This window comes from Streptomyces sp. NBC_01283 (genome assembly GCF_041435335.1).
GTDB lineage: Bacteria > Actinomycetota > Actinomycetes > Streptomycetales > Streptomycetaceae > Streptomyces.
This window is the reverse complement of sequence record NZ_CP108430.1, coordinates 7322544-7436208: the sequence shown is the minus strand read 5'-3', so window position 1 is coordinate 7436208 and position 113665 is coordinate 7322544. Positions and strand designations below refer to the sequence as shown.

The 113665-nt window shown below is 70.4% G+C and carries 109 protein-coding genes (2 of these 109 only partly in view); 42 read left to right on the top strand and 67 right to left on the bottom strand.

All coding sequences use genetic code 11. The features are described from left to right. Nucleotides 1-417, bottom strand: the beginning of a protein-coding gene (gene argH, locus OG302_RS33730) for an argininosuccinate lyase (RefSeq protein ID WP_371530227.1). It extends 1014 nt beyond the left edge of the window; the window shows 417 of its 1431 coding nt (coding positions 1-417); the start codon lies at nt 415-417; its stop codon lies off the left edge, out of view. Nucleotides 418-555: 138 nt separating this feature from the next. Here argH and OG302_RS33725 point away from each other — a divergent pair, with 138 nt between their 5' ends. The 4 genes from OG302_RS33725 to OG302_RS33710 all read left to right on the top strand — a co-directional run bounded on the left by OG302_RS33725 (nt 556) and on the right by OG302_RS33710 (nt 3405). Continuing rightward, complete coding sequence (locus OG302_RS33725) at nt 556-1143, top strand: pyridoxamine 5'-phosphate oxidase family protein (protein ID WP_371530226.1); 588 nt, start codon at nt 556-558, stop codon at nt 1141-1143. Nucleotides 1144-1146: 3 nt separating this feature from the next. Continuing rightward, nucleotides 1147-1860, top strand: a complete 714-nt coding sequence (locus OG302_RS33720; RefSeq protein ID WP_371530225.1) for a L,D-transpeptidase — start codon at nt 1147-1149, stop codon at nt 1858-1860. Between the two features lie 104 nt (nt 1861-1964). Further along, on the top strand, nt 1965-2960 hold the full coding sequence (locus OG302_RS33715; protein WP_371750315.1) for a bile acid:sodium symporter family protein: 996 nt from the start codon (nt 1965-1967) through the stop codon (nt 2958-2960). 46 nt (nt 2961-3006) lie between these two features. Continuing rightward, nucleotides 3007-3405 (top strand): GntR family transcriptional regulator, encoded by a 399-nt coding sequence (locus OG302_RS33710; protein WP_371750314.1) that lies wholly within the window; start codon nt 3007-3009, stop codon nt 3403-3405. Here OG302_RS33710 and OG302_RS33705 read toward each other — a convergent pair. From OG302_RS33705 to argC, 5 genes are read right to left on the bottom strand one after another with little or no spacing between them, the layout of a single operon-like run. Next, nucleotides 3335-3889, bottom strand: a complete 555-nt coding sequence (locus tag OG302_RS33705) for an arginine repressor (RefSeq protein ID WP_361834342.1) — start codon at nt 3887-3889, stop codon at nt 3335-3337. The genes OG302_RS33710 and OG302_RS33705 overlap by 71 nt on opposite strands. Before the next feature lie 7 nt (nt 3890-3896). Next, nucleotides 3897-5105: an acetylornithine transaminase gene (locus OG302_RS33700; protein ID WP_371530224.1), complete on the bottom strand. Its 1209-nt coding sequence runs from the start codon at nt 5103-5105 to the stop codon at nt 3897-3899. Beyond that, nucleotides 5102-6043, bottom strand: a complete 942-nt coding sequence (gene argB, locus OG302_RS33695; protein ID WP_371530223.1) for an acetylglutamate kinase — start codon at nt 6041-6043, stop codon at nt 5102-5104. The genes OG302_RS33700 and argB overlap by 4 nt, the downstream gene beginning before the upstream one ends. Then, nucleotides 6040-7194, bottom strand: a complete 1155-nt coding sequence (gene argJ, locus OG302_RS33690) for a bifunctional glutamate N-acetyltransferase/amino-acid acetyltransferase ArgJ (RefSeq protein WP_371530222.1) — start codon at nt 7192-7194, stop codon at nt 6040-6042. The genes argB and argJ overlap by 4 nt, the downstream gene beginning before the upstream one ends. Continuing rightward, complete coding sequence (argC, locus tag OG302_RS33685; RefSeq protein ID WP_371530221.1) at nt 7191-8219, bottom strand: N-acetyl-gamma-glutamyl-phosphate reductase; 1029 nt, start codon at nt 8217-8219, stop codon at nt 7191-7193. Before argC ends, argJ begins: the two co-directional genes overlap by 4 nt. Before the next feature lie 131 nt (nt 8220-8350). On the opposite strand from argC, the gene OG302_RS33680 reads away from it, so the two are divergent. The 5 genes from OG302_RS33680 (at nt 8351) to OG302_RS33660 (ending at nt 12353) form a co-directional block, all read left to right on the top strand. Beyond that, complete coding sequence (locus OG302_RS33680; RefSeq protein ID WP_371530220.1) at nt 8351-9034, top strand: HEAT repeat domain-containing protein; 684 nt, start codon at nt 8351-8353, stop codon at nt 9032-9034. 3 nt (nt 9035-9037) lie between these two features. Then, nucleotides 9038-10042, top strand: a complete 1005-nt coding sequence (locus tag OG302_RS33675) for a MerR family transcriptional regulator (RefSeq protein WP_371530219.1) — start codon at nt 9038-9040, stop codon at nt 10040-10042. A gap of 136 nt (nt 10043-10178) precedes the next feature. Beyond that, nucleotides 10179-10652, top strand: a complete 474-nt coding sequence (locus OG302_RS33670; protein WP_371530218.1) for a VOC family protein — start codon at nt 10179-10181, stop codon at nt 10650-10652. Between the two features lie 131 nt (nt 10653-10783). Next, nucleotides 10784-11770 (top strand): aldo/keto reductase, encoded by a 987-nt coding sequence (locus OG302_RS33665; protein WP_371530217.1) that lies wholly within the window; start codon nt 10784-10786, stop codon nt 11768-11770. Nucleotides 11771-11831: 61 nt separating this feature from the next. Beyond that, nucleotides 11832-12353: a DUF6314 family protein gene (locus tag OG302_RS33660; protein ID WP_371530216.1), complete on the top strand. Its 522-nt coding sequence runs from the start codon at nt 11832-11834 to the stop codon at nt 12351-12353. 60 nt (nt 12354-12413) lie between these two features. Here the strand turns inward: OG302_RS33660 and OG302_RS33655 are convergent, their stop codons facing one another. The 3 genes from OG302_RS33655 to OG302_RS33645 form a co-directional block, all read right to left on the bottom strand. Next, complete coding sequence (locus tag OG302_RS33655; RefSeq protein ID WP_371530215.1) at nt 12414-13019, bottom strand: histidine phosphatase family protein; 606 nt, start codon at nt 13017-13019, stop codon at nt 12414-12416. Nucleotides 13020-13112: 93 nt separating this feature from the next. Further along, complete coding sequence (locus OG302_RS33650) at nt 13113-13553, bottom strand: GNAT family N-acetyltransferase (RefSeq protein WP_371530214.1); 441 nt, start codon at nt 13551-13553, stop codon at nt 13113-13115. A gap of 35 nt (nt 13554-13588) precedes the next feature. Next, nucleotides 13589-15034, bottom strand: a complete 1446-nt coding sequence (locus OG302_RS33645; protein ID WP_371530213.1) for a PLP-dependent aminotransferase family protein — start codon at nt 15032-15034, stop codon at nt 13589-13591. Between OG302_RS33645 and OG302_RS33640 the strand changes: the two genes are divergently transcribed. Both OG302_RS33640 and OG302_RS33635 read left to right on the top strand, forming a co-directional pair. Further along, on the top strand, nt 15033-16007 hold the full coding sequence (locus OG302_RS33640; protein ID WP_371530212.1) for a DMT family transporter: 975 nt from the start codon (nt 15033-15035) through the stop codon (nt 16005-16007). The two genes, OG302_RS33645 and OG302_RS33640, sit on opposite strands and share 2 nt — an antisense overlap. Before the next feature lie 99 nt (nt 16008-16106). After that, complete coding sequence (locus OG302_RS33635) at nt 16107-16301, top strand: DUF1918 domain-containing protein (RefSeq protein WP_361834310.1); 195 nt, start codon at nt 16107-16109, stop codon at nt 16299-16301. A 36-nt stretch (nt 16302-16337) separates the two neighbouring features. Here OG302_RS33635 and OG302_RS33630 read toward each other — a convergent pair whose 3' ends face one another. Next, nucleotides 16338-17570 (bottom strand): glycoside hydrolase family 10 protein, encoded by a 1233-nt coding sequence (locus tag OG302_RS33630; protein ID WP_371530211.1) that lies wholly within the window; start codon nt 17568-17570, stop codon nt 16338-16340. Between the two features lie 180 nt (nt 17571-17750). Between OG302_RS33630 and OG302_RS33625 the strand changes: the two genes are divergently transcribed. Both OG302_RS33625 and OG302_RS33620 read left to right on the top strand, forming a co-directional pair. Next, on the top strand, nt 17751-18611 hold the full coding sequence (locus tag OG302_RS33625) for a 3-hydroxybutyryl-CoA dehydrogenase (protein WP_371530210.1): 861 nt from the start codon (nt 17751-17753) through the stop codon (nt 18609-18611). Between the two features lie 199 nt (nt 18612-18810). Beyond that, nucleotides 18811-19068, top strand: coding sequence for a hypothetical protein (locus OG302_RS33620; RefSeq protein ID WP_371530209.1), 258 nt, complete (start codon nt 18811-18813; stop codon nt 19066-19068). Here OG302_RS33620 and OG302_RS33615 read toward each other — a convergent pair. From OG302_RS33615 to infC, 10 genes are all read right to left on the bottom strand, one after another. After that, a complete protein-coding gene (locus OG302_RS33615) occupies nt 19065-19607 on the bottom strand; it encodes an NUDIX hydrolase (protein ID WP_371530208.1) in 543 nt (180 codons plus the stop codon). The genes OG302_RS33620 and OG302_RS33615 overlap by 4 nt on opposite strands. 124 nt (nt 19608-19731) lie before the next feature. Further along, complete coding sequence (locus OG302_RS33610; RefSeq protein ID WP_371530207.1) at nt 19732-21081, bottom strand: transcriptional regulator; 1350 nt, start codon at nt 21079-21081, stop codon at nt 19732-19734. A 268-nt stretch (nt 21082-21349) separates the two neighbouring features. Further along, nucleotides 21350-22483: a PP2C family protein-serine/threonine phosphatase gene (locus OG302_RS33605; protein WP_371530206.1), complete on the bottom strand. Its 1134-nt coding sequence runs from the start codon at nt 22481-22483 to the stop codon at nt 21350-21352. Nucleotides 22484-22714: 231 nt separating this feature from the next. After that, nucleotides 22715-25225, bottom strand: a complete 2511-nt coding sequence (gene pheT / locus OG302_RS33600) for a phenylalanine--tRNA ligase subunit beta (protein WP_371530205.1) — start codon at nt 25223-25225, stop codon at nt 22715-22717. Continuing rightward, a complete protein-coding gene (gene pheS, locus OG302_RS33595; protein ID WP_371530204.1) occupies nt 25225-26361 on the bottom strand; it encodes a phenylalanine--tRNA ligase subunit alpha in 1137 nt (378 codons plus the stop codon). Before pheS ends, pheT begins: the two co-directional genes overlap by 1 nt. A 161-nt stretch (nt 26362-26522) precedes the next feature. Continuing rightward, on the bottom strand, nt 26523-27665 hold the full coding sequence (locus OG302_RS33590) for an ATP-binding protein (protein ID WP_371530203.1): 1143 nt from the start codon (nt 27663-27665) through the stop codon (nt 26523-26525). A gap of 55 nt (nt 27666-27720) precedes the next feature. Beyond that, a complete protein-coding gene (locus tag OG302_RS33585) occupies nt 27721-28566 on the bottom strand; it encodes a TrmH family RNA methyltransferase (RefSeq protein WP_371530202.1) in 846 nt (281 codons plus the stop codon). Between the two features lie 118 nt (nt 28567-28684). After that, nucleotides 28685-29068 (bottom strand): 50S ribosomal protein L20, encoded by a 384-nt coding sequence (gene rplT / locus OG302_RS33580; protein ID WP_361834284.1) that lies wholly within the window; start codon nt 29066-29068, stop codon nt 28685-28687. Nucleotides 29069-29162: 94 nt separating this feature from the next. Beyond that, a complete protein-coding gene (gene rpmI, locus OG302_RS33575; protein WP_135330421.1) occupies nt 29163-29357 on the bottom strand; it encodes a 50S ribosomal protein L35 in 195 nt (64 codons plus the stop codon). Between the two features lie 105 nt (nt 29358-29462). Next, nucleotides 29463-30218, bottom strand: a complete 756-nt coding sequence (gene infC, locus OG302_RS33570; protein WP_371530201.1) for a translation initiation factor IF-3 — start codon at nt 30216-30218, stop codon at nt 29463-29465. Nucleotides 30219-30526: 308 nt separating this feature from the next. Between infC and OG302_RS33565 the strand changes: the two genes are divergently transcribed. Continuing rightward, entirely contained in the window at nt 30527-30913 is a 387-nt protein-coding gene (locus OG302_RS33565) for a DUF1844 domain-containing protein (RefSeq protein WP_361834281.1), read from the top strand. 48 nt (nt 30914-30961) lie between these two features. Here OG302_RS33565 and OG302_RS33560 read toward each other — a convergent pair whose 3' ends face one another. From OG302_RS33560 to OG302_RS33550, 3 genes are read right to left on the bottom strand one after another with little or no spacing between them, the layout of a single operon-like run. After that, nucleotides 30962-31693, bottom strand: a complete 732-nt coding sequence (locus OG302_RS33560) for an SseB family protein (RefSeq protein WP_371530200.1) — start codon at nt 31691-31693, stop codon at nt 30962-30964. 10 nt (nt 31694-31703) lie between these two features. Then, nucleotides 31704-32894, bottom strand: a complete 1191-nt coding sequence (gene mycP, locus OG302_RS33555) for a type VII secretion-associated serine protease mycosin (protein WP_371530199.1) — start codon at nt 32892-32894, stop codon at nt 31704-31706. Continuing rightward, on the bottom strand, nt 32891-34327 hold the full coding sequence (locus OG302_RS33550) for a hypothetical protein (RefSeq protein WP_371530198.1): 1437 nt from the start codon (nt 34325-34327) through the stop codon (nt 32891-32893). Before OG302_RS33550 ends, mycP begins: the two co-directional genes overlap by 4 nt. Before the next feature lie 216 nt (nt 34328-34543). On the opposite strand from OG302_RS33550, the gene OG302_RS33545 reads away from it, so the two are divergent. Further along, nucleotides 34544-35746, top strand: a complete 1203-nt coding sequence (locus OG302_RS33545) for an amino acid deaminase/aldolase (RefSeq protein WP_371530197.1) — start codon at nt 34544-34546, stop codon at nt 35744-35746. A gap of 36 nt (nt 35747-35782) precedes the next feature. Here the strand turns inward: OG302_RS33545 and OG302_RS33540 are convergent, their stop codons facing one another. The 6 genes from OG302_RS33540 to OG302_RS33515 all read right to left on the bottom strand — a co-directional run bounded on the left by OG302_RS33540 (nt 35783) and on the right by OG302_RS33515 (nt 43091). Next, complete coding sequence (locus OG302_RS33540; protein WP_371530196.1) at nt 35783-36742, bottom strand: DUF2510 domain-containing protein; 960 nt, start codon at nt 36740-36742, stop codon at nt 35783-35785. Between the two features lie 64 nt (nt 36743-36806). Next, on the bottom strand, nt 36807-38111 hold the full coding sequence (locus OG302_RS33535) for a haloacid dehalogenase-like hydrolase (RefSeq protein ID WP_371530195.1): 1305 nt from the start codon (nt 38109-38111) through the stop codon (nt 36807-36809). 33 nt (nt 38112-38144) lie between these two features. Then, the gene (locus tag OG302_RS33530) at nt 38145-39437 is read right to left on the bottom strand and encodes an HAD family hydrolase (protein WP_371530194.1); all 1293 of its coding nucleotides are present in this window, start codon (nt 39435-39437) and stop codon (nt 38145-38147) included. Nucleotides 39438-39532: 95 nt separating this feature from the next. Then, nucleotides 39533-40312: a 3-oxoacyl-ACP reductase gene (locus tag OG302_RS33525; RefSeq protein ID WP_371530193.1), complete on the bottom strand. Its 780-nt coding sequence runs from the start codon at nt 40310-40312 to the stop codon at nt 39533-39535. Nucleotides 40313-40318: 6 nt separating this feature from the next. Further along, the gene (locus OG302_RS33520; protein ID WP_371530192.1) at nt 40319-41719 is read right to left on the bottom strand and encodes an aldehyde dehydrogenase; all 1401 of its coding nucleotides are present in this window, start codon (nt 41717-41719) and stop codon (nt 40319-40321) included. 7 nt (nt 41720-41726) lie between these two features. Beyond that, nucleotides 41727-43091 carry a glutamine synthetase family protein gene (locus OG302_RS33515; protein WP_371530191.1) on the bottom strand — a complete coding sequence of 455 codons (1365 nt, stop codon included), beginning with the start codon at nt 43089-43091 and terminating at the stop codon, nt 41727-41729. 77 nt (nt 43092-43168) lie between these two features. Here OG302_RS33515 and OG302_RS33510 point away from each other — a divergent pair, with 77 nt between their 5' ends. The 3 genes from OG302_RS33510 (at nt 43169) to OG302_RS33500 (ending at nt 46277) form a co-directional block, all read left to right on the top strand. Then, nucleotides 43169-43951, top strand: coding sequence for a FadR/GntR family transcriptional regulator (locus OG302_RS33510; RefSeq protein WP_371530190.1), 783 nt, complete (start codon nt 43169-43171; stop codon nt 43949-43951). Nucleotides 43952-44081: 130 nt separating this feature from the next. Beyond that, on the top strand, nt 44082-45527 hold the full coding sequence (gene eat, locus OG302_RS33505) for an ethanolamine permease (protein ID WP_371530189.1): 1446 nt from the start codon (nt 44082-44084) through the stop codon (nt 45525-45527). A 42-nt stretch (nt 45528-45569) separates the two neighbouring features. Beyond that, nucleotides 45570-46277 carry a gamma-glutamyl-gamma-aminobutyrate hydrolase family protein gene (locus tag OG302_RS33500; protein ID WP_371530188.1) on the top strand — a complete coding sequence of 236 codons (708 nt, stop codon included), beginning with the start codon at nt 45570-45572 and terminating at the stop codon, nt 46275-46277. A 183-nt stretch (nt 46278-46460) separates the two neighbouring features. Here the strand turns inward: OG302_RS33500 and OG302_RS33495 are convergent, their stop codons facing one another. Then, the gene (locus OG302_RS33495) at nt 46461-47411 is read right to left on the bottom strand and encodes a LysR family transcriptional regulator (RefSeq protein WP_371530187.1); all 951 of its coding nucleotides are present in this window, start codon (nt 47409-47411) and stop codon (nt 46461-46463) included. Between the two features lie 70 nt (nt 47412-47481). Here OG302_RS33495 and OG302_RS33490 point away from each other — a divergent pair, with 70 nt between their 5' ends. Further along, a complete protein-coding gene (locus OG302_RS33490) occupies nt 47482-48663 on the top strand; it encodes a TDT family transporter (RefSeq protein WP_371530186.1) in 1182 nt (393 codons plus the stop codon). On the opposite strand, the gene OG302_RS33485 is transcribed toward OG302_RS33490, so the two are convergent. The 5 genes from OG302_RS33485 to OG302_RS33465 form a co-directional block, all read right to left on the bottom strand. Then, a complete protein-coding gene (locus OG302_RS33485; RefSeq protein ID WP_371530185.1) occupies nt 48590-49312 on the bottom strand; it encodes a helical backbone metal receptor in 723 nt (240 codons plus the stop codon). The two genes, OG302_RS33490 and OG302_RS33485, sit on opposite strands and share 74 nt — an antisense overlap. 12 nt (nt 49313-49324) lie before the next feature. Beyond that, on the bottom strand, nt 49325-49897 hold the full coding sequence (locus OG302_RS33480; protein WP_371530184.1) for a helix-turn-helix domain-containing protein: 573 nt from the start codon (nt 49895-49897) through the stop codon (nt 49325-49327). A 105-nt stretch (nt 49898-50002) separates the two neighbouring features. Next, the gene (locus tag OG302_RS33475) at nt 50003-51004 is read right to left on the bottom strand and encodes a hypothetical protein (RefSeq protein WP_371530183.1); all 1002 of its coding nucleotides are present in this window, start codon (nt 51002-51004) and stop codon (nt 50003-50005) included. 210 nt (nt 51005-51214) lie between these two features. After that, a complete protein-coding gene (locus OG302_RS33470; protein ID WP_371530182.1) occupies nt 51215-51745 on the bottom strand; it encodes a phospholipase A2 in 531 nt (176 codons plus the stop codon). 166 nt (nt 51746-51911) lie between these two features. Next, nucleotides 51912-52289 (bottom strand): helix-turn-helix transcriptional regulator, encoded by a 378-nt coding sequence (locus tag OG302_RS33465; RefSeq protein ID WP_361834241.1) that lies wholly within the window; start codon nt 52287-52289, stop codon nt 51912-51914. Between the two features lie 101 nt (nt 52290-52390). Here OG302_RS33465 and OG302_RS33460 point away from each other — a divergent pair, with 101 nt between their 5' ends. The 4 genes from OG302_RS33460 to OG302_RS33445 all read left to right on the top strand — a co-directional run bounded on the left by OG302_RS33460 (nt 52391) and on the right by OG302_RS33445 (nt 54472). After that, complete coding sequence (locus OG302_RS33460; protein WP_371530181.1) at nt 52391-52753, top strand: transposase; 363 nt, start codon at nt 52391-52393, stop codon at nt 52751-52753. 415 nt (nt 52754-53168) lie between these two features. Further along, nucleotides 53169-53657: a hypothetical protein gene (locus tag OG302_RS33455; RefSeq protein ID WP_371530180.1), complete on the top strand. Its 489-nt coding sequence runs from the start codon at nt 53169-53171 to the stop codon at nt 53655-53657. A 13-nt stretch (nt 53658-53670) separates the two neighbouring features. Then, nucleotides 53671-54108, top strand: a complete 438-nt coding sequence (locus tag OG302_RS33450; RefSeq protein WP_371530179.1) for a hypothetical protein — start codon at nt 53671-53673, stop codon at nt 54106-54108. A gap of 7 nt (nt 54109-54115) precedes the next feature. Continuing rightward, nucleotides 54116-54472 (top strand): hypothetical protein, encoded by a 357-nt coding sequence (locus OG302_RS33445; RefSeq protein WP_371530178.1) that lies wholly within the window; start codon nt 54116-54118, stop codon nt 54470-54472. A 105-nt stretch (nt 54473-54577) separates the two neighbouring features. On the opposite strand, the gene OG302_RS33440 is transcribed toward OG302_RS33445, so the two are convergent. Both OG302_RS33440 and OG302_RS33435 read right to left on the bottom strand, forming a co-directional pair. Continuing rightward, nucleotides 54578-57190 carry an ABC transporter permease/substrate binding protein gene (locus OG302_RS33440; protein ID WP_371530177.1) on the bottom strand — a complete coding sequence of 871 codons (2613 nt, stop codon included), beginning with the start codon at nt 57188-57190 and terminating at the stop codon, nt 54578-54580. Then, on the bottom strand, nt 57183-58346 hold the full coding sequence (locus OG302_RS33435; protein WP_371530176.1) for a glycine betaine/L-proline ABC transporter ATP-binding protein: 1164 nt from the start codon (nt 58344-58346) through the stop codon (nt 57183-57185). Before OG302_RS33435 ends, OG302_RS33440 begins: the two co-directional genes overlap by 8 nt. Nucleotides 58347-58626: 280 nt before the next feature. On the opposite strand from OG302_RS33435, the gene OG302_RS33430 reads away from it, so the two are divergent. The 4 genes from OG302_RS33430 (at nt 58627) to OG302_RS33415 (ending at nt 62186) form a co-directional block, all read left to right on the top strand. Then, nucleotides 58627-59532, top strand: a complete 906-nt coding sequence (locus tag OG302_RS33430; RefSeq protein ID WP_371750313.1) for a 5'-3' exonuclease H3TH domain-containing protein — start codon at nt 58627-58629, stop codon at nt 59530-59532. Between the two features lie 52 nt (nt 59533-59584). After that, nucleotides 59585-60427 carry a siderophore-interacting protein gene (locus tag OG302_RS33425; RefSeq protein ID WP_371530175.1) on the top strand — a complete coding sequence of 281 codons (843 nt, stop codon included), beginning with the start codon at nt 59585-59587 and terminating at the stop codon, nt 60425-60427. A 171-nt stretch (nt 60428-60598) separates the two neighbouring features. Then, nucleotides 60599-61195 carry a GNAT family N-acetyltransferase gene (locus OG302_RS33420; protein WP_371530174.1) on the top strand — a complete coding sequence of 199 codons (597 nt, stop codon included), beginning with the start codon at nt 60599-60601 and terminating at the stop codon, nt 61193-61195. 88 nt (nt 61196-61283) lie between these two features. Continuing rightward, a complete protein-coding gene (locus tag OG302_RS33415; RefSeq protein WP_371750312.1) occupies nt 61284-62186 on the top strand; it encodes an RluA family pseudouridine synthase in 903 nt (300 codons plus the stop codon). On the opposite strand, the gene OG302_RS33410 is transcribed toward OG302_RS33415, so the two are convergent. From OG302_RS33410 to OG302_RS33330, 17 genes are all read right to left on the bottom strand, one after another. Further along, nucleotides 62180-63667 (bottom strand): cytochrome P450, encoded by a 1488-nt coding sequence (locus OG302_RS33410; protein ID WP_371530173.1) that lies wholly within the window; start codon nt 63665-63667, stop codon nt 62180-62182. The genes OG302_RS33415 and OG302_RS33410 overlap by 7 nt on opposite strands. A gap of 35 nt (nt 63668-63702) precedes the next feature. Next, nucleotides 63703-64317 carry an ATP/GTP-binding protein gene (locus tag OG302_RS33405; RefSeq protein WP_371530172.1) on the bottom strand — a complete coding sequence of 205 codons (615 nt, stop codon included), beginning with the start codon at nt 64315-64317 and terminating at the stop codon, nt 63703-63705. Continuing rightward, on the bottom strand, nt 64298-64705 hold the full coding sequence (locus OG302_RS33400) for a DUF742 domain-containing protein (RefSeq protein WP_371530171.1): 408 nt from the start codon (nt 64703-64705) through the stop codon (nt 64298-64300). Before OG302_RS33400 ends, OG302_RS33405 begins: the two co-directional genes overlap by 20 nt. Continuing rightward, nucleotides 64702-65109 carry a roadblock/LC7 domain-containing protein gene (locus tag OG302_RS33395; RefSeq protein WP_361834221.1) on the bottom strand — a complete coding sequence of 136 codons (408 nt, stop codon included), beginning with the start codon at nt 65107-65109 and terminating at the stop codon, nt 64702-64704. Before OG302_RS33395 ends, OG302_RS33400 begins: the two co-directional genes overlap by 4 nt. Then, nucleotides 65106-66743 (bottom strand): ATP-binding protein, encoded by a 1638-nt coding sequence (locus OG302_RS33390; protein ID WP_371530170.1) that lies wholly within the window; start codon nt 66741-66743, stop codon nt 65106-65108. The genes OG302_RS33395 and OG302_RS33390 overlap by 4 nt, the downstream gene beginning before the upstream one ends. Nucleotides 66744-67159: 416 nt before the next feature. After that, nucleotides 67160-69970, bottom strand: a complete 2811-nt coding sequence (locus OG302_RS33385; RefSeq protein ID WP_371530169.1) for a DEAD/DEAH box helicase — start codon at nt 69968-69970, stop codon at nt 67160-67162. A 43-nt stretch (nt 69971-70013) separates the two neighbouring features. After that, nucleotides 70014-70931 carry a diacylglycerol kinase gene (locus OG302_RS33380; protein ID WP_371530168.1) on the bottom strand — a complete coding sequence of 306 codons (918 nt, stop codon included), beginning with the start codon at nt 70929-70931 and terminating at the stop codon, nt 70014-70016. 43 nt (nt 70932-70974) lie between these two features. After that, on the bottom strand, nt 70975-71937 hold the full coding sequence (gene tatC / locus OG302_RS33375) for a twin-arginine translocase subunit TatC (protein ID WP_371530167.1): 963 nt from the start codon (nt 71935-71937) through the stop codon (nt 70975-70977). A gap of 47 nt (nt 71938-71984) precedes the next feature. After that, nucleotides 71985-72278 (bottom strand): Sec-independent protein translocase subunit TatA, encoded by a 294-nt coding sequence (gene tatA / locus OG302_RS33370; RefSeq protein ID WP_361834211.1) that lies wholly within the window; start codon nt 72276-72278, stop codon nt 71985-71987. Nucleotides 72279-72527: 249 nt separating this feature from the next. After that, nucleotides 72528-72725: a hypothetical protein gene (locus OG302_RS33365; protein ID WP_361834209.1), complete on the bottom strand. Its 198-nt coding sequence runs from the start codon at nt 72723-72725 to the stop codon at nt 72528-72530. A gap of 9 nt (nt 72726-72734) precedes the next feature. Next, on the bottom strand, nt 72735-72968 hold the full coding sequence (locus OG302_RS33360) for a hypothetical protein (protein ID WP_361834207.1): 234 nt from the start codon (nt 72966-72968) through the stop codon (nt 72735-72737). Between the two features lie 29 nt (nt 72969-72997). Continuing rightward, complete coding sequence (locus OG302_RS33355) at nt 72998-73999, bottom strand: helix-turn-helix transcriptional regulator (RefSeq protein WP_371530166.1); 1002 nt, start codon at nt 73997-73999, stop codon at nt 72998-73000. 15 nt (nt 74000-74014) lie between these two features. Then, complete coding sequence (locus tag OG302_RS33350; RefSeq protein WP_371530165.1) at nt 74015-74968, bottom strand: helix-turn-helix transcriptional regulator; 954 nt, start codon at nt 74966-74968, stop codon at nt 74015-74017. A gap of 138 nt (nt 74969-75106) precedes the next feature. Then, entirely contained in the window at nt 75107-75481 is a 375-nt protein-coding gene (locus tag OG302_RS33345; RefSeq protein WP_361834201.1) for an FKBP-type peptidyl-prolyl cis-trans isomerase, read from the bottom strand. Between the two features lie 43 nt (nt 75482-75524). Then, nucleotides 75525-76526, bottom strand: a complete 1002-nt coding sequence (locus OG302_RS33340) for an FKBP-type peptidyl-prolyl cis-trans isomerase (protein ID WP_371750311.1) — start codon at nt 76524-76526, stop codon at nt 75525-75527. A 130-nt stretch (nt 76527-76656) separates the two neighbouring features. Next, nucleotides 76657-78018 carry a Pup--protein ligase gene (gene pafA, locus OG302_RS33335; protein WP_135334215.1) on the bottom strand — a complete coding sequence of 454 codons (1362 nt, stop codon included), beginning with the start codon at nt 78016-78018 and terminating at the stop codon, nt 76657-76659. Nucleotides 78019-78027: 9 nt separating this feature from the next. Next, nucleotides 78028-79287 carry an MFS transporter gene (locus tag OG302_RS33330; protein ID WP_371530164.1) on the bottom strand — a complete coding sequence of 420 codons (1260 nt, stop codon included), beginning with the start codon at nt 79285-79287 and terminating at the stop codon, nt 78028-78030. A gap of 130 nt (nt 79288-79417) precedes the next feature. Between OG302_RS33330 and OG302_RS33325 the strand changes: the two genes are divergently transcribed. After that, on the top strand, nt 79418-80443 hold the full coding sequence (locus OG302_RS33325; protein WP_371530163.1) for a LacI family DNA-binding transcriptional regulator: 1026 nt from the start codon (nt 79418-79420) through the stop codon (nt 80441-80443). A 69-nt stretch (nt 80444-80512) separates the two neighbouring features. Here the strand turns inward: OG302_RS33325 and prcA are convergent, their stop codons facing one another. The 5 genes from prcA to arc form a co-directional block, all read right to left on the bottom strand. Beyond that, nucleotides 80513-81307: a proteasome subunit alpha gene (prcA, locus tag OG302_RS33320; RefSeq protein WP_371530162.1), complete on the bottom strand. Its 795-nt coding sequence runs from the start codon at nt 81305-81307 to the stop codon at nt 80513-80515. Between the two features lie 53 nt (nt 81308-81360). Further along, nucleotides 81361-82206, bottom strand: a complete 846-nt coding sequence (gene prcB / locus OG302_RS33315; RefSeq protein ID WP_371530161.1) for a proteasome subunit beta — start codon at nt 82204-82206, stop codon at nt 81361-81363. 234 nt (nt 82207-82440) lie between these two features. Continuing rightward, nucleotides 82441-82659, bottom strand: a complete 219-nt coding sequence (locus OG302_RS33310; RefSeq protein WP_249590985.1) for a ubiquitin-like protein Pup — start codon at nt 82657-82659, stop codon at nt 82441-82443. Nucleotides 82660-82783: 124 nt separating this feature from the next. Next, nucleotides 82784-84295 carry a depupylase/deamidase Dop gene (gene dop / locus OG302_RS33305; RefSeq protein WP_371530160.1) on the bottom strand — a complete coding sequence of 504 codons (1512 nt, stop codon included), beginning with the start codon at nt 84293-84295 and terminating at the stop codon, nt 82784-82786. Between the two features lie 213 nt (nt 84296-84508). Beyond that, complete coding sequence (gene arc / locus OG302_RS33300; RefSeq protein ID WP_371530159.1) at nt 84509-86275, bottom strand: proteasome ATPase; 1767 nt, start codon at nt 86273-86275, stop codon at nt 84509-84511. A 254-nt stretch (nt 86276-86529) separates the two neighbouring features. On the opposite strand from arc, the gene OG302_RS33295 reads away from it, so the two are divergent. Beyond that, nucleotides 86530-86844, top strand: coding sequence for a ferredoxin (locus tag OG302_RS33295; RefSeq protein WP_361834186.1), 315 nt, complete (start codon nt 86530-86532; stop codon nt 86842-86844). Between the two features lie 125 nt (nt 86845-86969). On the opposite strand, the gene OG302_RS33290 is transcribed toward OG302_RS33295, so the two are convergent. From OG302_RS33290 to OG302_RS33280, 3 genes are all read right to left on the bottom strand, one after another. Continuing rightward, a complete protein-coding gene (locus tag OG302_RS33290; RefSeq protein ID WP_371530158.1) occupies nt 86970-87548 on the bottom strand; it encodes a hypothetical protein in 579 nt (192 codons plus the stop codon). 210 nt (nt 87549-87758) lie between these two features. Beyond that, nucleotides 87759-88670, bottom strand: a complete 912-nt coding sequence (locus tag OG302_RS33285) for a tRNA (adenine-N1)-methyltransferase (protein WP_371530157.1) — start codon at nt 88668-88670, stop codon at nt 87759-87761. A 47-nt stretch (nt 88671-88717) separates the two neighbouring features. Beyond that, nucleotides 88718-90244 (bottom strand): site-2 protease family protein, encoded by a 1527-nt coding sequence (locus tag OG302_RS33280; protein ID WP_371530156.1) that lies wholly within the window; start codon nt 90242-90244, stop codon nt 88718-88720. A 128-nt stretch (nt 90245-90372) separates the two neighbouring features. Between OG302_RS33280 and OG302_RS33275 the strand changes: the two genes are divergently transcribed. Further along, nucleotides 90373-91254, top strand: a complete 882-nt coding sequence (locus OG302_RS33275; RefSeq protein WP_371530155.1) for a RecB family exonuclease — start codon at nt 90373-90375, stop codon at nt 91252-91254. Nucleotides 91255-91268: 14 nt separating this feature from the next. Continuing rightward, on the top strand, nt 91269-91940 hold the full coding sequence (locus OG302_RS33270; protein WP_135332738.1) for a response regulator transcription factor: 672 nt from the start codon (nt 91269-91271) through the stop codon (nt 91938-91940). 84 nt (nt 91941-92024) lie between these two features. Here OG302_RS33270 and OG302_RS33265 read toward each other — a convergent pair whose 3' ends face one another. The 4 genes from OG302_RS33265 to metH all read right to left on the bottom strand — a co-directional run bounded on the left by OG302_RS33265 (nt 92025) and on the right by metH (nt 99931). Further along, entirely contained in the window at nt 92025-93611 is a 1587-nt protein-coding gene (locus OG302_RS33265) for an ABC transporter substrate-binding protein (protein WP_371530154.1), read from the bottom strand. 72 nt (nt 93612-93683) lie between these two features. Next, nucleotides 93684-95291, bottom strand: coding sequence for an ABC transporter substrate-binding protein (locus OG302_RS33260; protein WP_371530153.1), 1608 nt, complete (start codon nt 95289-95291; stop codon nt 93684-93686). Nucleotides 95292-95612: 321 nt separating this feature from the next. Beyond that, complete coding sequence (locus OG302_RS33255) at nt 95613-96314, bottom strand: HAD family hydrolase (RefSeq protein WP_371530152.1); 702 nt, start codon at nt 96312-96314, stop codon at nt 95613-95615. A 98-nt stretch (nt 96315-96412) separates the two neighbouring features. Further along, complete coding sequence (gene metH, locus OG302_RS33250; protein ID WP_371530151.1) at nt 96413-99931, bottom strand: methionine synthase; 3519 nt, start codon at nt 99929-99931, stop codon at nt 96413-96415. Nucleotides 99932-100254: 323 nt separating this feature from the next. On the opposite strand from metH, the gene OG302_RS33245 reads away from it, so the two are divergent. The 8 genes from OG302_RS33245 to mtnB all read left to right on the top strand — a co-directional run bounded on the left by OG302_RS33245 (nt 100255) and on the right by mtnB (nt 108561). After that, a complete protein-coding gene (locus OG302_RS33245) occupies nt 100255-101019 on the top strand; it encodes an IclR family transcriptional regulator (RefSeq protein WP_371530150.1) in 765 nt (254 codons plus the stop codon). A 335-nt stretch (nt 101020-101354) separates the two neighbouring features. After that, the gene (locus tag OG302_RS33240; protein ID WP_371530149.1) at nt 101355-102146 is read left to right on the top strand and encodes an MIP/aquaporin family protein; all 792 of its coding nucleotides are present in this window, start codon (nt 101355-101357) and stop codon (nt 102144-102146) included. 61 nt (nt 102147-102207) lie between these two features. Continuing rightward, on the top strand, nt 102208-103755 hold the full coding sequence (gene glpK / locus OG302_RS33235; RefSeq protein ID WP_361834164.1) for a glycerol kinase GlpK: 1548 nt from the start codon (nt 102208-102210) through the stop codon (nt 103753-103755). Between the two features lie 5 nt (nt 103756-103760). Next, a complete protein-coding gene (locus tag OG302_RS33230; protein ID WP_371530148.1) occupies nt 103761-105368 on the top strand; it encodes an FAD-dependent oxidoreductase in 1608 nt (535 codons plus the stop codon). 133 nt (nt 105369-105501) lie between these two features. Beyond that, nucleotides 105502-106566, top strand: coding sequence for an LLM class flavin-dependent oxidoreductase (locus tag OG302_RS33225; RefSeq protein WP_371530147.1), 1065 nt, complete (start codon nt 105502-105504; stop codon nt 106564-106566). A gap of 71 nt (nt 106567-106637) precedes the next feature. After that, on the top strand, nt 106638-107222 hold the full coding sequence (locus tag OG302_RS33220) for an acireductone dioxygenase (RefSeq protein WP_371530146.1): 585 nt from the start codon (nt 106638-106640) through the stop codon (nt 107220-107222). Continuing rightward, nucleotides 107219-107950 (top strand): acireductone synthase, encoded by a 732-nt coding sequence (mtnC, locus tag OG302_RS33215; protein ID WP_371530145.1) that lies wholly within the window; start codon nt 107219-107221, stop codon nt 107948-107950. The genes OG302_RS33220 and mtnC overlap by 4 nt, the downstream gene beginning before the upstream one ends. Next, complete coding sequence (gene mtnB / locus OG302_RS33210) at nt 107947-108561, top strand: methylthioribulose 1-phosphate dehydratase (RefSeq protein ID WP_371530144.1); 615 nt, start codon at nt 107947-107949, stop codon at nt 108559-108561. The genes mtnC and mtnB overlap by 4 nt, the downstream gene beginning before the upstream one ends. A 78-nt stretch (nt 108562-108639) precedes the next feature. On the opposite strand, the gene mtnA is transcribed toward mtnB, so the two are convergent. Further along, nucleotides 108640-109710, bottom strand: coding sequence for an S-methyl-5-thioribose-1-phosphate isomerase (gene mtnA, locus OG302_RS33205; protein ID WP_371530143.1), 1071 nt, complete (start codon nt 109708-109710; stop codon nt 108640-108642). 349 nt (nt 109711-110059) lie between these two features. On the opposite strand from mtnA, the gene OG302_RS33200 reads away from it, so the two are divergent. The 3 genes in view from OG302_RS33200 to OG302_RS33190 are tightly spaced (each overlapping or abutting the next) and all read left to right on the top strand, a layout consistent with a single transcriptional unit that may run on beyond the window. Next, the gene (locus OG302_RS33200) at nt 110060-111118 is read left to right on the top strand and encodes a BMP family ABC transporter substrate-binding protein (RefSeq protein WP_371530142.1); all 1059 of its coding nucleotides are present in this window, start codon (nt 110060-110062) and stop codon (nt 111116-111118) included. Beyond that, nucleotides 111102-112880 (top strand): ABC transporter ATP-binding protein, encoded by a 1779-nt coding sequence (locus OG302_RS33195; RefSeq protein ID WP_371530141.1) that lies wholly within the window; start codon nt 111102-111104, stop codon nt 112878-112880. Before OG302_RS33200 ends, OG302_RS33195 begins: the two co-directional genes overlap by 17 nt. Next, nucleotides 112880-113665 carry the 5' portion of an ABC transporter permease gene (locus tag OG302_RS33190; protein WP_371530140.1) on the top strand. Its footprint extends 315 nt past the window's final position, so 786 of the gene's 1101 nt are visible here — the first part of the coding sequence; it begins with the start codon at nt 112880-112882; the stop codon falls past the right edge of the window. Before OG302_RS33195 ends, OG302_RS33190 begins: the two co-directional genes overlap by 1 nt.

The following is a 113665-nucleotide window of genomic DNA, read 5'->3' as shown; positions in this document are numbered from 1 at the left end:
CAGGCCGCCGATGATCCGGGCGTGGTCCCGCAGGTACATCCGGAAGAGCGTCGCCACCTGGTCGTTGCGCGAGCGGCCGGCGCGGAGCTTGCCGCCGAGGTCCGCTCCGAGGCGTTCGAGCAGACCGCGCTCCAGGGCGGTGTGCACGTCCTCGTCGGCGATGGTGCCCACGAAGGAGCCGTCGGCCACATCGGCCTCCAGCTGATCGAGGCCGGCCAGCATGCGGGTCAGCTCGTCCTCGGTGAGGAGCCCCGCCTTGTGGAGCACGCGCGCGTGGGCGCGGGAACCGGCGATGTCGTACGGCGCCAGGCACCAGTCGAAGTGGACCGATGCCGACAGCTTGGCCAGGGCCTCTGCCGGACCGTCCGCGAACCGGCCGCCCCAGAGCCGGACGTCACCGCCGTTGTTGCTGCTCACTTCACGTGCTCCTTACCCTGCATTCGCCGTCATGCATGAGTATGCAGCCCTCCGTATGTTTCGTCAATCCAGCCACGGCGCGAGACGTCGGCGAAGTCGTTAGACAGACGAAGTACCTCTGACGAATAATCCCTGGACATGGGAAAGACCTACGAACGCATAGACGGCAGACTCCGCTCGTTCATCGAGGCCCAGCCTCTCTTCTCCACCGCCACCGCACCCCTTTCGGGTGAGGGGACGGTCAATCTCTCCCCCAAGGGCCTCACCGGCTCGTTCGCCGTCGTCGACGAACACACCGTGGCCTATCTGGACTTCGCGGGGAGCACCGCGGAGACCGTCGCGCACCTGCGCGAGAACGGCCGCATCACCCTGATGTGGTGCGCCTTCCAGGGCCCGCCGAACATCGTCCGGGTGCACGGCCGCGGCGAACCCGTCTTCCGCGACGACCCGCGCTGGGCCGAACTGCTCGGGCACTTCCCCGCGATCGACCCGACCCAGCACGGCCTGCGGGCGATCATCGTCGTGACGGCCGAACTCGTCCGCGACTCCTGCGGATACGCGGTGCCCTACATGTCGTACGACGAAGACCGCGACCTGCACGCCCGGCGCTTCGCCCGCGAGGACGACGCGTCACTGAGCGCGTACTTCGCCAAGAAGGAGCACATCGCGCAGAGCATGGACGGCCTGCCCGGGCTGCCGCTGCCCCTGCCGCCCACTACGGTCTGAGCCATGCGCCCCCGTGCCGCCGCCCTCGCGTCCGCAGCCGCCCTCGTGCTCGCCGCCACCGGAACCCTCGGCGCCGCCCCCGGCGCGGGCCCTCCGCTGCCGGACCGGATGGCCGACACGGGCGGCGGCACCCAGCTCATCACCGCGAAGGCCGCGCGCACCGGCTCCACCACCGGCACGGTCACGTGGTGGGACCGGCGCGGGGGCCGGTGGCTGAAGTCGGGGTCCGCGCCGGCACGGTTCGGCGCGAAGGGCCTGACGGAGGGCGCCACCCGCAAGCAGGGCACGAACACCACCCCCACCGGCCTCTTCCGCCTCCCGTACGCCTTCGGGATCAGGGCCGAGCCGCCGGGCGCGGACTACCCGTACCGCCGCGTCACGAAGAACTCCTGGTGGTGCCAGGACAACGAGTCCCGCTCCTACAACCGCTGGACCCGGCCCCGCCCCGCCGACTGCCGCGCCACCGAGTCCGAACACCTCATCACCTACGACCCCCAGTACGCGCACGCCCTGGTGATCGGCTTCAACTACGACCACCCGGTACGGGGACGCGGCGCCGGAATCTTCCTGCACGTCAACGGCCGCGGGGCGACGGCGGGTTGTGTATCCGTTCCGGACGAGGCCATGACCCGGATCCTGCGCTGGGCAAAGCCGGAGGGGCGACCGCACATGGCGATCGGTACGGAGTCGGGGGCCACCGCCGTCACTCGGTATTGACACCCGCCGGAAAGCGCCGCCGAACCACCCCGCCGAACCGCCCCGCCAGCTCCGTGTAGCGACCACATATCGAGACACGGTTGCGTCCGCACTCCGCGGCGGCGTTGCATCGCCGGGTGCGAACCGAACAGACGATCCCCAGTTCAACGGAGAGCGGCGACAAGGCGGCCCGCCTCGCCGTCACGGTCTTTCCCGTCCTCGTGCTCGTCGCGGGCGCGCTCGGCCTGCTGGCGCCGGACACCTTCAAGGGCTGGGGCACGAACGTCCCGTACCTCCTGGGGCTCGTGATGTTCTGCATGGGGCTCACCATGACCCCGCTCGACTTCCAGGGCGTCGTCAAGCGGCCCTGGGCCGTCGCGCTCGGTCTGGTCGCGCACTACGTGATCATGCCGGGGCTCGGCTGGCTGATCGCCCACGCGCTCGGGCTCTCGCCCCAGCTGGCGGCCGGGGTGATCCTGGTCGGCTGCGCGCCGAGCGGGACCGCGTCCAACGTCGTGACCTATCTGGCGCGCGGTGACGTGGCGCTGTCGGTCTCCGTCGCCACCGTCTCCACCGTGCTCGCGCCGCTCATCACGCCTCCGCTGACGCTGCTCCTCGCAGGCGAGTATCTGCCCGTGGACGCGGGGTCGATGGTCACGGACATCCTCAAGACCGTGCTGCTTCCGGTCCTCGCCGGTCTCGTCGTACGGCTGTTGTTCGGCCGCTACATCGGGCGGGTGCTCAACGCGCTGCCCTGGCTCTCCGCGCTGACCATCGCCGTCATCGTGGCCGTCGTGGTCGCGGGCAGCGCCGCCGCGATCAAGTCGGCCGCCCTCCTAGTGTTCCTCGCCGTCGTTCTGCACAACGGCCTCGGCCTGGCGCTCGGCTACGGCGCGGGCAAGCTGGCCCGCCTCGGCCCGCCGGCCTCGCGCGCCATGGCCTTCGAGGTCGGCATGCAGAACTCGGGGCTCGCCGCGTCGCTCGCCACCGCCCATTTCAGTCCGCTGGCCGCGCTGCCCGCCGCCGTGTTCTCCGTGTGGCACAACGTCTCGGGGGCCCTGGTCGCCGCCTGGATGTCGCACCGGGCGCGGCGGACGGAGCAGCGGGCCGAGCAGGCCTGACCGCCCGCCTCCGCAAAGAATCTTCCGGCGGCCATAGACGGGACGGATCAGCTCCGCTTACCTTCTGGACATACCTGGACAGGTTCATGAGCATCATCGCGTCGCGCACGTACTCGCCGACGAGATCCGCGCCGGGGTGCACGCCGACGGCAGCCGTCTCCCCGGCGAACACGCCCTGCGGGAGCGGTTCGGGGTCAGTCGCACCACCGTGCGGCAGGCGCTGAGCGCGCTCGGCGAGCAGGGGTTCATCGAGACGCACGCCGGGATCGGTTCGATCGTCACGTTCGACGGGACCCCGCTCGACCAGCAGCTCGGCTGGACCCGGGCGCTCGCCGAAGCCGGTGGCAGGGCGGCGCCCGGGGTCCCGCGGTCGGTCAGTGCTCGTTCGAAGCCAGGCGCAGCAAGTGGTCCGCCAGCGCCTGGCCTCCCGTGGCCTCCCGGCTGATCAGCATCAGGGTGTCGTCGCCCGCGATCGTGCCCAGGATGTCGTGCAGCTCCGCCTGGTCGATCGCCGAGGCGAGGAACTGGGCCGCGCCCGGCGGGGTGCGCACGACGACCAGGTTGGCCGAGGCCTCCGCGGAGATCAGGAGTTCCGCGGAGAGGCGGCGCATCCGCTCCTCCTTGGCGGACTCCCCCAGCGGCGCCCGTGGCGTGCGGAAGCCGCCCTCGCTGGGCACCGCGTAGATGAGGTCGCCCTCGGCATTGCGGATCTTCACCGCGTTCAACTCGTCCAGGTCCCGCGAGAGCGTCGCCTGGGTGACCGTGAGGCCGTCGTCGGCGAGCAGCTTCGCGAGCTGGCTCTGGGAGCGGACCGGCTGCCGGTTGAGGATGTCCACGATCCGGCGGTGGCGTGCGGTGCGGGTCTGCGGCACGGCGGGCCCGGCGTGATCCGGGTGTTCCGCGTGCTCGTTGCCTTGCGCCTGGCTCATCGTCGTCTCATTCTCCGGATCGTCCGTCCCCGTCGGCCGCGGTGGCCTGGTCAAGCACGCCGGGCAGGGCCCGCAGGAACGCGTCCACCTCGTCGTCGCGCACGTTCAGCGGTGGCATCAGCCGTACGACATCGGGGGCGGGCACGTTCACCAGGAAGCCGGCGTCCTGAGCCGCCTGCTGCGCCTGGGGCGCGAGCGGCTCGGTGAGCACGATACCCAGCAGCAGGCCCGCTCCCCGGACATGGCCCACGAGCGGGTGGCCGAGTGACTCGATTCCGCCACGCAGCTTCTCGCTCGCCCGCTTCACGTTCTCCAGGAGCCCGTCCGCCTCGATCGTGTCGAGTACGGCGAGCCCCGCCGCGCATGCCACCGGGTTCCCGCCGAACGTCGTTCCGTGGTGACCGGGTTTGAAGAGTTCCGCCGCCGCGCCGAACGCGACCGTCGCGCCGAGCGGCAGGCCACCGCCGAGACCCTTCGCGAGCGTGACGACGTCGGGCTCCACGCCCTCGTGCGCGAGGTACTCGAACCAGTGGCCGGTACGGCCGATTCCGGTCTGTACCTCGTCGAGGACGAGGAGGGTCCCGGTGGCCGCGGTGATCTCGCGGGCTGCCTTGAGGTAGCCCGCGGGCGGCACGATCACGCCGTTCTCGCCCTGGATGGGCTCGATGACGACCAGGGCGGTCTCTTCGGTGACCGCCGCCCGCAGGGCCGCTACGTCGCCGTACGGGACATGCGTGACGTCGCCGGGCAGCGGCAGGAACGGCTCCTGCTTGGCGGGCTGGCCGGTGAGCGCGAGTGCCCCCATGGTCCGGCCGTGGAAGCCGCCCTCGGTGGCGACCATGTGCGCACGCCCGGTCAGCCGGCCGATCTTGAAGGCGCCTTCGTTGGCCTCGGCACCGGAGTTGCAGAAGTACACCCGGCCCGGACGGCCGAAGAGCTGGAGCAGCCGCTCGGCAAGGGCGACCGGCGGCTCGGCGACGAAGAGGTTCGAGACGTGGCCGAGGGAGGCGATCTGGGTGCTGACCGCCTCGACGACCGCCGGGTGGGCGTGGCCGAGCGCGTTGACCGCGATGCCGCCGACGAAGTCGACGTATTCCGTGCCGTCGGCGTCCCACAGCTTGCTGCCCGCGCCGCGGACGAGGGGCAGCTTCGGCGTGCCGTAGTTGTCCATCAGCGCGTCCTGCCAGCGCCGGGTCAGTTCCTGGTTTCCCGTCACGACCGCACATCCCCCTCTGCGTCGGGCACGACCATCGTGCCGATGCCCTCGTCGGTGAAGATCTCCAGCAGGATCGAGTGCTGGACCCGGCCGTCGATCACGCGGGCCGTCTCGACGCCGTTGCGCACGGCGTGCAGACAGCCCTCCATCTTGGGGACCATGCCGCTGGCCAGCTCGGGAAGGAGCTTCTCCAGCTCCTTCGCGGTCAGGCGGCTGATCACCTCGTCGCTGTTCGGCCAGTCCTCGTAGAGCCCCTCGACGTCCGTGAGGACCATCAGGGTCTCTGCGTCCAGCGCAGCCGCAAGTGCCGCAGCCGCCGTATCAGCATTGACGTTGTAGACATGTCCGTCATCCTGGGAACGGGCGATCGAGCTGACGACCGGGATACGGCCGTCGGCGAGCAGGGCCTCGATGGCGCCGGTGTCGATCTCGGTGATCTCGCCGACGCGGCCGATGTCGACCAACTCGCCCTCGATGCGGGGCTGATGCTTGGTGGCGGTGATGGTGTGCGCGTCCTCGCCGGTGAGGCCGACGGCGAGCGGGCCGTGCTGGTTGAGCAGCCCGACGAGCTCGCGCTGGACCTGGCCCGCGAGCACCATGCGTACGACGTCCATGGCGTCCTCGGTGGTGACCCGCAGGCCTGCCTTGAACTCGCTGACGATGCCGTGCCGGTCCAGAGCCGCGCTGATCTGCGGTCCGCCGCCGTGCACGACGACGGGCCTGAGGCCCGCGTGGTGCAGGAACACGACGTCCTGCGCGAAGGCCGCCTTCAGCTCCTCGTCGACCATGGCGTTGCCGCCGAACTTGATGACGACGGTCTTGCCGCGGTGCCGGGTCAGCCAGGGCAGCGCCTCGATGAGGATCTGTGCCTTGGGGAGCGCGGTGTGCTTCCGCGCGGTCGGATTGCCGCTCGTGTTGCCGCTCGTGTTGCCGCTCATGAGGAGTACGCGCTGTTCTCGTGGACGTAGTCGGCGGTGAGGTCGTTGGCCCAGATCACGACGGGCTCGGCGGTGCCGGCCGCCAGATCCGCGGTGATCCGGATCTCGCGGTACCGCATGTCGACGAGGTCGCGGTCCTCGCCCACGCTGCCCTTCTTGCAGACCCAGACGCCGTTGATGGCGACGTTCAGCAGGTCGGGCTCGAAGGCGGCCTTCGTGGTGCCGATGGCGGAGAGCACCCGGCCCCAGTTGGGGTCCTCGCCGTGCAGGGCGCACTTGAGGAGGTTGTTGCGGGCGATGGAGCGGCCCACCTCGACGGCGTCGTCCTCGGAGGCGGCGTTGACCACCTCGATCCGGATGTCCTTGCTCGCGCCCTCGGCGTCGCCGATGAGCTGGCGGGCGAGGTCGTCGCAGACCGTGCGGACGGCCTCGGCGAACGCGGCGTACTCCGGGGCGACGTGTGAGGCACCCGAGGCGAGCAGGAGCACGGTGTCGTTCGTCGACATGCAGCCGTCGGAGTCGACGCGGTCGAAGGTGACCTTCGTGGCGTCCCGCAGCGCCTTGTCCAGGACGTCCGCCTCAAGGTCGGCGTCCGTGGTGAGGACCACGAGCATCGTGGCGAGTCCGGGGGCGAGCATGCCCGCGCCCTTGGCCATGCCGCCGACCGTCCACCCGTCCCGGGTGACCACGGCCGTCTTGTGCACGCTGTCGGTGGTCTTGATGGCGATGGCGGCCTTCTCGCCGCCGTGTGCGGAGAGTTCACCGGCCGCGGCCTCGACGCCCGGCAGGAGCTTGTCCATGGGGAGCGTGACACCGATGAGTCCCGTCGACGCGACGGCGACCTCGCCCGCGTTCAGGTCCAGGGTCTCGGCGACCTTCTCGGCGGTGGCGTGGGTGTCCTGGAACCCCTGGGGGCCCGTACAGGCGTTGGCGCCACCGGAGTTGAGGACGACGGCCGAGATGAGCCCGCCCTTGACCACCTGCTCCGACCAGAGGACGGGGGCGGCCTTGACGCGGTTGGAGGTGAAGACGCCCGCGGCGGCCAGGCGGGGCCCGGTGTTGACCACGAGGGCCAGGTCCGGGTTGCCGTTCTCCTTGATTCCGGCGGCGATGCCCGCCGCCGTGAATCCCTGTGCTGCCGTGACGCTCACGGTGCCACTCCGATCGTGGTGAGCCCGGTGGCCTCGTCGAGGCCGAGGGCGATGTTCATGCTCTGCAGGGCGCCGCCCGCGGTGCCCTTGGTCAGGTTGTCGATGGCGCTGATCACGACGACGCGGCCCGCGGCCTCGTCGTACGCGACCTGGATCTGCACGGCGTTCGAGCCGTACACGGCGGCGGTCGCGGGCCACTGCCCCTCGGGGAGCAGGCGCACGAACGGTTCGTCCGCGTAGGCCTTCTCGTACGCGGCCCGCACGGACTCGGCGGTGACACCCTCCGTCGCCTTCGCACTGCACGTGGCGAGGATGCCGCGGGGCATCGGGGCCAGGGTGGGTGTGAAGGAGACGGTGACGGGGGTGCCCGCGGCGGCCGACAGGTTCTGGATCATCTCCGGGGTGTGCCGGTGGACGCCGCCCACGCCGTACGGCGACATGGAGCCCATGACCTCGGAGCCCAGCAGGTGCGGTTTGGCCGCCTTGCCCGCGCCCGAGGTCCCGGAGGCGGCGACGACGACCGCTTCGGCCTCGGCGAGCCCGGCGGCGTACGCGGGAAAGAGCGCGAGCGACACGGCGGTCGGGTAGCAGCCGGGCACCGCGATGCGCTTGGACCCCGCGAGGGCCGCGCGCGCTCCCGGCAGCTCGGGCAGGCCGTAGGGCCAGGTCCCGGCGTGCTCGCTGCCGTAGAACTTCTCCCAGTCGGCCGCGTCCTTCAGCCGGAAGTCGGCGCCCATGTCGACGACGAGGACGTCCGGGCCGAGCTGCTCGGCGACGGCGGCGGACTGGCCGTGGGGCAGGGCGAGGAAGACGACATCGTGTCCGGCGAGGACCTCGGCGGTGGTCGGCTCCAGGACGCGGTCGGCGAGCGGCATCAGGTGCGGCTGCAGCGCGCCCAGGCGCTGGCCCGCGTTCGAGTTGCCGGTCAGGGCGCCGATCTCCACCTCGGGGTGGACGAGCAGCAGACGCAGCAATTCACCGCCCGCGTACCCACTCGCTCCCGCCACTGCTGCGCGTACCGCCATGGAACCCTCCTCCTAGATGGCATGACTATACGTATCAGCGCAGTTTTATGCAACGAGGTTCCGGTGCGGCCTCCCGGGTTGACCTTGTCACCGTGTCAAGGTCTTCACTGCTCGCCAGGGAGGTGGTCTCGATGACGATCACGCGACAGGACACGGATGCGGTACGAGCGCTGGAGGGGCTGCTTCAGGGGTTGGCGGACGATCATTCGTCCGTGCGGCTGCGGGCCGCCCTGGAGGTCGGCACGACGCCCGGCCCGTGCTTCGTCGACAGGCTCGTCGAGCGCTGCGCGGTCGAGCCCGAGTTCTTCGTCCGCGACATGCTGACGTGGGCGCTCACCCGCCACCCGGTGTCCATGACGCTTCCCCGGCTGCTCCGCGAGGTCCGCTCGGAGGGGGTGCAGGCACGGAGTCAGGCGCTGCACACGCTGTCCAAGATCGGGGACCGGCGGGCGTGGCCGGCGATCACGCCCGCGCTCCTGTCCGACGCCGACGACGAGGTGGCGCGCAGCGCCTGGCGGGCCGCGGTCGTCCTCGTGCCGGAGGGCGAGGAGGGTGCGCTGGCCACGGTGCTTGCGACGCAGCTCGGGCGCGGTGGGCGGGAGACGCGGCTGAGTCTCAGCCGGGCGCTGGTCGCCCTGGGAGACGTGATCGCGCCGGCCCTGCTCGCCGCGGCGAAGGACCCTGAGCCACGCGTGCGCACGCACGCGCTCGCCACCCAGCGGCTGCTGCGCGACCCCGACGCCGGGTTCGAGGCCGCGATCGAGGAGGCGAAGCGCGTCGTGGCCCTCGACGGGTCCGGCCAGGAGGGACGATAGGGCGTGTTGATCGGTGAGGTGGCGCGACGGTCCGGGGTCAGTGCCCGCATGCTCCGGCACTACGAGTCGCTCGGACTGGTGCGCCCCTCGGGCCGTACCGGCTCCGGCTACCGGGAGTACTCCGCGGCGGACATCCGGCAGATCTTCCAGATCGAGAGCCTGCGGTCACTGGGTCTGTCGCTGCGCGAGATCGGACGCGCGCTCGACGATCCCGGCTGCACGCCCTCCGCGCTCGTCGACGACCTCATCCGTCAGACGCGCGAGCGCATCGCGGCGGAGACCGAGCTGCTCACGCGACTGCGCCGGATCGATGCCGCGGACCCCGCCGGCTGGGAGGACGTCCTCCAGGTCGTGGCGCTCCTCCAGGCACTGGGATCCAAGAGCGCCGACGCGCGCCAGCGCGCGGCCCTGGCCTCCGTCGACGAGGTTCCGGTGCCGGTGGACGCCCTGGTCGAGGCGGCACTGAGCGAGCGGGATCCGAACGTCGCGGGGGCCCTCCGATGGGCGCTGGCGCGATCGGGCGACCGCGGCACGGCTCTGCTGGCCAAGGCCCTCGACTCACCGGCGGCCGAGGTACGGGAACGTGCCGTCCGGTCCCTCGCCGAGATGCCCGGCGGGGCCGCCGCCGCGCATCTGCGGGATGCCCTCGCGAACCCCGACGTCGTGGTCCGCGGGTGCGCGGCTCTGACGCTCGGGGCGCGTGGGGTGGCCGATGCGGTCCCGATGCTCGTCGACATGATCGTGGAGGGAAGGAACGACACCGACGCGGCCGATGCGCTGAGCGTGCTGGCGAGCGACACCGCGATGGCGGACCGGATCGCGACGAGGCTCGTCGACCGCCTGACCCACGACACCACCGGAGCACCCGCACGCGGACGGCTGACCCAGGCGCTTGCGGGCATCCCGGGGGCGAGGGCGTCCGGTGCCCTCGTGGAGCTGTCGCACGACGCGGACCGTGCCGTCGCGCTGACCGCGGCCTACCTCCTTCAGCTGCGCGACGCACGATGACGGACCGTGCCCCGGGGGCCGCATAAGCGGCCTAGGGGAAATACTCGGCCGATCGGTCTCGGCCGGCGATGAGTTCGCGCGGCGGCAAGGGTCAATAGAGGCAGACGCACACCACGCCGTACGACAGGAGAGACTCATGCCCCGGATCACGCCCAGCCTCTGGTTCGACGAGCAGGGCGAGGACGCCGCCACGTTCTACGTCTCGGTGTTCCCGAACTCGAAGATCACGAACGTCTCCTACTACGGCGAGGCCGGGCCGCGGCCCGCCGGGACCGTGCTCACCGTCGAGTTCGAGCTCGACGGCCAGCAGTTCCTGGCGCTCAACGGCGGCCCCCAGTTCACCTTCAACGAAGCGGTCTCCTTCACGATCGACTGCGCCGACCAGGAGGAGGTCGACCACTACTGGACGAAGCTCTCCGAGGGCGGCGAGGAGGGCCCCTGCGGCTGGCTCAAGGACAAGTTCGGCCTCTCCTGGCAGGTCGTCCCCGCCGCCATGGGCGAGCTGATGTCCGACCCCGACCAGGGACGGGCGCAGCGCGCCATGACGGCCATGCTCGGCATGAGGAAGCTCGACGTGGCGGCGCTGTACGCGGCGGCGGACGGGAAGTGACCGCCGCGTCGTCGGCCTCAACGCCAGGCTCAACGCCCGTGGAAATGGCTTGACTTGGAGTCGACTCCAACTCCTAGGGTCGGAGCCGACCGCCCTGAAAAGGGCATTCGGCTCCACCTGGAGGTACCGGCATGACCAGCATTCCCACCCGCCGTCTCGGAGCACTGACCGTCTCGGCGCAGGGGCTCGGCTGCATGGGGATGAGCCACGCCTACGGCACCTCGGACGACGCGCAGTCGATCGCGACGCTCCACCGCGCCCTCGACCTCGGCGTCACCCTGCTCGACACCTCCGACTTCTACGGCGCGGGGCACAACGAAGAGCTGATCGGGCGTGCGCTGGCCGGCCGGCGCGAGCAGGCCGTCGTCGCCACGAAGTTCGGCTTCACCAACCGCCTCGGCGAGTCGACGCGGATCAGGGGCGACGCCGCGTACGTACGCGAGGCGTGCGACGCCTCGCTGCGGCGGCTCGGGACCGACCACATCGACCTGTACTACCTGCACCGCGTCGACCGGGACGTGCCCATCGAGGAGACGGTCGGCGCGATGGCCGAGCTCGTCGAGGCCGGGAAGGTACGTCACCTCGGGCTCTCCGAGGCGAGCGCGCGGACGATCCGGCGGGCGCACGCGGTGCATCCCATCGCAGCGCTGCAGAGCGAGTGGTCACTCTGGACGCGGGACCTGGAGGCGGAGATCGCGCCGGTCTGCCGGGAGCTCGGCATCGGCGTCGTGCCGTTCTCGCCACTCGGCCGCGGCTTCCTGACCGGGCGCTACACCTCGGTCGCCGGTCTCCAGGAAGGGGACATGCGGCGCGAGCAGCCGCGGTTCGCCGACGGGAACCTGGAGCGGAACCTGCCCATCGTGGCCGCCCTCGACAAGCTCGCCGAGGAGAAGGGCGTCACCGCGGGGCAGCTCGCCCTGGCCTGGGTGCAGCACCGCGGCGACGATGTGGTGCCGATCCCCGGCACGCGCCGGGAGAAGTACCTCACGGAGAACCTGGGCGCGCTGGCCATCGAACTCTCCGCCGACGAGCTCGCGGCGATCGACGCGGCGGCTCCCGCGGACGCGGTCGCCGGGACCCGGTACGACGAGAACAGCCTCGGGTTCGTCGACAAGTAGACCTCCCTGGACAGGGGGGCGGGACCGGGGGCCGGGGCCGGGTGCCGCGTAACCTGCGGACATGCCCTTTCCGGATGAAGCAGCCGAGGCCTTCCACGGCGTGCCGGACGTGCTGGCGTACCTGGCCGGGACATGGCAGGTGGAGCGGACCGCGCGGGATGTGGCGGGCAACGCGGAGGGCCACTTCTCCGGCACGACGGCGTTCACCGCGTCCGGGGACGGGGGCCTTCTGCACCACGAGTCCGGCACCTTCACCTGGCGCGGCACCCCTCGCCCCGCCGAACGCACCCTGCGCTTCCTGCCGGGCGACGGACCGGGCACCGCGCGCGTCCTCTTCGCCGACGGCCGCCCCTTCCACGACCTGGACCTGCGCACCGGCAGGCACACCGCCGACCATCCGTGCGCGCTCGACCTCTACCGGGGCGAGTTCGAGGTGTACGACGAGTGGCGCTGGCGGATGCGGTGGCGGGTCGCGGGCCCCGCCAAGGACCTGATCCTCACGACGGCGTACACCCGACGCGACCCCACAGCGCCGCACACGACTCAGCCACATCGTCCGTCCCCGGAAAGTCAGGGCCGGTAGCGATCCCCACGGCTTCCGGGGCACGTCTCCCAGCGCGGAACCCCTCGGGCGCCACGGGGCTCACCGGCCGCCACCGTTCGCCGCCGCCCCTTCGCCCTCGGCCGCGATGCGCAGGTTCCAGCGGCCTCCGTGACCGGTCAGGGTGACCGTCGACAGGGGGCGGACGTCGATGTTCCAGTACGTCGACGGGGGCGCCTTCAGGGCGTAGACGAGCGCCGCACGGACCACCGCGGGTTCGGCCACCGCGAGGACCCGTGAGCCGTCGCCGACGGGGCGCGTGTCCAGCCAGCCGCCGATCCGCGAGATGAACGCGAGGAGCGACTCGCCGCCGTGCGGCGCCGAGCGCGGGTCGCGCAGCCAGGCGTCGACGGCGGCGGGCTCGCGCGCCGTCACATCGGCGAGGGTCAGACCGCGCCAGCGCCCCATGCCGCAGTCCCGCAGAGCCGGCTGGGCCAGCGGCGCGAAGCCGAGGCCGTCGCCGGTGGCGCGGCTGCGGGGCGTGGGCGAGCAGTAGCGCAGCTCGGCCACGCCCAGCGGCAGCAGCGCGGGCGCGGCGAGCTGCACCTCGTGCCAGCCAGCCCGGTCGAGCGGGCGGTCGTCCTCGAAGCGCTCGGCGAGCAGCGAGCCGCTTCGCGCGGCGGCGACGAGCGAGACCCGAACATGCATGCGGTGATCGTGGAGCGCGCCGGTGCGCAGGTCAAGGCTTTGCCGAGGGTACGTATGGAGCCCTCGCGCCCGGGATGTCACGAAGCGGACCGCTTACTGCCGGCCGAGCGCCATCCACTTCTCCGGGTCTTCGAGCGCGCTGAATCCGACCTTCTCGTACACCCCGTGCGCATCGGCCGTAGCCAGCAGAATTCGCCGCAGACCGCACGGCTCCAGGTGGTCCCTGACCCCCGCCACGAGCGCGCTCCCGAAGCCCTTGCCGCGCACCGACCGGTCGACGTACACGTCGCAGAGCCAGGCGAAGGTCGTGTGGTCCGTGACCACGCGGGCGTACGCGACCTGCTCGCCGGAAGCCGCCTCGTAGACCCCGAAGTTGAGCGATCCGGCGATCGCCCGGTCCTGCTTCTCGCGGGATCTCCCCCTCGCCCAGTACGCGTCCGTGGAGAGCCACTGATGGACGCGGGCGGCATCGAGGCGGGCGGAGTCGGTGGACATCTCGTACCCGGCGGGCAGCGTGTGCGGTGCGTCGGTCATGGCGGCAAGCCTCGCAGCCGCCCCGCCCGGCGGCCTCAGCGGGCGGAGCCCCACACCTCGTCACACGCGCCGCGAAGCCTCCGCACCCCTTCGGCGATCTCACCGAGCCCCGCGACCGCCGCGAAGCTCATCCGCAGGTACGCCGCCGGGGGCTCGGCCGCGAAGTACGGGCGTCCTGGGGCCACCGCGACGCCCGCGCGCAACGCCGCGCCCGTCAGTGCGGCCTCGTCCGCGCCATCGGGCAGGCGCAGCCACAGGAGGTAGCCGCCCGCGGGGATGTGCGGCAGGGCGAGTTCGGGCAGATGGAGGCGCAGGGCCGCGGACATCGCGTCCCTGCGGTCCTTCAACTCGCCCGCCACGTGCCGCAGATGGCGCGGCCAGGCCGGGGAGCCGACCAGTTCGAGCGCCGCCTCCTGGAGCGGTCTCGGCACGAAGAAGTGGTCGACGACCTGGATGGCGCGCAGCCGCTCCAGGACCGGTCCGCGCGCGGCGAGCGCGCTCACCCGGAAGCTCGGCGACGTGGCCTTGGTGAGCGAGCAGACATGCACGACGACCCCGTCGGGGTCGTCGGACTGCAGGGGCCTGGGCAGCGGCCCCGCGTCCTCGTGGACGAGGCGGCGCACGAAGTCGTCCTCGATGACGAAGGCTCCGGCCTCGCGGGCGATGCGCAGGACCTCCGGGCGGCGCTCCGCCGAGAGCACCGCCCCCGTCGGGTTCTGGAACAGCGGCTGGCAGACGAAGACCCGTGCCCCCGTGGCCTTGAACGCCGCGGCGAGCAACTGGGGGCGTACGCCGTCCACGTCCACCGGCACCGGGACCGGCCGCAGCCCCGCCGCGCGGGCGATGGCCAGCATGCCGGGATACGTCGGCGACTCGACCAGGACGGGCGCGCCCGGCGGGGCGAGCGCCCGCAGTGCCGTGGTGAGCCCGCTCTGGCCGCCCGCGGTGATCAGCACCTCGGCGGCGGTGATCGCCCCGCCGATGCCCCGCGCGAACCACTCCCGCAGCTCGGGGAGCCCGTCGATCGGCGGTCTCCCCCACGCGCCGGGCCGCCGCCCCGCCCGCGCCAGGGCCGCCGCCATCGCACGCTCGGGCTGCAGCGAGGGGTGCAGATAGCCGCCGTTGAACTCGATGACGCCGGGCGACGGCGCCGCGAGCGTGACCAGGACCCCGGAGGCGTCCACCGCGCGCGGCACCAGCTCCGTCGCCGCGTCGGCGCTCAGCGACACCTCCTGCCACGAGGTGTCGCCCGCCGGAGCGGCGGCGGCCTGCGGTTCGGCGCGGAAGACCCCGGCGCCGGGCCGGGTGACGACAAGCCCCTCGGCGGCGAGCTGCCCCAGGGCCCGCGACACGGTCACCGGGCTCACCCTGAACCGGTCGACCAGTGCCCGGCTCGACGGCAGCTTTCCACCAGGTGAGTAGCGGTCCAGCTCGTCCCGCAACCGTTTTGCCAACTCAGCCACACTGCTACCCTCATGCATGACAGCACAGGATAGCGCTACTCGCCCGAGCCGGATAGCAGTCACCGCACCCGCAAGCACCGGTGCCGGCACCTCGCAGCACGGCTCCGCACGGCACGGCTCCGCACAGCACAGCTCCCGCCGGGCAGGCACCGTCATGGCCGCGCTCGGCGTCACCGCCTTCTCGCTCACCTTCCCCTCCACCGCCTGGGGCCTGGAGGGCATCGGCCCCTGGTCGTTCGTGGCCCTGCGCTGCGTGCTGAGCGCGGTCATCGCGGGCGGCGCCCTGCTCGCCCTGCGCGTTCCGCTGCCCGCCCGCCGCCACTGGGCCGGGCTCACGGTCGTCGCCGCCGGGGTCGTCATCGGCTTCCCGCTGCTCACCACGCTCGCCCTGCAGACCTCGACCACCGCCCACGCGGCCGTGGTCGTCGGTCTGCTCCCGCTGACGACCGCCGTGTTCTCGGTGCTGCGCACCGGGGCGCGGCCCTCGCGGGGTTTCTGGGCCGCCGCTCTCGCGGGCGCGGCGGCGGTGATCGCGTTCACGGTCCAGCAGAGCGGCGGCGCCCTGTCGACCGCCGACCTCTACCTCTTCGCCTCGCTCCTCATCTGCGCGGCCGGTTACACCGAGGGCGGCCGTCTCGCCCGCGAGATGCCGGGCTGGCAGGTCATCGGCTGGGCGCTCGTCCTGTGCCTGCCGCTCGCCGTGGCGGGGGCGGCCGTCGCCCTGCAGTACGAGCCCTTCCAGCTGACCGGGCACAGCACCGCGGGACTGCTCTACGCCGCCATCGGTTCGCAGTTCCTCGGCCTGGTCGTCTGGTACCGCGGCATGGCCGCGATCGGCGTGCCCAAGGCCAGCCAGCTCCAGCTCGCGCAGCCGCTGCTCACGCTGGTCTGGTCGGTCTTCCTGCTCGGCGAGCACCTCACGCCCGCCGCGCCGCTGACCGCCGCCGCCGTCCTCGTGTGCATCGCGGTCACCCAACGGGCGCGCGGCTAGAGCCCTAGACCCTGACGGCCGGGCCCCAGGTTCCACCACCGGCCGTACACTTGCGGCCACGGAAGGCAACCGCAGGGTGGGACGAGGAGGTCGCTCCAGATGCGTGCAACCGTAGGCGAAAAGCTGGTGCTGCACGGCAGGACCGTCGGGCAGCACGACCGGATCGCGGAAATCGTCGAGGTGCTGGGAGCGGACGGCGGCCCGCCGTTCCGTGTCCGCTTCGAGGACGGCCACGAGACGCTGCTGTCACCGGGCCCCGACACCGTCGTACGGCATCAGGACCCGGCCCCGTAGCGCCGGGCCGGCTTCGGGCCGGGTGGGGAGCCCCGGTCAGCGGGGCGGCTTGGCCGTCTTCTGGTAGTGGTCGGCGACCACGCGTGCCATCGCGCCGATCTTGTCCACGCCCACTTCCTTCGCCGAGAAGTACACGTGCCCGCGCGCCTCGGGGAACCGCTTGGCGTACGTGAGGTGGCGGGACAGCTCGGCGGGGTCCTGCCAGGCGGCGGGCTGCGCGGGGTCGCCCGCCTTGTAGAGGGCCTCCCCCACGTACAGCCGCACGTCCGTGTCCCTGACGACGTCGGCCCACCAGGGCAGCAGCTTGCCGTAGTCCGCGACGGTGAAGCCGATGTTCCAGTAGAGCTGCGGGCAGATGTAGTCGAGCCAGCCCTTCTTGACCCAGCCACGGGTGTCGGCGTGCAGGTTGTCGTAGGTCTGCACACCGGCCTGCGTGTCCGAACCGAGCGGATCGGTCGAGGCGTTGCGCCAGACACCGAACGGGCTGATCCCGAACTGCACGTGCTTGCGGACCTTCTTCACCCGCGCACCCATCTCGCGCACCAGGCGGTCGATGTTGTCGCGCCGCCAGGCGGCCCGGTCCGGGAAGCCGCCGCCGTAGCGAGCGAAGGCGTCGTCGTCGTCGAAGACCTGCCCGGCGACCGGGTACGGGTAGAAGTAGTCGTCCCAGTGCACGGCGTCGATGGCGTAGTGGCGCACGGCGTCGAGCATCGCGTCCTGGCAGAAGCGCCGCACCTCCGGCAGGCCGGGGTTGTAGTAGAGCTTCCCGCCGTACGGCACGACCCAGTCGGGGTGCAGCCGCGCGGGGTGGGTCGGGACGAGGCGTGAGGGGTCCGTGTGGTTGGCGATGCGGAAGGGGTTGAACCAGGCGTGCAGTTCGAGGCCCCTGCGGTGCGCCTCGGTCACGGCGGTGCCCAGCGGGTCCCAGCCGGGATGCTTGCCCTGCACGCCGGTCAGGCACTCCGCCCACGGCTCGTACGGCGAGGGCCACAACGCGTCGGCGGTGGGGCGCACTTGGAAGACCACGGCGTTCAGCCGGCGCCGTACGGCCGTGTCGAGGTGGCCGATCAGCTCCGCGCGCTGCTCGGCGGCCGGGAGTCCGGGCTTGGAGGGCCAGTCACGGTTGGCGACGGTCGCCAGCCACATGCCCCTCAGCTCACGACGCGAGCGGGTCTTCCCGGGCACGGCCGCCGCGTCGCCCGCGGCTGTGAGCCCCGCCACCATCGCGGCTGCCGCAATCGTGAACCCTCGGCGTGACATACGCCTCATCCGCTTGCCCCCTGGCCTCTGTATCCGCCGGAACCGCAGTGCTGTCGGGGACAGCATGCCCGACCCGGCACGTCATGCACCTGAGGTTCCGGAGTAACGTTCACCGCTGGGGCAGAGACCACACCCATACGGGGGCCTGCCCGCCCATTGATCAGCGAAAGGCACGAGGTGACCGACTCTATGCCCGACATCGCACGCGTCGGAGTAGTGGGCTGTGGCCAGATGGGCGCCGGGATCGCGGAGGTCTGCGCCCGCTCCGGACTGGATGTGATGGTCGCGGAGACCACCGGCGAGGCCCTGGAGATCGGCCGCACCCGGCTCTACAACTCCCTCTCCAAGGCCGCCGAGCGCGGCAAGATCTCGGAGGAGGAGCGGGACGAGACACTCTCCCGCCTCAGCTTCACGACCGACCTCGGGGAGTTCTCCGACCGCGACCTCGTCATCGAGGCCGTCGTCGAGAACGAGGCGGTCAAGACCGAGATCTTCCAGGTGCTCGACCAGGTGGTGACCCGGCAGGACGCGATCCTCGCCTCCAACACCTCGTCCATCCCGCTGGTGAAGCTGGCCGTCGCGACGTCCCGCCCCGACGCGGTCATCGGCATCCACTTCTTCAACCCGGCCCCGGTACAGCAGCTCGTCGAGCTGATTCCCGCGCTGACGACGTCCGAGGGGACGATCAGCCGCGCGCAGTCCATGGTCGAGAAGATCCTCGGCAAGCACGCGATCCGCGCCCAGGACCGCTCGGGCTTCGTGGTGAACGCGCTGCTCATCCCGTATCTGCTCTCCGCGATCCGGATGTTCGAGTCGGGCATCGCGAGCCGCGAGGACATCGACAACGGCATGGAGATGGGCTGCGCCCACCCGATGGGCCCGCTCAAGCTCGCCGACCTGATCGGCCTCGACACCGTCGCCTCGGTCGCGGACTCCATGTACGCCGAGTACAAGGAGCCGCTGTACGCCGCTCCCCCGCTGCTGCAGCGGATGGTGGACGCGGGCCGGCTCGGCCGCAAGTCCGGCTCGGGTTTCTACCCCTACGCCTGACACGGCTCACACCGGCATCCAGGACTTCGCACCGCACGCGGGCCCGGCACTCGATCGAGTGCCGGGCCCGCGGCGTTCACACACCGTGTGCTCCATGGGCTCGCATATGCCCTTCGCACACTCTCCCGCCCCGGCCACCAGGCGAGTTGACTTTCCGTGCGCAGCAGGGGGATGGACAGCTACAGAAAGGAGCGGACCAGTGACCGCCGACCCCGAGCATCGCGTGGTCCCGCAAGAACTCGCCGAGTTACGCCGCAGCTTGGACGTGGGTCTGACCCGCGTCGACGGACAGCTGGCGTTGCTCACCCAACACGACGAACAGAGCGTCAAGAGCCAGGATGAACTGACGGTAAGGATCACCGCACTCGAGCACACTCGCTGGCCGCTGCCCGCCCTTGTCGCCCTCACGGCGGTCGGTGCGCTCGCCGTGGCGATCTGGCAGGCCTTCGGCCGTTAGTGTGCGTCCTGGCCAAGACGCAGGTGGTGCAGGAGGAGAAGCGCCGCCGCCATGTTGGCGGCGGGTACTTCTCCGCGGGCCACCATGTCAGGGACGAGTTTGAGTGGGACCCACTCACGGCGGTCGGACTCGAAGTCGTCCTCGGGATGTCCGATGTAGGTGCACTCATCCGACCAGTAGATGTGGTGCACGGCGTCGGTGAGCCCATTGGACGGCTCGACACTCAGCAGGTGTCGTAACGGGCCCGGCCGCCAGCCGGTTTCCTCCTCCATTTCCCGGGCGGCCGCGAAAGCGAGGTCCTCGCCGTCCTCGACGACGCCTGCCGCGAGTTCCCAGCCCCAGCTGTCCGTGATGAACCGGTGCCGCCAGAGCAGCAGCACCTCGTTGGCCTCATTGACGACGGTGGCCACGGCAACGGGCCGCAGCCTTATCAGGAAGTGATCGAGGTGCCGGCCGTCGGGCAGCTCCACATCTGCCAGATTGACCGTGAACCATCGATTTCCATACACAGTTTGTTCGCTTTGTTTCGTCCACTGCACGGTTCTGCCACCTTCCGCCGAGTAGATGGCAATATCGCAGCAGGAGGGTGGTCAGAGCAGCGTGTGAACGGCGTCGGGGTTCAGCGCGCGCCGCAGGTGGTCGCAGTCGTACGTGCGGTGCGCGTCACAGGGGTACGCGCAGCGCCCCGTCGATGAGTTCGGCCGCCTCGGCCGTGCCCGCGCAGTCGCTGCGGACCAGATGTTCCCGCACGGCCCGCAGCCGGTCGCGCAGCCTTTGGGACTCCATCCCCCGTGCCTGTTCTGCCATTTCCACTGCCGTGGCCACGGCCTCGTCGGTGTTCCCCTGGCGCAGTTCGATCTGGCTGAGCATGGCGAGCCGATGGACCCGGCCCCGGTCGTGCGCCGGGGTGTCCACCGCCGCCGCCGCATGCTCGTGCGCTCCCGTGAGGTCGCCCAGGCTGAGCAGCGCCTCCGCCACCTGTACGTTGACGAGCCCGGGCTGGACATAGCCGGTCTCGTCCGGCTCGCGCCCGCGCCGGATGCGGTCGGCGGCGACCTCCGCACGCCGGATGCAGGACAGCGCGCTGCTGCCGTCGCCCAGGTGTGCGTACGACTTGGCCTGCATGGCGTAGAGATCGGACGCGAGGGCCGGGGTGAGCTCGCGCCCCGCGGCGCGCAGCGCGGCCTCCGCGAAGGCCACCGCCTGGCGGTACTCGCGCATGAACAGTGACTGGTTGACCAGGAGTGCGATGACGTAGGCCCCAAGTCCCCGGTCCCCGCTGGCCTTTGCGAGCCGCAGCGCCTGGTGGAAGTAGCGCTGGGCCAGGCCGTGCGCGTCCGAGTCATAGGCGCAGATGCCCGCGATGGCCACCAACCCGCCGGTGGATCTGTGCAGTTGGCGTCCCGTCTCGTCGGTGTAGCTGCCCCGCAGCAGGGGCGCCGCCTCGGCGTTGAGGAAGCCGACGATGCGGGTGCGGGTCGCGATGCCGCCGGCCTTGCGGTACATCTGCTCGTAGTGGGCGCGGGCCGCACGCATCATGTCGATGTCGGCCGTGCTCACCGGATGCCTGCCGCCGCGTGAGACGTCCACGTCCTCGGGCGGGTTCTCCCACTCCCAGACGGGCATCACCGCGGGTGTTCCCGTGACCGCCGGTGCGCCGAGGAGGTGCGGGCGCTGCTGTTCGTCCGAGCGCCACAGGGCCGTGGCCCGGTCCACGAACCCGGAGAGGGTCGAGGCGGCGGAGCCGCGCCCCACCGCGGGCAGCCCCGGCACGCCGAGGCCGATGTCGTCGAGGGTGACGGTGCGCTGGAGACGCCCCGCGAGCACCTCGCAGATCAGGTCGGGCACCTGGCCGCGCGGGCGCTGGCCCTTCAACCACCGTGACACGGCGGTGTGTTCGTACCGCAGGGCGAGGCCTCGCCTCTTCCCCGCCTGATTGACGTGGGCAGCCAGGCCCGCGTGGGAGATTCCCGCCTCGTCGAGGATCGCGTCGAGCAGGGTATTGGGCTGCATGGAGGCCCTCCGGTGGCTCGGTGTGGCCAGCGTAGTAGAGGTGACTTCACACGGGGTGTGAACGGAACGCCCGAATCCGGGGGGTGTGCGCTCTGCCGTCGCCACTCCCGTCACGCTTGACTGAGATTCCTCAATAGGAGGCCGGCCGGGCCGCCGGCTCCCCCTCGAAAAGTGCGGCGGCCCTCACCGGCGCCGTCCGCCCCGCCGTCTGCCCGACAACTCCAGGGCGGGGTCGGGCGGCGCATGGCCGGCGGAGGTTGACGGTGCGTCACGTCATGGTGCTTTCCCGGCGCACCGTCTCCCCCTGCTGTACCGGCACCCGCCGCCGGTCGTTGCGCAGCACGAGGAGCGCCGCGTCGTCGGTGGGCAGCCGCCCCGCGTGGCGCAGAAGTTGGGCGTACACCGCGCGGATCACGGTCTGGGGCGCGACCGGCGGCACTCGCACCGCTTCGGTGAGCGCCGCCTGGAGCGGGAAGAACCGTCCGGCCGCGTCCCGGGTGTCCTCCATGCCGTCCGTGTGCAGGGCGAGCGCCTCCCCCGGAAGGAGTGGTCCGCAGTGCAGCAGCGGCAGTTCGACGGGGAGCGGGAAAGGGCCGAGCGGCGGCAGCGGCTCCCCGGCGCTGACCGGCTCGGCCCGCCCCCTCAGGCGGTAGGGCCACGGGTGGCCGCAGTTGAGCGCGGTCATCCCGCCGTCCGGGCCGATCTCCATCAGGAGTACGGTGACGAACTCCTCGGCCGCCGGACTGTCCGGCGCGGGAGCGCCGTTCGCCGGATGCTCGGCCCGCGACCGCTCCCGCAGATGTCGCCCGAGGGCGCGCTCCAACTTGCGCAGCACGTGCGGCAGTTCGGACTCCTCGTGGGCCGCCTCGCGGAAGCTGCCGAGCACGGCGGCGGCCGTGCTGAGGGCGGTCAGGCCGTGCCCGCGCACATCGCCCATGACGATGCGGACCCCGTGGTCGGTGGCCACCACCTCGTACAGATCCCCGCCGACGGAGGCGCCGCGTGACGCGGAGAGCCGCCCGGCGGCGACCGTGAGGCCCTCGACGCGTGGCGGCAGCGGGCGCAGCAGGGCGTTCTGCGCGGCGCCCGCGACCTCACGGAGCTGGCGCAGCTCCCGGAGCAGCGTGCCGCGGACATGCAATATCAGACCGGCGCCGACCGCGAAGAAGACCGCGCTGGTGATGATCCGCGCCTCCAGGCCGTCCTGCCGGGCGAGCGGACAGACGAGCTTGTACGTGACGGCCGCCGCGCCCCATACCGCGGGCAGGCCGAGCGTGAGGACACGCCGGATCCGCGGCGGGTCCAGGCGGGACACCCGCTTTCCGGCCCTCGTCCGGAGCCTGGCACGGCCCCTCGCCCGGAACAGCGCCCGGCGGGGAGCTCCAGTCCTGATACGGATCATGCCGACGGCCCCCCTAAGGCCCTGTTCAGCGTGCGATTCGCGCGGTCTGCGCAGACCGAAGCAGACCGGACGGATCACGGCCCTGCGGCCGGACTGATTCTGTCGACCGCATGGGCCGATCGGACCAGAGAGGGCTTACTTGCCACTCAAACGAGTGAAGGGCGTACCCGGAGGTCCGGGTACGCCCTTCTTTGCGCCTCTTGTGCGCCTGGTGGCGGCTACGGGCAGTGACTACGCTCCGCGCAGCACCGCGCCGGTCCGCTCGGCCGCCAGGGCGACGGCCGCGTCGCGGGCCGCGGAGGCCTCGTCGACGGTCAGCGTGCGGTCGGCCGCGCGGAAGCGCAGCGCGTACGCCAGGGACTTCTTGCCCGCACCGATCTGCTCGCCGGTGAAGACGTCGAACAGGCGGATGGACTCGAGGAGTTCACCCGCACCCTCGCGCAGCGCCTTCTCCACGTCGGCGGCCGGAACGCCCCCGTCCACGACGAGCGCGACGTCCTGCGTGGCGACCGGGAACGTGGAGATCTTCGGACCCTGCGGGACACCGGATCCGGCGGCCTCCAGACGGTCCAGGTCGAGCTCCATCGCGCAGGTGCGCGCGGGCAGACCGAGCGTCTTGACGACGCGCGGGTGCAGCTCGCCCGCGTACCCGACGACCTGCTCCGTCCCGTCGATCACGACGGCGAGCTCGGCGCACCGGCCCGGGTGCCACGGGCCGTACTGGCCCTGGCGCACGAGCAGTTCGGTGCCCGACTCGGCGGCCAGGTCACGCGCGGCCTGCACCGCGTCGGCCCACTCGGACGGCCGGCCCTTGCCCCACCAGCCGGCCTGCTCGCGGGCGCCCGCGATGGCGACGGCGGCATGCCGCGGCTGGACGGGGAGCGCCTCGGTCAGGGAGGCGATCTCCTCGTCCGTGGGACGGCGGTCGACGGGCAGCCGCACCGCGACACGGGCCTCCTCGCGGGGCTGGAAGACCAGGCCCGTCTCGAAGAGCGCCAGGTCGTGGCTGCCGCGGCCCTCATTCCGGCGCAGCGCGCCGAGCAGCCCGGGCAGCAGCGTCGTACGAAGAGCGGGCTCCTCGTCGGAGAGCGGGTTGGCCAGCTTCACGACCCGCCGCTTGGGGTCGCCGGGCTCCAGGCCCAGCTGGTCGAAGACCTGCTCACCGATGAAGGGGTAGTTCGGTGCCTCGACGAATCCGCTGCCGGCGAGGGCGCGGCCGAAGCGGCGGTGCAGCCGCTGCCGGTCGGTCAGGCCGCGGCCCGCGGGGGGCTTGGGCAGCGTCGACGGGAGGTTCTCGTACCCCTCGAGGCGGATGACCTCTTCGGCGAGGTCGTTCGGCTCGGCGAGGTCGGGACGCCAGGACGGCACGGTGACGGTCAGGGCGTCCTGGCCGTACACGTCGCAGCCGACTTCCTGCAGGCGGCGCACGACGGTCTCGCGGCCGTACTCCACGCCGGCGACCTTGTCCGGGTGATCGGCGGGCATGGCGATCGTGTGGGGCGCGGAGGGCGCGATGACCTCGGTGACCCCGGACTCGGCGGTGCCGCCCGCGAGCAGCACGAGGAGATCCACCGTGCGCTGCGCCGCGGCGGACGCGGCCTGCGGGTCGACGCCGCGCTCGAAGCGCTTGGCCGCCTCGGAGGGCAGCTTGTGGCGCCGGGCCGTGCGGGCGATGGAGATCGCGTCGAAGTGCGCGGCCTCGATGACGACGTCGGTGGTGCCGGCCGCGTCTTCGTGGTCGGCGATCTCGGTGTTGGCGCCGCCCATGACGCCTGCGAGGCCGATCGGGCCGCGGTCGTCGGTGATGACCAGGTCCTCGGCGTCGAGGACGCGCTTGGCGCCGTCGAGCGTCGTGAACTTCTCGCCCTGCTCGGCACGGCGCACACCGATCGTGCCCTCGATGCGCGAGCGGTCGTAGGCGTGCAGCGGCTGGCCGAGCTCCAGCATCACGTAGTTCGTGATGTCGACGGCGAGCGAGATCGGGCGCATGCCCGCCTTCTGGAGGCGGCGCTGCAGCCAGATCGGCGAGCGGGACTCGGGCTTCAGACCCGTGACCGTGCGCGCGGTGAAACGGTCGCAGCCGCGCGGGTCGGAGATCTTGACCGGGTAGCCGAGGGAGTTCGGCGCCGGCACATCGAGGAGCGCCGGGTCGCGCAGCGGCAGGCCGTACGCGATGGCTGCCTCGCGGGCGACGCCACGCATCGACAGGGCATAGCCGCGGTCGGGCGTGACGGCGATGTCCAGGACCTCGTCGACCAGTTCCAGCAGCTGGATGGCGTCGGTGCCGGCCTCGTGCTCCGGCGGAAGGACGATGATGCCGCCGCTTCCGTCGTCGCCCATGCCCAGCTCGTCGCCGGAGCAGATCATGCCGTGCGACGTCTTGCCGTACGTCTTGCGCGCGGCGATCTTGAAGTCGCCGGGCAGGACGGCGCCCGGGAGCACGACGACGACCTTGTCGCCGACGGCGAAGTTCCGTGCGCCGCAGACGATCTCCTGCGGCTCGCCCGTGCCGTTGGCCGAGCCGACGTCGACGGTGCAGAAGCGGATGGGCTTCTTGAACTCCGTCAGCTCCTCGATGGTGAGGACCTTGCCGACGACGAGCGGACCGGTCAGGCCGGAGCCGAGCTGCTCGACGGTCTCGACCTCTAGGCCGACGTCGACGAGCTTGGCCTGTACGTCACGGCCGGTCTCGGTGGCGGGGAGATCGACGTACTCCCGCAGCCAGGAAAGCGGGACCCGCATCAGATCTCCATCCCGAAGGGCCGGGTGAACCGGACGTCACCCTCGACCATGTCTCGCATGTCTTCGACGTTGTGGCGGAACATCAGCATCCGTTCGATGCCGAACCCGAAGGCGAATCCGCTGTACTTCTGGGGGTCGACGCCGCAGGCCGTGAGGACCTTCGGGTTGACCATGCCGCAGCCGCCCAGCTCGATCCAGCCCTCGCTGCCGCAGGTGCGGCAGGGGCGGTCGGGGTTGCCCACGGACTCGCCACGGCAGACGTAGCAGACCATGTCCATCTCGGCGGACGGCTCGGTGAACGGGAAGTAGTTCGGGCGCAGGCGGGTCTTCATGTCCGCGCCGAAGAGCGACTGGACCATGTGGTCCAGGGTGCCCTTGAGGTCGGCCATGGTCAGGCCCTCGTCCACGGCGAGCAGCTCGATCTGGTGGAAGACCGGGGTGTGCGTCGCGTCCAGCTCGTCCGTGCGGTACACGCGGCCGGGGCAGACGATGTAGACGGGCGGCTCACGGTCGAGCATCGCGCGGGCCTGCACCGGGGAGGTGTGGGTGCGCAGCACGACACCGGACTCGTCGCCGGCGGTGTTCTTGTCGCCCTCGGGGCCCTGGACGAAGAACGTGTCCTGCATCTGCCGGGCCGGGTGGTCCGGGGTGAAGTTCAGGGCGTCGAAGTTGAACCACTCCGCCTCGACCTCGGGGCCCTCGGCGATCTCGTAGCCCATGGCGACGAAGACGTCCGCGACACGCTCCATGAACGTGGTCAGCGGGTGCCGGGCACCGGCCGGGACGCGGTCGTACGGCAGCGTGACGTCCACTGCCTCCTCGACCAGGACCCGGGCGTCACGCTCGGCCTCGAGCTCGGTCTGGCGGGCGGCGAGCGCCTTGCTGACCGCGCCGCGTGCCATGCCGACGCGCTTGCCGGCCTCGGCCTTGGCCTGCGGGGGCAGCGCGCCGATCTCGCGGTTGGCGAGGGACAGCGGCGAGGTGCCGCCGGTGTGCGCGACCTTGGCCTCCTGGAGCTGTTCGAGGTCGCCCGCGGCGGCGAAGGCGGCGAGCGCCTCGTCCCGCATGCGCTCGATCTCTTCAGGTTTCAGTGCCTCGACCTCAACAGGGTCGTACGACTTGTTCGGTGCCGACATCTCTTCCCGTGCTTCCGGTTGGCTGGTGATGGTCCCCGTCTACGACTCGGAGACGAATCGTCCACAGATCAGGGACGCAAACGTGCCAAGGATCGAGTCTAACGGGGGTGGCGCAGGTGAATGAGCCCGCGGGCCGTGCTCGGGCGGATCGGAGGAGAAGATCAGAGGAGATACGCCGGAGTGCCCACGGGCAACGTAAATCGGAACTGGGCGCCGCCACCGGGCGCGCGGCCGACGGTGATCGTCCCGCCGTGCGCCTCCACGATGCCCTTCACGATGTACAAGCCGAGTCCCGTCCCGCCGCGCTTGCTGCCCCGCCAGAAGCGGGTGAAGACACGGCCCATCGATTCCTCCGGAATGCCGGTCCCCTCGTCACTCACGGTCACGGCCGTCTCGGCCCCGCCCCGCTCGCGCGGGGACGACGAGGGCGCCACGTCGATGGTGACGGTTCCCTCGCCGTGCCGCACGGCATTTTCCAACAGATTGCTGAGCACCTGGTCGATCTTGTCGGGGTCGGCCCAGAGGTCGGGCATCGGCTGTTCCATCCGCACGAGGAAGCGGTCGGCGTCCTGGCCGGAGGCGACATGGGCCTGGATGTGGCGGCCGACGGCCGCACCGATGTCGACGGGCTGACGGCGCAGTTCCAGGCGCCCCGAGTCGATGCGGGAGATGTCCAGGAGCTCGGCGATGAGCCGCGTGACGCGGTTGGCGTCGGCGTCCACCGTCTCCAGCATCAGTTTCTTCTGGTCGTCGGTGAAGCGCTCCCACTTGGCGAGCAGCGTCGCAGTGAAGCCCTTCACGGAGGTGAGGGGCGAGCGGAGCTCGTGGGCGACGGTGGCGATCAGCTCGGCGTGGCTGCGCTCGGTGCGGCGCCGGGCCTCGGTGTCGCGGATGGAGACGACGACGCGGCGGACGGGGCCGGTGGGCGCGGTGCGCACGTAGCGGGCGGTGACGAGGACCTCGCGTCCGCCGGGGAGCAGCAGATTGCGCTCGGGCTGCGCGAAGCGGGTCGCGATGCCGCCGTACGGATCGGTCAGCTGCCACCAGCGGCGGCCTTCGAGGTCCTCTAACGGAAGGGCGCGTTCCAGTGGCGCGCCGATGGCGTCGTCGGCCTGCACGGCGGTGATGCGCACGGCTGCGGCGTTGAAGCAGATGACGTGTCCCGACTCGTCCGCGACGACCAGGCCGTCGGGAAGGTCGTCCGGGTGGACACCGAGGCCGCCGAGGTCACCGAGGGCGCCATGGTCCGCGCGAGTGGACAGGATGCCCTGTACTCCCGGTGATCTGCTCGTGCCGATGCTCATTCCCCGTACCCCACCTCTCGGACCGGCGCAGGAGGCCTCCGAGCCCGTCACCCTACTAGCTGGGAGTGACGGAACGGCACCCTCCAGCCGCACGCTGTGCACGGGCGGACGCATAGAGGCACACGGCCGCCGCCGTCGCGAGGTTGAGGCTTTCGGCTCTGCCGTGGATCGGAACGCGCACCACGGCGTCGGCGAGTGCGCGGGTCTCCTCCGGGAGCCCCCAGGCCTCGTTGCCGAAGACCCAGGCCGATGGCGTGCCCATGGTGCCCTTGTCGAGCTCGTCGTCGAGGTCGTCCTCGCCCGCTCCGTCGGCCGCGAGGATGCGTACGCCCGCGTCCTTCAGCCCCTGGACGGCCCGCTCGACGGGTACGCCGACGGCGACGGGCAGGTGGAACAGCGAACCGACCGACGCGCGCACGCACTTGGGGTTGTAGAGATCCACGGAGGCGTCCGTCAGGACGACGGCGTCGGCCCCCGCCGCGTCGGCGCACCGCAGCACGGTGCCGGCGTTCCCGGGGTCACGGACGTGCGCGAGGACGGCGACCAGCCTGGGCTTCGCGGCGAGGATGTCCTCGAAGGGGGTGTCCACGAACCGGCAGACCCCGACGAGTCCCTGCGGCGTCACGGTCGTCGAGATGTCGGCGATGACGTCCTCGTCCGCCAGGTGCACCCGGGCCCCCGCGGCACGGGCCTCGCCGACGATGTCCGCGTAGCGCTCGGCGGCCTCGACGGTCACGAACACCTCGACGAGCGTGTCGGCGTGCGCCGCGGCCTCCCGCACGGCCTGCGGCCCCTCGGCGAGGAACAGCTGCTCCTTCCCCCGGAAGTTCCGCTTGCCGAGCCGCCGCGCGGCACTGACGCGGGACGACTTGGGAGAGATCAACTCGGGAGCGGCGGTCATGAACTCACCTTCGGGGGGGGGAGACGGCAGAGGAGGGCGGACGAGAAACCGAACGCAGGCGGACCCGCAGGCCAAAGGGCCTGCGGGTCCGCGAGTAACGCTCAGGTACAGCGAAGCGTCAGGCAGCCTTGGGGGCGTTGACGTCGCTCGGCAGCGCCTTCTGCGCGACCTCGACCAGCGCGGCGAACGCGTTCGGGTCGTTGACGGCGAGCTCCGCGAGGATCTTGCGGTCCACCTCGATGTTGGCGGCGTTCAGACCCTGGATGAGGCGGTTGTACGTCATGCCGTTCTGGCGGGCAGCGGCGTTGATGCGCTGGATCCACAGCCGACGGAAGTCGCCCTTGCGCTTCTTGCGGTCGTTGTAGTTGTAGACCAGGGAGTGGGTGACCTGCTCCTTGGCCTTGCGGTACAGGCGCGAACGCTGACCGCGGTAGCCCTTGGCAGCCTCGAGGACTGCGCGGCGCTTCTTGTGGGCGTTGACTGCCCGCTTGACGCGTGCCACTTGTTAACTCCTTGCAGCGGGGCCGTGGTTGGACTCACACGACCCGGTATCGATTGGGTCCCGGTCAGAGTTCAGGCGCGGTGTGCGCCCGGACTCACTTGCCGAGAAGCTTCTTGATCTTCTTGGCGTCGCCCGGGGCCATCTCGGCGTTGCCGCTGAGGCGACGCGTCAGACGGGACGACTTGTGCTCGAGCAGGTGGCGCTTGCCGGCGCGCTCGCGGAGCACCTTGCCGGAGCCGGTGATCTTGAAGCGCTTGCTGGCACCGCTGTGCGTCTTGTTCTTCGGCATAGCGCCGTTCTCTCCTCGTCAGTGGCACTCGGATGCCCGGTCGTGAAACCGGGCATCCGGGAACCGTATGTATCAGGTGGCGATCCCCGGACTCACGTCCCGGGATCAGGCCTCGGCGGGAGCCTCGGCAGGGGCTTCGGCGGCAGCTTCGGCAGGAGCCTCGTCGGACTCCCCCTCCTCGGCGGAGTTCTGCGAGCGGCCCGGGTTGGCCTTCGCATCCGCCTTGCGGACCGCCTGAGCCTCGCGGGCCTCGGCCATGGCTTCGGTCTTCTTCTTGTGCGGACCGAGGACCATGATCATGTTTCGGCCGTCCTGCTTCGGGTTCGACTCGATGAACCCGAGGTCTTCGACGTCGTTCGCGAGACGCTGCAGCAGTCGGTAGCCGAGTTCCGGCCTGGACTGCTCGCGACCACGGAACATGATCGTGATCTTGACCTTGTCGCCCTGCTTGAGGAACCGGACGACGTGACCCTTCTTGGTGTCATAGTCGTGCGGGTCGATCTTCGGCCGGAGCTTCATCTCCTTGATGACCGTGTGCGCCTGGTTCTTGCGCGCCTCACGGGCCTTCATGGCCGACTCGTACTTGAACTTCCCGTAGTCCATGAGCTTGCACACGGGCGGACGGGCGGTAGCCGCCACCTCGACCAGGTCGAGGTCGTACTCCTGTGCGAGCTCCAGGGCCTTGGCAAGCGGAACAATCCCGACCTGCTCGCCGCTGGGACCGACAAGTCGCACCTCGGGAACGCGAATCCGGTCGTTGATGCGGGGCTCGGCGCTGATGGATCCTCCTCGGTAGCACCACGCGGCGGTCTGGCGGACAGCCGCGTTACGTCTGTTATCCGACCAACCGAGTGAGTACATAAAAAATGCCCCAACCGATCACAGGAAGGGGCTCCATTACTACCGGAGCACCTCCGCGATGATCGCGGGGCGCAATTCGGGCCTGCCGTAGTCTCGGGGACTGCGACTGCCTGACCGGTGACCCGCCGCTCAGGGAGCGACTAGGTGGGAAGCGGAGCCTCCACTTGTGGGCCGGGTCTCTGCGTGGCACGCGAGTATCCGGCCGGTCGTTACACAAGGTTAGCAGCTCCGCGGGGGTGGGGCTAACCAACGGTGCGCACGGACTCCCGCGGACTGCTCCGGACGGGGCTCCGCTTATCGTGTGGGACATGAGCGACGCGACCCCCACCCCCGAGTCCGGCACCGGCCCGGGCTCCGATTCCCCCGACTTCGACACCCTGACCCGTGACATCGCGGACGTCCCCGCGGTCGAGGTGATCACCACGGTCGCCGTCCACCTGATGAGCGCGGCGGCCGTGAACCTCGGCCTCGCCGAGGGCGGCGAGGGCCACAAGGACCTCGACGAGGCCCGCAAGCTGATCCACTCGCTCGCCGGTCTGATGGACGCGAGCGCCACGGAGATCTCCTCGTTCCACGCGGCCCCGCTGCGCGACGGCCTGAAGTCGCTGCAGCTGGCCTTCCGCGAGGCGTCCGACGTTCCGGACGAGCCGGGTCAGGGCCCGGGCGAGAAGTACACGGGCCCGGTCTTCGGCTGAGCACCACCCATGACACGCGTACGTCCGTGATTCATGGGCGTACGTGATTCACGGACGTACGTAGAAGGGCTCGCCCGGTGGCGTCGCCCCGGTCGGCAGCAGTGCCAGGTCGAGGCCGCTCACCAGGCGGGCCCTCAGTGTTTCGTCGGCCGCGATGTGCCGGGCGACACGCTGGGCGGCTTCGGCCTGGTCCGCCGCGGGGTCCAGGACGAGCGCGAGGGTGCCGTCCGCGGTGCCCGCGCCGAGGTGGGCCCGCAGGACGGCGGGCTCGGCGGCGACGGCCGCGCGCACGGCGGCCGTGACGGCGGGGTCGGCGAGCGGGTCCCGGGTGTGGCGGCCTTCGGAGAGGGCGATCAGGGCAGGCCGGTTGATCTCGTACGGGACGGGTCCCGCGAGGTCGAGCACGATCGTGTCGGCCTGCTCGTGCGCGGCGGCCTGGAGCGCCTGGTGCAGGGGGACGGCGACGGGCCGGGCCTCCGGGTCCCACAGGGCGAGGGCCTGGGTCGAGGTGAACGCGGGCAGCGCCTTGCGGTCGCCGGCCTTGAGGGTGGGGACCGCCATGTCGCTGGACTTCTCGCGGCGCAGCCCGTCCGCGCCCTCTTCGACCTCGCCGAGCACGGCGACCACGGGGACGAGCAGCCGGGCGCCGGTGAGCGCCTCCAGGACGGGGCCGTGGGCCGTGCGGTCCTCGGCCCACGCGGCCAGGGCCTCGGTGAGCCGGGGGTCGGCGGACCCGTCGTCGTCGGAGAAGCCGGGGTCCGGGATGTTCTTGTTCGCCACGGCCCCGACCCTACCGACCGCGGCCCGGGGCCTGGCGGGCGGTGCCGGTGCGGGTTCCGCGGCGACCGCGCCAGAGGTGGACCGCCGCCGCGAGGAGGGCGAAGCCGAGGCCGCCCGCGACCGGGCCGACCCAGCCGGCGGGCCCGTCGTCGCCCTGGTCCGTGTCCGGTCCAGGGCCGAAGTACTTCTCGCCGTACGCCGCGGACTTCAGCCCGTCCGGCTGCTTCTTGCCGCCCTCGGTGATCGCGGCCGCCGGGTCGATGAAACCGAAGCCCTGTGAGTCGTCGCGGCCGCCGCTCGGCACGTCGCGTGCGGTGTCCTCCAGGAGCTGCTTGATCTGGGGCGGGGTCAGGCCGGGGTGGGCGGCGCGGATGAGGGCGACGGCGCCCGAGACGAAGGCGGAGGCGGCGCTGGTGCCCCAGCCCTCGTAGTACTCCCGGTCGGGATCGGCGATGACGATCTCCTTGCCGGGGGCGCTGACGGTGGCGTACCAGCGGCGGGTGGAGAAGGAGGCGCGGTCGCCGCCCTCGTCGACGGCGGTCGCGGCGATGACCCCGGGGTAGGCGGCGGGGTACGAGATGTGGTCGCCGCGTTCACCGCCGTTGCCCGCCGACGCGACGACGACGGCGCCCTTCTTGAGGGCGTACTGGACGGCGGCGTCCTCGGCGGGTTCCGGGTGGGCGGACTTGGAGTCGTCGCCCAGGGAGAGGTTGATGACGTCGGCGCCGTGGTCGGTGGCCCAGCGGATGCCGTCGGCGAGGGCGTTGCCCCGGGTGTTGCGGGCCTTCGAACGGTCCGGGTCCCCGTCCTCCAGGATCACGCGGACCGGCAGGATCTTCGCCTCCGGCGCGATGCCGAGCACGCCGTCCCCGCTGCCCGCGCCGTGTCCGTGGCCCGCGATGATGCCGGCCATGGCGGTGCCGTGCCTGGCCCAGGAGCGATCGCCCTTCCTCGCCCCGAAGCCGACCATGTCCTTGCCCTCCAGGACGCTGCCCGCCAGGTCGGGGTGGCTGCCGTCTATGCCGGTGTCCAGGACGGCGACGGTGATGCCCTTGCCCTTGGTGGTCTGCCAGGCCTGGTCCGTGTGCATGGCGTCGAGGGCCCACTGCTGGGCGCGTATGCCGTCGTCGGCGTGGGCGGTTGCGGGCAGGAGGGCGAGCGACGCGGCGAGGGCGACGGCACCCAGCTGACGGATTCTCATGAGGACTTCTCCGTGGCCGCGATGGTCTTGCGCAGGCGCCGCTCGACGCGGTCGGCGATGCCCCTCGCCTCGTTGCCGAGGCCCGCCTGGGCGGGGGCGGAGGTGGCGGACGTCTTCATGGCCTCATCGGCGGGCTCGGGTTCGGTGACCGTGCGGCCGTCGGCGAATCCGGAGACGGAGAAGGCGACGACGGGGGCGTCCGGGAGCACCGACACGGTCCACGAGGCGCGCTGGGCGTCACCGAAGTCCGCTGCCGGGGTGCCCTTGGCCGCGTACGGCCGTGGCATCAGGTCGGGGCGCCGGTCGAGGCCCTCCTCCGTGAAGCGGGTGCGCAGCGAGCGCATCGCGTCGGCGTCGGCCTTGGTGAACAGCAGGCCCACGGTGGTGACATGGCTGCGGGTCGCGTCCGTGTACGTGGCGCGCAGCAGCCGGAGGCAGCCCGCCGGGGCCAGGGCCTTGCGCAGGAGCGGGTCGAAGGCGTTCTTGCAGGGGGAGTCGGGGGCGACGGCGACCCGGGTCCAGGTGCGGTCGGCTCCGCCGGGACCCGCACCCTCTCCCTTGATGGTGGCCGGGAAAAGCTGGTCGACGGGCACGCTGTGCCAGAGCTGGCCCGCCATGGCGTACGTGCTCCGCGTGGTGCCCGCCCCTTCGGAGCCGCCGGTCAGCCAACTCCCGGTCGCGGCGCCCCCGATGAGCCCGAGGCCGAGCACGACGCAGGCAGCGGCGGCGCTCACGCGGGGCTGGGCCCAGGTGCGGACGGGGCGCAGCCGCGTGGTGCTGTCGTCGTACATCGCGGGCCGGGCGAACGACACGAAGGGCCGCCCCGCTCCGGGGCCGGGCGTCAGGTCGACGGCGCCGACCGCACGGCGGGCGGCGGTCGTTCGGGGGGAGGGAGGGGGCGGAGGCAGGGGTGCGGTCGACGGGTCCGGGGCGGGCGCGGATATGAGCGCCGCCACTGGATCCGACGGCGGCGCCGGAGGCATCGGCGGACGCAGCGGATAGTCCGCGCCGTGCTGCTCGTCCTCGGCATCCCGGGCGTCAGGAGCCTCGACGTGCGGCGGGCCAGGAGGGAGCGGCGGGGAGGGGGCAGGAGCCGGGGCAGGAGCGGGGGTGCGCGCGCGGGTCCGGATCAGCGCCGACGGCGGCGGCGTATCGGGAAAGCGCGCCGACGCGGGCGGCGGGGGCGGGGACTGCTGTTCCTCGTCCGCGAGCTGCTGCGTCTCGTCGGCGGTGTCGGCCGCCACGTCCGCCTTGTTCACGTCGTCCGGGTCGTCCAGTGGCGGCCGCGGCCTCCGCACCCGGTCGAAGGGGGCGAGCAGATCCCCGAGGAGGGAGTCCTGATCGTCGTCCGCCTGGCCCTGGTCCTCCGGTGCCGGATCCGCCGACGGCGGGCTCTGGTCGGGGAAGCGGGCGGACGGAGCGGGGGGCGGCATCGACGAGGGCGGGCCCGGCGGTGGGGGTGGAGTCGTGGGACGTGGCGGGACTGGGGCCCGTCGCGCTTCCGTGCTCATGCACCCCCCGTTTCCTCGCTCTTCTGCGCGTAACTCTAAGGGCAGGTTCCGGTCGTGCGGGAACCAGTCTCGGCCCCCGGGCGATCTGCCCGGATCATCCCCCTACCCTCGGGTAATCGCGTCTGGCAGGCTTCGGCCATGACAGCCCGTGCAGCAGACAGGGCCCGCTACGACCGGGCCACCGCGCACCTCGACGCCCCCCTCGCGATCGTCGATCTGGAGGCGTTCGACGCCAATGCCGACGACCTCGTGCGCCGGGCCGGCGGGAAGCCGATCCGGGTCGCGAGCAAGTCCGTGCGCTGCCGCGCCCTGCTCGAACGTGTGCTGGCCCGCGACGGCTTCGCCGGGCTCATGTCCTTCACGCTCGCCGAGTCCCTGTGGCTCGCGCGCTCCGGGTTCGACGATGTCCTGCTGGCCTATCCCTCGGCCGACCGTGCCGGCTTCGCGGAGCTGACCGCCGACCCGAAGCTCGCCTCGTCGGTGACGGTGATGATCGACGACCCCGCGCAGCTGCGGCTCATCGACGAGGCCAGGGGCGGCGGACGCGAAGAGGTCCGGGTCTGCCTGGAGTTGGACACCGCCTACAAGGTCCTTGGCGGGCGGGTGCGGGTCGGCGCGCTGCGGTCGCCCCTGCACTCCCCCGCCCAGGTCGCCGCGCTCGCCCGCGCGGTGGGCCGCAGACCCGGCTTCAGGCTCGTGGGCGTGATGGCGTACGAGGGGCATGTGGCCGGGGTCGGTGACGCGGTCGACGGCCGTCCCGCGCGCTCGCAGGCGATCCGGCTGATGCAGACGGCGGCCCGCAAGGAGCTCGCGGCGCGGCGGGCCGAGACCATCCGCGCGGTGCGGGCCGTCGCGCCGGACCTGGAGTTCGTCAACGGCGGCGGTACCGGCAGCGTGCAGCACACGGCGGCCGAGCGTGCGGTGACCGAGATCGCCGCGGGGTCGGGCCTGTACGTACCGCGGCTCTTCGACAACTACACGTCGTTCAGCGGGCGTCCGGCCGCGCTCTTCGCCCAGCCCGTGGTGCGCCGCCCCGGCCCGGGCACGGTGACCGTGCTCGGCGGCGGCTACCCCGCGTCGGGTTCGGCGGGCCCGGACCGCTCCCCGGTGCCGTACCTCCCGGAGGGGCTGCGCTACGACCCGCAGGAAGGCGCGGGCGAGGTGCAGACCCCGCTGCTCGGCGGGCCCGCCGACGACCTGCGGATCGGCGACAAGGTGTGGTTCCGGCACGCGAAGGCCGGGGAGATGTGCGAGCGGTTCGAGGCGCTGTGTCTCGTCGAGGGCGACCGTGTGACGGCAACTGTCCCGACGTACCGCGGGGAGGGCCACACGTTCCTCTAGAGGACCGTCAGCCCGTCAGGGCGTAATAGGGGACCGTCAGGGCGTCGCGCCCACGCTGTTGCCCACGCCGCCGCTCGTCTCTCCGCCGCCCACCGGACGGATCCCCTTGGTGATCGTCTCCATGTCGGAGAGCGGCGGCGCCGCGTCCCCGGCGTCGATGGCGAAGCGGACGATGACCAGCGCCTCGGAGCCGTGGCTCGACGGGAAGGCGAGCGACTGGACGTATCCGCCGGGGCCCTTCTCCGTGCGGACCCGCCAGCGCACGAGGTATCCGGAGCGGCCCGCGACCGCGACGGAGCCCTCCTTGACCTTCTCGTGGCTGGCGATGCCCCCGAAGGGCCGCATGCCGACCTTGTCCTCCTCGTACGCGCTGTCCGCCGCGTCCTTGATGTCCCGCTGGGCCAGCTTCTTGGGCGAACGCTCGTCGGTCGCGGTCGACGTGCGGGAGTAGACCGTGCCGTGGCGGCAGAGGCTGCCCTCGCCCGGGCGGTCGTAGACGTCCGGTGTGCGGACGGTCGGGTCGCCGCCGACCGTGCTGTCGGCCTTCTCCCAGCCGTCGGGGACGGGGATCGTGATGCCGTTGAGCTGGTCGACGAGGGTGGAGGGGTCGGGATCCGGCGCCGAGGTGGTGGGCGTCGGCGAGGTCGGCGACGGCGGGTCCACCTCCTTCGACGTGGTCGACACGGGGCCCTCGACCTGCGGTTCCTCGTCCTTCTTCAGGAGCACCACGCCGGTGACGATCGACGCGACCAGGACGACCCCGGCGGTGGCCAGCGCCACCGCCTTGCCCCGGCCGCCGCCGGAGGCCCCCGGGAGCGGCTGGACCTGGGTCTGTGGCTGCGGCGGGCCGAACCCCGGCTGCGCCTGGGCCGCTTGCGGGGCCTCGGGCGCACGCCGGTGCTCGGTCCAGGCGGACCCGTCCCACCAGCGCTCGACGTGCTGTGCCGGTGGGGCCGAGGGGTCCGTGTACCAGCCGGGAGGGGGCGACATGCTCATCCCGGCACTCTAGGACGTGCCGTGAAGATCAGAACAGTCGGAGCAGTCGGAACAGTCGGGACCGTCAGAACACCGCGTCCACCTGGTCAGGAACGACCGAGCCGTCCCCGCGCAGGAGCGGGCCCTTGCTGCCGTCCGGTGCGTTGTACGCGGCCGTCGAGCACGGGTAGAGGTCCGGCTTCTGCTTCATGGGCTCGATGAACATGGGGTTCACGACCCAGCGGCCGTCGGCGTTGTCGTACGCACGGCACATGACCTCGTTCTTGTTGCGGTTCAGGACGAGGTGGGCGCCCGTGGCGTCGCCGACGAACGTCACGTCCGTGTCGGCGTCACCGCCGCCGAGCGCGATGCGGTGGGACCGGTCCTGCCTGTCCCAGGCGGACTTGCCCTTGACGCCGTAGATCTCCTGGTTGATCCAGCAGCGCTTGCCGTCGATGTAGGGGATGGCCTCGCCCTTGTTCCGCGGGACGTCGCCACAGCCCTGGTTCCAGGTGGTGATCCGGCCCTTGCGGTCGAGGACCGAGCGGATGGCGATGGTGTGCTCGCGGTCGATGCCGACGCCCCCCTTGCCACCAGCCCAGACCTCCGTCACCGGCTCCGAACCCGCCGAGACGATGTAGACGTCGAACCCGGCCTTCTTGAGCGTGCGGATCAGGTCGCGCTGCTGGTCGTAGTAGCGGGCATAGCCGGGGATCTCGTGCGTGCCGACCTTCTGGGTGGCGCCGACGGGGGCGGCGAGGACCTGCTTGCGGGCCTTCGCGGCGTACGACTCCAGTTCGGGCACGGTGTGTCCGGCGAAGAGCTGGGGCACCCAGGCGTACTGCGGGACGGTGTGCCGGTGGTCCCACTTCCCCGCGAAGGCGGCGGCGCCGCTCATCGTCTTGCCGTCCTCGCGGACCTCGAAGATCTCGTCGGCGCAGTCGGTGTCGGTGGAGGTGGGCAGCGGCTTGCCGACCGGCACCTTCGTGCCGCAGGCCTTGGTGAGCGCCTGGTCGGCCTCGTCCGTCAGCCACTTGCTGGTGGACTTCCAGCTCGCGGGACGCAGGATCTTGTCGTGGTGCAGGGACCAGGCGATCGTCGCGTCGGTGATGTCGTTCTTGACGACCGTGTTGTCCCAGTCGAAGGCGGCGACGGGACGCTTCTGGTCGTGACCCCGGTGGGAGCCGCAGCGTCCGCGCTCGTCGATCATCTGCTGGAGCCGGTCACGGTTGTCGCCGAACCAGGTCAGCTTCTTGGAGAGCTGCGGGCAATGGGCCTTCGCAGCGGAGGGGTTCGCGGGCGTGGCGGCGGCCGCGGGGAGCGACGCGGGCACGGCCGCCAGAGCGGCGGCCGTGGCCAGCGTCAACGCCAAGGCATGTCTGTTACGCATGCGCATGGACCGTACATCAATCCCCCGGAGCGGTCAGACCCCGTGCACCGTGTCCTTCTGGTCGGGGATGACGGACCCGTCGGCGCGGCGCACGGGGCCTTCCCCGCCGTCCCGTTCGGTGTAGCCGGTGCTGGCACACGGGTACGGCTTCGCGAGCTTGCCCTTGGGCTCGATGAACATGGGGTTCACCAGCCAGCGACCGTCGCCGTTGTCGTAGGCACGGCACATGAGCTCGTTCTTGTTGCGGTTCAGGGCGAGGCGAAGGCCGGTGGCGTCGCGCAGGAAGGAGATGTCGGTGTCGGAGTCGCCGGCCGCGAACACCTGGCGCCCGGCGGCCGGCTGGACCTTCTCGGCCGCCGCGCCACGGACGCCGTAGATCTCCTGGTTGATCCAGCAGCGCTTGCCGTCGATGTACGTGATCATCGAGTCGTCGCCGTCCTTGACGGTGCCGCAGCCCTCCAGATGGGCCGTCAGTTTCCCGTGTGCGGTGACATTGCGGATGCCGATGGTGTGCCGGGCGTCGACGCCGACGCTCTTCGCCCACACCTCGGCGACCGGCTCGGGCGACGCGGAGACCACGTAGACGTCGAATCCGGCCTTCTTGAGCGTACGGATCAGGTCGCGCTGCTGGTCGTAGTAACGGGCCCAGCCGGTGAACTTGCCGGTCCCGACGCGCTGTTCGGTGCCGACGGGTGCGGCGAGGTTCTCCTTGCGGGCGGCTGCGGCGAAGCCCTTGACCTGCCGGGTGGACCAGCCGCGGGTGAGCTGGGCGAGCCAGGCGTACTGGGGTTCCATGCGCCGGTGGTCGAAGCCGGCGAAGGCCGCGGCACCGCCGGTGGTGGTGCCCTCGCCGTAGACGGAGGTGATCTCGTCGGCGCAGTCCGTGTCGCGGCCGGTGGGGAGGGTGGCGCCGTCGGCGGGGCAGGCCTTGGCGAGGGCCTTGGCCGCGGGGTCGGTGAGATAGCGGCTCGTGGTGTGCCAGTCGGCGTTCCGGGGCGTACGTATCTTGCCGTTGCGCAGGAGCCAGAACATGGTGGCGTCGCCGACGTCGTTCTTGATGACGGTGTTGTCCCAGTCGAAGGTGGCGACGGGCTTGGCCGCCCCCTTGCCCCCGCTGTCGCCGCAGCGGCCGTACGTGTCGATCATCTTTTGGAGCCGGGCCTTGTTGTCGCCGTACCAGCCCGTGGAGACGGTGAGCGAGGGGCAGTCCTTCGGCTGGGACCGCACGGGCTGGGTGGCTTCCGCGGTGGCCTGGACGGTGATGAGACCGGCTCCGGCGACGGCTGTCACTGCTGCTGCCGCGGCGGCGCGGCGCTTGAAGTTCACGAACACACTCCCGTGTTTACGCAGGTCAGCCGGGCGTCGTGCGACGCCCGGCTGACGGGGTGGTTGCTGAAAGGTGAATTACACGGGCGGGTGGACTACACGGGCGTGACGTAGGCGCCCGAGATGCCGCCGTCGACGAGGAAGTCGGTGGCGTTCACGAACGAGGAGTCGTCGCTGGCGAGGAACGCCACCGCGGCGGCGAGCTCGTCGGCCTCGGCGAAGCGGCCCACGGGGATGTGGACGAGGCGGCGCGCGGCCCGCTCGGGGTCCTTGGCGAAGAGCTCCTGGAGGAGCGGGGTGTTGACCGGGCCGGGGCACAGGGCGTTCACGCGGATGCCCTCGCGGGCGAACTGCACGCCCAGCTCGCGGGACATGGCGAGGACGCCGCCCTTGGACGCCGTGTACGAGATCTGGGACGTCGCCGCGCCCATCCTCGCCACGAACGACGCGGTGTTGATGATGGAGCCCTTGCCCTGGCGCCGCATGTAGGGGATGGCGGCCTTGCAGCACAGGTACACGGAGGTGAGGTTGACCTCCTGGACGCGCTTCCAGGCCTCCAGGCCCGTGTCCAGGATGGAGTCGTCGTCGGGCGGCGAGATGCCCGCGTTGTTGAAGGCGATGTCGACCGAGCCATAGGTGTCGTACGCGGTCTTGAAGAGCGCGTCGACCTGCTCGGCGTCGGTGACGTCGACCTTGACGAAGGTCCCGCCGACCTCGTCGGCTGCGGCCTTGCCCGCACTCTCGTCGATGTCCCCGCAGACGACGTGCGCGCCCTCGGACGCGAGGCGGCGCGCGGTGGCGAGGCCGATGCCGCTGCCGGCGCCGGTGATGACGGCGGTGCGGCCCACGAGGCGGCGGCAGATGTTTTCTGACATAGGGCTTCAGGCCTCCGTGCTTTCGGTGCTTGCCGTGCTGATGAAGACGTTCTTGGTTTCCGTGAAGGCGGCGAGCGCGTCCGGGCCGAGTTCACGGCCGAGCCCGGACTGCTTGTAACCCCCGAACGGGGTCCAATAGCGCACGCTGGAATGCGAGTTGACGGAGAGGTTCCCGGCCTGGACGGCTCCCGAGACCCGCAGCGCACGGCCCACGTCACGCGTCCAGATGGAGCCGGAGAGGCCGTACTCGGTCGCGTTGGCGAGGCGGATGGCGTCGGCCTCGTCATCGAAGGGGAGGACGACGGCGACCGGCCCGAAGACCTCCTCCGTCGCCACCGGCGACGCGGGGTCGACGTCGGTGAGGAGCGTCGGCGGGAACCAGAAGCCGGGGCCCTCGGGGGCCGCGCCGTGGATTCCGGTGCCGGACGGTACGTACGAGCGCACGCGCTCCAGCTGCGACTTCGAGATCAGCGGACCCATCTGGGTCTTCTCGTCGGACGGGTCACCGACGACGACCGACTCGACCGCGGGCCGCACGATCTCCAGGAAGCGGTCGTAGACCGATCGCTGGACGAGGATGCGGGTGCGGGCGCAGCAGTCCTGGCCGGAGTTGTCGAGGTACGACATGGGCGTGGCGAGGGCGGCGGCCTCCACGTCCGCGTCGGCGAAGACGATGTTCGGGCTCTTGCCGCCGAGTTCGAGCGTCACGCGCTTCACGCGGGCGGCGCACTTGGCCATGATCTGCTTGCCGACGCCCGTGGAGCCGGTGAACACGATCTTGGCGACGCCGGGATGCTCGACCAGGGCGTTGCCCGCGACGGCGCCCGCGCCGGGCAGGACCTGGAAGAGACCTTCGGGGAGGCCTGCTTCCAGGGCGAGTTCGGCGAGCCGGAGCGCGGTGAGCGGTGTCGTCTCGGCGGGCTTCAGGATGACCGCGTTGCCGGCCGCGAGCGCCGGGGCGGTGCCCCAGGCGGCGATCGGCATCGGGAAGTTCCAGGGGGCGATGACGCCGACGACCCCGAGGGGTTCGAGGATCGTGACGTTCAGGCCGCCGGGTACCGGGATCTGACGGCCGCTCAGCCTCTCCACTCCCCCCGCGGCGAAGTCCAGGAGATCGCGGACGTTGCCGGCCTCCCAGCGCGCGTTGCCGATGACGTGACCGGCCTCGCGCACCTCCAACTGGGCCAGCTCTTCGAGGTGGTCGTCGACGGCCACCGCGAAGCGGCGCAGCAGACGGGCGCGGTCGGCGGGGGCAGCGGTGGCCCACTTCGCCTGTGCGGCGCTCGCGCGCACGACGGCCGCGTCGACGTCCTGGGGCGTGGCGGCGGGGACGGTCGCGATGACCTCTTCGGTCGCCGGGTTCAGTACTTCGAGGTTCAGTGCTTCGAGGTTCTGTGCGTCGGGCAAGGGTGCCTCACATGCGTTCGAAGGAGCGGCGGAGCTCCCAGTCGGTCACCGCGGAGTCGAAGGCGTCCAGCTCGACCCGCGCCATGTTGCTGTAGTGCGCGACCACCTCGTCGCCGAAGGCGGCCTTGGCGATGGCGCTGTTCTCCCAGAGCTCGGCGGCCTCGCGCAGAGTGGTGGGGACGTGTGCGTAGTCGCCGGTGTAGGCGTTGCCCGTGCACTCCTCGGGCAGTTCGAGCTTCTGCTCTATGCCGTGCAGCCCCGCGGCCACGAGTCCGGCGACCGCGAGGTGCGGGTTCACGTCGCCGCCGGGGAGGCGGTTCTCGAAGCGCATCGAGCGGCCGTGGCCGACCACGCGCAGCGCGCAGGTGCGGTTGTCGTAGCCCCAGGCGGCGGCGGTCGGCGCGAACGAGCCGGGCCGGAACCGCTTGTAGGAGTTGATGTTGGGCGCGTAGAGCAGCGAGAACTCGCGGAGCGCCGTGAGCTGTCCGGCCAGGAAGTGCCGCATGACGGGCGACATGCCACCGGGTCCGTCACCGGCCATGGCGTTGGTGCCGTCCGCGTCCGCGAGGGAGAGGTGGATGTGACAGGAGTTGCCCTCGGCCTCGTTGTACTTGGCCATGAAGGTGAGCGAGACACCCTCCTGGGACGCGATCTCCTTGGCGCCGGTCTTGTAGATGGCGTGCTGGTCGCAGGTGACGAGGGCGTCGTCGTAGCGGAACACGATCTCGTGCTGGCCCGGGTTGCACTCGCCCTTGGCCGACTCGACGACCAGTCCGGCCGCGGCCATCTCGTTGCGGATGCGGCGCAGGAGCGGCTCGATGCGTCCCGTGCCGAGCACCGAGTAGTCGATGTTGTACTGGTTGGCCGGGGTCAGGGCCTTGTAGCCCGCGTCCCAGGCCTGCTCGTACGTGTCCTTGAAGACGATGAACTCGAGCTCCGTACCGACGTTGGCGGTGTAGCCGAGCTCGGCCAGCCGGTCGAGCTGGCGGCGCAGGATCTGGCGGGGCGCGGCCACGACGGGCGAGGAGTCGTTCCAGGCCAGGTCCGCGATGAGCATCGCGGTGCCTTCGTTCCAGGGGACACGGCGCAGGGTGCTGAGGTCCGGGTGCATGGCGAAGTCGCCGTAGCCGCGGTCCCAGGAGGACATGGCGTAGCCCTCGACGGTGTTCATCTCCGCGTCGACGGCCAGGAGGTAGTTGCAGCCCTCCGTGCCGTGCTCCAGGACGTCGTCCAGGAAGAACTGGGCGGCGAACCGCTTGCCCTGCAGCCGCCCTTGCATATCGGGGAAGGCCAGGACGACAGTGTCGATCTCGCCGCTCGTGACGAGAGCACGCAGCTCCTCGATCCCGAGCGGGGGTGTGCGGTCTGCCACGGGAAAATCCTCCTTGGGTCAGCCGAGAGCCATAAGGTATTGCCGAGAACCATTGATTGGGAAGGGGGTACGGCCAGATGTCGCACACGGATGCCGACGGAGCCGCGGGGACGACCCCGGGGGCGGCGGCAGAGACGGCCGCCGCGACCGCCGACGACCGGCTCACGCCGGTACTACGTCCCGTACGGGCGGGCAACGGCTTCGAGGAGGCCCTGGAACAGATCCTCCAGGTCGTACGCCTCGGCCTGGTGCCCGGCGGTGAACGCCTGCCCTCGGAGCGGGAGTTGGCCGAACGGCTCGGGATCAGCCGGGTCACGCTGCGCGAGGTCCTCAAGGTGCTGCAGGACCAGGGCCTCGTCGAGTCGCGGCGGGGCAGGTACGGGGGGACGTTCGTCCGCCCGCGCCCCGAGGCGGCGGGCGAGGACGAGCTGCGGCGGCGCGTGGCGGACGTCGACGTCGAGGACGCACTGCGGTTCCGCGAGGTCCTTGAGGTCGGCGCGGCCGGGCTCTGCGCGGCGCACGGCCTGAGCGGGGAGCAGCGCGAGCGGCTGCGCACGGCGCTCGCGCAGACCCACGAGGCACCTCTCTCCGAGTACCGCCGCCTGGACACCCTCCTGCACCTGACCCTGGCCGAGCTGTGCGGCTCCCCCTCGCTCACCGCGCAGTACGCGGCGGTCCGCGCGACCGTCAACGACCTCCTGGACTGCATCCCGCTCTTGGTACGGAACCTGGAGCATTCGCAGCGCCAGCACACCGCACTCGTCGAGGCGGTACTCGACGGGGACGCGGACGGCGCGCGGGAGATGATGCGCGAGCACTGCGGCGGTACGGCCGCCTTGCTGCGGGGTTTCCTGACATAAGGGGCGGAGCCAGGGGCGATTAACCGCGGCGTAACGCAGGGGTCTTGATTTCTCGTACCCGGCACGGCAAAGGTATGGATCCGTTCCATTGAGTCACCCCACCGCAGTGCCGCCGCATAGGAGCCGTGCCATGACCGTGGAGTCCCCCAAGACGAGTACCGCCGAACCGGCGGACGACTATCTGGAGCGCAGAACGCTGCGCCGGGGCAGCGCGGGCTGGCTGCTGCTCACCGGGCTCGGCGTCGCCTATGTCGTCTCGGGCGACTACTCGGGGTGGAACTTCGGCCTGGCGGAGGGCGGATTCGGCGGCCTCGCGATCGCCATGGCGCTCATGGGCGTGATGTACGCCTGCATGGTCTTCTCACTGGCGGAACTGTCGTCGGTCCTGCCCACCGCGGGCGGCGGCTACGGCTTCGCACGCCGGGCGCTCGGCCCGTGGGGCGGCTTCCTCACCGGCACGGCGATCCTCATCGAGTACATCCTGGCGCCGGCCGCGATCTCCATCTTCATCGGCGACTACGTGGAGTCGCTCGGCCTCTTCGGGCTCACCTCCGGCTGGCCGGTGTACCTGGCCTGCTTCGTCGTCTTCATCGGCATCCACCTGTGGGGTGTCGGCGAGGCGCTGCGCTTCAGCTTCGTCGTCACGGGCATCGCGGTGGCGGCGCTGCTGGTCTTCGCGGTCGGCGCGTTCATGGACTTCGACGCGTCGAAGCTGAACGACATCCCCGTGGAGGCGAACGCGTTCGGCTCCAACTCCTGGCTGCCGATGGGGCTGTTGGGAATCTGGGCGGCGTTCCCGTTCGGCATGTGGTTCTTCCTGGGCGTGGAGGGCGTGCCGCTGGCGGCCGAGGAGACGAAGGACCCGGCGCGCACGCTGCCTCGCGCGATCCGCTGGTCGATGGCCATCCTCGTCGTCCTCGCACTCCTCACCTTCTTCGCGTCGGCGGGGGCCCGCGGCGCGAACGCGATCCAGGGCGCGGGCAATCCGCTGGTGGAGGCGTTGCAGCCGGGCGGCGAGGCGACGGCGCTGAGCCGCATCGTCAACTACGCGGGTCTGGCCGGCCTGGTGGCGTCGTTCTTCTCCCTGATCTACGCGGGCTCGCGCCAGTTGTTCGCGCTGTCGAGGGCGGGCTACCTGCCGAGGTTCCTGTCGCTCACGAGCAGCCGCAAGGCTCCGTACCTGGGTCTCCTGGTCCCCGGGGCGATCGGCTTCGGCCTGGCGGCGGCCACCGGGGACGGTGCGCGGATGCTGAACGTCGCGGTGTTCGGGGCGACCATCTCGTACGCCCTGATGTCGCTCTCGCACATCGTGCTGCGTCGCAGGGAGCCGGGCCTTGAGCGGCCGTACCGTACGCCGGGCGGCATGGTGACCTCTTCGGTGGCGCTGGTCCTCGCCTGCTCGGCGCTGGTCGCGACGTTCCTGGTGGACGTGACGGCGGCGTTGATCGCGCTCGCGGTATACGTGGTGGCGATCGCGTACTTCGGCTTCTACAGCCGCAAGCATCTGGTGGCGCGGGCGCCGGAGGAGGAGTTCGCGGCGCTGGCCGCCGCGGAGGCGGAACTGGAACGCGACTGAGCATGTCGAGCATGTCGCGACGGAACTTGACGGGAGACGAGGGTGAGCAGTGAGACCACCCGCCGACCGCTGATCGGCGTCAGCACCTACCTGGAGGCGAAGGCGAGCTGGGGCGTGTGGGAGCTGCCCGCGGCGCTGCTCCCCGCCGGCTACCCGCGGCTGGTCCAGGCGGCGGGCGGACTCACCGCGATGCTCCCGCCGGACGATCCTTCGTACGCGGATGAAGTCGTCGCCCGGCTCGACGGCGTGGTCATCGCCGGTGGGCCCGATGTCGAGCCGGTCCGTTACGGCTCGGAGCGTGAGGAGCGTACGGGCCCCCCGGCACGGGAGCGGGACGCGTGGGAGCTGGCGCTGATCGGGGCGGCGTTGGCGTCCGGGACGCCGCTGCTCGGCATCTGCCGGGGGATGCAGCTCCTGAACGTGGCGCTCGGCGGGACGCTGGTGCAGCACCTGGAGGGGCATGTGGAGGCGGTGGGCGTCTTCGGCACGCACGGGGTGAAGCCGGTGCCGGGCACGTTGTACGAGTCCATCGCGCCGGAGCCGTCGACCGCTGTCCCCACGTACCACCACCAGGCGGTGGACCGGCTCGGCAAGGACCTGATCGCGTCGGCCCACGCCGAGGACGGCACCGTGGAGGCGGTGGAACTCCCGTCCCCGCACTGGGCACTGGGGGTGCAGTGGCACCCGGAGATGGGTGAGGACCTCCGGGTCATGTCCGCCCTGGTCCGGGCGGCGCGACCCCGGGGCTAGCGGGTCCCCCGGTCCGGGAGGCACCTGCCCTGCCCGGATCCGCGACGCCTGGTCAACCCTCGCCAGGACCTTCCCACCCACCCACCCGATTACCCGGCGTACCGGACGGGCGGGTGGGAAAGTCCGCCGAAGGCGGAAAGCAGTCGCCGAAGGCGGGGGCAGGGACCCCCAACCCGGGGAAAGCTAAGCCGTCCCCGCCCGGGTGAGGGAAAGCAGGTCGCGGGCCGGCCCCGTGGGACGGTGCCCCGTGGGCCACACGGCCCGGAGGGCGCGGCGCAGCTGAACCCCCTCCAGGGGAATGTTCACCAGGCGCCGAGCCGACAACTCCTCCCCCACCGCGAGCTCACTCAGCACCGCGGGCCCCGCCCCGTTCACCGCGGACGCCTTCACCGCCGTGGTGGACGACAGCTCGATCAGCGGGCGGGCCAGGCCGCCCAGCGCCGCGTCAAGGACCTGCCGGGTCCCCGAACCCTCCTCCCGCAGGATCAGCGGTGTGGCCGCCAACTCCCCCGCCCCCAGCGGCTTTCCGCGCCGCGCCCACGCGTGGCCAGGCGCCGTGACGACGATCAGGCTGTCGTGGGCGATGACCGCCGAGTCGAGGCCGGTCGGCACCGCGAGCCCCTCGACGAAGCCGAGGTCCGCCTCCCCCGACAGGAGCCGCTCCGCGACCGCGGTCGAGTTGCCCGCCGTCAACGACACCGCCGTGTCCGGCCGCTGCGTCCGCAGCGCGATGAGCCAGCCCGGCAGCAGATATTCGGCGATCGTCATGCTCGCCGCGACCCGCAGCCGCGAGTCCCGCCGGTCCCGCAACGCCTGCGCGCCCGCGTCGAACGCCTCCGCCGCCTCCACGATCCGCCGCGCCCAGTCCGTGACGAGCGCCCCCGCGTCCGTGAGCCGTGACCCCCGCGGCGACCGGTCGACCAGCGCGACCCCCAGCTGCCGCTCCATCGACCGGATGCGGCTGCTCGCGGCGGGCTGCGTGATGCCGAGCTCCTTCGCGGCCCGCCCCAGACTGCCGAGCCGCGCCACGGCGAGCAGCAGCTCCAGCGCCCCGAGGTCCGGCACCCGGTGCGCGAGCGGCGCCGCCCCCGTCGACGTATCGGACACACCGGCCGACCCAGAAGACGTACTCATAAGCCCAGGTTATGTCCTCATACGAAGATGCCTCCTGGTGGGGGGTCCGCCGAGGCGCGACCGTGGAACCATGGTCACCGTCGCCCACCCGCAGGCACCCTCGAACTCCGCCACGTCCCCCACCTCCGGCACCCCCCGCATCGCCCTCGCCACCCGCCACCTCGGCCCGAACTGGTACGCCTCCGTCATGGGCACGGCAATCATCGCCGGAGCGGGCGCGACCCTGCCGGTCCACGTCCCCGGCCTGCGGACCGCCTGCACCGCGGTCTGGGCGTTCTCGCTGCTCATGCTGGTCACGCTCATCGCCGCGCGGACGCTGCACTGGATCCACCACCGCGACCAGGCCCGCGCCCATCTCCTCGACCCGGCCGTCGCGCCCTTCTACGGCTGTCTCTCCATGGCTCTGCTCGCGGTCGGCGGCGGCGCCCTCCTCGTGGGCGAGGACTGGATCGGGACGGGCGCGGCGGTCGCGCTCGACGCCGTGCTCTTCGTCGCCGGTACGGTCATCGGCCTCGCGGCGGCCGTCGCGATCCCGTACCTGATGGTGGTGAAGCACCGTCCGGAGCCGGGCCAGGCGTCGCCCGTCTGGCTGCTGCCCCTGGTGGCGCCCATGGTGTCCGCCGCACTCGGCCCCCTCCTGATCCCCCACGTCCCGGCGGGCCAGGCCCAGCAGACCCTCCTCTACGCCTGCTTCGCGATGTTCGGCCTGAGCCTGCTCGCCACCCTGGTGATGCTGCCGATGATCTTCGCCCGCCTGCTGACCGGCGGCCCGTTCCCGATCGCGCTCACTCCGGCGCTCTTCCTGGTGCTCGGCCCGCTGGGCCAGTCGACGACGGCCGTCAACAAGTTCGCCGACACGGCCGCGACCGGCGTGGTCCCCGCCCCGTACGACCAGGGCTTCGCCGTCTTCGCCGTGCTCTACGGCGTCCCGGTGATGGGCTTCGCCCTGCTGTGGCTCGCGCTCGCGGGCGCGATGGTGGTGCGGGCCAGGCGCCGGGGCATGGGCTTCGCGATGACCTGGTGGGCGTTCACGTTCCCCGTCGGCACGTGCGTCACGGGCGCCGAGGGCCTGGGCAAACACACGGGCCTGGCGGTCTACGACTGGCTGGCGATCGCCCTGTACGCCCTCCTGGTGACCGCCTGGGCAGTGGCCCTCACCCAGACCCTGCGCGGCACACTCAACGGCAAGCTGCTCGCAGCGCCTCGCCCAGAACCGCGGGTGCTTCCGCCAGGGACGGGCCGTACCACGTGAGGTGGCGGCCGCTGACCAGGGCCGATGGGGCAGTGAACTCCTCGGGGCCGTCCTCACGGGTGAAGCGGTAGGGCTCGTCGGGCAGGACCACCACGTCCGGGGACACCGCCCGCAGGTCCTCGACCGGGATGCGCGGATAGCGCTCGGCGTGTGTCGCGTACGCGTTGTCGACGCCCAGGCGCCGCAGCAGGTCCCCGGCGAACGTGTCGCACCCCAGGACCATCCAGGGGCGCCGCCAGATCGGAACCACCGCCCTCAACCGGGCGGCCGGCTCGGGGAGTTGATCCCACGCCGTCTCCGCCTGCGCCAGCCATCCGGGCCGCCCCGCCCCGCAGGCGGCAAGCACCCGGGTCAGCTCGCGGAAGGCGCCCGGCAGATCGCGTACCTCCGTCACGAGCACCTGGATCCCCGCCGCCCGCAGCGCCGCGAGGTCGGGCGCGCGGTTCTCCTCCTCGTTGGCGACCACCAGGTCCGGGGCGAGCCCGATGATCCGGCGCACGTCAGGGTTCTTCGTGCCACCGACGCGGACGACGTCAAGATCCTCCGGATGGCTGCACCACTCCGTGGCCCCCACCAGCGCTCCCGGCACGCTCACCGCGACCGCCTCGGTCAGCGAGGGCACCAGGGACACGACCCGTACCGCAGTCACCGTGCGCTCCCCTCAGCGCCGCGAGCCGTCCACGGCTTCGATGTGATCGGCCACGGCCACGACGAGCACCTGGCTGTCCGGCACGGTCGCCCGCCACCGGTGGCGCACCCCGCCGGTCAGATACAGGCTGTCGCCGCGCCCGAGGCGGTACGCCCTGCCCTCCGCCTCGACCTCGACGGCGCCGCCCACCACGTACATCAGCTCGTCGTTCCGGTGCTGGAACTCGCGTCCCTCGTCGTGGTCGCCGGTGAACTCGATGGCATGCAGCTGATGGTGGCCCCGGACCAGGTCGCGCACCCGGGCGTCAGGGGCCGCGCCCTCGCCGTCGCCCTCGTCGGCGCGCGTCAGGTCGACCGTGCACGCGGGATCGGCGGCGGCGAGCAGTTCGACGTCGGTCGTCAGGAGCGCGTCGGCGACCCGCTGCAGGGAGCGCCTGCTGGGCCGCGCCCGCTCGTTCTCCACCTGGCTCAGGAAGGGCACCGAGAGACCGCTGCGCTCGGCCACCACGGCGAGGGTGAGCTCCAGCTGCCGGCGGCGGCGCCGCACGGCCGAGCCCACCCGGAGGGTTTCCTTCTGCTCGTCCATCGCCTCGGCTCCCTTCTGCGCGTCGGTCCACTCTCAACCCTGAGGGGTTTTCTGCACCCTACGCATGTTCGCCAAACGGTTTCGCCCCGTTGCGAGGACCGCCGTCTACAGCTTCCGCCAGTAGACAAGCTGACCCGCCTCCCCGGGAGCCGCCCCTTCCGCCGGTATGAACAGGCTGACCAGCAACGCAGGCCTGCCCTGCGGGTCGGTGAGGAGGGTCGCCGACGGATTGGCGAAGGCGCGGCTTCCGCCATGGGTGGAGAGGGCCAGCCGGTCGGCCCGGCCGCTCACGGGGTCGTACGCGTAGGTCCGCCAGCTCCCGAAGTCGCCCCGCCACCGCTGCCCCTCCACGAGGAGCAGCCGCCGCCCGTCGAGCTCGACGGGCGCCCGGTCCCCGAAGTTCCCGCTGTTGCCCCACGTCTGCAGTGCCCGGTCGAGCCGCCGGTCCGGCGTCGCGTGCCAGTCGCGGAACCCGGTGAGGGTGGCGCGCAGCTGGCGGTCGGTGTCGCAGTCGGCGCGGTAGTGCCCGGTGAGCTCGATGGTCTTCCCGTGTACGGCGGTGATGCTGGGCGTACCCTCGGCGCACCGCGAGAGGGTGCGCGGCGCGTCGAAGGCACGGTCGGCCCGCCCGTCGAGCAGCGCCGCCCGGTCCCCGTACCCGCGTACGGCGATGTGGTTCTCCGGGTCCCTCTCGTACGCGAGGACGTACCCGCCGCGCCCGTCGGCGGCGAGCGAGGCCTGGTGGGTGCCGGGCCCGAAGTCATGGCGGCGGTGCCAGTGCCGCAGATCGGTGGACGTGGCCACGGCGGCATGGAAGCGGCCGTCGCGCAGAAGGGTGTGGTAGACGGCCAGATAGGTGCCGTCGGTGGCCTGCGTGATCTGCGCGGCGTCCATGGTGCGGCCGGTGTGGTCCCGCGCGTCGTAGCGGTGGCCGTCGGCGGCCGTCACGTCGTCGGCGAGCGCGGCGAGGCGCGCGGTGCCGGCGGAGGCGGGGGAAGCGCTCGCGGTGGGCAGGCGCCAGCCGAGCAGCACCCCGAGGAGAGCCAGGGCCAGGACGGCCAGGACGGCCAGGAGCGGTACGGCCCGGAGGGAACGGGTGTCGGTCACGGGCGGGGCTGCTCACGGGGGGATTCACGCGGGACGGCGTGCGGGGCGGCGAGGGCCCCGCCGAGGCTGGCGGGGACCTGACCGAGGTTAGGGACTCGACCCCGGCCACCGGCGCGAAACGCGGGGTGGGATGCGCCACACGGCACGTCCCACCCCGCCTCGTCCGTACCGCCTCGCCGCGCCCGGCCGGGCGGTGTCAGTGCGGCGGGGTCAGCTGACCCGGTCGTAATACGCCTTGGCCATCTTGCGGCACTTCGTGCGCTCGGCCTTCGTCTTGTGCGGCTGGGCGGCGCACTGGCGGTTCATGTCGAAGAGGAACGCCTTGTCGACGCGCCGCTCGTGCGTGGAGCCCGCGAACGCCTTCTTGCCGATCAGCGCCTTGTAGTTGCGGTACCCGAAATCGTGCCGCGCGCAGGAGAGCCGGAAGTCGAAGCCGCCGGGCTTGTCGGCCAGGCGCGTGCACCAGTCGGTGTCCCAGCGGAACGACCAGCGGTCGACGCCCGCCTTGGCGAGCTTGCGCGTCCGACGCCAGTCGGTGACGCTCGTCTTCGTGGAGCGGGTGAGCTCATGGAGCCGCCCCATCTTGCTCGGGCCGCCCGCCGTGGAGGCCGTGGAAGCCGTGGAAGCCGTGGAGGCCGTCGCCTCAGGGCCGGGTTCGGGCGTGGCCTGGGCCACGCCCGAACCCGCGACCAGGGCTCCCGCCACGGCCAGTGACGCGACGGTTGTCCGCGCGATGATCATTCTGTTGTTCCCCGTTCATCGGTCCTGCTCCGCTACGGGCAAGAGCGTAGGAAGACCGGGGAACGCTTCATAGTGAATCTTTGTGCACTGCCCTTTAGTGCAAGCAATCCTTTGGTCAGTCGCCAGTGGGCAGTGGGCCGTGGAGATGGAGCGGCGGTGTCGCCGGTCAGGCGCGCGCCGACGCTCCGGTCCCCGCTCCGTCCGGGCACAGCAGTCCGTGGTGGACGATGGCGAGGACCACGGCGTCGAGACGGCTGCGCAGCCCCAACTTCTCCGTGATGCGCGCGACATGCGCCTTGACCGTGCGCTCCGCTATCCCCAACTGACGGGCCAGGGCCGGATTGGGCAGCCCGGCACCCAGGAGCAGCAGGACCTCCCTCTCCCGGGCCGTCAGGTCATCGACGGCCGGCGGCGCCATGGCCGAGTGGAGCGCGGACCGGCACGGACAGTGGGGCTCCAGCTCCTCCATGGTCTTGAGTGTGTCCAGCGATTCGCCACACAGGTGGTTCTGCTCCGCGTTCTGGATCGTCACTGCGATGGTCACCTTCCCCGTTCCCCGTTGTTCCCCGTTGTCATGACTCAACAGGCACTGTAGGCCAATGAGTTCGCAGTAGTGAGGCAGAAATGTCATGTCTCATGTGGCGTATGGCATACGGCAAAATGGCGGGCGTGACCGACGACCTCTCACTCCGTCTCGTACCCGACGAACTCTGGGCACTGGCACGTACGTTGCTGCCGGGTTTCACCGCGCGCCCGCAGGGCGGAGGCACGGCCCCGCATGATGAACGCGCCGTGTTCACAGCGGTGGTGTACGTGCTGACCAGCGGCTGCCCGTGGCGGCAGCTGCCCACGGTGTTCGGCGTCTCGCCCGCCACCACGCATCGCCGCTGCACCGCCTGGACCCGCTCCGACCTGTGGCAACGCCTGCACGCCGCGGCGGCGGAGGCCGGGGTCGAGCCGGAGTGGACGGCGGCGATCGCCGCGGCTGCGGCTAGGCGTTCCGGCTGACCACGTGAGACAACGAAGCCAAGGACGTTCGTTACATGATCCGATCCCGCTTCCACTCACCGGAACAGCCAGCTCCGCAATGTCGCCATTAGTGCCCATCTTCCGGTCCTGTCAGGCATTTTGACAGGCCACTGGGCGTCGGAGAGTTCTCCTTGAGGTGGATCTGAGGTTGCCGTGCGGCCGGTGCGGCCGGTGCGCCCCGCCTCTCACAAGATGGCCGCCAACGGGCCGAAAGCCGCCGATCTCACCCATAGCGCCGGATTTGCTATTACGCGCTGCACATTGCGAAGGCGATTCCCCGACAACCCTCGGCAGCCACCCGTCACGTCCCTTTCAGGCAGTGCCCTTTCGGCCAATACCGGGCGTCGGCGACGACTAGTAACTTGCGGCGGGTCGCACGAGAGGAGACCACCACGTGGTCAGGAACCAGGGCCGGATGACGGCCGTCGCAGCACTTTCCGCAGTGACCGTCCTCGCCGGCGGTGTCGCCCAGGCCCAGGCCGCGCAGGGCCCGCCCGCGAACGCCCCGGCAGCCACCGCGGCCAAGACCGCCGTCAAGGCCACCGCCAAGGCCAAGAAGTGCAAGGTCGCGCGGAAGCTCTACCACCCGGCGCGGACCACGGTGGTGGTCGGCAACGTCGAGGTGCACTGCTCGAAGGCCTCCAAGGTCCGCAAGATCAACAACGTCGTGACGCTGTACCGCAACGGCCACAAGGTCGACAAGGTCAACCTGCCCGGCCCCAGGGGCAAGCGCTACGCCTACGCCCAGACGTCGGCGGGGATGTCGGGCACGCACTGCCAGACCTGGAAGCTGAAGGTCTGGACGCTCGCCTTCAACAGCCGCGGCAACGCCGTGTACGAGTTCGCCAAGACATCCAAGCCGAAGAAGATCTGCCCGCGCTGACCCGGAAGGAACCATGCTCACTCACCAGCACCGCATACGCACCGGCGTGTGCGCAGCAGTCATCGCCGGAGCGGCGCTCGCGCTGCCGGCCGTCGGCAGCGCGTCCGCGCAGGAGGGCTCCCGGCCCACCGCCACGGCCGGCTCCAGCACCGCCAAGGAGTACCGGGCCGCTCAGGGGTTCCACTCCAAGAAGGGCCTCAAGAGCTGCTCGAAGCGGGGCGAGACGGTCTTCCTCTCCGTGAAGGCGGCGCTCAAGTACCGCTTCACGTGGAAGAGCCCGGGCGGCAAGCTCCACTCCCAGCACTACTGGAACGCCAGCGACGGCACCATCGGCATCCGCAAGATCCCCACCTGGCGCAAGGACGTGTACTGGAAGGTGACCGCACTGCCGGGCAAGGACACGAAGACCCTGGTCAAGGTGTACGCGTACTGCAGCAAGACGGGACTGTGATCGGACCATGAAGAAGCAGCTCACCACGGTCGTCCTCGCCGCCTGCGCCGCCGCACTCCTCTCCCCGGCGGGTGCAGCCCACGCCTCCGAGACGGAGGGCGGCACCAAGCGCTGCGGCAGGGGCCAGCAGGTGATCATCTCCTCCACCGCCGGCGGCCGCGTCATCCACAAGTTCAAGACGCCGGGCAGCGGCCACCACGTCTACACCCACGACTTCGGCAACACCCAGGGCTACCTGTTCACGCCCCGCTACACCCCCACCGGCAAGCGCGCGGTGACGTACCGCATCATCGCCAAGGACGTTCCCGGCAAGGTCAGGAACGCCTTCGTGCAGCGGAAGCACCTGCTGTGCCGCAAGTTCTGACGCCCCGTCGCCGGGCCTGAACCCGGGCAGGACACCCGGGCACGACCGAGCCCCCGCCGACGGCAGGCTGCCGTCGGCGGGGGCTCAACTGTGCTGCTGGTCCGGCTACTTCACCGGCGCCATCTTGTCGACGATGCCCGGGTGGGCGTCGACCCACTTCCGCACGCCGTCTTCCTCATTGCCCCGGCCGGCCTTCTGGACGGCCTGCTCGAGGCTCATCAGCTCGTCGGGGCTCATGTGCCAGTTCTTCAGCCAGCCGTTGAGCTCCGAGTACTTCTTCGGGAAGCTCTTGTTGGCCAGCGTCTTGATCTGGTTGTTGGCACCCCAGGTCTTCTTGGGGTCCTTCAGGCGCGTGAGGTCGTACTTGTTGTACGCCCAGTGCGGCGACCAGAGCACGACGGCGACCGGCTCCTTCTTGGCGTACGCGCGCTCCAGCTCGGCGAGCATCGAGCTCGTGCCCGCGCTGGTCAGCTCGAAGCCGTCCAGACCGTAGGCCGGCATGACCTTGTCCTTGAGACGCGTCATCTGACCGGTGCCCGGCTCGATGCCGACGATCCTGCCCTTGAACTTGTCCTTGTTCTTGCGCAGGTCGTCCATGGTCTTGACGCCCTTGACGTAGGACGGGACCGCGACTTCGAGCGTGGTCTTGTCGTACCACGCCCCGACGTCGACGAGATCCTTCTTGTACTTCTCCCAGTACTGCTTCTGCGCGACCGGCAGCCAGCCGTCGAGTTCGAAGTCGACCTGCCCGGTGGACAGACCCGTGAACAGCGGACCGACGTCGAGCTTGGTGGTCTTCGGCTTGTAGCCGCGCTTCTCCAGGACGTTCTTCCACAGGTACGTGGCGGCGATGCCCTCGTCCCAGGCCGGGAAGCCGATGTTCGGCGCCGCGCCGGCCTGCTTGCCCTTCTCGTACGTGCCCTTGGCGACCGGGGCCATCTTGTCGACGATGCCCGGGTTCTTCTTCATCCAGTCCTTGACGCCCTGGTCCTGGTTGCCCTTGCCGGCGTCCTGGATCGCGCCCTCGAGCGAGGTGAGCTGCGCCTCGCTGAGCTTGAAGTCCTTGAGCCACTGGGCGACCTGCGGCTCCTTCTCGGCGAAGCCCTTGCGGCCGAGGGTGTGGATGCCGTCGCCCGAACCGAAGGCGCCCTTGGGGTCCTTCAGCTTGGTCAGCTTGTACTTGTCGTATGCCCAGTGCGGCGACCAGAGGGTGACCGCGATGGGCTCCTTCTTCTTGTACGCACGGTCCAGCTGGGCCAGCATCGCCGACGTGTTGGACTTGACCAGCTCGTACTTGCCCTTGAGGCCGTACTCGTTCTGGACTTTGTCCTCGTACAGCTTCGTCTCGCCCGCGCCGGGCTCGATGCCGTAGATCTTGCCCTTGAACTGGCTGCTCTTGCCCTTGAGGTCGTCGAGCGTCTTGACGCCCTTGACGTACTTGGGCACCGCGATCTCGAGCGAGGTCGGGTCGTACCAGCTGCCGTAGTCCTCGAGCTGGTTCTTGTACTTGCTCCAGTACGGGGCGTGCGTGGCCGGCAGCCAGGAGTTGGTCTGCACGTCGACGCTGCCCTGCGCCTGACCGTTGTAGAGCGCGCCCACCTCGAGCGACTGCACCTCGGGCTTGAAGCCGCGCTGTTCGAGGACGTTCTTCCACAGGTACGTGGAGGCGGTGCCCTCGGGCCAGTCGATGTAGCCCATCTTGACCGAGCGGCCCTGGCCGACGTTGGCGGAGACCGCGGGGCCCTCGTCGTCGCCGCCGAAGATGTTCAGGCCGCCGGCGACGAGCGCCAGCACCAGGACACCGACCATGGCGACCGGCGTGGCCGGCTTCCACCGCATGATCTTCAGGCCGCCGAGCGCGGAGTTGGCCTTGGCCAGGGCGCGCCGGCCGAGCGGCGAGACGCGCTGGTTGAGGGCACCGGTCATACGGTCCAGGTACATCGCGAGGATGACCACCGCGATGCCGCCCTCGAAGCCGAGCGCGACATCGACCGAGCTGATGCCGTCGTAGACGGTGGAGCCGAGACCGCCACCACCGACCATGCCGGCGACGACGACCATCGACAGGGCGAGCATGATCGCCTGGTTGACGCCCGCCATGATCGTGGGCAGGGCCAGCGGGAGCTGGACGCGCCACAGCGTGTTGCGCGGGTGCGTGCCGAACGCCTCGGCGGCCTCGATCAGTTCCTCGTCGACCTGGCGGATGCCGAGCTCGGCGAGGCGGACGGCCGGCGGCATCGCGAACACGATGGTCGCGACCATGCCGGGGACGGGGCCGACACCGAAGAAGAAGATGCCCGGGATCAGATAGACCATGGCGGGCATGGTCTGCATGAAGTCGAGCACCGGGCGTATGACGCCGCTGACGGTGCGGTTCTTGGCCGCCCAGATGCCGATCGGCAGCGCGAACACAAAGATGATCACGCAGGAGACGAGCACGAGGGACAGCGTGTTCATCGCCGGTTCCCACTGCTCGATCGAGTCGATCAGCGCGAATCCCGCGAAGGTCGCCACGGCGGCGAGAATTCCGCGCAGCCAGAAGGCGAGCACGGCGAAGATGCCGATGAGGAGCAGCGGCTCGGGCGACGTGAGGACGGCGTTGACGCCGTCGTAGGCGTTCCCGACGACCATCTTGATGAAGTCGAAGAGCCACTCGCAGTTGTCGCGCAGCCAGTCGACGCCGGAGGCGACCCAGTCGCCGATATGGATCCTAGGCACTGGCGATCACCTTGCTCACGGGGCCTTCGCCCTTGTCCTGCTTCACCTGCGCCGCGTCCCGCGGCGTGTCACCGGACTCGTCCACCGCGGGCATCGGTTCGCCGAGCACGGCGAGCAGACGCGAGTGCGGGACGACTCCGATGAGGCCGCCCTCGCCGTCGGTGACGGCGACCGGGAGGCTGCTGGTGGAGCACGGCGTGAACAGCTCGATGATGGGGGTGTCGGCGGCGACCGTGGCGGGGGCCGCGGACAGCACGTCCTGTGCGGTCTTCAGCTCCTTGCCCTCGGCCGTCTTCGTGCCGAACACGGTCTCGGGCTCGGCCATGATGGCGCCCGCCGTGAGGACCCGGGCGCGGTCGACGTCCTGCGTGAACGCGGCGACGTAGTCGTTGGCCGGCGTGACAAGGATGTCCTCGGCCCCGCCGATCTGGACTATCTCGCCGTCGCGCATGACGGCGATCTGGTCGCCGAGGCGCATGGCCTCGTTCAGGTCGTGGGTGATGAAGACGATGGTCTTCTTCAGCCGCTTCTGGAGTTCCAGGAGCTGGTCCTGCATGTCGCGGCGGATCAGCGGGTCGAGCGCGCTGAACGACTCGTCCATGAGGAGCAGGTCCGCGTCGGTCGCGAGGGCGCGGGCCAGGCCCACGCGCTGCTGCATGCCGCCGGAGAGCTCGTCGGGCCAGGACTTCTCCCAGCCCTTCAGGCCGGCGAGTTCGAGCGCCACCGTGGCGCGCTCCTCCCGCTCGGCGCGCGGCACGCCCTGCACCTCGAGGCCGTAGCCGGCGTTCTCCAGGACGCTGCGGTGCGGGAAGAGCGCGAAGTGCTGGAAGACCATGCTGATCTTCTTGGAACGCACCTCGCGCAGTTCGCGGGCGCTCAGCCCGGTCAGGTCCTGACCGTCGAACAGCACCTGTCCGGCCGTTGGCTCCGACAGCCCGTTGAGCATGCGCAACAACGTGGACTTGCCGGATCCGGAGAGACCCATGACGACGAAGATCTGGCCCGGCTCGACCGTGAAGGAGGCATCGATCACCGCGGCAGTGGTGCCTTCGGCGCGCAGCTCCTCCCGGTCGGTTCCGTGGCGGAGTTTCTCCACCGCGTCAGCGGGTCGTCTGCCGAATACCTTGTACAGGTGTTCGGCTTGCAGCCTGGACACATACACCTCTCGGGTTGAACCAAGACGGCCCGCCTCCCCCGCCGGCGGGCCGTGGAGCGACGCGAGTTCCGCTCGCTACTTGCCCGGCGAAATAGTTGAATCCTCGACCGGAGGCGCTCCGGCCCGGCGCCTGCCCTCGCTTACACGAATCAAACGCAAGAGTGTTCCAGTTCACATTCTGTTCACTTTTGTCGACCGGAAAGTGCCGCGGTCCGCCGCCCGGTGCGATGTCAGTGCGGTGCGGCATGATGCGAAGGTGACTCAGCGAACGCGACGGCTCATGCTGCTCGACACGGCGTCCCTGTACTACCGGGCCTATTTCGGGGTCCCCGATTCCGTGAAGGCCCCGGACGGCACCCCGGTGAACGCGGTGCGCGGTCTGCTCGACTTCATCGCCCGGCTCGTCCAGGACCACCGCCCGGACGACCTGGTCGCCTGCATGGACGCGGACTGGCGCCCGCACTGGCGGGTCGAGCTGATCCCTTCGTACAAGGCGCACCGCGTCGCCGAGGAGGTCGAGCAGGGCCCGGACACCGAGGAGACCCCGGACACCCTCTCCCCGCAGGTCCCGATCATCGAGGACGTCCTGGACGCACTCGGCATCGCCCGCGTGGGCGTGCCGTCGTACGAGGCGGACGACGTGATCGGCACCTACGCCGGCCGCGCCACCGGCCCGGTCGACATCGTCACCGGCGACCGCGACCTCTACCAGCTGGTCGACGACGAGCGGGGCGTCCGCGTCCTCTACCCCCTCAAGGGCGTCGGCTCCCTCCAGCTCACGGACGAGGCCTGGCTCCGCGAGAAGTACGGGGTGGACGGCTCCGGCTATGTCGACCTCGCCCTGCTGCGCGGCGACCCGAGCGACGGCCTGCCCGGCGTGCCCGGCATCGGCGAGAAGACGGCGGCCAAGCTGCTCGACGCGTACGGCGATCTGGCCGGAATCATGGCCGCGGTGGACGACCCGATGAGCAAGCTGACGCCTTCTCAGCGCAAGCGGCTCGACGAATCCCGCGCGTACGTGGCCGTCGCGCCGACGGTCGTCCGCGTCGCGGGCGACGTACCGCTGCCGGAAGTGGACCTCGCGCTTCCGGCAGAGCCCCGCGATCCGGCGGCCCTGGACGAGCTCGCCGAGCGGTGGAACCTCGGTGGAGCACTCAAGCGATTGCTCACGACTCTCGAAGGCTGAGGTGTTAGCTTAGGTAAGCCTAAGCAATATTTGATCAGGGGAGGCCGCCGCCATGGCAGAACGTCCGGCACGCAAGGCACCGAAGACTCACGTCGGCCGGGTGGTGCGCACCGAGCGCCTCACACCGCACATGCAGCGCGTAGTCCTGGGCGGCGAGGGCCTCGCCGAGTTCGCGACGGACGGCTCCACCGACCACTACGTGAAGCTGCTCTTCGACGCCGAGGGCGTCACGTACCCCGAGCCGTTCGACATGCAGCGCATCCGCGAGGAGTTCCCCCGCGACCAGTGGCCCGTGACGCGGACGTACACGGTGCGCTCCTGGGACGCGGAGACCCGCGAGCTCGCCGTCGACTTCGTGATCCACGGCGACGAGGGCCTCGCCGGACCGTGGGCGCGTGACGCCGAGGCGGGCACCACGATCCGCTTCCTCGGCCCGGGCGGTGGGTATGCCCCGGACGCCGACGCCGACTGGCATCTGCTGGCCGGTGACGAGAGCGCGCTGCCCGCGATCGCCGCGGCCCTGGAGGCACTGCCCGAGGGCGCCAAGGCGTTCGCCTTCGTGGAGGTCGCCGACGCGGACGAGGAACAGAAGGTCAGCTCGGCCGCTCAGATCCAGTGGCTGCACCGCGGCTCGCGCCCCGTGGGCGAGGCCCTCGTCGAGGCCGTACGCTCCCTCGACTTCCCGGCGGGCGACGTGCAGGCGTTCGTACACGGCGAGGCCGGGTTCGTGAAGGAGCTGCGCCGCCATCTCCGCATGGAGCGCGAGGTGCCCCGTGAGCGCCTCTCGATCTCCGGCTACTGGCGCCTGGGCCACAACGAGGACGGCTGGCAGGCATCCAAGCGCGACTGGAACGCACAGGTGGAAGCGGAGCAGGAGCCGGCGCCCTCGGCGTGACCGCTGCGCTCGGCTTGAGCGGGGTGCGGTTCCCTCAGGTGCCGGGGCGCCGTTGTCTGCCGCTGGGTGGGGGCTGATCGCGCAGCTCCCCGCGCCCCTTACGGGGCCCGTCCCTCGGGGGCCGGGTGAAATCCCGTTTCCTCCGGCGTCGGGCGCTGACACGATGCCCGCATGCCCTTCAAGATCCCTGACGTCGTCACAGCAGGCACCTTCGCCCACCAGGAGCAGCCGGCCATCCCCGTCCCCGGCGGACTGGTCATCCGCCCCTGGTCCCTCGCCGACGCGCCCGCCGTGTACGAGGCGTTCCAGGACCCGGTGATCCAGCGCTGGCACGCACGCGACGCCGAGTCCGTCGACGAGGCCCGCGGCTGGATCGAGGACTGGCGCACGGCCTGGACCGAGGAGCGTGACGCGTACTGGGCCATCGCCGACGCCACGACGGACACGGTGGTGGGCCGGATCGCGCTGCGCCAGATCGTGTTCGGCGACGGGCAGGCCGAGGTCGCCTACTGGACCATGCCGGCGGCCCGCGGCCGGGGCATCGCCCCGCGCGCCCTCACCGCCCTGTCCGACTGGGCCTTCGCCGAAGTGGGCCTGCACCGCCTGGAACTCCTCCACGCCGTGGCCAACGAAGCGTCCTGCCGCGTCGCGCTCAAGACCGGCTTCGCGCCGGAGGGCACCAAGCGCAGTGCGGTGCTGCACGAGGACGGCTGGCACGACATGCACCAGCACGCCCGCATCCAGGGGGACGCGCCCGGGGACTCCTGACCTCGGGCGCCCCGTACTGTTGCCGGTTGTGACCCGTAAGCCCCGTATTCCGCCCTCTCCCCTGCCGCAGCGGCACGGCGTCGACCCCATGCGGGTCAAGCTGCCCGCCGACGGAGCGTGGGCGACCGTACGGGACCATCTCGTCGAGCGGCTCAAGGCCGGGCCCGGGGTGATCGACGCAATGCTGCGGGACGGGCTGATCGTCGGCGTGGACGGGGTTCCCGTCACGCCGGACACCCCGTACGTGCCCAGCACCTTCGTGTGGTTCCACCGGGATCTGCCGGACGAGGTCCCGGTGCCGTACGGCATCGACGTCGTGTACCGCGACGAGCACATCGTCGTCGCCGACAAGCCGCACTTCCTGGCGACCACACCCCGCGGCAGCCATGTCACCGAGACCGCGCTCGCCCGCCTCCGCAGGGACCTCGGCATCCCCGCGCTCGGCGCCGCGCACCGCCTCGACCGGCTGACCGCCGGGCTCATCCTCTTCACCGTGCGGCCGGAGGAACGCGGCGCCTACCAGACGCTGTTCGGCGAACGCCGGGTGCGCAAGGAGTACGAGGCCGTGGCCGTCCACGACCCCGGAACCGCACTCCCCCGCACCGTACGCAGCCACATCGTCAAGGAGCGCGGCATCATCGCCGCGTACGAGGTCCCCGGCGCCGAGCCCAACAGCGAGAGCCGCATCGAACTCGTCGAGCACAACGGCTCGTTGGGGCGCTACCGCCTCACTCCGCACACCGGCCGCACCCATCAGCTGCGCGTCCACATGAACGCGCTCGGCCTGCCGATCCTCGGCGATCCGGTCTACCCGGCGGTGGCGGGCCCGGTGCCGCCGGACGACTTCCGGCGGCCCCTCCAACTCCTCTCCCGCGTCCTGGAGTTCACCGACCCCGTCACGGGCGCCGACCACCGCTTCGTCAGCGCCCGCGCACTGGATGCCTGGACCTCGTACGACGCGTGGGAGAGCGGCTCAGCGGGCGGTCAGTAGCCGCGCCACCAGGTGACCAGCCTCCGCCACGCCCCCTGCCGCGGCACCGGTGCCACCACTGGTGCGGACTCCGGCGCGGGCGGCGGCGATACAGGCTGGGGCGTCGGCGTCGCGGGATGCGCGGGCCGCGGCGCGGGGGACGACACATGCCAGTCGTTGCGCGCGCCCGGCACCCGCGCCATGGGCCGCGCCATCACGTCCTGCGGAGGCCGCGGCGCGAACTGCACCGGAAGCGACACCAGATGGCTGGAGAGGATCGACGACGTCCACTTCAACTCGTGTTCCTCGACGGAGAGTTCCACGTCCGGGAAGCGCATGAGCAGCGCATCCACGCCGGTTTCGGCGATGGCACGGCCGATGTCCTGCCCCGGACACTCGTGCGGCCCGCCCCCGAACGCCAGATGGGAGCGGTTGCCCTGCATGTTGGCGGCAAGATCGGGGCGTACGACGGGATCCACGTTTCCCGGCGCGATGCCGAAGATCAGACCGTCGCCCGCCTTGATCTGCTGGCCGCCGAGCTGCGTGTCCTGCTTGGCGAAGTAGCCGACCATGGCACTGAACGGCGGCTCGTCCCACAGGGACTGCTCGATCGCCTCCGGCACCGTCATCTGGCCGCCGCTGAGCTGGGCGCGGAAGCGCGGGTCGGTGAGGACCATGCGCAGGGCGTTCGCGATGAGGTTGGCCGTCGCCTCGTACGAGGCGATGAGCACCAGCCGCAGGTGCGTGCCGACCTCCTCGTCGGTCAGCTGCTGGGGCTGCGCGATGAGGTTGCTGGTGAAGTCCTCCTCGGCCTGCGCCCGGCGCCGCGCCACCAGGCGCATCAGCGCGTCCATGATGTACGCGTTGCTGGCGATGGCGGTCTCGGTGCCCCGGAGCATGTCGCGTGCGGCCTGCACAATCCGCTCGTTGTACTCCTCGGGCATACCGAGGACATGGCACATGACCATCATCGGCAGATGCTCGGCGAACCCGCTCACGAGGTCGGCCTTGCCGTCCTGACAGATGTCGTTGAGCAGGAGATTGCTGTAGCGGTTGATGTAGCGGCGGATGCCCCGGTGGTCGAGGCCCGCCATGGCACCGGTGACCGCGCCACGCAGCCGCTGGTGTTCGTCGCCCTCCACGAAACTGGCCATGGGCTGCCAGGTCACGACGGGGGCGAGCGGATTGTCCGGTCCCATGGAACCGTCCTGCACGGCACGCCACTGGCGCGAGTCGCGGGTGTACTGCGAGGGGGTGCGGACCATGTGGAGGTTCTCGCTGTGGCCGAGGACCGCCCAGATGGGTACGTCGTTGTGCAGCAGGGCCGGGGCCACCGCGCCGTGCTCGGCGCGCAGCTTCTCGTAGAGACCCGCGAGGTCGGTGTCCGCCTCGGGTCCGTAGAGCCGGCGCAGGCCGCCGGGGCCGAGCCCGTGCGCGGGGCAGCCGGGCGGGGGCATGGCGGGGTCGTCCATGCCGGGGCGGGAGTGGGAAGGGGTCGTCACGTTCGTCGCTCCGGGGTTGCGGATCAGGTGAGGTGTCAGACGCGGGCCACGGTCAGGGAGTGCAGGTACCGCATGAGGGTCAGCAGGGTGTCCCGGCTCGATGCGCGCTGCCGGGCGTCGCACTTCACCATCGGCACCGCCTCGTCCAGGTCGAGGGCGCGGCGCAGCGTCTCCATCGGGTGATGGGGCGCGTCGGGGAAGTCGTTGACGGCGACGACGAAGGGCACACCCCGCTCCTCCAGGCGGCCGATCACGTCGAAGCTGACTTCGAGGCGCCGGGTGTCGAGGAGGACGACCGCGCCGAGCGCTCCTTCGAAGAGGCCGTTCCACAGGAACCAGAAGCGCTCCTGGCCCGGGGTGCCGAACAGATAGAGCACCAGCTCTTCGGAGATGCTGATCCGGCCGAAGTCCATCGCGACGGTGGTGGCCGTCTTGGTCTCGGAGCCGTAGTTGTCGTCGACGCCGATGCCGGCCTGGGTCATGGTCTCTTCGGTGGTCAGCGGACGGATCTCACTGACCGAGCCGACCATCGTCGTCTTGCCGACGCCGAATCCGCCCACGATCACGATCTTCACCGCGGCCGTGGCCGTGTGCGGCAGGACCTCTTCGCTGCTGGGCCCGGTGATCGTGTCAGAGCTTTTGAAGTCCATGCATCACCGCTTCGAGGAGGGAACGATCGGGGAGCGTGGAGCGGACGATGGGCGCCCGCGCCTGTACCAGGTCGGCCCCGAGCATCTTCGTCAGCAGGACGGTCACCACGCTGAACGGCAGCGCGAGATACGCCGAGAGCTCGGCGACGGACAGCGGCGTCCTGCACAGCCGCAGGACCACGGAGTGCTCGGGCTGGGCGGTGGGCGATGCCTCGCCGTGCGCGACGATCAGCGTGACGAGGTCGAGCGATGCCCGCTCCGTGTCCTCGCCGGTCAGGATGTAGAGCCGCTCGGGGTTCTCCGGGCTGCGCCGTTCCCGTTGGGGAGGGTCGTCTCGGTGGGGAGGGTCGTCTCGGTGGGAGGGGTTCTCGCCGTGCGGAGGATTCATACGGCCTGCCCGTCTCGCCGGGGCGGGCTCGTCAGATGGGCGCCGATCCGGACGACCAGGTCCCGCATGCGATTGCCGATGAGCCCTGCGTCGACGGTCTCGTCGGCGAGCACGGCGAGGTACGCCCCGGCCCCCGCGGCCATCAGATAGAAGTAACCGCCGTCGACCTCGATGATCACCATGCGCATCCCGCCATCGCTGCGGGGGATCTCGGTGGCCACCGCGGCGGCCAGGGACTGAAGTCCCGCGCAGGCGGCGGCGATCCGGTCGGCGGCGTCGGGATCTCCGCCGTAGCGCGCGATGCGCAGGCCGTCCGCGGAGAGCACCACGATCTGCCGGGTCTGCGGCACGCCGTCGGCGAGCTCCTTGAGCATCCAGTCGAAATTGGCCCGTTGCTGGATCACTTCCAGCCCCCCTCGTCGGCGTTGTCGGCACCGTCGGCGGCGCCGTGGTCGTTCTCGCTGTGGCCCTTGGGGAACAACGGGTCATCGGCTGCGGAACCGTCGCCGTTGACGCCTTTCATGAAGGCCTCGATCCAGAGGCCGGGTTCCTTCTCCTCTTTCTTCGCCGGTTCCGGTACGACCGGTGCGGCGGCCTGCGGGGAGTACTGGGCGCGCTGCGCCGCGTACCGCTCGTCCGCGGCTTCCTGGGCCAGCCGCTCGCCGAGCGGGGTGCGGACCCGGCTGCGGCGCTGCGGCAGGCCGTTCGACGTCCACTCGGTGACCTCGGGGATGTCGTCCTCCATGGCCGCGCCGAGCGACTTGGAGAGCGGTGGTCCGGCCGTCATCACGCGGGGCTTCTTGCGCCGGATGCCGTGGGCCTCCTCGATGGGCACGCCTTCGGCGTTCACCCGGGGCACGGCGGAGGCGCCGATGCCGTGGGCGAGACCGGGGGCGGGTCCGGTGGTGATCATCTCGCGCGGGACGATGAGCACCGCGCGGACGCCGCCGTACGCGGACTGCCGCAGCGACACCTGCAGGTTGTACATCTGCGAGAGACGTCCCACGACGGCCATGCCCAGGCGCGGGCTCTCGCCGAGGTCGTTCAGGTCGATGCCGGCCTGGGCCTGCGCGAGCATGCGCTCGGCCCGTGCCCGCGCCTCCTCGCTGAGGCTGACGCCGCCGTCCTCGATCTCGACGGCGATGCCGGTCTGCACCTCGACGGCGGTGACGTGCACGCGGGTCTGCGGCGGGGAGTAGCGGGTGGCGTTGTCGAGCAGTTCGGCGCAGGCGTGGATGAGCGGTTCCACGGACGTGCCGCTGATCGCGACCTTGGCGATCGAGTGCAGGTCGACGCGCTGGTACTCCAGGATCCGGGACATGGCGCCACGCAACACGCTGAACAGCGGTACGGGCTTGGGCCATTGACGTCCGGGACGGGCGCCGCCGAGGACGGTGATCGAGTCGGCGAGGCGGCCGATCAGTGCGGTGCCGTGGTCGATGCGCAGGAGGTCGTCGAAGACCTCGGGGTTGCGGCCGTGGAACTCCTCCATCTCGCGCAGTTCCGCGGCTTGTTGGTGGACGATGGACTGAACGCGCCGGGCGATGTTGACGAAGGCGCGCTGCGAGGACTCGCGCATCGCCTCTCCGGTGTCCAGGGTGTCCAGGACGTGCCGGAGCATCTTGCGCTGGGACTGCGGGAGTTCGGAGAAGGACTCGTCGCCGTCGACGAGATTGCGGATCACTTCCGAGGGTGCTTCGCCCTGCCGGAGCCGGTGGACGGCCTCGGGGATGATCTCCCTGCCCAGGCGGACGGTCTCGTCGTCATGGGATGCGATGCGGCGCTCCAGATGAGCGAGCCGCTGCGCGTACTGGGTGTGCAACTCCCGGATGGTCCGGCCGCGACGCACGGCTTCGGTGCCGACGGCGACCACGACGAGGGTCGCGATCGCACCGCACCAGCCCACCGCGATGCGGGCGGGTTCCGTCACCGCGGCGACCGCGGCGCCGGTGGCCGCGGCCATCAGCATGGCGGGCAGCAACAGCACGCGTGCGTAAGGGACTTCTCGGCCAGCGGGAGGCGATTGAACACTCACCATGTATGCCCTCTGAACACTTGTCTTGGGGGGAATAGGGGGTGGTACTGGGAAATGTGGGGATCCTACGGGGAGTTGGGAACGGAAGACATAGGGGAACTTGCTGAAGATTTGGGAACAAGCGCGCGAATCTATCGCAACTCGTTTCAACTCGCCGCGCTCCGGGCGAGCTTAGTCGGCCGAAATCATCGCCGAGTCATATTCAGCAAGGCCCTGCGCGGCCCCGTCGACAGGCATACACTCGGCTCCATTTGCACGCGTGGCGATCAATCGAACACGTGGAGTGATGGCGTCGAACAGGCGGATCTGGATGCGAAAAGGGGCGGGCCCGGGGGTAGAAACCCCCGGGCCCGCCCTCACTCCGGTGCCAGGTGTCAGCCGTCAGATATCAGATGTCAGCTTCTGTCACCTGTCATCTGTCAGCCGACGGAGCTGTACGCCACCACACCCCGCAGCAACTGATCCACAGCCTTACGCGCATTCTTAGCCACAGTCGAACCCTCGCGGGGAGCGGCCGCCGAGATCTGCCCGAGGACGTCGATCACCTGCTTGCACCATCGCACGAAGTCCCCGGCCGGCATCTCGATCTCCCGGAGCACCTCGTCGAGGCCCTTGTCCGACGCCCACATGTATGCCGCCCAGGCGAAGCCGAGGTCCGGCTCCCGCTGACCGACCCCTTCCGCCTGGTTGATCTTGAACTCTTCCTCCAGGGCGTCGAGACGCCCCCAGATCCGCACCATCTCGCCAAGAGCGGCCTTCACCTTGCCGTTGGGCAGCTTGGGGGCGAGCGCGTCGTCCGCCATCCGGGCCTCGAACACCAACGCGGAGACGCACGCGGCCAGTTCGGCCGGGCTGAGCCCCTCCCAGACGCCGTCCCGCAAGCATTCACTCGCAAGGAGGTCCAGCTCCCCATAGAGCCGGGCGAGCCGCTTGCCGTTCTCGGTGACCTCGTCGCCGCGGAGGTAATCCATCTCGGTGAGGAGCGCCACGATCCGGTCGAAGGTCCGCGCGATCGTGTTCGTGCGCCCTTCGATGCGCCGCTCCAGCTGCACGGTGTCCCGCCGCAGGCGGTAGAAGCGCTCGGCCCACCGCGCGTGGTCCTCCCGCTCGTCGCACCCGTGGCAGGGGTGCGCCCGCAGTTCCGTACGGAGCCGGGCGATCTCGCGGTCGTCGGCGGCGGCCGCGCGCCCCTTGCGGTGCCGCTCCGGCACGATGTGCCCGGCCTTCGTGCGCAGCGCGGACGCCAGGTCCCGGCGCGACTGCGGCGAGCGCGCGTTGAACGACTTCGGGATGCGCATCCGCTCGAGTGCCTCGACCGGCACCGGGAAGTCCATCGAGGCAAGCCGCTTGACCTGCCGCTCGGCGGTGAGGACCAGCGGCCTCGGCCCGTCGTGGTGTTCCAGCCCGCGGTGGCCGTTGACCCGCCCCGCCGGAATCCCCGGGTCCAGGACGAGCGCGAGGCCCGCGTACTTCCCGGTCGGCACGTGGATGACGTCACCGGGCTTGAGCTTTTCCAGGGCGGTCGCGGCGGCCGCCCTGCGCTGGTTGGCGCCCTGCTTGGCGAGCTCGGTCTCCCGGTCCTTCAGCTCGCGGCGGAGCCGGGCGTACTCCTCGAAGTCGCCCAGGTGGCAGGTCATCGAGGCTTTGTAGCCCTCGAGTCCCTCTTCGTTCCTCTGCACCTGGCGGGAGATCCCGACGACGGACTTGTCGGCCTGGAACTGCGCGAAGGACGTCTCCAGGAGTTCACGCGACCGGTGCCGCCCGAACTGCTCGACCAGGTTCACCGCCATGTTGTACGACGGCTTGAAGCTGGACCGCAGCGGATAGGTGCGCGTTCCGGCGAGTCCCGCGAGGTGCTCCGGGCTCATGGCGCGCTGCCACAGGACGACCGCATGGCCCTCGACATCGATGCCGCGCCGCCCGGCACGGCCGGTCAGCTGCGTGTACTCACCGGGGGTGATGTCCGCGTGCTGCTCACCGTTCCACTTGACGAGCTTCTCCAACACCACACTGCGCGCGGGCATGTTGATGCCCAGGGCGAGGGTCTCGGTGGCGAAGACGGCGCGCACCAGACCACGCACGAAGAGCTCTTCGACGACTTCCTTGAAGGTGGGCAGCATGCCCGCGTGGTGTGCGGCGATGCCGCGCTCCAGGCCTTCCAGCCATTCGTAGTACCCGAGGACGTGCAGGTCTTCGTCGGGGATGGCGGCCGTGCGCTCCTCGACGATCTCGCGGACCTGCATCCGCGCGTCCTCGTCGTTCAGCCTCAGCCCCGCGTGCAGGCACTGCTGCACGGCGGCCTCGCAGGCCGCGCGGCTGAAGATGAACGTGATGGCAGGCAGCAGCCCTTCGGAGTCGAGCCGGTCGATGACCTCGGGCCTGCCCGGCGTCCAGATCCGTGATCGCTGCCGGCGCTCGCGCTCGCGGTCGGCCTCGCGGACCATCTTGCCCTTGCGGCGGTCACGCGGGTTGTAGGAACGGCTGGCCTCCATCCGTGCCATGCGCGTGAGGTCGGGGTTGACGGCCTTGCGCTGGCCCTCGCCCTCCTCGAAGAGGTCGTACATCCGGCGTCCGGCGAGGACGTGCTGGAACAGGGGCACGGGCCGGTGCTCCGAGACGATCACCTGGGTGTCGCCGCGGACGGTGTCGAGCCAGTCGCCGAACTCCTCGGCGTTCGAGACGGTCGCCGACAGGGAGACCAGCGTCACCGACTCCTGGAGGTGGATGATCACCTCTTCCCAGACGGCGCCTCGGAAGCGGTCGGAGAGGTAGTGCACCTCGTCCATGACCACATAGCCGAGGTTCAGCAGGGACTGCGAGCCCGAGTACAGCATGTTCCGCAGCACTTCGGTGGTCATCACGACCACCGGGGCATCGGAGTTGACGCTGTTGTCGCCGGTCAGCAGACCGACCTTGTCCGCGCCGTATCTCTTGGCGAGGTCGGCGTACTTCTGGTTGGAGAGCGCCTTGATCGGCGTGGTGTAGAAGCATTTCTTGCCCTGCAGCAGGGCAAGGTGCACGGCGAACTCGCCGACGATCGTCTTGCCCGAGCCCGTGGGGGCGGCCACGAGCACGCCCTTGCCCGCCTCGAGCGCCCGGCAGGCGTCGATCTGGAAGGGGTCGAGGCCGAATTCGTACATCTCGCGGAAGCCGGCGAGTGCTGTGGCCTGCTCGACAGCGCGCTCGCGCGCCGCCGCGTACCGCTCGGCCGGTGAGAGGTCCTCTGTCATCGTGCTTTCGAGACTACCGGCCACCACTGACAACGGACGATCATTATCTGTCTTGCCGTTCCCGCGGCCCCTCGGGTCCCAGGATCCGCACGGCGCCCGGCACGCACTCCGCTGTCAGGGGGAGCCCGCCGAGCTGCTCCCCGTCCGCGTATCCGGTGACTCCGGGGGCGGCGAGCTCCACCTTCGAGGCCCGGAGCACGGTGACCGTGGGGTGGTCCAGGTGCGTGCCTTTGTAGACCCGCGGGAAGACCTTCAGGAGTGTCGTTCGGCTGCAGTCGCCGACGACGGTGACGTCGAAGAGGCCGTCGCTCAGGTCGGCCCGCGCGCAGATCTTCATGCCTCCGCCGTACGAGGGTCCGTTCCCGACGGCGACGAGCGTCGCGTCGATCTCGTGGACCCGCTCGTCGTCCAGCGTGAGCCGGAACGGGATGGGTCTGAAGGCCGCGAGTTCCACGGCCATCGCGAGGTCGTACTTGAAGCGTCCGGTGGGCCAGCGCATCCGGTTGCCCCGGTCGTTGACCCGCGAGTCGAAGCCGGCGGCGAGCACCGTGCCGAACCAGGTCTTGCCCACCCGGCCGAGGTCGACGTGGCGTGTGCGCCCCGCGTCGAGCGCGTCGGCGATGACCGTCCCCGCGGCGGCCGGATCGCGCACCGGGAGCCCGAGAGCACGGGCGAAGTCGTTGCCGGTGCCGACGGCGATCACCCCCAGGGGTGTGTCCGTCCCCGCGACGGCCTGCAGCGCGAGGCTGGCCATGCCGTCACCGCCGACGGCGATGAGCGCGCGCGTACCGGCACCGACGGCGTCACGTGCCCGGCGCAGCGCGTCGGCGGAGTCCTCGCCGATGACCGTGCGCACGGAGTGGCCGGCGGCCCGCAATGCGGAAGCGGCCGGCTGCGCCGCGTGGGCGCCCCGGCCGCGTCCCGCGGTGGGATTGACGAAGAGCGTGATCTCGCTGGTCACTAGGGGTCCCCCCGGACGGAGTTTGAGGGAGGACCCTACAAGGTCAGGTCACGTCGTCGAAACCGTTGACCCGGTCCCGGGTCGCGCCGTCGCCGCCGGCCTGCTCGGGGAGCGCCCTGTTCGCGGATACGGGCTCGATCGCGCCGACGTCCTCGGGGGTCAGGTCGAGGTCGGAGGCCTCGTCGTCATCGGGTCCCGCGGCCTCGACCTTCGCCTTGCGGCGGTCGTTGAGGAGTGAGAAGGCGGTGGCCGCGAAGTAGAGCACCCAGATCGGCCCGGCGAGCATGATCATGGTGAGCGGGTCGGTGCTGGGCGTCGCCACGGCCGCGAAGACCGTGATGCCCATGATCATGCCGCGCCACCAGCCGAGCATCCGCTTGCCGGTGAGCACCCCGGTGAGGTTCAGGAGCACCAGCAGGAGCGGCATCTCGAAGGAGAGACCGAAGACGATCACCATGCGGGTGACGAGGTCGATCAGTTCGTCGAGCGGCAGCTGGTTGTCCACCCCGCCCGGGGAGAACTCGAGCAGCACGCGCGCCATCGTCGGCAGCGTCTTGTACGCGAAGAAGCCGCCGCCCAGGAAGAGCGGGAAGCCGGCGGCGACGAAGCCGTAGGCGTACTTCTTCTCGCTCTTGTGCAGGCCCGGGGCCACGAAGGCCCACAGCTGGTAGAGCCAGACCGGGGACGCGAGCACCACTCCGGCCATGAGGGAGATCTTCAGGGCGAGTGTGAACGGCGTGAGCAGACCGTTCAGGACGATGCGTGCGCAGGTCTCCTCGCCGCCCTTCTCCGCCAGCTCGGCGAAGCTGGACTCGCACCCTACGGAGCTCAGGATCGGGTTCGTGAAGAACTCGATGATGTCCTTGTAGAAGAAGGCGGCGACGATCGCGACGACGATGATGGCCAGCACGGCTTTGGCCAGTCGGTTGCGCAGCTCACGCAGGTGCTCCGCAAGAGGCATCCGCCCCTCGGGATCCTGTTCCTTCTTGCGGGCAGACTTGAGCAACCCACGTCCTCATCTCGTGCGGCAGGCCGGCCGTCGCCGGCCTTGGATCAGCGCTTCGTCGTGCTGTCGGTGGGCTCGGTGACCGGACGCGAGCTGGTCACGTCGCCGGGCGCGGCCTGGATGGTGCGCGGCTGAGCGGTGGCGGTTGAGTCGGTGGGCGGGTCGGCCGGGGCGGCCTCGTCCTTCTTCCCGTCCGACTTCATCGCCTTGGCCTCGCTCTTGAGGATGCGCGCGGACTTGCCGAGCGACCGGGCCATGTCGGGAAGCTTCTTCGCGCCGAACAGCAGAACGATGACGACGAGAATGAGAATGATCTCGGGGGCGCCGATCTTTCCGAACATAGGTCTTTACCTTCTCACCGAGGCGGCAGGGGCGGGGCTGCCGGACAGGCCGGACTTGCTGTCCGGCCACCGTGCTGGCAGCGATCGTAACGCTCAGGGGTGAACGCAGGGCAATCCCTGTGCGTACTCCCAGTTGCGGCCCGCGCCTCGCACTCCGGGCCACTTGAGCAGCGTACCTTCCGGACAAGGGAAGTTGACAGGCCGCGGCGTCGATGTGCGCCTCAGTGGCATCTGCGGGATTCGCAGGACCTAAAGGACATCTCGACCAGCACGGGCCACGCCCGTCGCCGCCGCCTCGAGATCCTCGGCCGCGCGATTGATGCGCTGTGTGGTCTGCGTCACTTGCGTGCTGAGGCGCTGCGCCTCGATGAAGACCCGAATCGCCAGTACGCCGAGCACCGCGAGGCCACAGAACCCCGCGGCGATCGCCAGCATCGCCCAGAACATGCGCCGAGCCTAGACGGTCGAGTGCAGACGCAGTGTCCGCACCCCGCCGCCGGTGAGCAGTTCGACGATGCGCTCGCCCGCGGGCTTGCGCACCGCGGTCCCGCATTCGGGACAGGTGAACGAGTAGAAGGTGGTGCGGGCCGAGGCGCCGATGGCCAATCGCAGGGCCCCCGCGGAGAGTTCGAAGCGGGCGCGGCAGTCGGGGCACGCGGCCTTGAAGAGCACAGGGGCGATTCTCGACATTCCGGGAATCTCGGACAAGATGCTGGTGTTCAACGCCCTTGCTCCTGCCTGTCGTACGACCCGTCCGGCGAGCCGCCCGGGTGTCGGTCATAAGCGGCGAGCGCCTCGCGTGCCGCCAGCCGTGCACTGTCCGCGAGATCCGCCGGGGAGACGATGTGCCCGTCCCCGCCGAGCCGCAGCGCGAGCCTGCGCAGCGAGGTGGGGTCCGGCGTCCGCAGGGTGATCCGCAGACCGCCGTCGGGGAGCTCCTCGGCGCTGTCATGGGGGTAGTACTCGGCGACCCAGCGGCCGCCGGGCCCGACCTCGATGACCACCTCGGGGTCCTCCGCCGCGGGCTGTACGAGCCCCTCGGAGAGATCGCGCAGTTCGACCTCCGGCGGCGACGACGGCTCGTCCATGATCCTGATCTCGGCGACCCGGTCGAGGCGGAAGGTGCGGCGCGCCTCGGAGAGGTAGCACCACGCCTCCATGTACGTGTGCCCGACGGCGAAGAGCCGGATCGGGTCGACCTCGCGCTCGGTGAGCTCGTCGCGCGCGGGCGAGTAGTAGCGCAGCCAGAGCCGGCGCCGCTCGGAGATGGCACGGTCGACGTCGGCGAAGACACCGCCCTCGGACTCGAAGGTCACCGAGAGCCGCGCGCTGGCGCCCGCGTTCTCGCCGGCCGCCGTCTCCAGCTTGGCGGTGGCGCGCACCAGCGCCTGCCGGTCGCTCTCGCGCAGCCCCGGCAGCGTGGAGACCGCGCGGGCGGCCACCAGGAGCGCGGTGGCCTCGTCGGCGGCGAGCCGCAGGGGGGCCGCCACGTCGTCCGGGTTGTGCCACCAGATGCGGTCGCCGTCGGTGTCGATGTCCAGGAGGTCGCCGCCGCGGAAGCTGGTACCGCACAGCGGCAGCACGTCGAGGTCGGAGATCAGTTCGTCCTCGGTGATCCCGAAGGCGCGGGCGACGTCGCTGACGTGGGCGCCGGGGCGCTCACGCAGATAGGTCACCAGGGAGAGCATCCGCCGGGTCTGGTCGATGGCGTTCGAGGCCATGGTCTGTACGTCCCCTCAGCCCTTGGCCACGGCACGCAGCCGGTCCACCACGTCGGCCCGCAGTTCCGCGGGCTCCAGGACCACCACGTCGGGCCCGAACTCCACCAGCCAGGCGTCGAGCCCGTGACCGTACGGAATCTCCAACTCGTCCCACCCCTCGCCCACTTCACGTATGTGGGCGGCCTTGGCGCGCAGCGGATAGCCCGCGCCGGTGCGCAGTCTGATCAGGGCGGAGCGGTCGGCGCTCTCCCCCGCCCAGCTCGCGACGGTCTCGCGCACCGTGACCACATCGGGGATCTCGGCGGTGAACTTGCCGGCGCGGGCGCGGACCTTCCCGGTGATGCGGGAGAGCCGGAAGACGCGCTCGGCGCCGCGGTCACGGTCCCAGCCCGCGAGGTACCAGTGGCCGCGCCAGCATTCGAGCGCCCACGGCTCGATGTGGCGGGGCTCGGGGCGGGCCGCGGTGGCTTTGCGGTAGTCGAAGATCACCGGGCGGCGGTCGCGGCAGGCGAGCATCAGCGGCTCGAAGGACGCCTCGTGCACGGGGATGCGCGGCTCCAGGGCGCTGTGCGCCTCGTACGGGTCCACGTCCTCGGGCAGTCCGGCGGCGCGCAGCTTCTGCAGGGCGCCGCTGGCGGCTCCGGCGAGGCGGGCCTGCTGCCAGACCTTGGCGGCGAGGCCGAGCGCGGCGGCTTCCTCGGCGTCGATGGTGATGGGTGGGAGGCGGTTGCTGTCGCGGCGCGCGAGGTAGCCGACCTCGCCGTCGAGGTTCTCCACCGTCTCGATGACCAGGCCGAGTTCGCGCAGATCGTCCTTGTCGCGCTCGAACATCCGGTTGAAGGAGTCGTCCGACCCCGCCTCCAGGTAGGCCTCGATGGACTCGCGCAGCTCGCGCTTGCTGAGCGGCCGTCGTGTCCCGAGCAGACACAGCGCCAGGTTCATCAGCCGCTCGGCCTTGGCAATCGCCATCGACGCCCTTTCTCAACAGTGCTTCCGACCGCCGACCGTACCGCCCCGGGGTGTCCGGGCAAAAGCCGAGGGCCCATGCCGGGACAGGCATGGACCCTCGGTGGGCAGGTCCGGTCGGACCCTGGCCCCGGACGTCGCTCAGACGGCGATGAGGTCGCAGACGAAGATCAGCGTCTCGCCGGGCTTGATGGCGCCGCCACCGGCACCGCGCTCGCCGTACGCGAGGTGCGACGGGATGGTCAGCTTGCGGCGGCCGCCGACCTTCATGCCCTGGACACCCTGGTCCCAGCCCGCGATGACCTGACCGGCACCCAGCTGGAACGCGAGCGGGTTGCCGCGGTTCCAGGACGCGTCGAACTCTTCACCGCTGGAGAAGGAGACACCCACGTAGTGAACCTGGACGGTGTCGCCCGCCTTGGCCTCCGGGCCGTCGCCCTCCCAGATGTCCACGATCTCGAGGTCGGTCGGGACCGGGCCGTCGGGGAAGTCGATCTCGGGCTTCTCGATGCTCACGTCAATGCTCCTGCTTTGATACGAATGGCCTGCCGGGACAGTGTTACATCTTCGCGAGGATGTCCACGGTGAAGACCAGCGTGGAGTCCTTCTTGATGGGGCTGCCCTGCGGCGGCTTGTCACCGTACCCAAGCTTCGGCGGGACGACGACCAGGACGCGGCTGCCGACCTTCTTGCCGGTCAGGCCCTGCGCCCAGCCCTTGACGACCTGCGCGAGCTGGAACGAGGCGAGCTCGTTCCTCTTGTACGAGGAGTCGAACTCCTTGCCGTCGGCCCACAGCACGCCCTTGTACTGGCACAGGAGGCTGTCGGTCTCCTTGATCTCTTCCCCGTCGCCCTCGAGGATGTAGTTCGCGACGAGCTTCTTCGGGGCGTCCTTCTTGGGGACGTCGATCGAGGGGGCCTTGCCGTCCGTGTTCGTGCCGACCTTGGGAAGGTCGATGTTGGACTGCGCGACCTCCTTGCCCTTGGCCGAGCTCTTGGCGCTGAAGGTGCCCACCAGGTCGACGACGAAGACCAGCGTGTCGTCGCCCTTGATGCCCGCCTGCTTGTTGCCCTCCGTGCCGTAACCCATCTTCGGCGGGATGGCGAGCTGCACGCGGCTGTCGAGCTTCTTGCCCACGAGGGCCTGGTCCCAGCCGGGGATGACCTGACCGACACCGATCGGGAAGACCGTGGGGTTGCCGCGGTCGTACGAGTTGTCGAAGACCTTGGCCGTGGCCCAGATCTGGCCGAGGTAGTTGGCCTGGAGGTAGTCGCCCTTCTTCACCTCGTCGCCCTTGCCCTCGACCAGGGTCTTGACCGCGAGGTCGGATGACGGCTTGCCGGGCCCCTTCGCGACGGTCGGCTTCTGACCGAACTTCGTCCCCTTCGTGATCTCGGGCAGGGGCCCGTCCACGATCTTGGCCGTCGGCGCGGCCGAGGAGGAGTTCGCGGGGGACGGGGTGTCGCTGGACTTGGCCTTGTCGGCCTTCTTGTCGTCACCACACCCGGCCAGTGTGAGCAGGCCGGCCGGAACAGCAAGCAGAAGTGAGCGTCGGCGCACGGTGGGGGCCTCGTATCGGTCGATCTTGTCGGTTGGCGTGCGCGCAACTCTACGCATGGAGAAGGGCGCCGTACGAGGAACGTACGGCGCCCCGCGTTGCGTTCCCGCAACGCACCTCCTGTATCGGGGGTTACATGCCGGCGATCAGTTTCTCCACCCGGTCGTCCACCGACCGGAAGGGGTCCTTGCACAACACCGTGCGCTGTGCCTGGTCGTTGAGCTTCAGGTGCACCCAGTCGACCGTGAAGTCGCGGCGCTGCTCCTGGGCCCTGCGGATGAAGTCCCCGCGCAGCCGCGCGCGGGTGGTCTGCGGCGGCACCGACTTGCCTTCGAAGATCTTCAAGTCGTTGCAGATGCGGGCGGCTTGACCCTTCCTCTCCAGGAGGTAGTACAGCCCACGACGGCGGTGGATGTCGTGATACGCGAGGTCTATCTGCGCGACCCGGGGGTGCGACATGGTCATGTTGTTCTTCGCTCGGTACCGCTCGATGAGCTTGTACTTCATGACCCAGTCGATCTCGGTGCCGATGCGGTCGAGGTCCTCGGCCTCGATCGCGTCGAGCGTGCGGCCCCACAGTTCGAGGACCTGCTCGACGGTGCCGGTGCGGATGCCGCGGCGCTCCACGAAGTCCACGGCCTTCTCGTAGTACTCGCGCTGCACTTCGAGGGCGGAGGCCTCGCGGCCACTGGCCAGACGCACCTTGCGGCGGCCCGTGATGTCGTGGCTGACCTCGCGGATCGCCCGGATCGGGTTCTCCAGGGTCAGGTCCCGCATCACCGTGCCCGCTTCGATCATGCGCAGGACGAGGTCGGTGGCGCCGACCTTCAGGAGCATGGTCGTCTCGGACATGTTCGAGTCACCGACGATGACGTGCAGCCTGCGGTAGCGCTCGGCGTCCGCGTGCGGTTCGTCGCGGGTGTTGATGATCGGCCGGGAGCGGGTGGTCGCGGAGGAGACCCCTTCCCAGATGTGCTCGGCACGCTGACTGACGCAGTACACGGCGCCGCGTGGAGTCTGCAGCACCTTGCCCGCGCCGCACAGCAGCTGTCGCGTGACGAGGAAGGGAATGAGGATGTCCGCGAGCCGCGAGAACTCCCCGTGCCGGGCCACCAGATAGTTCTCGTGGCACCCGTAGGAGTTTCCCGCCGAGTCGGTGTTGTTCTTGAAGAGATAGACGTCGCCCGCGATTCCCTCCTCGTGCAGGCGGCGTTCGGCGTCGACGAGCAGGCCTTCCAGAATGCGCTCGCCCGCCTTGTCGTGCGTGACCAGCTCGGTCACGTTGTCACATTCCGGTGTTGCGTATTCCGGATGTGACCCGACGTCAAGATAGAGGCGGGCGCCGTTCCGCAGAAAGACGTTGCTGCTGCGGCCCCATGAGACAACACGGCGGAAGAGGTAGCGCGCCACCTCGTCAGGCGACAGACGGCGCTGTCCCCTAAACGTGCACGTGACGCCGTACTCATTCTCCAGCCCGAAAATGCGGCGGTCCATGACTGAACATTACGCCTGATGCCCTGCCCTGAAACCGGGTTCGACGGCACCGTTTCGATCATTTTCCGATGAACCCGCAACGACCGCCGATTCAGCGGGGAGTACGAGCGCCCGCGCTGTGGCCAGCAGAACAAGCAGCGCGGCGACGCCCGCGGCCCCGGGAACGGCGAAGCCCCACCGGGTCCCGCCCCACTCGACGACCGGCCCCGCGGCGGCCGTGCCGAGCGACGCGCCGACGGTGAACGTGGTCACGAGCCAGGAGAACGCCTCGGTGACGGTGCCCCGCGGGGCGTGCCGGTCCACGATGATGAACGCGCACGCGAGCGCGGGGGCGAGGAAGACTCCGGCGACGGCCGCGAGCACCGTCATGGCGACGGCACCGGGCGTCAGCGTCAACGGCCAGTAGCAGAGGGCGAGCAGGGCCACCAGGAAGGTCAGCCGCTTCTCCGGCACCCCGGCCCACTGGCGCGCCCCGTACACGGAACCGCCGACGAGGGCGCCGAGTCCGAGCGCCGCCATCATCCAGCCGTACACCGCGTCGCCCCCGTGTTCGTCGGCGTACGACACCCCGGCGACGGTGATGGAGCCGAGCGCCATGCCGATGAAGAGGAACGCGCCGAGCAGCGCGATGAGGCCGGGTGAGCGCAGCGCGCCGAGCCAGTGCGCCTCGCGGGGTGCCGAGCGCCACGCGCGCGAGGGCTGCGACAGCACCACGGAGAGGGCACCCAGTACGCCGATGGCGTTGACGACGAGCAGTGCGGCCTGCTCCGACCAGAGCGCGACGCAGCCCGTGACGAGCAACGGTCCGACGGTGAACATGACTTCCTGGGCGATGGCGTCCATGGCGTACGCCGTGTGCACCTGCTCCTCCTTGCCCAGGACGTTCGGCCACAGGGCGCGCAGGCCGCCCTCCAGCGGCGGCGTGAAGAGGCCGGCCACGCCCACCGCGACATACGCGAGAGGGAGCGAATCGGGCCCGGTGAAGGCGAAGGCTCCCATGCCGAGGGCGGATACGACCGCCGAGGGGAGCTGGATGCGCGGCTGGCCGTAGAGGTCCACGAGGCGGCCGAGGAGCGGCTGCCCCACCGCGTTGGCCACGCCGTAGACCGCGGCGAGCGCGCCGGCCAGGCTGTAGGTGCCGCCCTCGGCGCGGATGAACAGCACGATGGCGATGGCGGCCGTCGCGTTCGGCAGCCGGCCCACCAGCGTGCCCGCGAGCAGCCGTCCGGCGTATCTCGTCCGGAGGATCTCCGCGTATCCGGCAGCCATGCTTCCCGCCCCTCCCTCTGCGCCGACGCGCCGAGGTTTTACGTATAACGTCAAGCGTCATACGTACCATGAGCGCTCACCGCGGGTCCATCCCGATCGCACCGCGGGACCGACCGGGGAGGAACCAGTGGTGGCCGGGCCACAGCAGGAGGCCGCGGGGCCACGCCCCACCAGCCGTGACGTCGCACGCGCCGCCGGGGTGTCCCAGGCCACCGTCTCCCTCGTGTTCGGCGAGAAGTGGCGCGGCCGGGTCGCCGAGCGGACCGCCGAGCGCGTCCGGGCCGCCGCGCGCGAGCTGGGCTACCGCCCGAATCTCGCCGCCCGCAACCTGCGCCTGGGCCGCACCAGGACGGCGCTCCTCGTCGTCCCCGCCCTCACGAACGAGTTCTTCGCCCGCGTCTACACCGGAGCCGCCCGCGTCGCCGCCGAGAACGGCTTCGCGGTCGTCCTCTACCCCTCCCCCGAGGGCACCGGCCCCGCCCGCGACCCCTTCGGCTCCAGCCGCGCCGCCCTCGACGGCATCCTCGCGTCCTCCATGGCGTCCGACGCGCTCGCCACCATTCAGGGCGACGAACTCCCCCTGGTCATGCTCGACAGCGACCCGGCCGGCAGCCTCGGCGCGGCCACCGTCAACCTCGACATCGGCGACGGAATGCGCCGGGCCGCCGAGCATCTGCTGGCCCTGGGCCACCGCGACTTCCTGCACCTCGCCGCGGACGTCGACTCCTGGACCTTCGACGTGCGCTCCGACGCCCTCGCGGCGGCGCTGAGCGGCACCCACACGGCCGTACGCACCGTCCGGGCACTCCTCACCGTCGAGGATGCCCGCACGGCTGCTGAAGCCGCCCTGTCCGCGCCGGGGCCCCGCCCCACCGCGCTCGTCTGCGACGACGACATCCTCGCCGCCGGCGCCTGCAAGGCGGCCCGCAGACTGGGCCTGCGCGTGCCCGAGGACCTCTCCGTGACCGGCTTCGACGACCTCACCCTGGCGACCGCCGTGGAACCCGAGCTCACCACCGTGCGGCTGCCCGCCGAGCAGTTCGGCGAACGCGGCATGACGTCCCTGCTGGCCGTCCTCGACGGCCGCACGCCCCGGACCGACACCCTCCCCGTCGAGCTGGTGGTCCGCGGCTCGACGGCCCCCGCCGCCCGCTAGCCCTCCGCACACACGTGCGCCCCGCACCCCGGCCGCGGGGCCGGGACACGGGGCGCACGAAGAACCGAACTACTCCTCGGTCGAACCGGAGTCCGAGGTGGAGGCGGAGCCGGATTCGGCATCCGGCTCCTCGTTGTCGGAGGCGGCGTCCGTCGGGGCCGACGCGCCCCCCTCGAGCAGCCGCGCGAGCTGACGCCCGACGATCCGCTTGAACTTCCGCTGCTGCGGCCTCGTACGGTCCAGGACCGCCACCTCGAGCCGCTCCGCGGGGATCTCCCGCTCGCTGCCGTTGGTGTCGCGGGACAGCGACTGCACGGCCAGCTTCAGGGCCTCGGCGAGCGTCATCCCGTCACGGTGACGCTGATCGAGATACGTGCTGATCTGTTCGGCATTGCCGCCGACCGCGACCGAGCCGTGCTCGTCCACGATCGAACCGTCGTGCGGCAGCCGGTAGATCTGATCGCCGTCCGGCGTGGCGCCCACCTCGGCGACGACCAGCTCGACCTCGTACGGCTTCTCCGCGTTGCTCGAGAAGATCGTGCCCAGCGTCTGGGCATAGACGTTCGCGAGCCCGCGGGCCGTCACGTCGTCGCGGTCGTACGTGTATCCACGGAGATCGGCATAGCGCACGCCGCCGATCCGGAGATTCTCGTATTCGTTGTACTTGCCGGCGGCCGCGAAGCCGATCCGGTCATAGATCTCGCTGAACTTGTGCAGCGCACGGGACGGGTTCTCGCCGACGAACACGATGCCATCGGCGAACTGCAGCACAACAAGGCTGCGACCACGGGCGATGCCCTTGCGGGCGTATTCCGCCCGGTCGGCCATGGCCTGCTGGGGTGAGACATAGAACGGCGTCGACACCGGCTATCCGTCCCTTTCTGTCAGTGACTCAGTCAGTGGCGAATACGGATCGATCAGAGCAGCGAGGCCCGAGGGCCGTCGGGCTGCTCCATGCGCCGCTCCAGGATCGAGCGCGCGATCTCGGAGGACTCGTCCTCCGCCAGCCTCCGGAAACCCTCGTCGGAGATCACAGTGACGATCGGATAGATCCGGCGGGCGACATCCGGACCACCCGTCGCCGAGTCGTCGTCCGCCGCGTCGTACAACGCCTGCACGACGAGCGTCGTCGCTTCCTGTTCCGTCAGATCGTTGCGGTAGAGCTTCTTCATCGCACCACGCGCGAACACCGAACCGGAGCCGGTGGCCGCGAAGCCGTGCTCCTCGGAACGGCCGCCCGTCACGTCGTACGAGAAGATGCGTCCCTTCTCGCGGTCCACGTCGTACCCCGCGAAGAGCGGGACGACGGCCAGGCCCTGCATGGCCATGCCCAGATTCGACCGGATCATCGTGGAGAGCCGGTTCGCCTTGCCCTCCAGGGAGAGCGTGGCGCCCTCGACCTTCTCGAAGTGTTCGAGCTCCAGCTGGAAGAGCTTGACCATCTCCACGGCGAGACCGGCGGTGCCGGCGATGCCGACCGCCGAGTACTCGTCGGCCGGGAAGACCTTCTCGATGTCGCGCTGCGCGATCACATTGCCCATGGTCGCCCGCCGGTCACCGGCGAGCACCACACCGCCGGGGAACGTCGTCGCCACGATGGTCGTGCCGTGCGGCGCCTCGATCACACCCTGCATGGGCGGCAACTGCCGGTTGCCCGGCAGGATGTCGGGCTGATGCTCGGACAGAAAGTCCATGAAGGACGAAGAACCAGGCGTCAGGAAGGCAGCCGGCAGACGCCCGGTGCTACGAGTGTTGGCTTCCACGCGTTTCCTTCCAGGTAAGTGACGGCCGGGCGCTGAGCGCCGGGAGCGGATCCCAACTCGCCGGTGGCCGAATTGCAGTTGAAGCGCAGTACGTCTGAAGGGCGGTACGTCAGGGACCCTACCCGCCTGGTGGCGGTGATCCACATGTGCGGTCGAGGTCGTTGAGACCGCCGGTCATGCGTGGCCCGCTGTCGCGCCACGCACTCCCCGCACCGCACACCGCGTCCGCCGTGCTTACTGTCCGCCCTTTTGAACGAAGGACCGCACGAAGTCCTCGGCATTCTCCTCGAGGACGTCGTCGATCTCGTCCAGGACGGAGTCCACGTCGTCGCTCAGCTTCTCCTGGCGTTCCTTGAGGTCCTCGGAGCCCTGCGCTTCCTCTGTCTGCTCCTCGACCTCCTCGGTGGAACGCGTGGCCTTCTGCTGTCCGCCGCCGGTGTCCTTGGTCGCCATCTACCTCACCCCGCTCGTTCGGTTCGATGCACTTGATCAGACCCTATAAGCCAGGTCTGACATCGGTCCCGTAGTTACTAGAACGTCCGGGGACCACCTCGATGATTCCCACACGCCGGACCTTTCAGCCTCCGGAGAGCACCCGTACCAGATCCTCTGCCGTGCGGCAGCGGTCAAGGAGCTCCTTGACGTGGTTCCGCGTGCCGCGCAGTGGCTCCAGTGTGGGCACCCGCTGGAGCGAGTCGCGCCCCGGAAGGTCGAAGATGACCGAATCCCACGAGGCCGCGGCCACGTCGTCGGCGTACTGCTCCAGGCACCGGCCGCGGAAGTACGCGCGGGTGTCCTCAGGAGGCTTGGTCTGGGCGCGCTCGACCTGCGGCTCCTCCAGGAGGCGCTTCATCTTGCCGCGTGCCACCAGACGGTTGTAGAGGCCCTTGTCGGGCCGTACGTCCGCGTACTGGAGGTCGACCAGGTGCAGCCGTGCCGCGTCCCAGTCGAGGCTGTCACGGCGGCGGTAGCCCTCCATGAGTTCCCGCTTGGCGACCCAGTCGAGCTCTCCGGAGAGGCTCATAGGATCGCTCTCCAGGCGGCCCAGGACGTCTTCCCAGCGGGCGAGCACGTCCTTGGTCTGCTCGTCGGCGTCGGAGCCGTACCGCTCCTCGACGTATTTGCGGGCCAGCTCGAAGTACTCCATCTGGAGCTGGACAGCGGTGAGTGTCCGGCCGCTACGGAGCGTGATCAGACGCTTGAGTGTCGGGTCGTGGGACACCTGGTGGAGGGTGCGCACGGGCTGGTCGACGGCGAGATCCACCGCGATGAAGCCGTCCTCGATCATGGCGAGGACCAGGGATGTCGTGCCCAGCTTCAGATACGTCGAGATCTCGGAGAGGTTCGCGTCACCGATGATGACGTGCAGGCGGCGGTACTTCTCGGCGTCGGAGTGCGGCTCGTCGCGCGTGTTGATGATGGGCCGCTTGAGCGTGGTCTCCAGACCGACCTCGACCTCGAAGTAGTCGGCGCGCTGACTGAGCTGGAAGCCGTGCTCATGCCCGTCCTGGCCGATGCCGACGCGTCCCGCGCCGGTGATGACCTGCCGGGAGACGAAGAACGGCGTCAGGTGGCGCACGATGTCCGAGAAGGGGGTCTCCCGCTTCATCAGGTAGTTCTCGTGCGTGCCGTACGAGGCGCCCTTGTTGTCGGTGTTGTTCTTGTAGAGGTGGATCGGCTGGGCCCCGGGCAGCTGTGCGGCCCGCTCGGCCGCCTCCGCCATGATGCGCTCGCCGGCCTTGTCCCACAGGACGGCGTCCCAGGGGTTGGTGACCTCGGGTGAGCTGTATTCGGGGTGCGCGTGGTCCACGTAGAGGCGCGCCCCGTTGGTGAGGATCACGTTGGCGAGGCCGATGTCCTCGTCGGTGAGCTGACTGGAGTCGGCGGTCTCACGGGCGAGGTCGAAGCCCCGCGCGTCCCGCAGGGGGTTCTCCTCCTCGAAGTCCCAGCGGGCGCGTCGCGCCCGGTGCATCGCCGCGGCGTAGGCGTTGACGATCTGGGACGAGGTGAGCATGGCATTGGCGTTCGGGTGGCCAGGGACGGAGATGCCGTACTCCGTCTCGATGCCCATTACTCGCCGTACGGTCATGCGGCCCTCCTTGCCCGGCGGCGCTCCCATTCGGGCGCGGCGCTCAAGTACCGCTGGTTCTCCGGTGCGTGTGCGGTGCCCGTCCCCGCACTGCGCGACTCGGCGGTACCGAAGAGCCTAGAGCGCCTTTGCGCTGGTGGGGAGATCATTGCCTTCATTGAAAAACAGACAGCTGCGGGTACCCACGAAGGACACCCGCAGCCGCCCTGCTTTCTACAGGTACTGACCGGTGTTGGCCACCGTGTCGATGGAGCGTCCGGTGTCCGCGCCCTGCTTTCCGGTGACGAGCGTACGGATGTACACGATCCGTTCGCCCTTCTTGCCGGAGATGCGGGCCCAGTCGTCCGGGTTGGTGGTGTTGGGCAGGTCCTCGTTCTCCTTGAACTCGTCGATGCAAGCCTGCAGGAGGTGGGCGACCCTGATGCCCTTCTGGTTGGCGTCGAGGAAGGCCTTGATGGCCATCTTCTTGGCGCGTCCGACGATGTTCTCGATCATGGCGCCGGAGTTGAAGTCCTTGAAGTACAGGACTTCCTTGTCGCCGTTGGCGTACGTCACCTCGAGGAAGCGGTTCTCCTCGGACTCCGCGTACATCTGCTCCACGACGGACTGGATCATGCCGTCCACGGTGGTGCGCCGGTCGGCGCTGTGTTCGGCGAGGTCGTCCGCGTGCAGCGGGAGCCGCTCGGTGAGGTACTTGGCGAAGATGTCCTTCGCCGCCTGGGCGTCCGGGCGCTCGATCTTGATCTTCACGTCGAGTCGTCCGGGCCGCAGGATCGCGGGGTCGATCATGTCCTCACGGTTGGAGGCACCGATGACGATGACGTTCTCCAGGCCTTCCACGCCGTCGATCTCGGCGAGCAGCTGGGGGACGATGGTGTTCTCCACGTCCGAGCTGACTCCGGATCCGCGGGTGCGGAAGAGGGATTCCATCTCGTCGAAGAAGACGATGACAGGGGTGCCCTCGCTCGCCTTCTCCCTCGCACGCTGGAAGACCAGGCGGATGTGACGCTCGGTCTCGCCGACGTACTTGTTGAGGAGTTCGGGTCCCTTGATGTTGAGGAAGTAGCTCTTCCCCGATGCCTGTCCGGTCACCTCCGCGACCTTCTTGGCAAGGGAGTTGGCGACGGCCTTCGCGATCAGCGTCTTGCCGCAGCCGGGGGGCCCGTACAGCAGGACGCCCTTGGGCGGCCGCAGTTCGTGCTCCCTGAAGAGGTCCGGGTAGAGGTAGGGCAGCTCGACCGCGTCGCGGATCAGCTCGATCTGGTTGCCCAGACCGCCGATCTGCTCGTAGCCGATGTCCGGGACCTCTTCCAGGACGAGCTCTTCGACCTCGCTCTTGGGAACCACTTCGTAGACGTAGCCGGAGCGCGGTTCGAGCAGGAGTGCGTCGCCGGGGCGGATCGTGACGTCGAGGAGTGGTTCGGCGAGCCGCACCACCCTTTCTTCGTCGGTGTGCCCGACCACCAGGGCGCGCTCGCCGTCCTCGAGGATCTCCTTGAGGGTGACGATGTCTCCCACGCTCTCGTACTCCATGGCCTCGACCACGTTGAGCGCTTCGTTGAGCATTACTTCCTGGCCGCGCCTGAGCTCTTCGAGCTCCACGCTCGGGCTGACGTTCACCCGGAGCTTGCGGCCCCCGGTGAAGATGTCCGCCGTGCCGTCCTCGTTCGCCACGAGGAAGACTCCGAAGCCGGCCGGCGGCTGCGCGAGCCGGTCGACTTCCTCCTTGAGGGCCACGATCTGGTCGCGGGCCTCACGGAGCGTGTTGGCGAGCCGCTCGTTCTGTGCGGACACGCCGGCCAGGTTTGTCTGCAGCTCGACGATCCGCTCTTCGAGAATCCTCGTATGACGCGGAGAGTCGGCGAGCTTGCGTCGCAGGACGGCGATTTCCTGCTCGAGATAGGCAACCTGACCGGCGGGGTCCTCAGACCCTCGCCCCGGCCGGATGCCGCGGTTGATGTCGTCGTCGTGGGCTGCCACGGTCCTCACCTCCTCCAAGGGGAGCTGGACGCTTCCAGACCCTACCTGGGTGGGTGTCGATTGAAACCCCTAGATCACAAAGACGGTAGAGGTGTGTCCGATCTTCACCCTTGCGCTCTCCCTCACGTCAGGTCATTACCCACCCAACAACATCGGAAAGCGGGCGGTTGTATCGTCGAAGCGTTCAACACCCGTCAGGGCTGGCCCGACTTGCTGGAAAGTGGGCTCACTCGGCGTGACGATCGGCAGGAGAGATGACCGTGGGAGACGAGGCCGGTAACGGCTCCGAGAGCCGTGATCCGCTGGAGGTCTGGATCGACCAGGACCTCTGCACTGGCGACGGCATCTGTGCGCAGTACGCGCCTGAGGTCTTCGAGCTGGACATCGACGGGCTCGCCTATGTGAAGAGCGGCGAGGACGAGCTGCTGCAGGCTCCGGGCGCCACAACGCCCGTTCCGTTGCCGCTTCTGCGTGACGTGGTCGATTCGGCCAAGGAGTGCCCGGGTGACTGCATTCATGTGCGCCGCGTTTCGGACAGGGTCGAGGTGTACGGTCCGGACGCCGCCTGAGGGCACGGGCCGGCACACGACCCCATGGACCGGCACATGAACTGACGCATGGACAAGGGCCTGTGCCCGCCGCTGGACGGCGGGCACAGGCCCTTGTCGATGTCCCCCGAGGTCGCCCGCGGAGGTCACACGCTGTGCGCCCCGGCCGGGGTGGACCGCGCGAACGCGCCGTCCTTCCACTGCCACTTGGCCTCGTCCTGGAGGTCCGGGCAGCAGCTGGGCACGTTCGGTGACGAGTACCCGAGGAGGGTGGCGGTGATCACACCGTCACGCAGGGCGAAGCCGCTGACGTTCTGGCGGTCCTTCGGGTCGACGAGGGTGGCGACGACCCGGGGCTTGCCCCCTGTGGCGCGCGTGACGACGTACACGCCGTCGGGCGGCGTGCCCGATCCGGCGGCGCAGTGCACCACGGCGACGGTCTCGGGGCTGCCGTCCCCGTCGAGGTCCCCGGAGGCCTTCTTCTTGACGACGGGTTTCACCGTGCCGCAGGCGATGGGGAACGTGACGGTGGCCGGATCCGGTGCGGGCGCGGGGGCGGCCGCGGTCCTGCTGGACGGCTTGGAGCCCGGCTGGGCGGCGTTCGCGGGGTCGGGCTGCAGGAAGGACGAGCCGGCGACGACAGCGGCGAGCGCGGCCGCGGTGGCCAGCCAGTGGATGGGACGGGTGGTGTTGTGTGCCAGTTCCGGGACGGCGGGGTGCTGCACTAGGAGTGTCTCCTGTGAGGGCTGTGCCGGTGGGGGAGGTGGCCAGCATCGTGCCATACCTCACACCGGGGCGGAACACCGGGGTCCATGAAGGTCCGGGTCCGCACGAGCCCGTAACGGAGAGGCGCCGTCGCCGAGTTCCCCGGTCGAAGGGGGGAACTCGGCGACGGCGCCTGTGCGTTCAGCTGTCGTAAGCGGCTGTCTGAGCCGTCAGCTCTCCGCGCGAGGGGTGCCGCCGTCGGCGTTCGGGCCGGTGTAGTCGTCGCCGTAGGCGCCCTTGGAGGGGCGGCGGCGGCGCATGGGCGGCTCGACGCCGTCCGCGAGGCGGCGGGCGGTGAGCAGGAAGCCGGTGTGGCCGATCATGCGGTGGTCCGGGCGGACGGCGAGGCCCTCGACGTGCCAGTTGCGGATCATCGATTCCCAGGCGGTCGGCTCGTTGAAGCCGCCGATCTCGCGGATGGACTCGACGGTCCTGGCGAGCTGGGTGGTGGTCGCCACGTAGCAGCAGAGGATGCCGCCGGGGACGAGCGCCTTGGAGACGACGTCCAGGCACTCCCAGGGGGCGAGCATGTCGAGGATGACGCGGTCGACGTCGGTGTCGCTCAGGTTGTCCTGGAGGTCTCCGACGGTGAGCTGCCAGGCAGGGTGCGGGGCGCCGAAGTAGCGCTCCACGTTCTGCTGGGCGATCTCGGCGAAGTCCTCGCGGCGCTCGTACGAGTGCAGCATTCCCTCGTCGCCGATGGCGCGCAGGAGGAAGCTGCTGAGCGAGCCGGAGCCCACACCCGCCTCGACGACGCGGGCGCCGGGGAAGATGTCCGCGAAGGCCAGGATCTGCCCCGCGTCCTTGGGGTAGACCACGGCGGCGCCGCGGGGCATGGACAGGACATAGTCGGGGAGCAGGGGGCGCAGCGCGAGGTAGGCGACGTTTCCCGTGGTGCGGACAACGCTGCCCTCGGGAGCACCGATCAGCTCGTCGTGGGGGAAGGAACCCTTGTGGGTGTGGAAGTTCTTCCCGGCCTCGAGCGTGAACGTGTAGTGGCGGCCCTTGGGGTCGGTCAGCTGAACCTGGTCCCCGACCTTGAAGGGCCCGCGTCGGCGGGCGGCACCGGTCGGTTCGGACATGTGACCAGCCTACCGGCCCGTTCGAGGGCCGGGGACCAGGGTGCGGTTCAGCTGGGGCGGGCCATCGCCTTGACGAAGGCGCGCTCCACGTCGGCGGCGGACAGCACTCCGTAGATCTCCCCCGACGCCTCGACCACGAGGTACTCGGTGGCGGGTGTCGCCCGGAGGGTGTCGAGGAGCTCCTCGCCGGCGAGCTCGGCGGAGATCCGCATGCCCTCGGTGATGTCCTGGGCGAGGCCGCTGACGGTGACCCAGGGGCGGCGGTGTTCGGGCACGCCGACGATGGCCGCCTCGCGGACCACCGACATCGGGTCGCCGTCGGCGTCGACCACGACGAGGGCGCGGGCCCCGGCGTCGTTGGCGCGGCGCAGCGCCTCGGAGAGCGGGGTGGCCGACTCGACGGGGACGGCGCGGCGGGTCAGGGCGCGGGCGCGGAGCTCGGGCAGGTGCTCGCGCAGGCGGGCCATGCGGAGGCTGTTCCCGGCGCCGGTCCAGATGATCGCGGCGAGGATCGCGGCGAGCAGGGCGTCGGTGACGGTGTCCATGCCGCCGATGTCCTGGGTCTCGCCGCCGAGCGCGCCGGACTGGTTGAGCAGGGGCAGGCCGATGAGGACGGAGATGGCGAGCGCGCGGCCGACCCAGGCGGCGGCGATGGTGCCGCTCATGGGCTTGCCGGTGATCTTCCAGACGACCGCGCGGAGCATGCGGCCGCCGTCCAGGGGCAGGCCGGGCAGGAGGTTGAAGGCGGCGACGATCAGGTTCGAGATCATCAGGCCCGCGAGCAGGACGCCGGGCACGGTGCCGGGCTCGACGGCGCGCATGCCCCCGTAGAAGACGCCCGCGAGGACGAGGGAGAGCAGCGGGCCCACGAACGCGAGGACGAACTCGCGTCCGGGTGTCTCGGACTCCTTCTCGATCTCGGAGACGCCGCCGAAGAACTGCAGCTGGATGCGGCGCACCGGCAGCTTGTAGCGCAGGGCGACGACGGTGTGCGCCAGCTCGTGGACGAGCACGGAGGCGTAGAAGGCGACGGCGAAGAAGAGCGCGACGAGGTAGCGGGCGGCGCCGAGTTCGGGCAGGACGCGGTCGAGCTGGCCGCCGAAGACCCAGGTGATGAGGGCGGCGACGAGGAACCAGCTCGGCGCCACGTAGACGGGCACGCCGAAGGGGCGCCCCATCAGCAGGCCTCCCCCGGGGCCCTTCTTGTTCTTGGGAGGGGTGGCCTTGGGGGCGGGGCCGTGGCTGGCGTGCGCGTACTCGGGATGGGTGTCCTGCGGTGCCTTCCCGGGCGTGTCGTGCGGGGTCTTGGTGAGGCGGTCGGCGGGCCGCGGGGGTTCGGCCGCGGGCCGCTGCTCTTCCCCGGGCGCCTGCCGGATCGTCTCTTCACGCGGCCGGGGCCGGGCGGTTTCGTCGGCTCCGTTCGTATCGGCAGCGCGGTCGGTGTCGGCGGCGCCGTGGGCGCCGTCGGCCTTTTCAGGGGCCTCGGAGCCTGCTGCGGCACCTTCTGCGGCAGCCGGTCGCCGACCGTCCGTGCCGTCGGATCGCGGCCTGCCGCTCCCGCCGCTCTCGTCCACGATGTCCCCTCGTTCGAAGCGTCCCTCGCCCCTGTCCGGCGCGGTACACGCACGATCATGCAGGGCGAGAGGGTCTGTCGTCGATGGTATGCGGCCGTTGTCAGTGGCGGGTCGTAGGGTCTGTCCCTATGGAAACCAGCACCGACGGTGGCGTGACGGCCGTGCGTCCTGCGTCCCTGTCGCCCTCGCGCGCCAGCGACTTCATGCAGTGTCCGCTGCTCTACCGGTTCCGGGTGATCGACAAGCTGCCGGAGAAGCCGAGCGAGGCGGCGACCCGCGGCACGCTGGTGCACGCCGTCCTGGAGCGGCTCTTCGACGCGCCCGCGGGTGAGCGGACGGCGCCGCGCGCGAAGTCCCTGATCCCGGGTCAGTGGGACCGGCTGCGCGAGGCCAGGCCGGAGCTGACGGAGCTGTTCGCCGACGACGAGCAGGGTGAGCGGCTCGCGCGCTGGCTGGGGGACGCGGAGAAGCTCGTCGAGCGCTGGTTCACCCTGGAGGACCCCACCCGTCTGGAGCCCGCCGAGCGCGAGCTGTTCGTGCAGGCGGAGCTGGACTCGGGCCTGAAGCTGCGCGGCATCATCGACCGGGTGGACGTGGCGCCGTCGGGCGAGGTGCGGATCGTCGACTACAAGACGGGCAAGGCCCCGCGTCCCGAGTACGCGGACGGCCCGCTCTTCCAGATGAAGTTCTACGCCCTGGTGGTGTGGCGCCTGAAGGGCGTGGTCCCGCGCCGCCTCCAGCTCGTCTATCTGGGCAGCGGCGACGTCATCACGTACGACCCCAGGACCGAGGATCTGGAGCAGGTCGAGCGGAAGCTGCACGCGCTGTGGGAGGCGATCACGCTGGCCACCGAGACGGGTGACTGGCGGCCCAGGCCGACGAAGCTCTGCGGCTGGTGCGACCACCAGGCCGTATGTCCTGAATTCGGCGGGACTCCCCCGCCGTACCCCCTTGCGGTGAGGGTGCCCGAGTCCGGGGAGGACGCGCAGGGCAGAATGGCCCCGGGCTAGCGAAGGAGAGTTACGTGGCGATCCGTGTCCTACTGGTCGACGACCAGCCACTGCTGCGCACCGGGTTCCGGATGATTCTGGAGGCCGAGCAGGATGTCGCGGTCGTCGGCGAGGCCGGGGACGGCCTGCAGGCTCTCGACCAGGTGCGGGCGCTGCAGCCCGACGTGGTCCTGATGGACATCCGCATGCCGCGGATGGACGGCGTCGAGGCGACCCGCCAGATCACCGGGCCCGGCCGGGACGGGCCGGCGAAGGTCCTGGTCCTGACCACCTTCGACCTCGACGAGTACGTGGTGGAGGCACTGCGCGCGGGTGCCAGCGGCTTCCTCCTGAAGGACGCCCCGGCGAACGAGCTGGTGCAGGCGATCCGGGTGGTCGCGTCGGGCGAGGCGATGCTCGCGCCGAGCATCACCCGCAGGCTCCTCGACAAGTACGCCGGTCATCTTCCCTCGGGCGACGAGCCGGTGCCGGACACCTTGCACACGCTCACCGAGCGGGAGGTCGAGGTCCTCAAGCTGGTGGCGCGCGGTCTGTCGAACGCGGAGATCGCTGCGGACCTGTTCGTGAGCGAGACGACGGTCAAGACGCATGTGGGCCATGTGCTCACGAAGCTGGGCCTCCGCGACCGGGTGCAGGCGGCCGTGTACGCGTACGAGAGCGGTCTGGTGCGGCCCGGCGCCCAGTAGGACCGGCCAGGACGACCGACGAAGGTGGCCGCCCCCCTCAGTCAGAGGGGGGCGGCCACCTTCATGTGTGCGTGGCGCCGGGGATCAGGCCTTGCTGAGCTCCCAGAAGCGGAACACCGTCGACGCGTCGAGGCACGACTCCACGCCGTACACGTCGTCGCGTATCACCGCGTACTGCTTGGCCTGCCAGACCGGCAGGATCGGCAGCTCGTCGGCGACGGTGTCCTGGAGCTTGGAGTAGTCGTCGTCGGTCTTGGTGCGGTCGGCCTCGGCGGCGGTGCCGGGGATGATCTTCCCGGTGATGTCGCTGTTCCGGTAGTTGTTGCCCAGGACGTTGCCCTTGCCGAAGAACGGCTGGGTGAAGTTGTCCGGGTCCGGGTAGTCCGGCACCCAGCCCTTGACGTACACGCCGTACTTGCCGGACTTGATGTCCCGCTCGTACTGGCTGAACTTGACCGACTTCACGTCGGCGTCGAAGAGACCGCTCGCGTTGAGCTGCTTGGCGATCGCCTTCAGCTCCTGGTCGGTCGAGGGCCCGTAGCGCGAGGGCGTGGACCAGAGCGTGAGCTTGACCTTGCCGTTCAGGCCTTCCGCGCGCAGGGCGGCGGCGGCCTTGGAGCGCTGCGGGCGGGCGCCGTAGGTGTCGAAGAAGGCGGTGGTGTGACCGCCGATCCCGGCCGGGACGATCGAGTACAGCGGCGTCGCCGTGTCCCGGTAGACGTCCTTGACCAGGGCGTCGCGGTCGAGCAGGTATGCCATGGCCTTGCGGACGCCCAGCTTGCCCGCGACCGGGTCCTTCATGTTGAAGACCAGGTGCTGCACCTCGGCGCTGGTGCCCTCGACGACGTCGATGTTCTGGCTCGCGTCGGAGGTGTCGGCCTCGATGTCCGCGATGTCGGAGGCGGCGAGGCCTCGGTACGCGATGTCGACCTTGTTGTCCAGGAGTGCCTGCTTCAGGCCCTTCTGGTCGTCGTGGAAGAACTTGAGGGTGACGCCCTTGTTCTTCACCTTGGCGGTGCCCTTGTAGTCGGGGTTGACCGAGAAGACCGCCTGGTCGTCGTTGAAGGAGTCGAGCTTGTACGGGCCCGAGCCGGTGGCCTCGTCACCGCCGCGCAGGCTGTTCATGTCGTACGACGTGTGGTCGACGATGGAGCCGGCGCCGGACGCGATCTTGCTGGGGAAGGTCGCGTCGGCGTACTTGAGCTTGAAGACGACCTTTTTGGCGTTCGGCGTCTCGACGCGGTCGAGCATCGGGAACATGAGCGCTGGGCCGTTCGCGTCATTGATCTTCATCACGCGGTCGAAGGAGTACTTGACGTCCTTCGAGGTGAGCGCGTTGCCGTTGCTGAACTTCAGCCCGTCCCGCAGGGTGCATTCGAAGACCTTGGTCTCCGTGTCGGTGAAGCCGCATTCCTTGGCGGCCTCGGGCTCCGGCTCCGTGGCCCCGTTCGGGAAGCTCATCAGGGACTGGAAGACGTTGTTGAACAGGAGCCACGACCCGGGGTCGTAGCCGGATGCCGGGTCGGTGGCCAGGATGTCGTCCGACATCCCCATCACCACCGAGTCGCCGCCTTCCCCCGCTCCACCCGTTTCCGTGCCGCAGCCGGTCAGCAGAGCCGCGGCCAGCCCTCCCGTGAGGGGAAGGGCCAGCCACTGGTTACGCAAATTCACGAACGTGCCTTGTCGTTGATGTCATTCGGTGGAGCGAAGCGCGGCGGTCTTGTCTGCCGGCGTGTGCGGAGGTCAGCCGCTCACACCGCGGCCGAGCTCCCACAGCTGGAGGTTCGAGGAGGAGTTGAGGGCCCACTCGACGCCGGTGATGTCGTCCCGGGCCGCGATGTACTGCTTGCCCTGCCAGAGGGGAAGCACCGGCACGTCCTCGGCGACGATGTCCTGGATCTTCTTGATGCTCTTGGAGGCCGTGAGCCGGTCCGCCTCGCGGCGCGAGTCCGGCAGCAGCTCGTCGTTGATGGTGCTGTTCGCGTACGGCGAGCCGAGGATGTTGTCCTTGTCGAGGAACGGCGTGAGGAAGTTGTCGGCGTCGGGGAAGTCGGGGAACCAGCCCATACCGTAGACGTCGTACGCGCCCTTCTGCTCGGCGGGGCGGAAGGTGTTCCAGTCCGTGCCCTTGATCGCCACGTCGAACAGGCCACTCGCGTTGAGCTGCTTCTGCAGGAGCTGGAACTCCTTCTTGGTGCCCGGGCCGTAGTGGTCCGTCGTGTAGTGCAGGGTGAGCTTCACCGGAGTGCTGATGTCGGCCTTCTGCAGCAGGGTGCGGGCCTTGGACGGGCTCGGGTTGCCGTACTGGTTGAAGAACGAGTTGGTGTGGCCCGTGATCGTGGCCGGCACCAGGGAGTAGAGCGGCTCGGCCGCGTCGCCGTAGACGCCGGACGCGAGGGCGCCGCGGTCGACGATCTGGGCCATGGCCTGGCGGACCGCCTTGGCCTTGACGGTGGTGGCGTCCGTGTTGAAGCCGAGGTAGCGGATCTCCAGGCCGGGCGTCTCGACCAGCTCGATGTTGTTGCCCGGGTCCGCGTCGAGCTGCTTGATCTGCTCGGGCGACATGGTGCGCGTCATCATGTCGAGGTCGCCGCTCTTGAGGGCGTCGCCCATGGCGTCGGCGGACGCGTAGGTGCGCATCTCGATCTTGTCGCTCTTGGGCTTCAGCACGCCCTTGTAGTTGGGGTTCTTGGAGAACACCGTCTTGACGAGCTCGTTGCCCTTGACCTCTTGCTTGGCGGTGTAGGGGCCCGAGCCGTCCAGGTCGAACCCGTCACGCAGCTTGTTCTTGGCGTAGTGGTCCGAACTGACGATGCCCGCGATGGGCGTGGCCAGCTTGTACGGGAACGTCGCGTCGGGGCTCTTGAGGTGGAAGACGACCGTCCGGTCGCCCTCTGTCTCGATCGCGTCGACGTTGGACACCATGCCGGCGGAGCCGCTGGGGTCCTTGATCTTGATGTCCCGCACCCGCTCGATGGAGAACTTCACATCGGTGGCGGTCAGCGGCTCGCCGTCGGCGAACTTCAGGCCCTTGCGCAGCGTGCACTCGTAGCGCTCGTTGCCGGTGTCGGTGAAGCCGCACTTCTCGGCGGCGTCGGGCTCCGGCTCTCCACCGCCGCGCGGGGCGGCCATCAGCGTCTGCACCGTCTGGCGCACGACGTTCCAGGAGCCCGCGTCATAGGCGTACGCCGGATCGAAGGGGGCCGGGATCTCGGGTGAGGTGGAGAACCGGTCCGTGGTGCCGACGGTGATCGCGTCGTCTCCCCCACCGTTGCCCGACCCGCCGCATGCCGCCAGCGCGGGAGCGAGCAGACCCACGACGGCCGGCAGCACCAAAGTCTTACGGTTCATGCTCGACGTTCTCCAGAGCTGTTGGTCCCGTCCGGACCGACAACGAGGGGTGGGGTCAGTCAGTCCGTGGGGGCATGTCGATGTTCTCGCGACGACATTAGTCCGCACCGCCAGGAGGGCTGGAAGGGACCGGAGTTGACCCTCAATCACGCAGCGAAACCGGGCGCGGACGCACCGATAACCCGACACGGGAAGGTTTCGTGAGGTTCCCCTCAATCAGGACACAACGTCACTCCACAACTCGCCCAAATCGGGGGTCCGGCACAGCCGTGACCGGCTGTCGACCCCCCGGGGAGTGGGAAAGGTCACAGCTTCAACTGTTCAGCACTTTCCGGCCATCAATCCTTGCAGGAAAGGCAGGTTGACGTGTTCGAGGGACGGGACGACGGTCCTGCCGAAGGCCGGTGCGATCGGTGCCACGGAGGGCACGGCCACCACTCTGCAGCCCGCGGCCTCGGCTGCCGCGACACCCGTCGCGGTGTCCTCGATGACGGCACATCTGGCCGGTTCCGCGCCAACCCCTGCCGCCGCGAGGAGGTACGGATCCGGGTGCGGCTTGGTCCGGGGCACCTCGTCGCCCGCGACGGTGAGCGTGAAGTGGTGGGATCCGATCGAGTCGAGCACGCGGTCGATGATGCGCCGGTGCGACGCGGAGACGAGTGCCATCGGCACCTCGTGCGCGGCGAGCTCGGCAAGGAGCCTGGCGGCGCCCGGCATCAGCGGCAGGGCACGGCCGATGCGGTTCTCGAAGCCGTCGTTGAGCAGCACGGTCAGCTCGGGGACCGTGATGTCGGCTCCGGTGGACGCGATGAGGAATCCGGCGCTGCGCGTCATGGGGCCGCCGACGACCACGTCACGCCAGGCCTCGTCGAGCGTATGTCCGAGTGCGGCGAAGACCTCGACCTCCGCGTCCCACCAGAACCCCTCGGTGTCCACGAGTGTTCCGTCCATGTCGAGGAGCACCGCCTGCAGGGCGGAGCCTTCGGCCGTTCGGGTACCGAGCGCGGGAACCGTACTGGTCATCCGGGCACACCTCCATGAGGGACGAGAAGGCCGGTCGCCCCCTTTTGACGGGTGGGCAACCGGCCTGCACTGGACCGACAAGTGTACGACTTGACCGCTCAGCGCGCGTTGAAGTATTTCGCCTCGGGGTGGTGGATGACGATCGCGTCCGTGGACTGCTCGGGGTGCAGCTGGAACTCCTCGGAGAGCTGTACGCCGATCCGCTCCGGCTCCAGGAGCTCGGCGATCTTGGCGCGGTCCTCCAGGTCGGGGCAGGCGCCGTAGCCGAGCGAGAAGCGCGCGCCGCGGTACTTCAGGTCGAACATGTCCTCCACGGCCGCCGGGTCCTCGCCGCCGAAGCCGAGCTCGGCGCGCACGCGCGCGTGCCAGTACTCGGCGAGCGCCTCGGCCAACTGCACGGACAGGCCGTGCAGTTCGAGGTAGTCGCGGTAGGAGTCGGCGGCGAACAGCTCGGCGGTGGCCTCACCGATCTTCGAGCCGACGGTGACGACCTGCAGGCCGACCACGTCGGTCTCGCCGGACTCCTCCGGGCGGAAGAAGTCCGCGAGGCACAGGCGCCGGCCGCGGCGCTGGCGCGGGAAGGAGAAGCGGGTGCGCTCGTTGCCCTGCTCGTCCAGGATGATCAGGTCGTCGCCCTTGGAGACACAGGGGAAGTAGCCGTGCACGACGGCCGCCTCCAGCATGTTCTTGGTGTGCAGCTCGTCCAGCCAGCCGCGCAGCCGGGGGCGTCCCTCGGTCTCCACCAGCTCCTCGTACGAGGGGCCGTCGCCGGTCCTGGCCTGCTTGAGGCCCCACTGCCCCTTGAACAGGGCGCCCTCGTCCAGCCAGGACGCGTACTCCTTGAGCTGGATGCCCTTGACGACGCGGGTGCCCCAGAACGGCGGGGTCGGGACGGGGTTGTCGGTGGAGGTGTCCGAGCGGGCGGGGCCCTCGTCCTCGGTGACCTGCAGGGCGGGGGTGTCCTTCTTGGGCACGCGGCGCTGCTTCAGCTCGGGCAGGGCGGCGCCGGGGACACCGCGCTTGACCGCGATGAGGGCGTCCATCAGGCGCAGGCCCTCGAACGCGTCGCGGGCGTAGCGGACCTCGCCCTCGTAGATCTCGTGCAGGTCCTGCTCGACGTAGGCCCGGGTGAGCGCGGCACCGCCGAGGATCACCGGGAAGTCAGCGGCCATCTTGCGCTGGTTGAGCTCCTCCAGGTTCTCCTTCATGATCACCGTCGACTTCACCAGGAGGCCCGACATGCCGATCACGTCGGCGCGGTGCTCGGCCGCGGCGTCCAGGATCGCGGCGACCGGCTGCTTGATGCCGAGGTTGACCACGTTGTAGCCGTTGTTGGACAGGATGATGTCGACGAGGTTCTTGCCGATGTCGTGGACGTCGCCGCGGACGGTGGCCAGGACGATGGTGCCCTTGCCCTCGGAGTCGGACTTCTCCATGTGCGGTTCGAGGTGGGCGACCGCGGTCTTCATGACCTCGGCGGACTGGAGCACGAACGGCAGCTGCATCTGGCCGGACCCGAAGAGCTCGCCGACGACCTTCATGCCCTCCAGGAGGGTGTCGTTGACGATGTCGAGGGCCGGACGGGTCTGCAGGGCCTCGTCCAGGTCGGCCTCCAGGCCCTTCTTCTCGCCGTCGATGATGCGGCGCTGGAGGCGCTCGTCCAGGGGCAGGGCGAGGAGCTCCTCGGCCTTGCCCTCCTTCATCGACTTCATGTTGACGCCCTCGAAGAGCTCCATGAGCTTCTGCAGGGGGTCGTAGCCCTCTTCGCGGCGGTCGTAGATCAGGTCGTGGGCGGCCTTGACCTGCTCTTCGTCCAGGCGCGCGATGGGCAGGATCTTGGAGGCGTGCACGATCGCCGAGTCCAGGCCCGCCTTGACGCACTCGTCGAGGAAGACGGAGTTCAGGACGACACGGGCGGCCGGGTTGAGGCCGAAGGAGATGTTGGAGAGGCCCAGGGTGGTCTGCACGTCCGGGTGGCGGCGCTTGAGTTCGCGGATCGCCTCGATGGTGGCGATGCCGTCCTTGCGGGACTCCTCCTGGCCGGTGCAGATGGTGAAGGTCAGGCAGTCGATGAGGATGTCCGACTCGTGGATGCCCCAGGTGCCGGTCAGGTCGTCGATGAGGCGCTCGGCGATGGCGACCTTGTGCTCGACGGTGCGGGCCTGGCCCTCCTCGTCGATGGTCAGCGCGATCAGCGCGGCGCCGTGCTCCTTGGCCAGCGCGGTGACCTTCGCGAAGCGGGACTCGGGGCCGTCGCCGTCCTCGTAGTTGACGGAGTTGATGACGGCACGGCCGCCCAGCTTCTCAAGGCCGGCCTGGATGACCGGCAGTTCGGTGGAGTCCAGGACGATGGGCAGGGTGGAGGCGGTCGCGAAACGGCCCGCGAGCTCCTCCATGTCCTTGACGCCGTCACGGCCCACGTAGTCGACGCAGAGGTCGAGCATGTGGGCGCCCTCGCGGATCTGGTCGCGGGCCATCTCCACGCAGTCGTCCCAGCGGCCCTCCAGCATGGCCTCGCGGAACTTCTTCGAGCCGTTGGCGTTCGTGCGCTCGCCGATGGCCAGGTAGGAGGTGTCCTGGCGGAAGGGCACGGTCTGGTAGAGCGAGGCGGCGCCCGGCTCGGGGTGCGGCTCGCGGCGGGTGGTCTCCACGCCGCGGACGCGTTCGACGACCTGGCGCAGGTGCTCGGGGGTGGTGCCGCAGCAGCCGCCGACCAGGGAGAGGCCGTATTCGCGTACGAAGGTTTCCTGGGCGTCGGCCAGCTCGGCCTCCGTCAGGGGGTAGTGCGCGCCGTTCTTGCCCAGGACCGGCAGGCCCGCGTTGGGCATGCAGGAGATCGGGACGCGGGAGTGGCGGGCGAGATAGCGCAGGTGCTCGCTCATCTCGGCCGGGCCCGTGGCGCAGTTCAGGCCGATCATGTCGATGCCGAGCGGCTCCAGGGCGGTCAGCGCGGCGCCGATCTCCGAGCCGAGCAGCATCGTGCCGGTGGTCTCGACGGTGACCGAGCAGATCAGCGGCAGGTTCGCGCCGGTGGCGTCCAGGGCGCGGCGGGCGCCGAGGATCGCGGACTTGGTCTGCAGCAGGTCCTGGGTGGTCTCCACCAGGAGTGCGTCGGCGCCGCCCGCGATCATGCCTTCGGCGTTGGTCTGGTAGGCGTCGCGGAGGACGGTGTAGGGGGCGTGGCCCAGGGTCGGCAGCTTGGTGCCGGGGCCCATCGAGCCGAGCACCCAGCGCTGCTGGCCGGTGGACGCGGTGAACTCGTCGGCGACCTCGCGGGCGATGCGGGCGCCGGCCTCGGAGAGCTCGAAGTTCCGCTCGGGGATGTCGTACTCGCTCAAGGCGGCGAAGTTCGTGCCGAACGTGTTCGTCTCGACGCAGTCGACGCCGACCGCGAAGTACTCCTCGTGGACCGAGCGGACGATGTCCGGGCGGGTCACGTTCAAGATCTCGTTACAGCCCTCGAGGTTCTGGAAGTCCTCAAGAGTGGGGTCCTGTGCCTGGAGCATCGTGCCCATCGCGCCGTCGGCCACCACCACGCGGGTGGCGAGGGCTTCGCGGAGGGCATCGGCCCGGGTTCCGTTCGGGGTACCGGACGAGGGGGTAGGCAACGAGGCCATGAATGAGCTCCCTGAGGTGCGACGGCTGTCGGCTTTGCGCTTCGGAGGAAGGCGCACTCGGTCAGGGTAACGGGACGAAGGTCCACAGCGCTGGAGTGTTCACGACCCGGACGCCCCGGCCCGGTGCCGCCCGCGCCTCGGGGTGCGGCGCGGGGCAGGGCGGGAATCGGCCAGAAACGGCGAGGAAGGGCGCGGAACGGCGAGAACCGCCGGGAACCGCGGAGAAACACGGCCTGCCGCTCTGTCGCGGGAGGTCGACAACGACCGATAGTGTTCAGCATTGTCGAACGTTGGAGTCACAGGGGACGGAGGAAGGGGCTGCGATGGCACGGAACATCCAGTCGCTCGAGCGGGCCGCCGCGATGCTGCGGCTGCTCGCGGGCGGAGAGCGACGGCTCGGCCTCTCGGAAATCGCGTCCGCCCTTGGCCTGGCCAAGGGCACGGCCCACGGCATTCTGCGCACCCTCCAGGCGGAGGGCTTCGTCGAGCAGGAGTCCGCTTCGGGCCGCTATCAGCTCGGCGCCGAACTCCTGCGCCTGGGCAACAGCTACCTGGATGTCCACGAGCTGCGGGCCCGCGCCCTGGTGTGGACCGACGACCTGGCCCGGTCCAGCGGCGAGAGCGTCTACCTCGGTGTCCTGCACCAGCAGGGCGTCCTGATCGTGCACCACGTCTTCCGGCCCGACGACAGCCGCCAGGTCCTGGAGGTGGGGGCCATGCAGCCGCTGCACTCCACGGCGCTCGGCAAGGTGCTCGCCGCCTACGATCCGGTGGCGCACAGCGAGGCCGCCGAGGCCGACTGGCAGGGCTTCACGCAGCGCACCGTCGTCGAGCCCGAGGCCTTCGAGGCCGTCCTCGACCTGACCCGCGCGCGCGGGTACGCGGATGACGTCGAGGAGACCTGGGAGGGCATCGCCTCCGTGGCCGCCCCCATCCACGACCGGCGCCGCATGCCGGTCGGCGCGATCGCCATCACCGGGGCGGTGGAGCGCGTACAGAAGGACGGCGAGCTGCGCCCCGAACTGATCGCGGCCGTACGGGACTGCGCCCGCGCCGTGTCGCGGGACCTGGGCGCCGGGCGCTTCTAGGCGTTCGGCCGGCACAGCACTCCCCGCTGCTCAAGGTGCAGGTGGCACCTTTCCGCGCGATCATCGATGCACGTGTTTCACCTCGCGGCGACCCCCGTCAGGACCGATAACCCGAAACGATCAATAACGATCGTGTTTTCAATAACAGAACTCTTGACGGGCAAGTAACCCCAGGGCGAGACTCGCGTCCATCGGTCGGCATTGTCGAACACCTACCGGCATTACGCGCTAGAGTGTGACAAGGCCAAGGGCCGGCAAGACCTCACCTGAGGTCGCGGACCTCCGGAGGGACCCGGGGTTCGCCTTCCCCTGGACGAAGGACAAAGGAGTCGCGGGTGTCCAGCTCCGACATCTTCATCGGCGAGACCATCGGTACCGCCATACTCATCCTGCTCGGCGGTGGCGTCTGCGCCGCGGTCACGCTCAAGGCCTCCAAGGCCAAGGACGCCGGCTGGCTCGCGATCACCTTCGGGTGGGGCTTCGCGGTGCTCACCGGCGCCTACCTGGCGGGTGGCGTGTCAGGCGCCCACCTCAACCCGGCGGTCACCGTCGGTCTCGCCATCGAGGGCGGCACCAAGTGGAGCGACGTTCCGCTCTACCTCGGCTCGCAGCTCCTCGGCGCGATGATCGGCGCCGTCCTGGTCTGGCTCACGTACCTGGGCCAGTTCAAGGCACACCTCACGGACCCGGCGATCCTCGCCGCGCAGCCGATGGAGGAGGGCCTCGTCGACCAGAAGGCCGCCCCCAAGGCGGGCCCGGTGCTCGGCGTCTTCTCGACCGGCCCCGAGATCCGGAACTACGCGCAGAACGTGCTCACCGAGGTCATCGCGACCACCGTGCTCGTCCTGGCGATCCTCACCCAGGGCCTGAACGACAACGGCAACGGCATCGGCGTGCTCGGCGCCCTGATCACCGCGCTCGTCGTGGTGGGCATCGGTCTCTCGCTCGGTGGACCGACGGGCTACGCGATCAACCCGGTCCGTGACCTCGGTCCGCGCATCGTGCACTCCCTGCTCCCGCTGCCGAACAAGGGCAGCTCGGACTGGGCGTACGCCTGGGTGCCGATCGCCGGGCCGCTGATCGGCGGCGCCATCGCGGGTGGCCTCTACAACCTCGCGTTCAAGTAGGACCGCGACAGCCACCGACGACGCTGAGACAGACCGCCGAGCAAGAAATCAGGAGCACACCGTGAGCAACGACGCGCACACCGCCGGCCCCTTCATCGCGGCCATCGACCAGGGCACCACTTCGAGCCGCTGCATCGTCTTCGACAAGGACGGCCGGATCGTCTCGGTCGACCAGAAGGAACACGAGCAGATCTTCCCGAAGCCGGGCTGGGTCGAGCACGACGCCACCGAGATCTGGACCAACGTCCAGGAAGTCGTCGCGAGCGCCATCTCCAAGGCCGGCATCACCCACGAAGACATCAAGGCGATCGGCATCACCAACCAGCGTGAGACCACGCTGCTCTGGGACAAGAACACCGGCGAGCCGGTGCACAACGCCATCGTCTGGCAGGACACCCGCACCGACGCCCTGTGCAAGGAGCTCGGCCGCAACGTCGGCCAGGACCGCTTCCGCCGCCAGACGGGCCTGCCGCTCGCCAGCTACTTCGCCGGGCCCAAGGCCCGCTGGCTGCTCGACAACGTCGAGGGCCTGCGTGAGCGCGCCGAGGCGGGCGACATCCTCTTCGGCACCATGGACTCCTGGGTCATCTGGAACCTGACGGGTGGTGTCAACGGCGGCAAGCACGTCACCGACGTCACCAACGCGTCGCGCACCATGCTGATGAACCTGCACACCATGAAGTGGGACGAGTCGATCGCCGATTCCATCGGCGTCCCGATGGCGATGCTCCCCGAGATCCGCTCCTCCGCCGAGGTCTACGGAGAGGTCACCGGCGGCAAGCTCGGCGACGTCCTGCCGGGCATCCCCGTCGCCTCCGCGCTCGGCGACCAGCAGGCGGCCCTCTTCGGGCAGACCTGTTTCGCCAAGGGTGAGGCCAAGTCCACGTACGGCACCGGCACCTTCATGCTGATGAACACCGGTGAGTCGGCCATCAACTCCTACTCGGGCCTGCTGACCACCGTCGGCTACCAGATCGGCGAGCAGAAGCCGGTCTACGCCCTCGAGGGTTCCATCGCGGTCACCGGTTCGCTGGTGCAGTGGATGCGCGACCAGATGGGCCTGATCAACTCCGCCGCCGAGATCGAGACGCTCGCGTCGTCGGTCGAGGACAACGGCGGCGCCTACTTCGTACCGGCCTTCTCCGGCCTCTTCGCCCCGTACTGGCGTTCCGACGCCCGCGGTGTGATCGCCGGTCTCACCCGGTACGTCACCAAGGCGCACATCGCGCGCGCCGTCCTGGAGGCCACGGCCTGGCAGACCCGTGAGATCACCGACGCCATGACGAAGGACTCCGGCGTCGAGCTCACGGCCCTCAAGGTCGACGGCGGCATGACCTCCAACAACCTGCTGATGCAGACGCTCTCGAACTTCCTCGACGCACCGGTGGTGCGCCCGATGGTGGCCGAGACGACCTGCCTCGGCGCCGCCTACGCCGCCGGTCTCGCCGTCGGCTTCTGGTCCGGCACCGACGAGCTGCGCGCCAACTGGCGCCGGGCGGCGGAGTGGACCCCCCGCATGGACGCGGACACCCGCGCCCGTGAGTACAAGAGCTGGCTCAAGGCCGTAGAGCGTTCCATGGGCTGGCTCGACGAAAGTGGCGAGGAGTAATCAACATGACCACCCTGCAGAGCGTCCCTGCCCTCGGGACGCATCCGGCTGCCGGTTCCAACCCGAGCCGCGCCGAGACCCGGGAGCAGCTTTCCAAGGCGACGTACGACCTCCTGGTGATCGGCGGCGGGATCCTGGGCATCTCCACCGCCTGGCATGCCGCGCAGTCGGGACTGCGGGTGGCCCTGGTGGACGCCGGTGACTTCGCCGGCGCCACCTCCTCCGCCTCCTCCAAGCTCCTCCACGGCGGTCTGCGCTACCTGCAGACCGGCGCGGTGAAGCTGGTGGCGGAGAACCACTTCGAGCGTCGCGCGGTGTCGCGTCAGGTGGCCCCCCACCTGGCGAACCCGCTCACCTTCTACCTGCCCGTGTACAAGGGCGGCCCGCACGGCGCCGCCAAGCTGGGCGCGGGCGTCTTCGCGTACAGCGCGCTGTCCGCGTTCGGTGACGGCGTCGGCCACCTGCTGTCGCCGTCGAAGGCCGCGCAGGACGTGCCGGAGCTGCGCACGGACAACCTCAAGGCCGTCGCCGTCTACGGCGACGACCAGATGAACGACTCGCGCATGGCCCTGATGACGGTCCGCGCGGCCGTCGAGGCCGGCGCCGCCGTCCTCAACCACGCCGAGGTCACAGGACTGCGCTTCACCAGCGGCCGGGTCACGGGCGCGGAGCTCAAGGACCGCATGGACGGCACCGAGTTCGGCGTCAACGCGCGGCTCGTGCTGAACGCGACCGGCCCCTGGGTCGACCACCTGCGCAAGATGGAGAACCCCGACGCGGCTCCCTCCATCCGCCTCTCCAAGGGCGCGCACCTGGTCCTCAAGCGCACCGCCCCCTGGAAGGCCGCGCTGGCCACGCCGATCGACAAGTACCGCATCACGTTCGCCCTGCCGTGGGAGGACATGCTCCTGCTCGGCACCACGGACGAGGAGTTCGAGGGCGACCCCGCGGACGTCAGCGTCACCGAGGCCGACACCGCTCAGATCCTGGACGAGGCCGCGTTCTCCATCCGCGACCAGCAGCTCTCCCGTGACCTGATCACGTACTCCTTCGCGGGTCTTCGCGTGCTGCCCGGCGGTCCCGGCGACACGTCGAAGGCCAAGCGCGAGACGGTCGTCACCGAGGGCGCGCGCGGCATGCTCTCCGTCGCGGGCGGCAAGTGGACGACCTTCCGCCACATCGGCCGTACGGTCATGAAGAAGCTGGAGTCGCTGCCGGGCCACCCCCTCGGCGACGACTACGAGCCGATCTCGCAGCTCCAGAAGCGGCTTCCGCTGCCCGGCATCGCCAACCCGCGCGCGGTCGCGCACCGTCTCCTGGTGGACGGTCCGGCGCCCGGCCCCCGCATGGCCGCCGACACCGCCAAGCACCTGGCGACGCACTACGGCTCGCTCTCCTTCGACATCGCCCGCCTGGCGAACGAGAACCCGGCGCTCGCCGAGCGCGTCTCGCCGGACGCCCCCGAGATCTGGGCGCAGGTCGTCTACGCCCGTGACCACGAGTGGGCCGAGACGGCGGACGACGTGCTGCGCCGCCGTACGACGCTGACGATCCGCGGCCTGGCCACGGACGACGTCCGTGCCAAGGTCCAGGACGTGCTCGACGGCAAGTAAGTCGGTCGGCAGGTAGACAGGCAGACACGAACTGAAGGGCGACTCCCCCTGCGGGAGCCGCCCTTCGGCGTACCCGGGCGGGCCGCCATGCGGCGTACATACGCGTGCAACAGGCCGCGGGGAGAGTGGATCCATGAAGTTCCAGGTGCTCTCGATCATCGGTCATGCCCCGCACCCGCTGACCGGCCAACTCCCCACGTCCGCCGACCGGTTGGCGGACGTGATCGAGGTCGGCGTGGCCGCCGAGCGGCTCGGCTACGACGCGTACGCCGTGGGCGAGCGGCACGCGGGCGCCTTCCTGTCGTCGAGCCCCACGGTCGTGCTCGGCGCGCTCGCCGCGCGGACCACGCGTATCAAGCTGCTGACCGGTGTCACCGTCGTGGCGATCCTCGACCCGGTGCGGGTCGCCGAGGACTATGCGACGCTCGATCAGATCTCGCGCGGGCGCATCGAGTTGGTGATCGGCAAGGGCGCGGAGGCCGGGCACTTCGACCTCTTCGGGCTCGACGAGAAGCGCCAGTGGGATCTGCAGAAGGAGAAGTACGAGCTGCTCCGCCTCCTGTGGAGCGAGGAGAACGTCGACTGGGAGGGCGAGTTCAGGCCCGCGCTCAAGGACGTGACGACGGTGCCGCGCCCGTACGCGGGCGTGCCGCGCATCTGGCACGGTTCGGCGACGTCCCTCAACTCCCCCGATCTGGCGGCCAGGCACGGGGATCCGCTCTTCACCGCCAACGCCATCCAGCCGCGTGCCGCGTACGCGAAGCTCATCGCGCACTACCGCGAGCGGTTCGAGGCGTACGGGCACGATCCGGCGCGCGCCCGGGTCGCGGCGGGCTCCGGCGGGCTGTTGATCGCGGACTCCGCCGAGCAGGCGGTCGCGCGCTACGGCGAGCTGTACGAGGCGAAGGTGCGCCAGACCTTCAAGCCGCATCTGGAGGGCAGGGCGGGCTACAACACGCCCTTCCGCACGATCGAGGACGCGATCGCCGACGGGCCGCAGCTCATCGGCTCCCCGCAGCAGATCATCGACAAGATCCTCGGCTACCACGAGGTGTACGGGCACGACCTGCAGTCGATCACCGTGGACGGCTTCGGCCTGGAGCGGGGCGAGCAGATCGAGACGCTCCAGCGGTTCGCGGAGGAGATCGCGCCGGTGGTCCGCAGGGCCGCGCCGTCCACGCTGTGGGACGGCGCGTAAGCGCGGCTGACGTCTGCTGACCTGGGAGTTACGATCCCCCCTACCCACCTTGTCCCCCTCTGGAGCAAGCCATGACCCTCCTGACGACCTGGCCGGAGTCCGGCCCCGAGACCGTCGTACGCCGCACCTCTGACCCGGTCGAGATCGCCGCCGCGCTCGCCCCCGTCGGCGTGCGCTACGAGCAGTGGCCGGTGCGCGAGGACGTGCCCGCCGACGCGGACAGCGACGCCGTCTTCGCCGCGTACCGCGCGGAGATCGACCTGCTGAACGCCGAGGAGGGCTTCCGGACGGTCGACGTGGTCGGGCTGCACCCCACCGACGACCCCGAGTGGCCCGAGAAGGCGAAGGCTGCCCGGCAGAAGTTCCTCGCCGAGCACACGCACGACGACGATGACGAGGTGCGGTTCTTCGTCGCGGGCGCGGGCATCTTCTATCTGCACGTGGGCGGCGAAGTGCACGCGGTCTACTGCGAGAAGGGCGACCTGCTCGGGGTGCCGCGCGGCACGACGCACTGGTTCGACATGGGTACGTCCCCCTCGTTCACGGCGATCCGCTTCTTCCACGAGGAGGACGGCTGGATCGGCACGTTCACGGGCAGCCCGATCGCCGACCGCTTCCCGGACTTCGACGCGATCCACGCGGGGTACGCCGCGTGACGGTCCGGTTCGACGAGGGCTCTCTGGACGCGGTGGTGCTCGACATCGAGGGGACCACGAGCGCCACGGGGTTCGTGGTGGACGTGCTGTACCCCTACGCGCGCGAGCGCTTCGGGGCGCTGCTCGCCTCGCGGGGCGATGAGCCGGAGGTGGCGCGGGCCGTCGCCCAGGTGCGGGAACTGGCCGGTGAGCCGGACGCGGACGCCGGGCGGGTGGAGAGGGTGCTCGGCGAGTGGGTCGACGCCGACCGCAAGGCGACTCCCCTCAAGACGCTCCAGGGCATCCTCTGGGCGGAGGGCTTCGCGCGAGGCGAGCTGGTCTCGCACTTCTACCCGGAGGTGATCGACGTGCTGCGGGCCTGGGCCGCCGCGGACGGGGTGCGGTTGTACGTGTACTCGTCCGGCTCCGTCGCGGCGCAGCGGGCGTGGTTCACGTACTCGCCCGAGGGGTCCCTGATGGAGCTCGTGAGCGGTTTCTACGACACCGAGAACGCGGGCCCCAAGCAGGAGGCGGACTCCTACCGGGCCATTTCGGCCGCGATCGGCGTTGCCGCCGACCGCACACTCTTCCTCTCCGACCGGCTCGGGGAGCTGGACGCCGCGCGGGACGCGGGGTGGCGGACCGTCGGGGTGCGGCGGGCCGGGGAGCCGTACTTCGCCGCCGGGGTCGGCGGGCATGCGGAGGTTTCGGCCTTCGATGAGATCAGTCTTGCGAGGAGCGCTCGATGAGTTCGACCGAAACCACTTCCGTGCTGGATCTGGAGGAGGCGGGGGCCGTCCTCGCCGCCGAGGCCGCGCGCTTCGCGTCGTTCGGGTGGATGCGGGGTACGTCCGGGAACCTGTCCGTGGTGCTTTCCCGTACGCCGCTTCAGCTCGCGGTGACGGCGAGCGGGCGGGACAAGGGTGAACTGACGTCCGCGGACGTGGTGTTGACGGACGCCTCCGGTGCGGCGCTCGGCGCGGGGCGGCCTTCGGCGGAGGCGGCGCTGCATGCGCGGGTGGCCGCGCTCACCGGGGCCGGGGCCGTGGTGCACGTCCACACCGTGGCGTCGGTGGCCATGGGGCACCGGAAGCCGGGGGGTGTGGAGTTCCGGGACCTGGAGATGCTGAAGGGGCTCGGGCATCCGACGCATGAGGTGGCGGTGACGCTGCCGGTCATCGAGAACAGCCAGGACATGGCTGTGCTGGGGGATCGGCTTGAGGCGGCGCTCGCTCCTGGGATGCCGGCGGTTGTCGTTGCCGGGCATGGGCTGTACGTGTGGGGGGCGGATCCTCGCGAGGCGCGGCATCGTACTGAGGTGGTGGAGTGGTTGCTGGAGTTGGAGCTGACGCGGGGCTGAGTTTCCCCAACCCCGCCCCTTCCCGGCTGCGTCCATCGGCGGCTGCGCCGCGCAGGGGCTCCGCCCCGGCCCCGCTCCTCAAACGCCGGACGGGCTGGATTCCTCAAGCCCGGGCCACTCCCCCGCCGACACCTCCAGCACACCCCGCTCCGTCACCAGCGCGCTCACCAGTGAGCCCGGGGTCACGTCAAATGCCGGGTTGTGGCCCCGCGAGGACGCCGGAGCGGTCCGCACTCCCGCCCACTCCAACACCTCGTCCTCGCCCCGCAGTTCGATGTGGATGTCGGCCCCCGTTGCCGTGGCGAGGTCCACCGTCGTGGTGGGGGCGGCCACCATGAACGGGATGCCCGCGTGGGCGCAGGCCAGGGCGATGCCCACCGTGCCGACCTTGTTCGCCGTGTCGCCGTTCGCCGCTATCCGGTCCGCGCCCACTATCGCCGCGTCCACCTCGCCCCGCAGGATCGTGCCCGCCGCGGCCCCGTCCGCCTGGACGAAGTGTGCGATTCCCTCCTGTGCCAGCTCCCACGCGGTGAGCCGCGCGCCCTGGAGCAGGGGGCGGGTCTCGTCGGCGTAGACCGTCTCCAGGGCGCCGCGGCCGTGCAGTTCGCGGATGACGCCGAGCGCCGTGCCCCAGCCCGCCGTGGCGAGCGCGCCCGTGTTGCAGTGGGTGAGGATGCGCAGCGGCCGGTCGGCCGGGGTGTGCTTGAGGAGCCAGTCGGCGCCGTACGCGCCCATCGCATGGTTCGCCGCCAGGTCCTCGCGCACGATCGCGTCCGCCTCCGCGAGCACCGCGGACAGACCGGCGTCGATGAGCGGGGCCACCCGGTCCACGCACACCATCAGGTTCACCGCGGTGGGCCTCGCCGCGCGGATGCGGGCGACCTCCGCGTCGAGGCGTGCCCGGTCCCAGCCCTCGCGCTCGCCCTGTGCCACGGCGAGCGCGACGCCGTAGCCGCCGGCCGCGCCGATCGCGGGAGCGCCGCGGACCACGAGCCGCACGATCGCGTCGATCAGCTGGTCGACGGTGGTGACGTCGAGGCGGTTCAGGGCGTGCGGGAGCGCCGTCTGGTCGATCAGGGAGAGGGCCGGTGTGGTGCCGCCCTCCGCGGCCTCCTGCCACTGGACAGCACGCAGTTCCTGGCTGCTCATGGGTACTCAACTCCGGGAAAATAGGGGCGTTTGCGGCCATGCGGGGAGGGGTGCCGACACCGTACCTGACGTGCTCGAACCATATTTCGAGACGTTCGTGCGGCTGTCCGAAATCCGGTGTTACCCTCACCGCCACCCAGGACGGATCGACCCACGGTGCGAGGAGGACGGCCATGAAGACCCAGCAGACCACCGGCTCCCTGTGCTGCCCCGCCGTGACCGGCTGTCGCCGCGGTTGTCGCTGCTGTCGCTGTTGTCGCTGAGCGACCGCGCTCCGCACGTCCGACCTCCCTGCCACCGCCTGGGCTCCCAGGCTCCTTCGAGAAGGCGCTCCCGTATGTCCTTGCGCATGTCGCTTCGCATGTCCCGCCGTACGTCCCTTCGGCTGTCCTCAATCGCTGTCGGCGCCGCCCTTCTCGCCACCGGCTGCAACGCCGCCGCGAAGAAGGGTGGTTCGGACGGTGACGGTGCCGCAGGGGCCAAGGAGTTCACGCTGGTCACGCCCGACCCCGTGGCACAGAACGAGTTCCTCAAGCTCGCCGTCAGCGGGGTGAAGTCGGCGGCGAAGGCGCAGGGCGCCGGAGCGCCGAAGGTCTTCCAGAGCAGCGACACCTCCTCGCAGCAGCAGAACGTGCAGTCGGCCGTGGACTCCGCGCCCGATGTGATCGCCCTGGTCGGCTTCGAGTTCGCGGACATCGCGGCGCAGCAGGCCGAGGCGCACCCGAAGCAGCAGTTCCTGCTCGTCGACGCGTGCACGAAGAAGACGTACGAGAACGTCACCTGCGCGGTCTTCCGCGAGCACGAGGCGGTGTACCTCGCGGGCGTCGAGGCCGGGCTGCTCACCAAGAGCAAGAAGGTGGGCGCCGTCGACGTCCTCGACACCACGCAGTTCCGCCGCTACAGCGAGCCGTTCGCGGCCGGTGCCAAGAAGGTGAAGGCGGGGGTCAGGTCCCGCACGCTCTTCGTCGGCGGGCAGTCGCCCTTCAATGACGCGGCGCGCGCCAAGGACCAGGCGGCGACGCTCGGTTCCGGCGGCGTCGACCAGGTGATGGCGGCCGCCGCCGGCGGCAACACCGGTGTCTTCCAGGCCGCGAAGGCCAAGGGCTTCAAGGCGTACGGCGTCGACGCGAACCAGTGCGTCGGCAGCCCCGGGGTCGTCGTCGACAACGTACTGAAGAAGACCGATGTCGCCGTCGAGAAGGGCATCGCGCAGATCCTGGACGGCAAGGGCGGCACCACGGTGTCGTACGGCCTCAAGGAGGGCGGCATGTCACTGACCGGTCTTGAGCCGGGCGTCGCGGACTCCAAGTGCCTGATCGCCGGTCACAAGGACGTACTGAAGCGCGTCGAGTCGCTGCGGGACGAGATCGTCGCGGGGAAGCTGAAGGTCAATGACCCCGCGGCCTGATCCCGTCGCCACCGCCCCCGCGGTGGAACTCCGCGGCATCACCAAGGAGTACCCCGGCACCCTCGCCAACGACCGGGTGGACCTGACCGTCGCGCGGGGCGAGATCCACGCCCTGATGGGCGAGAACGGCGCGGGCAAGTCGACGCTGATGTCCGTCCTGTACGGGCTGCAGCGGCCGGACGCAGGGCGGATCCTGCTCGACGGGCGCGAGGTGACGTTCGCGAACCCCAGTGAGGCGATCGCGGCGGGCCTTGGCATGGTGCACCAGAGCTTCAAGCTCTTCCCGTCGTTCACGGTCGCCGAGAACGTCGTGTACGCCGCCGAGCCGCGCCGTTTCGGTCTGACGGACCGGGGGGAGGCGCTGCGGCGGGTGGCCGCGCTCGCCGAGGAGCACGGGCTCGCGGTGGATCCGGCGGCGAAGGTCGGGGACCTGCCGGTGGGGGTCCGCCAGCGCGTGGAGATCCTCAAGCTCCTCTACCGAGGCGCCCGTACGCTGATCCTCGACGAGCCGACGGCGGTCCTCACCCCGGCGGAGGCCGACGGCCTGTTCCGTGTCCTGCGCTCCCTCGCGGACGACGGGCGCACGGTCCTCCTCGTCACCCACAAGCTGCGCGAGGTGATCGAGGGCAGCGACGCGGTGACGGTACTGAGGGACGGCCGGGTCGCGGACCGGATGCGGACCGCCGACACCAGCGCGGACGCGATCGCGGCGGCGATGACCGGGCGGGCCGTGGAGCTGGACCGTGTGCATCCGCCGGGTGCGCCGGGCGGCGATGTCCTGACGGTCGAGTCCCTGTCTGTCGATTCACTGTCGGCGGACGCGGTGCGCGAGGTCTCGCTCTCCGTCCGCGCGGGCGAGATCGTGGGCATCGCGGGAGTGGCGGGCAACGGCCAGAGCGAACTCGTCGAGGCGATCGCCGGATTGCGTCCGGTCGCCGCAGGGCGGGTCACGCTCTCCGGTCAGGACATCACGGACGCGTCGGCGGCCGGGCGCCGCGCGGCAGGGCTCGCGTACGTGCCCGAGGACCGGCTGGCGGTCGGCACGGCACCGGCCGCGACGATCGCGGAGAACCTCGCGATGGGCCACCACCGGGGGCATGGCCTGCTGCGCCCGTCCTGGCTGCGCGACCACGCGCGGGTCCTGATCGACCGCTTCGGCATCAAGGCGGCCTCGTCCCGCCACACGGCGGGCTCGCTGTCCGGCGGCAACCTCCAGAAGCTGGTCATCGGCCGCGAACTCGCCCATGAATCACCCCTGTTGATCGTCGAGCAGCCCACCCGGGGCGTCGACATCGGCGCCGTCCAGACGATCCACGACCAGCTGATCGCCCACCGCGACGCGGGCCACGCGATCCTCCTGGTCTCCGCCGAACTGAGCGAGATCCGCGGCCTGTCCGACCGGGTCCTGGTGATGTACGAGGGCCGGGTGGCCGCCGAGTACGCACGCGCGGACGCGGACGAGCGCACACTCGGCCTCGCCATGGCGGGCGGCGCGACCACGCACGCCACGCCTGCCGAAACCGGCACAGCAGGCCCGCCGAACGGCTCCGACGCCGGACCGCCGGCCGACGTCGCGGCGATGGCCGCACCGACAGCACCCGCCGCCGCGGGCGCAGTCGCGGTCCCGGCCCCGGCCGAAGCGGCACCTTCCGCCCACGGAGCCGCCGGATTCGCGGCTCCGAAAGCGCCGACCGATTCCGGTGACGCCGTCCCGCCTCCCCGCGGGAGCGACGGTCTCGCCCCCGCGAAGGAGGCACCCTGATGGCCGCCGACACCCCCGGCACCGCCGGGGCCATCGCCGTGCGCGTGCTGCGCGCGCCCGCGCTGCACTCCGTCGTCGCCGCCGTCCTCGTCGGCGCGCTGTTCCTCGTCGGGACCGGCGCCGATCCGATCGGCGCGTACGGCTCCGTGGTCAGCGGCGCGCTCGGGCCCGACGGCATCGGGTCCACGCTCACCACCGGGACCGGCATCATCGGGCTCGCCGTCGCGCTCGCGATCCCCATGCGGGCGGGGCTCCTCAACCTCGGCGGGGACGGGCAGTTGGTGCTCGGCGGGATCGCCGCTGCCGCCACCGGGCTCTACTCCCCGCTGCCCGCGCCCCTCACCGTCGTCGCGGCGCTGCTCGCGGGGATGGCGGCAGGCGCGGCCTACGCGGCGCTCGCCGCCGTGTGCCAGAACCGGTTCGGGGTGCCGCTCCTCGTCAGCAGTCTGCTGCTCGGGTATCCGGCGATGTCCTTCGCCTCCTACCTCGCGCGCTTCCCGCTGAAGGAGGACGGGTCGAGCCTCCCGCAGACGCGGCGGCTGCCCGACGGGGTCGAGCTGCCCGCCTTCGGGTCGTCGACCGTCACGGTGGGGCTGCTCCTCGTGGCCGTCGCCGCCGCCGTCTTCATGTTCGCCGACGCCCGCACCGCCACCGGCTACGAGATCCGCATGACGGGGCTCAATCCGCGGTTCGCGGCGTACGCGGGGGTCGACAGGCCACGGCTCACGCTGCGGCTCATGGCACTCTCCGGCGCCGTCGCGGGTCTGGTCGGCGCGATCGGTGTC

Bases quoted from the DNA above. Each gene is read 5' to 3' on its own strand.
- OG302_RS33725 (WP_371530226.1), top strand. From the start codon at position 556: ATGGGAAAGACCTACGAACGCATAGACGGCAGACTCCGCTCGTTCATC.
- OG302_RS33720 (WP_371530225.1), top strand. From the start codon at position 1,147: ATGCGCCCCCGTGCCGCCGCCCTCGCGTCCGCAGCCGCCCTCGTGCTC.
- OG302_RS33705 (WP_361834342.1), bottom strand. From the start codon at position 3,889: ATGAGCCAGGCGCAAGGCAACGAGCACGCGGAACACCCGGATCACGCC.
- argB (WP_371530223.1), bottom strand. From the start codon at position 6,043: ATGAGCGGCAACACGAGCGGCAACACGAGCGGCAATCCGACCGCGCGG.
- argC (WP_371530221.1), bottom strand. From the start codon at position 8,219: ATGGCGGTACGCGCAGCAGTGGCGGGAGCGAGTGGGTACGCGGGCGGT.
- OG302_RS33680 (WP_371530220.1), top strand. From the start codon at position 8,351: ATGACGATCACGCGACAGGACACGGATGCGGTACGAGCGCTGGAGGGG.
- OG302_RS33670 (WP_371530218.1), top strand. From the start codon at position 10,179: ATGCCCCGGATCACGCCCAGCCTCTGGTTCGACGAGCAGGGCGAGGAC.
- OG302_RS33665 (WP_371530217.1), top strand. From the start codon at position 10,784: ATGACCAGCATTCCCACCCGCCGTCTCGGAGCACTGACCGTCTCGGCG.
- OG302_RS33660 (WP_371530216.1), top strand. From the start codon at position 11,832: ATGCCCTTTCCGGATGAAGCAGCCGAGGCCTTCCACGGCGTGCCGGAC.
- OG302_RS33655 (WP_371530215.1), bottom strand. From the start codon at position 13,019: ATGCATGTTCGGGTCTCGCTCGTCGCCGCCGCGCGAAGCGGCTCGCTG.
- OG302_RS33650 (WP_371530214.1), bottom strand. From the start codon at position 13,553: ATGACCGACGCACCGCACACGCTGCCCGCCGGGTACGAGATGTCCACC.
- OG302_RS33640 (WP_371530212.1), top strand. From the start codon at position 15,033: ATGACAGCACAGGATAGCGCTACTCGCCCGAGCCGGATAGCAGTCACC.
- OG302_RS33645 (WP_371530213.1), bottom strand. From the start codon at position 15,034: ATGCATGAGGGTAGCAGTGTGGCTGAGTTGGCAAAACGGTTGCGGGAC.
- OG302_RS33635 (WP_361834310.1), top strand. From the start codon at position 16,107: ATGCGTGCAACCGTAGGCGAAAAGCTGGTGCTGCACGGCAGGACCGTC.
- OG302_RS33630 (WP_371530211.1), bottom strand. From the start codon at position 17,570: ATGAGGCGTATGTCACGCCGAGGGTTCACGATTGCGGCAGCCGCGATG.
- OG302_RS33625 (WP_371530210.1), top strand. From the start codon at position 17,751: ATGCCCGACATCGCACGCGTCGGAGTAGTGGGCTGTGGCCAGATGGGC.
- OG302_RS33610 (WP_371530207.1), bottom strand. From the start codon at position 21,081: ATGCAGCCCAATACCCTGCTCGACGCGATCCTCGACGAGGCGGGAATC.
- OG302_RS33605 (WP_371530206.1), bottom strand. From the start codon at position 22,483: ATGATCCGTATCAGGACTGGAGCTCCCCGCCGGGCGCTGTTCCGGGCG.
- pheT (WP_371530205.1), bottom strand. From the start codon at position 25,225: ATGCGGGTCCCGCTTTCCTGGCTGCGGGAGTACGTCGATCTCCCCGCC.
- pheS (WP_371530204.1), bottom strand. From the start codon at position 26,361: ATGTCGGCACCGAACAAGTCGTACGACCCTGTTGAGGTCGAGGCACTG.
- OG302_RS33590 (WP_371530203.1), bottom strand. From the start codon at position 27,665: ATGAGCATCGGCACGAGCAGATCACCGGGAGTACAGGGCATCCTGTCC.
- OG302_RS33585 (WP_371530202.1), bottom strand. From the start codon at position 28,566: ATGACCGCCGCTCCCGAGTTGATCTCTCCCAAGTCGTCCCGCGTCAGT.
- rpmI (WP_135330421.1), bottom strand. From the start codon at position 29,357: ATGCCGAAGAACAAGACGCACAGCGGTGCCAGCAAGCGCTTCAAGATC.
- infC (WP_371530201.1), bottom strand. From the start codon at position 30,218: ATGTACTCACTCGGTTGGTCGGATAACAGACGTAACGCGGCTGTCCGC.
- OG302_RS33565 (WP_361834281.1), top strand. From the start codon at position 30,527: ATGAGCGACGCGACCCCCACCCCCGAGTCCGGCACCGGCCCGGGCTCC.
- mycP (WP_371530199.1), bottom strand. From the start codon at position 32,894: ATGAGAATCCGTCAGCTGGGTGCCGTCGCCCTCGCCGCGTCGCTCGCC.
- OG302_RS33550 (WP_371530198.1), bottom strand. From the start codon at position 34,327: ATGCCGCCCCCCGCTCCGTCCGCCCGCTTCCCCGACCAGAGCCCGCCG.
- OG302_RS33545 (WP_371530197.1), top strand. From the start codon at position 34,544: ATGACAGCCCGTGCAGCAGACAGGGCCCGCTACGACCGGGCCACCGCG.
- OG302_RS33540 (WP_371530196.1), bottom strand. From the start codon at position 36,742: ATGAGCATGTCGCCCCCTCCCGGCTGGTACACGGACCCCTCGGCCCCA.
- OG302_RS33535 (WP_371530195.1), bottom strand. From the start codon at position 38,111: ATGCGTAACAGACATGCCTTGGCGTTGACGCTGGCCACGGCCGCCGCT.
- OG302_RS33525 (WP_371530193.1), bottom strand. From the start codon at position 40,312: ATGTCAGAAAACATCTGCCGCCGCCTCGTGGGCCGCACCGCCGTCATC.
- OG302_RS33510 (WP_371530190.1), top strand. From the start codon at position 43,169: ATGTCGCACACGGATGCCGACGGAGCCGCGGGGACGACCCCGGGGGCG.
- eat (WP_371530189.1), top strand. From the start codon at position 44,082: ATGACCGTGGAGTCCCCCAAGACGAGTACCGCCGAACCGGCGGACGAC.
- OG302_RS33495 (WP_371530187.1), bottom strand. From the start codon at position 47,411: ATGAGTACGTCTTCTGGGTCGGCCGGTGTGTCCGATACGTCGACGGGG.
- OG302_RS33490 (WP_371530186.1), top strand. From the start codon at position 47,482: ATGGTCACCGTCGCCCACCCGCAGGCACCCTCGAACTCCGCCACGTCC.
- OG302_RS33480 (WP_371530184.1), bottom strand. From the start codon at position 49,897: ATGGACGAGCAGAAGGAAACCCTCCGGGTGGGCTCGGCCGTGCGGCGC.
- OG302_RS33470 (WP_371530182.1), bottom strand. From the start codon at position 51,745: ATGATCATCGCGCGGACAACCGTCGCGTCACTGGCCGTGGCGGGAGCC.
- OG302_RS33460 (WP_371530181.1), top strand. From the start codon at position 52,391: ATGGCATACGGCAAAATGGCGGGCGTGACCGACGACCTCTCACTCCGT.
- OG302_RS33450 (WP_371530179.1), top strand. From the start codon at position 53,671: ATGCTCACTCACCAGCACCGCATACGCACCGGCGTGTGCGCAGCAGTC.
- OG302_RS33445 (WP_371530178.1), top strand. From the start codon at position 54,116: ATGAAGAAGCAGCTCACCACGGTCGTCCTCGCCGCCTGCGCCGCCGCA.
- OG302_RS33430 (WP_371750313.1), top strand. From the start codon at position 58,627: ATGCTGCTCGACACGGCGTCCCTGTACTACCGGGCCTATTTCGGGGTC.
- OG302_RS33425 (WP_371530175.1), top strand. From the start codon at position 59,585: ATGGCAGAACGTCCGGCACGCAAGGCACCGAAGACTCACGTCGGCCGG.
- OG302_RS33420 (WP_371530174.1), top strand. From the start codon at position 60,599: ATGCCCTTCAAGATCCCTGACGTCGTCACAGCAGGCACCTTCGCCCAC.
- OG302_RS33415 (WP_371750312.1), top strand. From the start codon at position 61,284: ATGCGGGTCAAGCTGCCCGCCGACGGAGCGTGGGCGACCGTACGGGAC.
- OG302_RS33405 (WP_371530172.1), bottom strand. From the start codon at position 64,317: ATGGACTTCAAAAGCTCTGACACGATCACCGGGCCCAGCAGCGAAGAG.
- OG302_RS33400 (WP_371530171.1), bottom strand. From the start codon at position 64,705: ATGAATCCTCCGCACGGCGAGAACCCCTCCCACCGAGACGACCCTCCC.
- OG302_RS33390 (WP_371530170.1), bottom strand. From the start codon at position 66,743: ATGGTGAGTGTTCAATCGCCTCCCGCTGGCCGAGAAGTCCCTTACGCA.
- OG302_RS33385 (WP_371530169.1), bottom strand. From the start codon at position 69,970: ATGACAGAGGACCTCTCACCGGCCGAGCGGTACGCGGCGGCGCGCGAG.
- tatA (WP_361834211.1), bottom strand. From the start codon at position 72,278: ATGTTCGGAAAGATCGGCGCCCCCGAGATCATTCTCATTCTCGTCGTC.
- OG302_RS33365 (WP_361834209.1), bottom strand. From the start codon at position 72,725: ATGTTCTGGGCGATGCTGGCGATCGCCGCGGGGTTCTGTGGCCTCGCG.
- OG302_RS33360 (WP_361834207.1), bottom strand. From the start codon at position 72,968: ATGTCGAGAATCGCCCCTGTGCTCTTCAAGGCCGCGTGCCCCGACTGC.
- OG302_RS33355 (WP_371530166.1), bottom strand. From the start codon at position 73,999: ATGGCCTCGAACGCCATCGACCAGACCCGGCGGATGCTCTCCCTGGTG.
- OG302_RS33350 (WP_371530165.1), bottom strand. From the start codon at position 74,968: ATGGCGATTGCCAAGGCCGAGCGGCTGATGAACCTGGCGCTGTGTCTG.
- pafA (WP_135334215.1), bottom strand. From the start codon at position 78,018: ATGGACCGCCGCATTTTCGGGCTGGAGAATGAGTACGGCGTCACGTGC.
- OG302_RS33330 (WP_371530164.1), bottom strand. From the start codon at position 79,287: ATGGCTGCCGGATACGCGGAGATCCTCCGGACGAGATACGCCGGACGG.
- OG302_RS33310 (WP_249590985.1), bottom strand. From the start codon at position 82,659: ATGGCGACCAAGGACACCGGCGGCGGACAGCAGAAGGCCACGCGTTCC.
- dop (WP_371530160.1), bottom strand. From the start codon at position 84,295: ATGACCGTACGGCGAGTAATGGGCATCGAGACGGAGTACGGCATCTCC.
- OG302_RS33295 (WP_361834186.1), top strand. From the start codon at position 86,530: ATGACCGTGGGAGACGAGGCCGGTAACGGCTCCGAGAGCCGTGATCCG.
- OG302_RS33285 (WP_371530157.1), bottom strand. From the start codon at position 88,670: ATGTCCGAACCGACCGGTGCCGCCCGCCGACGCGGGCCCTTCAAGGTC.
- OG302_RS33275 (WP_371530155.1), top strand. From the start codon at position 90,373: ATGGAAACCAGCACCGACGGTGGCGTGACGGCCGTGCGTCCTGCGTCC.
- OG302_RS33260 (WP_371530153.1), bottom strand. From the start codon at position 95,291: ATGAACCGTAAGACTTTGGTGCTGCCGGCCGTCGTGGGTCTGCTCGCT.
- OG302_RS33255 (WP_371530152.1), bottom strand. From the start codon at position 96,314: ATGACCAGTACGGTTCCCGCGCTCGGTACCCGAACGGCCGAAGGCTCC.
- metH (WP_371530151.1), bottom strand. From the start codon at position 99,931: ATGGCCTCGTTGCCTACCCCCTCGTCCGGTACCCCGAACGGAACCCGG.
- OG302_RS33245 (WP_371530150.1), top strand. From the start codon at position 100,255: ATGGCACGGAACATCCAGTCGCTCGAGCGGGCCGCCGCGATGCTGCGG.
- OG302_RS33230 (WP_371530148.1), top strand. From the start codon at position 103,761: ATGACCACCCTGCAGAGCGTCCCTGCCCTCGGGACGCATCCGGCTGCC.
- OG302_RS33225 (WP_371530147.1), top strand. From the start codon at position 105,502: ATGAAGTTCCAGGTGCTCTCGATCATCGGTCATGCCCCGCACCCGCTG.
- OG302_RS33220 (WP_371530146.1), top strand. From the start codon at position 106,638: ATGACCCTCCTGACGACCTGGCCGGAGTCCGGCCCCGAGACCGTCGTA.
- mtnB (WP_371530144.1), top strand. From the start codon at position 107,947: ATGAGTTCGACCGAAACCACTTCCGTGCTGGATCTGGAGGAGGCGGGG.
- mtnA (WP_371530143.1), bottom strand. From the start codon at position 109,710: ATGAGCAGCCAGGAACTGCGTGCTGTCCAGTGGCAGGAGGCCGCGGAG.
- OG302_RS33200 (WP_371530142.1), top strand. From the start codon at position 110,060: ATGTCGCTTCGCATGTCCCGCCGTACGTCCCTTCGGCTGTCCTCAATC.
- OG302_RS33195 (WP_371530141.1), top strand. From the start codon at position 111,102: ATGACCCCGCGGCCTGATCCCGTCGCCACCGCCCCCGCGGTGGAACTC.